We start from the raw sequence: 115,343 nt of genomic DNA, 5'->3' as shown, positions 1-115,343 counted from the left end.
CCGCCGACCCCCGGGTGATCGTGCTCGACGAGGCCGTCTCCGCCCTCGACGTGTCCATCCAGGCCCAGATCCTCAACCTGCTCGCCGACATCCGCGACGCCACCGGCGTGGCCTACCTCTTCATCACCCACGACCTGGCCGTCGTCCGGCACATCGCCGACCGCGTCCTGGTCCTCCAGCGCGGCCACATCGTCGAACAGGGCCCCACCGCACAGGTGCTGGACGATCCCCGCCACCCCTGCACCCGGCTGCTGCGCGACAGCGTCCCCGGCCGGCGCGCCCCATGACCCGGGCCCAACCGCCCACCACCGCACCGCACCCCCGGCCCAGCGCGCGCCGGACCCCCCGACGGAGGCTCGGATGAACGGACCCGGAGACATCCTGCGGCACACCGCCGCCCGCCACGGCGACCGCACCGCCCTGATCACGGCGGACCGCACCCTCACCTACACCGAACTCGACACCGCCTGCGACCGGGTGGCCGCCGCACTCACCGCCCACGGGGTCCGGCCCGGCCGGACCGTGTCGCTCTACGCCCAGAACCGCTGGGAGTGGATCGCCGCCTACCACGGCGCGCTGCGCGCGGGCGCGGTCGTCAACCCCGTCAACGTCATGCTCACCCCCGCCGAACTGGCCCATGTGCTCGACGACTGCGGTTCGACCGCCGTGTTCACCTCCGCCGAACAGGCCCCCGCCGTCCTCGGCGCGGGCGGCGACCCGACCGGGCCCCGCCTGGTCGTGACGTTCGGCGGTCCGGCCGAGGACACGGTCGCCTTCGACGCCCTCCTCGCCACCGACGGCCCCGCCCCGCACCGGACGGCCGAACCCGACGCCCCCTGCACCATCGGCTACACCTCCGGCACCACCGGGCACCCCAAAGGCGCCGTGCAGAGCCACCGCGCCGTCCTGCTCAACTGCGCGCTCACCGCGACCATGCACGGCCGCACCGAGCACGACGTCGTCGTCACCGCGCTGCCCGCCCCGCATGTCTACGGCAACGTCGTCATCAACGGGACGTTCCTCGTCGGCGGGACCGTCGTCCTGATGGAACGCTTCGACGCCGCCGAGGCGCTGCGGCTGATCGGCGAGCACCGCGCCACCCTGTTCGAAGGCGTCCCGGCGATGTACGCGATGATGCTCGCCGCCCCGTCGCTCGACGGCGCCGACCTGTCGTCCCTCACCCGCTGCACGGTCGGCGGCCAGACCATGCCCACCGCGACCATCCGCCGCTGGGAGCGGCGCAGCGGCGCCCCCCTCATCGAGCTCTGGGGGATGACGGAGATCAGCGGTCTGGGCATCACCCACGCCGTGCACGCGCCCCCGCTGCCCGGCTCCATCGGGGTCTCCCTGCCCGGTGTCGAGACCCGGGTGGCCGACCTGGCGGACACCACCCGCGACGCCCCGCCCGGCGAACCCGGCGAACTGATGGTCCGCGGCCCGCTCGTCATGCTCGGCTACCACGGCGACCCCGGGGCCACCGCCGAGGCGATCGACAGCGACGGCTGGCTGCGCACCGGCGACATCGCGACCATGGACGCCACCGGCCATGTCTTCATCGTCGACCGGCGTAAGGACATGGTCATCACCGGCGGCTACAACGTCTACCCGGCGGAGATCGAACGCGTCCTCGCCGAGCACCCGGCCGTCGCGCTGGTCGGCGTCGGCCCCGTACCGGACCCGGTGAAGGGCGAACTCGCCTGCGCGTACGTCGTCCTGGCGCCCGGTGCCACCGCCACCGCCGACGAACTGTCCGCCTTCGCCGCACCCCGGCTCGCCGCCTACAAACGGCCCCGGCTGATCCGCTTCGTCCCCGATCTGCCGAAGACCTCCTCGGGGAAGATCATGCGCCGCGAGCTGCTGAACGCCTTCACCGCCCACCCCACACCTCGACCCACCCGGAAACCTTGACCCGTCCGGCCGCTTGCCCCAGGCCCGGACCCGCCTGCCTTACCTTGCGCCCGCCCGTCCGCCGCCCCGGTCCTCGCTACCCGCCTTCGCCGTCCGGCCCTGCCTGCCTGCCTGTGTCGCCCGCCCCTGCTCCCGCCCCCGCCCCCGCCCCCGCCCTCCGGTCCGGACCGCCGCAGGGCCAAGACGCCGTGCGTCGGGGCGAGTCGGGTACGGGCACACGGCAACGGTACGAGTACCGGACGCACGGCAACGGCTACGAGTACCGGACGCGCGGCATCCGTATGAGTACCGGACGCGCGGCGTCTGGGTAGCGGTGCTCAGGCGGCGCCGGGGCCGGGGCGGTTGGCTGGACACATGCCCGCACACCCCCCGCACCCGCACCCCCACCCCCACCCCGAGCCCGTCCGTACCGCCCCGGTCCGCCCGGCCGCCGCTCGTCCCGCCCACGTCCGGGCTCCGCGGGCCGTCGCGCCCCGCGACCGGTTCGCCTGGATCGCCCCGCTGACCGGAACCCTCGCGGCCCTCCCGTCCGCACTTCTCCTCGCCACCACGGTCCTCTTCTCCCCGATGGCCTGCGGCTCCTGCGACGCGGCGGACGCGGCACGGTTCGACGACAGCTTCGCTCCCGCCCTGTTCGTCGCGATGGGGATCCTGGCCCTCACGGGCGGTCTGCTGGTCACGTCCTGGGCCCTGCCGTGGCGGACCTCCGCACGCACACGCCGGGCGCTGATGGCGGCGCCCGCGCCGTTCCTCGCCCTGGCTGCGTACCTGGTCTTCCTCGAACTGGTGGCCTGGCCGTAGGGTCCGCCGTCCGGTCTCACGGGCGGCGCTCCAGGAAGATGCTGGTGAACACCGCCACCTTCGCCCGCAGCACCCAGGGATCGAACGGCTTGGCGATGTAGTCGACCGCTCCGGCCGCGTAGCCGCGCGCGGTGTGCTCCGGGTCCGCGCCCATCGCCGTCAGGAACACGATCGGCACATCCCGGGTGCGACGTCTGCGCTTGATGTGCGCGGCGGTCTCGTAGCCGTCCATCTCCGGCATCTGGACATCGAGCAGGATGACCGCGAAGTCGTCGTGGTGCAGCAGCGCCTTGAGCGCCTCCCGGCCCGAGGAGACCGCCACCAGCTCCTGGTCGAGGGTGGCGAGCACCGCGCTCATGGCGAGCAGATTGTGCGGCTGGTCGTCCACCGCCAGGATCTTCGGCATGCCCCGCGCGGCCGGGGCCGCGCCCGGCAGCGGCACCGAGGACCGCTGCGCCCGGTCGATGGCCTCCAACTGCCGCTCCAGCAGCTCGCACCGGTCCTCGGCCTCCCCGCGCTGCTTCTGCGCCGCAATCAGTTCGGACCCCAGCCGGGCCACTTCGTCCCGCAGGGTGTCCCGTTCGCGCAGCAGCTCCGACACATCGGGGTGGGCGGACGCCAGCCGGTCCGCCCGCTCCCGTTCGGCGCTCCACTCCGCCTCCAGCTGGCTCAGCCGCACCTCCAGATCCGCGATCCGGTGCTGACGGTCCAGCAGCGCGTCCCCGAGGACGTCGCCCCGGACACTGGAGCGGCGCGAGACCCGGTCGGCGTCCGCGAGCTGCTGCTCCAGCACCTCCATCGCGTGCCGGGGCGACGCGCCCGTGGCGACCGCCGCGCGGTGCAGTCCCCGGACATGCTCGATGGCCTCCGGGGTCGCGGGCCGCCCCCGGTGCTCGGCGAGGTCGGTGAACAGATCCGTCACCACCTCCCAGGGCGGCACCCGGGCCCCGCTCAGATAGCGCGAGAAAGTCCCCGGGTCACGGGTCCGGCGCGCCGCGTACCGCCGCACCGACACCTCCAGCCCGTCGAACAGCTCCCGCAACGCCTGGGCCAGCGCCCGGGACTCCGGTGTCAGGCCCTCCCCGAGGGGCCGCAGTTCACCCATGGCCGTCCTCCGTCCCGGCCGGAGCCGTCAGTGGGAACGCCGGGGCCGCCCGGGGCGGCTCGCGTGAGGGGTCCATCGCATCCCTGTTCCGTCGGGGCCGCGTGCCGGACGTCCGCCGGATCGCGGCCCATGACTCACCCCGGCGGCGGCCGGAGGGAGAGCCACAGCATGGAACGCCCGCGGACCGTTGCGCGGCCTCATCGCCACATCGGCAACGTTGGAGCGAACTTGGCATCACGCGAGCCCCGCATGGCGACCGATACGCCGGAGCGCGACGACCTGCGCGCGCCGGGGAACCGGCGCTAGGGGCGGGGGGTGACGATCCCGTACTCGCGGGCGGGCCCGTCGGAGTACCGAAGTACCTCGGCGGGTCCCAGCCCCGCCACATACGCGGGGACCCCCGCCCCGGCCATCTCCGCACCGCTCCGCTCCCACGCCAGCATCCGGTGCAGCCCGTCCAGATGGATGAGCCCTTCCCGGGCCGTCATCTCGTCGTAGTCGGCGCCGGGCACCGTCCGGGTGCTGAGGAACACCGGCTGCCGGGGCGAGCCCGACTGGTACTCCAGCTTCCGCGCGCACGCCGGATTGGTCCGCGCGTACGAGGAGTCCAGCGCGCGCAGCCGGTCGGCGGTCCCGGCCACGGTCAGTCCGGTCGGCGGGATCAGCTCCACCTCGCCGTACTCACCCACGTGCCAGGGCAGGACCACCGACAACAGCTCGGCGCGCTCCAGCAGCACCTTGTGCCACAGCCCGCCGAGAAGCCGCTCGGCGCCGCGGAGGTTGACCTCGGCGTCGTCGTTGTAGTTGTCCGCGTATGTGTCGTCGAAGGGATGCTCCTGCGCGAAGTGCCGCATCACCACGTCGAACGTGACGGCTTCCAGGATCTTCATCGCTTCCCCTTCACCCTTGCCTCCCGCGGGGAGCGCCACCGCGCGCACGGGACGACCGCCTTCGGCCCAGTGTGCCAAATGATGGGTGATGCACGGGAGTTCGGTCCGGCCCTGAAGGCCGGCCGCGAGGGTGCTCCCATCGCCTCGTCAGCGCTTCCCGGGCAGGGTGTCGTGGACGACGAACCAGATGGCGCGCGCGGTCACCGTTCCCGTGTTCCCGAAGACATGCGGGGTGCGCGAGTCGAACGAGATCGAGTCACCCACCCCCAGTACGCACTCCTCGTCGCCGACCTGGACGGTCAGCTCGCCCTCGGTCACCACTCCGTACTCGAAGCCCTCATGACCCGCGCCGTGACCGTCCTCGTCCGAGGAGCCCCCCGGCTCGTAGACGATCTCCAGGAAGTCGACCTGGGCGTCCGACACCGTCGTCAGCCGTTCCCAGCGGACACCGTTGCCGAAGTCGAGGGCGCGGCGGCCGTCGGCCCGCTGGATCTGCGCCGGGTAGGACGGCGGCAGTCTGCGCAGCGACCGCAAGCCGTCGGAGGCCGGGATGTCCGGCGTACCGGAGCGCCGCCCGGCGGCGCCGGGGCCGCCCCCGCCCGCCGGGTCCGCCGCCGCCCCCGGCCGGAGCAGGAAGTCGGTGGACACCTCCAGTGCGCCCGCCAGGCTGTAGAGGACTCCCACCGAGGGCGCCGATCTGCCGAGCTCGATCTGGGAGAGCAGACTCGCCGAACAGCCGATCCGGCGCGCGAGCCCGCGCACCGACTCGCCCCGCGCCTGACGCGCGGACCTCAGCCGCCCGCCCAGGGCTGCGGTACGGGGGTCCGGGGCCTGTGCGGGGGTCGTTTGCGTCACGCGTGTCAGTCTAGACCGCACACCCGGATGTGCAGCCAGACTGCACGAAGGTGATCGCCCCGCCCGCCGCATCACCTGCGGAACGGTCCCGGGAGCGCGGCGACGCGCCTCCAGGACGCGCTACGGGCCTCCCCGCCCGAGGGGCCGCAGAAAGCCCCCCAATACTCCTCCCCGTACTCCTCTGAACTGCACACTTCATCACGTACGGTAATCCTCGCGAGGTCGCCCGTGGTGGTCGCCGCCCAACGCCCGGCCCGCCCGCGCCCGTTGCCGGGAGCCGTGCGCGGCCCGACGCGCCACCCCGCGCCACATGTCCAGTGAGGCTTGACAGTGCGCGCGGCGCGTTCCTACGCTCACCGGACGACGAGAGGCGCCACCACACCCCCCGGCCTCCGTGCGGGCAGCCCAGCTCAATGCAGAGGAGAACGTGGTGAAGCGAACCCTCATCCAGAACGCCTCGATCATCAGCGTCGACCCGGCCCTCGGGAACCTCGACGGTGCCGACCTCCTCATCGAGGGCACCAGGATCGCCGCGGTCGGACACGACCTGCCGTCCGACGGTGCGGAGATCGTCGACGGGCGCGGCACCATCGTGATGCCGGGCATGATCGACACCCACCGCCACCTCTGGCAGACCGTGCTGCGCAACATCGCCGCCGACTGGACCCTCAGCCAGTACTTCGCCGGGGTACGCGTACAGCTCGGCGGACACTTCCGGCCCGAGGACGTCTACGCGGGGAACCTCGCCGGGGCCTACGAGGCACTCAACGGCGGTGTGACGACCGTCCTCGACTGGTCGCACAACATGAACACCCCCGAGCACGCGGACGCGGCGGTCGAGGCCCTCAAGGCGACCCACGGCAGATTCGTCATGTGCTACGGCAACAGCAACGACGAATGGCTCCCGGTCAGCGACCGCCCGACGAACGCCGCCGACGCCCGCCGGGTACGCGCCCAGCACTTCTCCTCCGACGACCAGCTCGTCCGGATGGGGATGGCCCTGCGCGGTCCCCAGTACGCCACCAAGGACGTCACCCTCGACGACTGGGCACTCGCCAGGGAGCTGGGCGTCCTGATCTCCGTCCATGTCGGTGACGGCGCCTGGGGACGCGACCGCCCGGTCGCCTGGCTCGCCGAGAACGGACTGCTCGGCCCCGACGTGGTGTGCGCGCACTGCAACTCGCTCGCGGACGACGAGTTCCGGATCATGGCCGACTCCGGCTGCTCAGCCGCGATGACCCCCGAGATCGAGATGCAGATGGGCCACGGCTGGCCCGCCACCCGGCGCCTGCTCGACGTGGGCATGGCCCCCAGCCTCGGCATCGACATCGCCACCTGCAACAGCGGCCATCTCTTCCAGGTGATGCGCACCGTGCTCCTCGTGGAACGCGCCTTCGCCCACGCGGACGCCGCGCGCCGAGGCGAGACCCTGGACGAGCAACTGCCGGTGAGCACCAAGGACGCCATCGAGTTCGCCACCATCAACGGTGCCAAGGCGCTCCGGCTCGACCACCGCATCGGGTCCCTCACCCCCGGCAAGGACGCCGACGTGGTGCAGCTCCGGGCGGACGGTATCGAGATGGCGCCGATGAACAACGCCGCGGGCGCGGTCGTGCTCGCGGGCCATCCCGGACTGGTCGACTCCGTGTGGGTCGCCGGGCGCCGGGTGAAGTCCGGCGGGCGCCTCGTCGGCGTCGACGAGCGCAAGGTGGTCCAGCAGGTCGACCGCTCACGTGACTTCGTCCTCGCCCGGGCGGGCGTCGAACAGGGCGGACGCTTCCACCCGGCGGGCTACTGACGGCACGGGCGGCCGACAACCCGGCGACCTGAACCGGCGGCCGACGGCCTCTGCCACGGCCGACGACCCCGGCGGCCGTGGCAGGACAACGCCCCGCCCGGCCGCGGACAGCCCGGCGTGTGCGGTCAGCGGCGGGGGATGAACGCGGCGCACAGTCCGGCCAGCAGCATGAGGCAGGCGGCGACGAGGTTGACGGCCGCCCCGGCCCCGGCCGTACCCGACGACGTGGCGGACGGTGCCATCGCGAGGTAGACACCGCCCAGCACCGCGACCCCGACGGCCTGCCCGAGCTGGGTCGCCGTCGCCGTCAGCCCGCTCGCGTCCGCCGCGTCCCGGGGCGCCACCCGCGACAGCGCCGCGTGCAGCGCGGGACCGTACGCCGCACCCATCCCCGCACCCGCGAGAGTCGCGGACAGCTGGTACAGCGGACCGGCCGGGCCGAGCCCGGACGCGACCAGAGCCACACCGGCGTAGCCCGCGGCCGACACGGCCAGCGCCGCCGGGACCAGCCCGTGGTGGTACCGGGCAGGGACCCGCCGCCAGTTCAGCCCCACCAGCCCGAATCCCAGGGCGGGCAGGACAAAGGCCAGACCCGCCGCCAGTGGGGACAGCCCGAGACCGCCCTGGAAGTACAGCGTCATGGCGAACAGGAACCCCGCGTACCCGGCCATCATCAGGAAGACGGCCATGGTCGCGGGCACCGCCCCCGGCGCCCGCAGCACCGCGCGCGGCAGCAGCGGCACGGCCGCGGTGCGCTGGGTCACGGCGAACACACCGAAGAACACCGCACTGCCCGCCAGCATCAACAGGCATTCCACCGGCCACCCCCACTCGTGCCCCACCGTCAACGGCACGACCAGCAGCAGTACGGCGGACGACAGCGTCAGCAGCCCCGGGAGATCGAGTCCCCGCGCGCCCCGGGCACGGTCGGCGGGCAGCCGGTCCACGGGCAGCAGACGTGCCGCGGCCACCAGCAGTACGAGCCCGATGGGCACGTTCACCAGGAAGACCGGACGCCAGCCGGAGCCCGCGATGTCCGCGCCGGTCAGGACCCCGCCGAGCACCTGCCCGGTGACGGCCCCGCCCGCCAGCACGGTCGTGTACGCGCTGACGGCCCGCGCGCGGGCCGCGCCCGCGAAGGCCAGCTGGATGAGACTGAGCACCTGGGGCACCATCAGCGCGGCCCCGGCACCCTGGAACAGCCTGAAGGCGACGAGCCGTTCGGTCGTCCCGGCGAGACCGCATGCCAGGGACGCCACCGTGAACAGGGCGAGCCCGATGAGGAACAGCCGCCGGTGACCGAACATCCGGCCCAGCCGCGCGCCGGTGACCAGGAGCACCGCGTACACGACCGTGTACCCGGCCACGACGAACTGGAGGGCCGCCCCGGAGGCGCCCAGATCCGCGCGGACGGACGGCGCCGCCACCGTCACGATGGTGGCGTCGAGGATCGCCATGAACTGCCCGGCCAGCACGACGAGGAGCAGCGGCCGCGTCCCGCCCCGGAGGGCCGTGGCCGGTGAACTGGGTGTGGTCATGCCGAGCAGCGTGCGGCGCGGAGGGGAACGGTGGCAGAAGCCCGGTGATCCTGGTACCGACAGCACCTGGTACCCGTACCGGCCCTCGGTCAGGATGGCCGGATGACCACCGCACCGGTATCGAGCCACCGACCTTCGCGCCGGGCCGAGTTGGCCGCCTTCCTGCGCAGCCGCCGGGGCCGTGTCGCCCCGGCCGACGTGGGTCTCGCGCCCGGCATCCGACGGCGCACCCCGGGACTGCGCCGCGAGGAGGTCGCCCAGCTCGCCGGGGTCGGTGTCACCTGGTACACCTGGCTGGAGCAGGGCCGCCCGATCAACGCCAGCACCCAGGTACTGGACGCGGTCGCCCGCACGCTCCGGCTCGACCACGCCGAACGCGAGCACCTGTACCGGCTGGCCGGTGTCCCCACCGTCCCGCCGACCGCTGCCGTGGAGGAACGCCCCCTGGGCCCCGAGGTGCAGCTCATCCTCGACGCCCTCGGTCCGCTCGCCGCCGCCGTCTACTCCAGCCGCTTCGATCTGAAGGCGTGGAACGCCACGTACGCGAGGCTGTTCCACGGCTTCGTGGCCGAACCGCCCGAGCGCCGCAATGTGCTCCGGCAGCACTTCACCGCGAGGTCGTGCTGCAATCTGTTCATCGACCCGATCGCCGATGTCACCCCCATGGTCGCGATGCTGCGGGCGGCGTTCGGGCGTCATCTGACCGACCCCTCCTGGACGCGCTTCGTCCACGGACTGGCCGCCGCCAGCCCTGAGTTCGCCCGGATGTGGAGCGCGCATGACGTCGCCGAGCCCGGCCCCAGGACCCGGGTCCTGCACTACGACGAGGTCGGGGAAGTACGGCTGACCAGCACGAGCCTCGACCTCGCCGGCACCCCCGAGACCCGGATCGTCGTCCACACACCCGCCGACGACCGCTCCCGGGACCGCGTCACGGCCCTGCTCGCACACCCACCAGCGCGCTGCTCCGCACCGGACTGCCCGGATCACGCGCCCAGGGCCCCGGCCGGCCCGTACTGATCGCGTCCGGTCGCGCGGGGGGCGCCGGTCGGCACGGCCACGACCCCGGTCGCCACCGGCACCGAACGGCGGCGGCCGTCACCCCGACACCATCCGGCCGCCATCAGCCCGGGCCAATCCTCAGTACCGCCCCACCGGCACCGGCCCCGCCCCCGTGCCCGTCGCACCACCCCGTCGGCGTCACGACCCCCCGGCCAGCTCCGCCGGGACCGCGCCGCGCAGCGCCTCGGCCACGGCGGTGATCGCCGGATGCCGTCCCGCGCCGCGGCGGTACGCGATCGTGGTGCGCCGCCGCACGGGCAGCCGGGTCAGCGAGACGGCGGCCGGTACGTCCACCAGCCCGAGACGCGGCACCAGAGCGACCCCCTGACCGGCGGCCACCAGCGCGAGCACCGTGGTGAAGTCGTCGACCCGGTGGCGGACATGGGGGGTGAAGCCCGCGGCCTGGCACGCCCGTACCGTCATCGTGTGGCAGAGGGTCCCGGGCGTCGCGGTGATCCAGGGGGCGGCGCTCCACCCGGCGAGCACGGACAGCCCGGTCCCCGTCGTACGGGCCGGAGCGGCCGACGCCAGGTACATCGGCTCGGCGCACAGCGGCTCGACCGCGAGTCCGGGCTCGGTGGGCGCGGGCACGAAGTCGTACTCGTGCAGCAGCGCGACATCCAGGTCACCCGCCCGCAGCGCGTCGGCCACCCGCGCCGGATCGGTCTCCGACACCAGGGGCTCCAGCCCCGGATACCTGGCGTCCAGCACGGTCAGCGCGGCGGGCAGGATCGCCCGGGTCGCGCTGGGGAACGCCCCGATGCGCAACGGACCCGACGGGCCGTGCCGCGCCTCGGCCAGTTCGGCGGCGGCCAGCTCAAGCCGCTCCAGCACGTCCTCCGTACGGCACACCAGCCGCTGACCGGCGGGCGTGAGCGCGACCCGCCGCCCGGATCGTTCCAGCAGGGCGACACCCGCCTCGCGTTCGAGGACGCTCAACTGCTGGGAGACGGCGGACGGCGTGAAGGAGAGCGCTTCCGCGACCGCGGCGATGGTGCCCCGGTGCGACAGCTCCCTCAGCAGACGCAGACGCCGGACATCGAGCATCAGTTCAGCTTACGTGTCGGCTCGGAAACGCGAACTGGACCTACCGCTACCCCGCGGACCACCCTTGCCACATGACCTGGCACACACCCGTCGACGGGCTCCACGTACCGCTCATCACCCCCTTCACCGCCGAGGGGACGGTGGCGGCGGACGCACTCGAAGCGCTCGCCCGTGCCGCCCTGGACGCGGGCGCCACCGGACTCGTGGCCCTGGGCACGACAGGCGAGACCGCCGTGCTCGACGCGGACGAACGGCGGACGGTCGTGGAGGTCTGCGCCCGGGTCTGCGAGGAACGCGGCGCCCACCTGACGGTCGGCGCGGGGTCCAACGACACCCGGGCCGGTGAGCGGGCGCTGGCCGGCCTCGCCGGGACCGGGGCGAGCGCGGCGCTGGTGACGGTCCCCGCCTTCACCCGCCCGTCCGAGGAAGGCGTCGTCGCCCACTTCACCCGGCTGTCGGCGGCCTGCCCCGTCCCGCTAATCGTCTATCACATCCCCTACCGCACCGGGCTGCCGCTGAGCGTGGACGCGCTCCGCGCGCTGGCCCGGATTCCCGGCGTCGCCGCAGTCAAGTACGCACCGGGCGCCATCACCCAGGACACCATGGAACTGCTGGGCGACCCGGTGCCCGGGTTCTCCGTCCTCGCGGGCGACGACGTCTTCGTCTCCCCGCTCCTCGCGCTCGGCGCCTCCGGCTCGATCCTCGCCTCCGCGCATCTCGCCACCGGCCGGTTCGCCGAACTCGCCGCCGCCTGGCGGTCCGGTGACACCGTACGGGCCCGGGACCTCGGGCACGCCCTGGCCCGGATGTCGGCCGCGCTGTTCCGCGAACCCAACCCCGCGGTCGTCAAGGGGGTCCTGCACGAACGCGGCCTGATCCCCACCGCCGAGGTACGGCTGCCGCTGCTGCCCGCCCGGCCGGACAGTGTGACGCGGGCGCTGCGGCTGCTGACGGAGGTGGAGGGGACGGTGACGGCCGCGTGACCGGCGCCGGGGGCGCGGCGCTCAGAGGAACAGCACCTCGACCGGCAGATAGAGGAACACGTACGCGGTGAAGACCAGCGCCGGGACACCGAGCAGCACGAGCCCGCTCACCTGGGCGAGGACGACCGACGAGGGCAGTACGGACGTGGCCCGTCCGGGGCGGTTCGGGTCGTACGTCACCTGTATCTGCTCCGGATGCTGATGGCTCTGTGTGTCGAAGCCGATCGGAACCCGGTGCTCCACACCCTGTGTGTCGGTGAAGCGGTAGAGGTTCTTCCTGTCGTCGGAGAGCTCGTGTTCCGCCGTGACGGTGACGCCGCGTCCCCGCAGAACGATCCGCAGCCACAGCCCCTTGACGATCTTGACCGATCCCACCACCCCGGCCAGGGTCACCGCCCCGAAGGCCCAGTACAGGACGGCGTCCCCGTCCCCCGCCACGAGCATCAGCGCCAGGCCCGCCAGATACAGCGCGACACCGATCAGGCGGCGGACCCGTGGCATGTCGTCGCGGAGCCGGACCGCGGCTTCCCGTGCCACGACCTCCACCAGTGATTCCCCGTCGACACGGGGCGTGTGCACGTCCCGCGGGGGCCGCCCGGCGTTGACCGCGTCACGGAGCGCGGCCAGCGTCGCCGCGTAGCGGCTCGTGAAGCGGTACGTGGTCGCCGCCCTGCCCGGAGCCGCGGTCAGCACGATCTCCAGGGTCCGGCCGTCCGGTGTCCGGGCCTCCTCGACGGCCGTCAGCGGTATGCGCCTTCGGACCGCGCCCCGCGTCAGCGAAACGGCTCCGTCCTCCAGCGAGATCCGGTCGGAACGGCCGGAGCGAAGCGTCAGGGGCTGCGGGCGCGAGGCCGGAGGAGGGTTCTTCATGCACGGATCGTAGGCGCGGCGGACCTGGGCGACCAAGCGCGACGGTCGCCGCACGACGGCCCGCCCGGGGTCACCGTGGAACGCGCCCTCAAGGGGGCGCGGCGCCCCGGTTGCCGGGAGCCTCCGTGGTAAGCAGTGGGGCGGAGGTGACGGAGTGACCAAGTACCCCCTGCGTGACCGTGTCGCGGTGGTGGCCGCCCTGGTGGGCCCGCCGCTGGTCGCGCTGTTGCTCGTGCCCTTCCGGGACAGCCTGTCGCACACCAACGCGGCACTGGTCCTCGTCGTGGTCGTCGTCGCTGTCGCGGCGGGCGGCAACCGGGTGGCGGGCGCGCTCACCGCGGTGTCCGCCGCGGTGTGGTTCGACTTCCTCCTCACCCGCCCCTACCAGAGCCTCGGTATCGACGCCGCCGACGACGTCGAGACGGCCGTCCTGCTCCTCGCCGTCGGCCTGGTGGTGTCCCAGCTGGGCGCCCGGGCCCGGCGTCTGGAGGTCGTCGTGGTCACCGGCGCGGCGGACCTCGCCCGTATCCACGACACCGCCGAACTGGCCCGCGCCACGACCTCCGCCGACGCGGTCGTCACCCATGTCAAGGGCCAGCTGACCGAACTGCTCCAGCTGCGCGACTGCCGCTTCGAGTACGGCTCCCTGCTCGGCCACCCGCCCCGGCTTGAGCAGGACGGCGGGGTCAGCGCCGGACGCCGCCGCTGGGACGTCGACCAGCGGGGCTGGCCCCGGGGCGAGATCGAACTGCGGGCCATCGGCAACGGCCACTACCAGGGCCGCTTCATGCTCACCCCCGCCGAGGGGACGGCCCCGCCCCTGACGGCCCGGCTCGTCGCCGTGATCCTCGCCGACCAGGCGGGCGCCGCCCTCGACACCGCGGGCCCGGAACCCCGCCCCTGACGGCCCCGGCCCGCCCGGCCCCGCTCCGCCCGACCTCGGCCCGCCCGTACCCCGCCCGCCTGGCACCGTCCGCCCGGCCCAGGTCCCGCCCGGCCCAGGCCCCGCCCGGCGCCGACCGGGCCACCACCGCCCCCGCGACGGTGCGTCCGGCCAGGGCCCGCCACCCGCTGGGCCGCCCGCGCTCGGCCGCCCGCCACCCGCCGAGCCGCCCGTTGCTCAGCCACCCGCCGCCCGCTCAGCCGCCCGCGGCCACCGCTTCGAGGAACTCCGCCGCCACCGGACCCGCGTCCGCGCCGCCCGACCCGCCGTCCTCGATCAGCACCGAGAAGGCCAGATCGCCCTGGTAGCCGATGAACCAGGCGTGGGTGCGCGGCGGCGAATCGGTGCCGAACTCCGCGGTGCCGGTCTTGGCGCCCGGCTCGCCGGGCAGCCCGCGCAGCGCCTCGCCCGAACCCTCGGTGACCACCGCCCGCATCAGGGACCGCAGTTCGGCCGCCGTACCGGCGGGCAGCGGGGCCGTGGCCTTCGCGCGCTTCCCGGCCGCGTCCGGTACCAGCACCGGCTGACGGAACGTCCCGTCCTTCACCGTCGCCGCGACCGACGCCATCACCAGCGGACTCGCCTCCACCCGGCCCTGCCCGATCATCGCGGCGGCCTTGTCGTTCTCGCCGGTGGTGCGCGGCACGGAACCGTCGTACGTGGTGGTGCCCGCGTTCCACTCCGGGCCGATGCCGAACCATCCGGCCGCCTCGCTGAGACTGTCGTCGTCCAGCCGGTCGCGCAGCCCGATGATGCCGGTGTTGCAGGACCGGGCGAAGCCCTCCCGGAACGTCGACCCGGCGGGCAGCGCGAACAGGTCCTGGTTCTCGAAGCGCTGGCCGTTCACCCGCTCGTAGCGCGGGCAGGGCACCGGGGTGTCGCCCCGTACCCCCTTCCCGATCAGCGCGGCGGCGGTGATCACCTTGAAGTCGGAGCCCGCCGCGTACCGTCCGCGCAGGGAACGGTTCGCGCCGGTGGGCGGATTGTCGGCGGCGGCGAGTATCTCCCCGGTGCTCGGCCGTACGGCCACGACCGCCGCGTTCTTGTCCAGCCCCTTCAGCGCCCCCTCGGCGGCCCGCTGGACGGCCGGGTCCAGGGTCGTCCGCACGGGCTCGCCCCGGCGGCCCTCGGCGGTGTGCAGGGTGGCGAGCGTCCGGCCGGTGCTGGTGCCGACGATGGCCACCGAGTCCGCGGGCCTCCCGGCGAGCCGCTTGTCGTAGCGGTACTGGAGACCGCTCTTCCCGGGGCTGCCGACCAGCGCCGGGGCCAGCCCGCCGAGCGGGCTGCCGTCGGCGGCCCGCAGCTCCCCGCGGTTCCCGGTGTCGGGCCGCAGGGCCAGTTCGCTGCCCTCGGTCAGCCGGGGATGCAGCACGGCGGGACTCCAGCGCACCACCCAGCGCCCGTCCGCGCGGACCACGGGCGCCGACGAGTCGTAGGCCCAGGTGCCGCCGCCCGGCAGACGGAACGTGGCACGGAACCGGTGGCCGCCCTGATCGGTGGGCGCGCCCCGGACGAGGGAGACCTTCCGGGCCGGCAGGTCCTCGGCGAGCTTCGTCAGCCGGGCGGAGGCCGCCGCGGGCCGGTCGGTGTGCGCTCCGGCCCGGTCGGCGTCGCCGCGGGCCCACGCGTCGAGGAAGCCGTCGACCGCGGCGGTCCGCGCGTCGGGCTTCCCGTCGTCCCCGCCGAGCAGGCTCCACGCCGCCGTGCCGCCCCCGGCCAGGACGACCAGGGCGACGGCCACGGGCAGCAGCCGCCGCCGGGGCCGGGAGGACCCTGTACCGGAGCCGTGGCCGGAGGCCGTGCGGCCGTGGTGCGCGTTGTAGTCGTTGTCGTCGTTGTCGTCGTCGTTGTTGTTGTCGGACATGGCCCCAGCTCAGCAGGCCGGACGGCTCCCGGGCCAAGAGCCCTATCCCGTCCGCCCCCATAGCGGAACGGCTATGATCGCTGCTCGTGGACCTGGTCAAACATGTCCGGTACTTCGTCGCCGTTACAGAAGAAAGACACTTCGGACGTGCGGCGGCCCGGCTCGGGATGGCCCAGCCGTCGCTCTCGCAGCGCATCCAGCGGCTGGAGCGGGAACTCGGCGTGCGCCTCTTCGACCGCACCAGCCGGGGCGTCGAACTGACCGAGGGCGGACGGCTGCTGCTCGCCGAGGCACGGCCCCTGATCGAGCGGGCCGACACCCTGCTCGGCGTCGCCGCCCGGGTGCGCAGCGGTGCGGCCGGGGTGCTGCGCGCCGCCGTGCCGCCGGAACTCGGCAGCGCCGTCGTCGCGGCCCTGGTCGGCGGATTCCGGGACGGCTCGCCAGGTGTCCGGCTCGCCCTGCGGGAACTCGGCGCGGGCACCCAGCTCACCGAACTGCGGGCCGGGACGCTCGACGTGGGAGTGCTCCGGTACCCCGTCGACGTGTCGGGACTCGGCCTCGGCGAGGTCCTGTCCAGGCCGTACGGGGTGGTGCTGCCGCACACCCCGGGAGCTGGCTGCGGCCCGCCCGGCGCCCCGCCGCCGCACGAGGGAGCGGGCGGGCCGGTAGGGCTGGCCTCGCTCAGCGGACTCGACCTCGTGCTGTTCCCCCAGCCGTCCGCGCCCGCCCTGCACGCCGAGATACTGGCGGTCTGCCGCCGCCACGGCTTCGAGCCGGGCACGGTGATCGCCGGACAGGACCCCGAGTTCGTCGACGGCATGGTCCTCTCCGGAACGGCCGTCACCTTCGCCACCCGCGACCGCAAGCTGCCGCCGGGCACGGCCTGGCATCCCCTGGAGGGCGAACCCTTGCTGGAACAGGTGTCCGCCGCCTGGTTGCGCGGCCGGCAGGACGATCCGGTGGTACGGCTGTTCGCCGAGGTGGCGCGGAGCGTGCTCACCGAACGAGGAGGAATGGTCCCGGTGATGGAGACCGCCGCGGCCCGGCGGACCACGCTGCCCGGCCCCGCCTACGGATACACCGTATGAACGCGCCCGGGGAAGGAACCCCGCGGGGCACCGGTGTCCGCTCCCGCATCCGGTCCGTGTTCACCGACGCGGGGGTCACCGGCTGGATGCACGCACTGGACCTGGGCGACGGCGCCGAGGTCGCCGTCGCCGCGGACACCCCGGTCAGCACGGCCAGCGTCCACAAACTGTGCCTCGCGGTCACCGTCCAGCGGTTCGCCGACGAGGGCCGCCTGGACCTGGACGAACAGCTGGAGTCGCTGCCCGGCGACCGCACCCCCGGCCCCACCGGGCTGTCGATGCTGAGCGGCCCGGTCCGGATGTCGGTCCGTGATCTGCTCGCGATGGCCCTCACCGTCAGCGACAACGCGGCGGCCGACCTGCTCATCGACCGTGTCGGACTCGACGCGGTCAACGACGCCATGCGCGCCCTCGGGCTGCGCCGCACGGTCGCCGTGCAGACCATGCGCGACCTCATCGCCTCCATCGAGGAGGACTCCGGCGGCGACCCGGCCCGGCTGGCGTCCGACCCGGCGGTCCTGGGACGGCTGCGGGTCCTCGACCCGGCCCGCGCCAACCGCAGCACCCCCCGGGAGATGACCAGGCTGCTCGCGGCGCTCTGGCGGGACGAGGCGTGCTCGGCGGGGCGGGCCCGCGAACTGCGCGCGGTGCTGGGCCTCCAGGTGTGGCCCCACCGGCTCGCCTCCGGATTCCCGTACGACGACGTCCGCGTCCACGGCAAGACCGGCACCCTGCCGACCGTCCGCAACGAGGCCGGGGTGGTCGAGTACCCCGACGGCGGCCGGTACGCGGTGGCCGTCTTCACCCGCTCCGCCCGCACCGCCGCCCGCCAGCCCGCCGCCGACGCGGCGATCGGCACGGCGGCGAGGCTCGCGGTCCGCGCCCTGAGAGCCCCCTGACCACCCGCCCGCACCACGCCCCGGGACGCCAACGGCCCCACCGGCCGCACACCCCCGGGCTCCCCACCGCGCCGTACACCCGTCCCCTGCCATCGGCTGTACGCCCGCCCCGCTCCCGTCGGCCGTACGCCCACTTCGCCCCCGTCGGCCGTCCGCCCGCCCCGCTCCCGGGTGGGGCCGTACACCCGCCCCGGCCCCACCGGCCGTGAACGACCCCCGGCCCGAGGCGGTCGGGGCGCACCGGGGGAGCCTCTTCCCGTCAGTGGCGGGCCGTGCGCCGGTCCGGGCACGGCCCTCGGTGACCGCCCGGAAGCGGATCGCCGCTGCTCGGATGAGGCGCACCCGCCGAACGCCCCGGCCCGGCCCGGCGATTTCCGGCCCATCGGACTTTTCGCCGGGGGAGCGGGGCAGGGTGACGGCGAACGACCGCCGGAGCCGTTCCGGCCCACGCGACCCGCCCGAAAGGGGAACGCCCGTGCCGCTCTTCAGGTACAAGCCGACCGGATACCAGTACACGGTGTCGCACATGGCTCCGCACACCACGGGAGGATGGAACGCGCTGTTCGTCTCCAATGAACAGGCCCTCGTGGTCGGCGAGGACGCACAGCTCCACAAAGGCGCCCTGACCACCGCGTACGACGGAGCCCTCGGCTGGCTGCGGGGGGTGTGGACCAGCTGTGCCGAAGGCGCGTTACAACTGCCCGACGCGAACGGCGTACGACAACTCCTGCTCTTCCACGGCGACACCTACGCCTGGGCGAAGTGGGACAGCGGGATGCATGAGATGAGCGGATGGACCCGGCTGCGCCTCGGACCCCGGAGCAGGACCCTCGGTGAACTGCTCCCCGCCGACTGGTGTTCCGGGGTCGACGTCATGCTCCAGGCACCGTGCCACGCCGACGGCACCTGGCAGACGTACTTCTTCAAGGCCGACCGCGTCCTGACCCTGAACTGGGCGACCGGGGTCGTCCGTGACGTGCCCATCAGCCAGGGACCGGACGGCGGAGCGCCGGGCTGGGCGGCGCTGCCCGCCGACTTCACCCACGGCCTCGACCACTTGCTCGCACTGCCTCCCGCCGCCGACGGCACCCGCCGCTCCCTGCTGGTCAAGGGCGTGGACGGACTGATCCTCGACTGGGTCGCCGGGGTGGAACGCCGGGGCCCGCTGCACACCCTGACCCGGGGCCTGGCCCAGCTGACCGGCGACATGGCCACCCTCCGCCAGCCGTTCTCCGGACGCTACTCCTGGAGCGACGGGGCGAACCGGGTGGATCTGCGGATCGATCTGGAGGCCGCAGACACCTCGCGGGTGATCAGCGGGGAACTGTTCACCGTCGCGGGACGGACCACCACGTACGCCAACTCCTTCCGCTGCGTACCCGGCACGGTGCGGGTCGGCCGGGGCTCCGTGCAGGTGTACGCCGATGTCGTGGAGTTCGCGCGACCGGCGCCGCCCACGTCGCTGTCGATCCTCATCGACCGCAAACCCGTCGGTGACGCCCCCGCCTTCGCCGTCTTCGACCTCAACCGCGACGACCCCTCCCAGACCCTCAACTGCCATGGCCCGAGGATCTCCCCGCACTGCCGCGCCATCGGCCACGAGACCGGCCCGACGGCCGGTCCCGAGCCGCTCGCGCGGTCCGGGACCACGGCCGCGCGGATACCCCCGGGCCACCGCCATCGTGTGCTGTCCGTGGCCTCCGCGTGGGCCGGTCCGGGCCTGTGGACACGTCCCGGCTCCGCCGGGGCGGCGGCTACAGGGGAAGGGTGATCCAGATGCTCTTGCCGCCGCCGTCCGAGTCCGGCCGGACGACCGCCGTGCCGCCGAGCCCCAGGGTGAGTTCGGTGACCATCGCGAGGCCCGAGCCGGGGGTGTGGGCCACCGCGCCGTGCAGCGCGGGCTGATAGGGGTGGCGGTCATGGACGCCGAAGGCGAGGGTGCCCGGCCCGGCGGTGTGGATGACGGTGAGGTTCGGGCAGTGGTCCGCCGCGTGCCGGACGCTGTTGGTGACCAGTTCGCCGAGGATCAGCAGCGCCGCGTCCGCGCTGGGGTGCCGGGGGCTGATGCCCCATTGGGTCAGCACCTGTTCGGTGACCTCGCGCGCCGTGCGCACGGCGCTCCCGGCGGCGGGCAGGGACAGGACGTTCCGCAGGGGCAGGCCCTCGGGCATGGTGTGCAGGAACGTCATCGCGTGGTCCTCGGGGTGCCCGGTCCCGCGACGGGCGGCCGGTCCGGTGCCCCCCGGGACCCGGGCACCGCCAGGCGCGCACCCGGGGACCGATCCGGACGGCCCGGCGGGCCACCGGCCTTCGCCTGACACAGCGGAACCGACACGATCCTCGGACCCCTCCACGATTCGCCCGGCACGACGCCCCGCCCACGGCGGCCGGGCCCGGGTCACTCCAGCGCGTACAGGATGTAGTCAATTGCAGAATTCTGCAACTCCGCACGAGGTGAGGGGGCTTGGAGTTCCCCGACCGGCCGGGTCCCCGGCACCGCCGGGGTCAGCCGGGTTCGACGTCGGCGTCCCTCAGCTCCTCCAGCAGCACGTTCTGACCGGCAAGCATCTCGGTGAGGATCCGGCGGGCCGCCCGCATCAGATCCGCCACGTCCCCGCCCGCCAGCGCGTACACCACGGTCGAGCCCTCACGGGTGGCGGTGACGATCCCGGACCGGCGCAGCACGGCGAGCTGCTGGGAGAGCGCGGCCGGTTCGACATCCATCTCGGCGAGCAGATCACGTACCGCCGTCGGTCCGTTCTGCAACAGCTCCAGCACCCGGATACGCACCGGATGTCCGAGCATCTTGAAGAACTCGGCCTTCGCCTGGTACAGCGGCACCGCCACAGCCGTCCACCCTCCTCGAATCCCCCACCCGGCCGGGCCTGCGGCACGCACGGGCACAGCACCGTTGCAGATTAGTGCAACGGTTCCGGACGGCCGCCGTGGAGGTGGGCACGGCGGTGCGCCGGGGCGGGCGCGTTCAGTGCGGCACGTTCTTCTCCAGGTTCGTCAGATACGCGGCCATCAGATGGTCCCGGATACCGTCGGAGGCGGGGGCGAACGCGTCGGTGGTCATCCCGCCGATCCTGTCGCCGACCCCGGCGGCGAACGGCATCCGGTCGTGCAGCCTGCCGTCGGCGTCGAAGTACCGCAGCCGCTCGACATGGGAGAACACCGGCGCGGGCGGCACCTGCGGCACGATGTCGTTGTTGTTGACGAACCGGTGGGTGCGGTTCTTCAACGCGTCGTTGTACGCCGTCGCCAGCAGCCGGTCGCAGGTGCGCGGCTGACCGTAGGTGAAGACGCCGTGCGGGCTGAGGTTCGGGTCCTCGAAACGCAGCCGTGCCCCCGAGAGCATGGCCAGCGCGCCGCCGAGGCTGTGCCCGGTCAGCCAGACGCTGCGTCCCGCGCCGCCGAACTCCACGACGGTGTCCCGGACCTCCGCGTGGACCGAGGCGAGGGCCAGATGGAAGCCGAGATGCACCAGCCCCTTCCCGGCGGGCCCCGGCACGGGAGGGGTGTTCCCGTCGGACAGCCAGTCCTTCAGCACGGCAGGTTCGGTGCCCCGGAACGCGACGATCACCATCCGGTCGCTCCCGGCCACGTACGCCTGGGTGTCCTCCAGCGGGAACGGCGCCGCGTGCGGGGTCCGGAAGTGCCGGAAGCGGTCGAAGCCCCACCCGGCCAGCTCCTCCCGGGCGGTGTCCTCGTCCGCGTACGCGGCCTGGGCGGCCCTGGCCAGCCAGTACGCCTGACGCGGGCTGTATCCGGTCTCGGAGTGGTCGAGGGCGGCGACGGGCACGGGGCCTCCTGGGCGACAGCGGTGGATCGGGTCGCTTCGGATCATCGACGGGCGGACGGACGTACGTACACCGCCGCTTGCCCCGTTCGGCGGGCGTACCGGGGCGCGTTCCGGCCCCCGCCGGACAGCGGGCGCCCCGCACGGCACACGCGCGGGCCGCAGGGGGCGCCGTACCGGAAGCAGCGGTGACCCGGGGCGGCGGTGACCCGGGGGCGTCGCGGCGGGACCGGCGGTTCGCCCCGGGGCTCGCCGTCGCATGGCGTGTGGCCGGGCTGTCGGCGCGCGGCTCTGGCAAGGTTGGCCGACGGTGCGTCACCGCCCACCCGGACCGGTACGCGCGAGCCGGTCCGTCCCCCCGGGCCGGCCGTACCGGACGGCCCCGCCGCCGGGACCGCCCGGAGCCCCGCCGCCGGGGGCGGACCGGCCTCCCGGGCCGGACCCGACCGACGACCCCGACAGGAAGGCCCCGCGTGGACCTGGCGCAGACCCGCCCGACAGTGCCCCTGTTCGTCTCCGTACTGCCCGCCGTGATGATCGTGGCCGGGACGGTGTACGACATCATGATGCCCACCGAGTACACGGCAGTCCCGATGCTGTCCGCGGCGCCCCTGATCGCCGCCCCGTTCTTCTCCTGGCTGCCGACGCTCCTGATCAGCCTCGTGTCGGTGGTCGTCCTCGCCGGGCTGCACGCCTACGAGCACTCGTTGGCCGCGCCGCAGTCCTACACGGAACAGGTCACCCTCATCACCGTGGCCGCCCTGGCACTGCTGATCAACCAGGTCGTCCGGCGCGGCGGTGAGCGGCTGGCCTCCGCCCGGGTCGTCGCGGAGGCCGCGCAGCGGGCCGTACTGCCGACCCCGCCCGCACAGGTCGGCGCGCTGTCGGTCGCCGTCCGCTACGAGGCCGCGCTCGCGGACGCCTTCATCGGCGGCGACCTCTTCGCCGTGCAGGACACCGCGCGCGGGGTACGGCTGATCGTGGGGGACGTCCAGGGCAAGGGCCTGGACGCCGTCGCCGAGGTCGCCGTGGCCATCGGGGCGTTCCGGGAGGCCGCCGACCAGGAGACATCGCTGCGCGCGCTGGCCGGGCGCCTCGACGGCGCGATGAGCCGCGAGGCGACCCGCCGGGGCACGGCCGAGGCCGCGGAGTCCTTCACCACCGCGGTCCTCGGCGAGATCCCGCCCGGCACCGCCACCGTACGGCTCGTCAACCGCGGCCACCCCGCCCCGCTGATCCTCGGCCCCGGCGGCGAGGTGACCCGGCTGCCGCCCACGGCCCCGGCCCTGCCGCTGGGCATGGCCGGACTCGGCAGCTGGCCCGACCGAACGGACGAACACCCGCTGCCCGACGGGTCGATGCTGCTGTTCCACACCGACGGGCTCGACGAGGCACGCGACACCCACGGCGTCTTCTACGACCCGCCCGCCCGGCTGCGCGGCCGGAGCTTCCCCGGCCCCGAGCAACTGCTCGACTTCCTGATCACCGACGTACGCCGGCACACCGGCGGCCGAGCCACCGACGACCTCGCGCTCCTCGCCCTCTTCGCGGGCCCGCCGCCGCCCCCCGGATGACCGCCCCGACCCGTCACCCGCGAGACGTGGCGGTCTCCTTGAGGAACAGCCCGGCCAGCGCGCCGAGCACGAGCAGGATCGGCATCATCAGCAGCGCGTGACCGTAGTCGGCCAGATCGGGACTGTCGGGCAGCAGCCGCCCGGGGACCGCCTGGAGGACACCGCCGATGATGAAGCAGACCCCGTTGACGATGGCGGCGGAGCTGCCGACCAGGGCGCCGGGCACGGATTCCCCGGCCACCGTGAAGCCGAGCATATGGGCGCCGGCGAAGAGCCCGACGGTGAACATGGTGACGACGGAGACACTGTTGGTCTCCGTCGGCAGATAGATCAGCAGGGTCACCGCCGCGGCCTGGAGGAGGACCCCGACGACAGCCGGGATCCGGCGGTTGTTCCAGTGGTCGGACAGCAGATTGAACAGCGGCGAGGACCGCCCGCCGCCCCAGCAGCCCGTAGTGGTCGTACACGTCCAGATAGCCGCGGCGCTCCGGGAAGAGGGACCGCACCCAGGAGATCTCCCCGGTGTTCTCCGACACATGGGTGTGCACCAGCGCGTCCGGGTGCTCCCGCCACAGCGCGCCCGCCGCCTCCAGCTGCTCCGGGGTGCTCGTCGGGGCGAACCTCGGGGTGATCGCGTACAGGTAGCTGCCCTTGCCGTGCCAGCGCTCCAGCAGGGCCTCCGAGTCGTCGTACCCGGAGCGGGCCGTGTCGAGCAGCGCGTCCGGCGCGTTGCGGTCCATCAGCACCTTGCCCGCCGCGACCCGCATCCCGCGCCGGGACACCTCCCGGCGGGGCCGAACAGGCGAACCGCCGGGCCGCGGCGCACGGCACCCGGCCCGGCGGCGCCCGTCCCCGGCTCAGCGGCCGATCGCGCGGCCCCGGGCCTGCACGAGGATCTCCCCGGGGGCGATGCCCAGGGACCGGCTCAGCCGGTTGCGCATGTGCTCGTACACATCGAGCGCCGCGACCCGCATGCCCGCGGCGGTCAGCGCGTTCATCAGCAGCGCGTGGGACGACTCGTTGAAGTGGTCCTCCTCGCAGGCCCGCCGGGCCGCCACGATCGCCTCCCGGGGGCGGCGGGCCTCCAGCGCGGCCCGGGCCAGGTCCTGGAGATGGTCCGTGTGCTCCAGCGTCAGCGACTGATGCGCCTGATGGTCGACGCACTCGGCCGGTACGCCCTCCAGCAGCCGTCCCCGCCACAGGGCGAGGGCGTGCTGGAGCATCCGCAGCCGCGGCAGCGGATCGGACAGCTGACGCGCCTGTTCGGCGGTGCGGCGGAACCGCGCGAGGTCGGTGAGCAGGTCCCCGCCGGTGAGCGCGTACCCCGACGGCTGGGTGACGACGCCGATACCGCCGTCCGTCGCGGCCAGCAGCCAGGAACGCAGCCGGTGGGCCCCGGTGTGCAGGCTCTGCTTCGCCTGCGGCGCCGTCCGGTCGGGCCACAGCCGGGTGGCGAAGGAGTCCGCGCTCACCGGCAGCGGGTGGGCCAGCGCCAGGCTGCCCAGCAGGGCCCGCACGACGGAACCGGACGGGGCGGCGGTGCTCCCGTTCGGGCCGAGCAGGACCACCGGTCCGAGGATGCCGACACAGTGGGCCGTTCCGGCCACCGGTGGCGGATCCCCGGGCACCGGCGGGTGTTCCCCGGTGGCGGGCCATGGTTCCTCGTACCCGCCCGGCCGTCCCGCGTCCGGGCCGAGCAGTGCTGGGTCGGTGTCCTCGGCTCTCCGCATGATTGCCCCCGTTTCCTTGTTGGTCATCCGGCGTCCGGGCTCAGCGGAGCAGGACGGTGCTGCCCTGGAAGGGGAGAACCTCCCCGATGACCGGATGGCCGGGCAGCTCGCCCGCCAGCAGCAGACCGCCCGAGGTCTGGGCGTCCGCGAGCAGCAGCGCCGTCGCTTCGTCGGCGGCCGACAGATCGCCGTGCGGCGCGACCCAGTCCAGATTGCGCCGGCTGCCGCCGCTGATGTGTCCGGCGGCGACCGCCGAGCGGGCCGCCGCGAGGACGGGGACGCGGTCCGCGTCGATGGCGAGGGTCACCCCCGAGGCCCGCGCCATACGATGGGCGTGACCCAGCAGACCGAAGCCCGTGACATCCGTCCCGGCCCGGATGCCGCGCGCCGTCGCCGCGGCCGAGGCGTCGCGGTTGAGGGTCGTCATCACCTCGACGGCCTCGGGGAACACCTCACCCGTGGCCTTGTGAAGGGTGTTGAGCACCCCCACCCCCAGCGGTTTGGTCAGCGTCAGGGGCCGGCCGGGTTCGGCCCGGTCGAGGGTGATCAGCCGCGCCGGGTCGGCGGTGCCCGTCACGGCCATGCCGTAGAGCGGGTCCGGCGAGTCGATGCTGTGCCCGCCCGCCACCGGACAGCCGGCGGCGCGCGCCGCGTCGAGTCCGCCGCGCAGCACCTCACGGGCGATCTCCATCGGCAGCGTCTCGCGCGGCCAGGCGAGAAGGTTGACGGCCATCACCGGCGTGCCGCCCATCGCGTACACATCGGACATCGCGTTGGTCGCGGCGATCCGGCCCCAGGTGTACGGGTCGTCGACGACCGGGGTGAAGAAGTCCGCCGTCGAGATCGCGGCGAGCCCGGGGCCCAGACGCACCACGGCCGCGTCGTCACCGTGCTCGGGTCCCACCAGCAGCTCTCCCGCGTCCCCCGCGCGGGCGTCGTCGGTGAGCCCCTTGAGTAAGGTCTCCAGCTCACCGGGCGGGATCTTGCAGGCGCAGCCGCCTCCCCGTCCGTACCGGGTCATCCTGATGTCGTCCATGTGCCGTCCTCCCTCGCGCCGCACAGCGTGCGCAGATCGTCGGTACCGCGCCGGGTGACTCCGGCACGGTCGAGGTACTCGATGAGTGGGAGGGCGATCCTGCGCGGCACGTTCCAGATCCGCCGCGCCTCGGAGACGGTGAACGGCCCGGCACCCAGGGGCGCGAGAGCCCTGGCCGCCGCCTCCGGTACACGGGCCGCGACATGAACCGTGCCGGACAGTCTGACGAGGCGTCCGCTCCGCACGGCGAGCGCGAGATCGTGGCCGCCGACGCCGAGCGAGGTCAGCTGCGCCGGGGTCGGCGCCCCGAAGGAGCCCTCCGCCAGAGCGGCCTCCAGCGACCGGACCAGGTCCCGGGCCGCCGCCGACAGCGGTCCGGCGCCGTCGGTCCGTACGACGCGGCCCGCGCGCAGCACCAGCGCGGGCGGCAGCAGCGCACCGAGCGGCACCCCGTCCGGCAGACCCAGCCGCGCGCCGAGCGCGGTCGCGTCCACGGGCTCGCCGTCCGCGGTGGCGGCGGAGACCTCCCCGGCGATCCTGCGGCGCTCGGCGGGCGACACGAGCCAGCCGCCCGCGACGGGCGCGGTCGCGGTGGTGTCCACCCCGATCCCGCGCAGGGTGTCCAGCCGCACGAAGCCCCGGGAGGCGATCTCGTGCTCCGGGTCGGGCGTGCCGGGATGCCCGGCCAGCGCCGCCGCCCGCGCCCCGCCCGCGCGGCGCGGCCCCACGTACGGCGGTACGGGATCGAGGACGACGGCGCTGCCCACGACCCGCCGGTGCGCGGTGAGGACCGCGCGGTCGCCGACGCGCAGGGGCAGCGGGCGCGTCAGCGTGAGACGGGCGGTGCCCCTGCCGAAGCGGCGGACGCGCGCGGGCACGGCGGCGGAGCCGATGTGCACGGTGACCTCGGCGGTCGCCCGCCCGAGGAGCGGACCGCCCAGCCGGACATCGGCCACCGCGGAGTGCAGGGACGTCCCGGGCGGACACAGCGCGGTCCCGCGCAGGCCCTCCCGGGGCGGATCGCCGCGCAGATTGACGGCGACCCGCGCCGGTCCGGTGGACGCGCGGACCGTACGGCCGAGTTCCTGGAGTCCCCGGACGGTCAGCCGCGCCCGGCCGGGACCGGCGTCCAGGACATCGCCCTTCGTCAGGGTGCCCTCCTGGAGGGTGCCGGTGACGACGAGTCCGTGCCCGGGAAGGGTGAACGCGCGGTCGGCCCAGAGGCGTACGGGCGCCCGGGGACGCGGCGGCGGCATCCGGTCCCGTAACGCGGCCAGCGCGTGGACGAGTTCAGGCAGTCCGTCGCCGGTGCGGGCGCTGACCGCGACGGACGGCAGCCGGGCGAGGCCCGTGCCGGACAGGGCGGCGCGGGCCCGGTCCCGGGCGGGCCCCGGGTCGGCCAGGTCGCAGCGCGTCATGACCAGGATGCCGTCACGCACCCCCAGGGCGTCGAGCGCGAGGGCGTGTTCCTGGGACTGCGGCATCCATCCGCCGTCGGCCGCGACGGTGAACAGCACGGGCGGCGCGGGTCCGGCGCCCGCCAGCATCGTCGCCAGGAAGCGCTCATGGCCGGGGACGTCCACGAACGCGACCCGCTCGTCACGGCGCTCGCCGTCCTTGAGGCCACCGTGCCCGATGCCCCCCGCCCCGGTGTCCGCTGTGATGGCGTCCGCGGTGACGGAGTCCGGTCCGGGGCCGAGCTGTCCGGCCGCGCGCCGATGGTCCTTCTTGCCGGGGTCGCCGCGTCGATGGTCGCCGTCCCCGATGCCGTCGCGTCGGTGGTCCTTGTTCCGGAGGTCGCCGTGCCGGTCGTCCCGGTCCCGCTCGTCCACGTACGGGTCGTCCCCGGCCGGGTCGTCCCCGGTCGTGGGGACGGAGGTCCAGACGAAACCCAGGTCGATGGTGAGCCCCCGGCGGCGCTCCTCCTCGGTGCGGTCGGGGTCCGTCCCGGTCAGGGCACGCAGCAGGGTGGACTTGCCGTGGTCGACGTGGCCCGCCGTGACGACGACCATCACGGCCCGGCCCCCGCGACGGCCTCCGCCACGGCCCCGGCGGCCCTCGTGGCGGAATGCGTGACGGTCCCGGCGGTCTCCGGCACGGCTGCGGCAGGCTCCTTGAGGGCTCCGGCGGTCGCCGTTATGGCCCTGGCGGATGCGGATGCGGATGCGGGTGCGGATGCGGCGGACGGGCGGGCGACCAGACCCCAGGCGTCCAGCACCGCGCCGATCAGCAGCTCGTCGTCCTCCTCCTCGACCGTCCGCAGATCCAGCACCAGCCTGCCCTTGTGCACACAACCGAGTACGGGCATCCGGCCCGCCCGGAGCGGCGGCCCGAGGCCGTCGGGCAGCGACACCCCGGCGGACGGCAGCGCCACGCCGGGTGCCCCGCCCCCGCCCACCACGGCCTCCGTCGACACGGCGACGGCGTCCAGACCGGCGCCGCACAGCCGCCGCGCCATCTCCCCGGCGCGGTCGCCCAGTTCCCCGACGGAGCGCGACAGCGCGGCCGGCAGCGGCGGGACCGGCCCGCGAAGGGTGGCCTCCAGGGCGGCCAGCGTCAGTTTGCCCGTCCGCAGGGCGCGGGCCAGCGGATGCCGCCGCAGCCGCTCCACGAGAGCGGCCTCCCCCAGCAGCAGCCCCGCCTGCGGCCCGCCCAGCAGCTTGTCGCCGCTCGCCGTGACCAGGGCCGCGCCCTGCGCGAGCACCGTCGCCGCGTCCGGCTCGTCGGGCAGCAGGGGATGCGGCGCGAGCAGACCCGAACCGATGTCGACCACCAACGGCCGACCCAATGAGGCGAGTTCACGTACGGACGGACTGCTCACATACCCGCTCATCGCGAAGTTGGAGGGATGCACACGCAGCAGCAGGGCGGTGTTGTCGTTGATGGCCCGCGCGTAGTCGTCGGCCGTCGTGCGGTTGGTGGTCCCCACCTCGCGCAGCCGGGCGCCGGTGCTCTCCAGCAGTTCCGGAAGCCGGAAACCGTCACCGATCTCCACGAGTTCGCCACGGCTCACGACGATCTCCGCGCCCTGAGCCAGCGCTGTCGCCACGAGCACCATCGCGGCGGCGTTGTTGTTCACCACATGGACGGCCTCCGCGGCCGGTACCGCGGCGTGCAGGGCTTCGAGCGCGCCGCGGCCACGTCGCCCACGGCGGTTTTGCGCCAGATCGAGCTCCAGGTCCGAGGTGCCCGCGAGATAGGCGACCGCGTCTACGGCGGCCCTGGACAGCGGGGCCCGGCCGAGGTTGGTGTGCACCAGCACACCCGTGGCGTTGAGGACCCGCCGGTGACGCGTGGGCGCGGGCGGCAGCGCGGCGACGGCGTCCGCCACCGCCTCGGCGAGCGGGCGGTGCCCGCCCCGTAACGACCGCTGCACCCGGCGGGCCGCCTCACGCGCCTCTGACCTGCCGAGACCGGCGGCGGCAGCCCGCAGCCGCGGATCGTCCATGATCTCGCGCACGGACGGTATGCGACCGGGAACGTCGGCCTTGCCCATGGCGCTCCTGACACTCGAACGTTCTCCCGGGCGTGGTCGCCCGCGCGGACGGCTGGGACGGAGGTGGACGGGAGTCGAACCCGCTGACGCGTAAGGGACAACGTCCACCGGTTTTGAAGACCGGGGCCGGCACCGGCCGACGGACACCTCCGGACAGGATCTTCCAAGGCGGGATCTGGTCTGTCAACGAACGCAAACACTCAGGAAACACGCTGTCAGCGAGGTGTAAGCGGCCGGTAAGCGAACGGTCAGCCGGCCGGGAGCGGCAGAGCAGACGCCGGACGGCGAGGCGACAGCGGACGGCGAGGGAACCGACAGCCGCGGGACAGCGGCGGACCAGAAGGGGTTTCTACGGTGTCTGCGGGCCGCACCTCCGGTGCGGCCGGCCATGCTCCGCTCCCTCCTGGAGGACCCATGCAGTCCACGGCCCTGTCCGCGAAGGCTCTGGCGCCCAATGGGCGCTGGGTGTCCTTCGCCTGCCGCGCCCGCTCGATGCAGGACGACTGGTACTGGAACTTCCGCCTCGTCGGCGCGACCATCGGTGTCGGCATCGCCATCACCGACCGCGGCTACCCGGGCGTCCTGATAGAGACTCAGGGCAACAACATCGTCCAGCAGCTCACCTACGACAACCAGCCGCTCCAGATCCTGCTCCACTCCGGGGGCGAGGGCTGGCACGGGATCTGGACCGGCCCGCACCACTGTCTGATCATGTCCTTCCCCGACGACCAGGTCGACCCCGGCGCCGTCACCACCGTCCTCGACCAGCTCGTGCTCACCGACACCGCCGCGGGCCTCGTGGTGACCCCCCGCGGCGGGGACACCACCACCTGGAGCCTGTACGGGGTCAAGTTCACCTCCGGCGGCGCCGTCACGATGTACGCCGCGGAGGACGCGACCGGTCTCGTCCCGGCCGAGCCCGGCAAGGCCGTCGAGCACGGTCACGTCTGGGCGAAGTCGCTGGAGGTCGACGGGGTGCTGCGGGGACGCAAGTACATCCACGCCGGCCCCAAGGCCGTCTGCACCATCGACGACGAGACCGACAAGAACCTGGGTGTCGGCGCCGTCGACCAGGAGGAACTGCTCCAGTCGCTCGACGTGCGCTGGGGAGTGTGATCGGTGCAGAGCGTTCTCGTCGTCCTGCTGGTCCTCGCCTGGGCCGCCATCGCCTTCCTCACCTTCGGGTACGCCGCACTGGTCGGCAAGGTCCGCGCCCTGGAGTCCAGAGGCTCCACCAGCTCGGACCCGGCCCGCCGGTGGCCCGACCTGGCCGCACCGGCCGCGGCGAAGCGCACCCTGGCGCTCGTCGTCTCCTCCACCTGCCCCACCTGCGAGGAGGCCGTCGCGGCCTGGCCCGCGATCCGGCGCGCCCTGAGCGGCGCCGGACACCGCACGCTGCTGATCGACATCGACAACTCGGGACGCTGGAAGGACGCCGACGCCGGCGAGATCCGCCAGGGCGCCGAGCTGTCCTCCCCGCTGCTGCTCGCCTACCAGCCCGCGCTGCTGCTCCTCGACGCGGACGGCGCGCTGCTGTCGGCGGAGCCCGTGGGCTCCGCCGAGACCCTCACCGCCCTCACCGCGGAACACCTCACCTCCGCACCGGTCACCGCATCCACGACGGGAGTCGCATCATGAGCACCGCCTTCCTCCAGTCCATCCCCGAAGTGACCATGTCACCCACATCGGGCGGCAGCAGCAGACCGACCACGGAGCTGTCCGGGACCCCGGGGAAGAACGGCGGCTTCGGGCGCCGCACCTTCCTCCGCACGGCCATGGCCGGAGCCGCCACCCTGGCCTTCACCGGCCTCGGCTGGATCGCCGGCGGTCCGGCCCACGCGGTGACGCGCAGGTCCCGCCACCCCCGCCACTGCATGAGCGTGAACGTCGCCGGTGACACCCCTTGCTGGGGCCGCCAGTACATCTCCGGCCGGTTCTGCGCCTCCGACGGCTACCACCGCACCGACAGCAAGAACTTCGGTTCGTACACCGAGGACTACAACTGGGAGGCGGCCTGCGGCGGATACGCCGGCTGGTACTGGACGAAGAGCAACGGCACCACCGTCCACTGCTGGGACGGGTACTTCTACGCGATCACCAACGCCACCGGCCACCGGACGCGCCACACGACCAGCTGCAAGAAGTAGCCGCACCTCTTCACGCACGCGCCGGTGGCCGTCGTCGCTCCCCGCGACGGCCACCGGCCGGGAAAGGACTTCGGATGGCACTCACGCACCGACCCGCCCTCCGGCGCCCCCGCACCCCCGGCGTCTCCGCGCTGACGGCCGGGGCGCTGACCCTGCTGTTCACCGCGGTCGCGTTCGCGGGCGCTCAGTGGGGCACCCAGGCGCTGCACGGGATACTGCCCGCGGTCGCCGCCTGCGCGGTCGGCATCGCGGCGGGTTTCTCGCTCTCGGGCTCCGTTTGAAGCCACAACTCAGCGGGTCTGCTGACCTCGTCGGTCTGGCGGGGAACCAAGAATGTCGAGTATTTCGTCCGGGGCCTGTTCTTCGGAGGATTCGCCACCGGAATGCTTCTCCTGCTGCCCGCGGTACTCGTCCAGTCACTGGCGCCGGACAGGGTACGCACGATCGCCCTGGTCGTCACGACGGTGCTGTTCCTCGGTATCGAGGTGCGGCTGCTGCCGTTCCGCATGCCGCAGAACGCCCGGCTGGTACCCAGTGACATCGTGGTCCGCACGGACGGCACCGGAGCCCTTCAGTTCGGCTTCGAGATGGGCACGGGCATGCGCACCTTCGTCCCGTCGCATCTGCCGTACGCCTGTATCGCGTTGCTCGTCCTGGTGGGTCCGTGGTGGGCTACACCGCTGGGCGGCCTCGCGTTCGCCCTGGGCCGTGCCCTGATGGTCAGGTCCGCGGTCCGCTCGGGCGACGCGTCCAAGTGGGACAAAGCCTTCGCCGCACGGCGGCGGCCGATCCTGCTGCTCTGCTGGACGACGGCCCTGTGCGCGGGCACGGTGGCGGCACTGATCCGGCACGACGCGCTGCCGCTGTAGCGCGCCGACGGTACGAGGAGCGCCGCCCGGTACGTACGGGCGGGGCGCTCCGGCCGGGCCCTGTGCCCGGCTCCCGGGACGATGGTCCCCGGGAGCCGGGCACACGGGTTTCGCGGCGGTGCGCCCCGCTTGCCCGGTCGGACGGTCCCGGCTTTCGCCCCGGTGCCCACGGGCCGATGATGAAGGTGGACCGGGCCACGTCCGCCCCGCCGAGGGCGGCCCCGTGCCCGGCAACCGGTCCGCGAGACCCACGCCACGCCACCCGGGGCCGGTGCCGTGCCCCGCGCCGGGGCCGGTCCATCCGGTCCGTTCGGAGGCGACGGCGACGGGCGGACCGGCGGCCGACAGCGCCGGGTCCGGCACGACCGACTGACCGGCGACCGACAGATGGGTGACCGACATGCGCCAGGAAGACCTCCCGGTTCCCGCCACCGGACTGCTGCTCACGCACTTCCTCACCGTGGCCGATGTGGCCCGCTCCCGGGCGTTCTACACCGATGTCCTCGGCGGTGAGGTGGTCCTCGCCGAGAACCCGTGCATCGTCAAGCTCGCCAACAGCTGGCTCATCATGAACCCGGGCGGCGGCCCCACCCCCGACAAACCGGGAGTCACCCTCCGGCCGCCCGACGACCCGGACACGGCCACCAGCTTCCTCAACATCCGGGTGGCCGACATCGATGCCTGCTACCGGCTGTGGAGCGGGAAGGGCGCGGAGTTCCTGACCCCGCCGATCGACCGCAAGGCCGAACTGCGCTGCTATCTGCGCGACCCCGACGGATATCTCATCGAGGTCGGGCAGGCCACCGGTCTCCTCCGGGGCGTCCTGGCCGACCCGCCCGCCGGGAACGGGTAGCGGGACCCGTACCGGTTCGGCACCCGCACCCGCCAGTACCCGTACCTGCTGGGACCCGCCCGCCGGGATCCGTGTCCGCCGCCCGCCGCGACCACCGCGTCGGGCGGCGGAGTCCGTCAGCGCAGGTCGGCGCCGTACACCTTCTCGACCGCCAGGGTCACCAGCACCCGCCGGTCCGAAACCATCACGGACCGGTACTCGTCCCAGTCCGGGTGTTCCCCGGCGGCGGCCCGGTAGTAGTCCACGAGCGCCTGGACCTCGGGACCGTCCGGGTCCGTTCCCGGGCCGACGAGGGTGGTGGTGCCCTCGGCGGTGGCCCAGGACCGCCCGTCCGGACCGGTCACCTCCAGCGCCGCGCGCGGGTCCCGGCGCAGATTGGCTGTCTTGGCGGTGCCCGCGGTCGTCGAGATCCGGATCACCCCGGCGGTGCGGTCATAGGCGGGCATGACGGGTGAGAGCTGGGGTCGGCCGTCGGACTTGATGGTCGCGAGCACGCCGAGGTCGCTGTCCGCGAGCAGGGTGTGCGGATCGAAGAGTGTGTTTGCCATGTCGGGCCCAACCCCCGGTCGGCGGCCGGGTATTCCGGTTCCGTGCTACCGATCGGGTGATCCTGTTCCTGACGGCCCGTCACCGGGTGGCGCGCGGACGGACTCAGTCGGCGCGGGGCGCGCCGAGGGGGTCGGTGGGTGCGCCGCGGAGGGGCGTGTGCGGCGGTGTCGCGGTCCGTCGGACGGGCGGGCTCAGGGGCGGATGACGGCCCGTTCGAGCAGGCGCTGAAGGGTTCCCTGCTCCTCCTGCGTGAGCCCCGAGAGCGGGGAGTCCTCGCCGAGGAGTTCGAGGAGCCGCTCGCGGAGGGCGGTGCCCTGGGGGGTGAGGACCAGCCGCTTGGCGCGCCGGTCGGTGGGGTGCGGCCGGCGTTCGAGCAGTTCCCGTTTCTCCAGCTTGTCGACGACGAAGGTGGCGTTGGAGGGCTCGCAGCTCATGCGTTCGGCGAGTTCCCGCATGGTCATCGGGCCGGTCAGCTCGCGCAGCGCCGTCGCCTGCGGCGCGGTCAGCCCCAGGCGGAGCGCGCGCTGCCGGACATGCTCCGCGATCTGGTGGGCCATCCCGTTCACCAGGCCGCACAGTTCGCGCTCGGCGACGGCCTGCGGTTCCGGGTTCGTCATACCGCTCATTCTAACAAGACCATCCAGCCTGAATATTGCAAGCTTGCATGATTCAAGCTTGATGCATACGGTGATCGGACCGCCGAGGCCCACGGCCCACGGCGCCGCCCCACACCGTCCAGGGAGAGGGAAGAGCGCGCATGCGTTCCACCACGTCGCATCACACCGAGCGGCTGCGCAGGCCGTCGGGAATCCGGTCGCTCACACTCGGCCGGACACGGGTCACCTACGTTCCGGACGGCGCGGTGCGGCTCACCCCGCGCGGCTGGCTCCCGGACAGCACCGACGCGTGGTGGGCGGCCCACCCCGAGTACCTGGACGACTCCGGCCATCTCGTCGCGGGTATCGGCTCGCTGCTGGTGGAGAGCGGCGACCGGGCCCTGCTGATCGACGCCGGATTCGGTCCGCGGTCCGCTCCGGCCGAGCCGGGCAACGCGTACGGCGCGATCCACGGGGGAGCGCTCCTGGACAATCTGGCCCGCCTCGGCCGCCCACCCGGGACGATCGAGGCGGTGGCGTTCACCCATCTGCACATCGACCATCTCGGCTGGGCCGGGCACCCCGCCCCCGGCGGCGACCGGCCCGCCTTCAGCGGCGCCGAACTCCTCGTGACCGAACCCGAGTGGTCCGGGCGCCATCTCCTCGCGGCCCACGGCACCTCCGCCGAAGCACTCGCCGCGCTGGAACCCCGGGTCCGGACCGTGACCGACGGTCAGGAGGTCTTCCCCGGCGTACGGGTCCGCTACATGCCCGGACACACCCCCGGCCACACCGGCTATGTGATCGAGTCGGGCGGCAGACGCCTCATCGCCTTCGGTGACGCCCTGCACTCACCGGTCCAGACAGCCCGTCCGCAGTGGTCCGCCGCCCCCGACCACGACCCCGCGCTGTCCGCCCGGTTCCGCCACCGGCTGGTCGCCGAACTCCAGGAGCCCGGCACCATCGGCTTCGGCAACCACTTCGCCGACGTGGTCTTCGGACACGTCCGTCCGGGAGCCGACGGCCCCGTCTGGCACCCCGTCGACGCGTGACCCGCCGGAGCCGGACATGACCGTGCCCTCGCCGCGCCGCTCCCCTGCCAAGTACCGCGCCCGGGTCTGGCCGGGCGTCCTCACCGCCGCGCTGACAGCGACGGTCACCGTCATGCCGGGGTTCGCCGTCGGAGCCCTCGCCCCCGGCATCGGGTCCGAACTGCGCATGTCCCGCACCGGACTCGGACTGTCCATGACCGCCTTCTACGCCGCCACCGCGCTCGGCTCGCCCCTCGCCAAGCGGACGGCCGCCCGGCTTCCGACGCACACCACCCTCGCGACGGCCTCCCTGATCGCCGCCGCGGTCATGCTCGGGGTGTCACGGGCGGGCGACGCGGCCACCCTCACCGCCCTCCTGGTCGTGGGCGGCCTCGGCAACGCACTTGTCCAGCCCGCCGCGGGCCGGCTGATCGTCGCCGGAGTCCCGGGGCACCGGCGCTCCCTGGCGGCGGGCACGGTCGGCGCGGCCTTGGCGGCGGCGACCCTCGTCCCCGGCCTGCTCGTCGCCTTCGCCGTCCCGGGACACGGCTGGCGCACGGCCATGACCGTCGCCGGACTCGTCGCCATGATCCCGGCGGCACTCACCCCGCTGACCGTCCCCCGCACCGGTACCCCGGCCACGCCGACCGTACGTCCCACCGCTTCCCGGAGCGTCGGGCCCGTACTGGCACTGTGGGCCTTGGCCGCCGCGCTGTCGGCCGCCGGGAACAACGCGGTGGCCACGTACTTCGTCCAACTGGGCGCGGAAGCCGGGCTGTCGGGCACCCTCACCGGGAACCTGCTGTCGCTCAGCGCGCTCTGCGCCATCGCCGTCCGACTCGCCGCGGGTGCGCTGACCGACCGGGCACCCCATCACAACCCAGCGGTGATCACCGCCATGATGGCCACCGGTGGCATCGGGCTCGCCCTGATCTCGACGGGCTCACCGACAGCCTTCCTGGCCGGAGCGGTGCTCGCCTTCTCCGCGGGCTGGGGCTGGACCGGACTGCTCCTCGCCGCCGCACTGCGGTTGGTACCCGACAAGGCGGAGCACGCCGGGCACACCGTCCAGGTCGGCATCTACACGGGCGCCACCGTCGCGCCGTTCGCCTTCGCGGCACTGACCGGGGCGGTCGGGTTCGCCGGCGCGTCGCTGGCCGCCGCCACGGCCGCGTTCGCGGGCGCCGCGGCGACGACCGCCGGGGCGTTCCTGCTGCGCTCGCCCGGCCGCCCCACGCCCGCCTCCGCCCCGGGAGGCACCGGACCGTCGGCCGCGCCCCACAGCCCGGTCCGTGCGACGGGCCCCACGTCCGGCGAGGACTGAGCCACGCGTCACGCAGTGCTCGATGACGGGGGCACCGACACTCCGCCGACCGCCGACCGCCGACCGCCGACCGCCGACCGCCGACCGCCGACCGCCGACCGCCGACCGCCGACCGCCGACCGCCGACCGCCGACCGCCGACCGCCGACCGCCGACCGCCGACCGCCGACCGCCGACCCGAAACGGCGGGACCGGGACGGCGTCCGGCCGGGACACCGTGGTCGTCGCGGTGTCCCGGCCGGATGTCCGAGCGAAGCGCAGCGGTCAGAGAGTTCCGGTGTACAGCAGCCTGTTGGGCGAGTTCTTGGACACGGTGAGGATGTCCTTGACCGACTGCTCGATGATCCAGTTGCCCACCTGCTGGGTCCCGGCGCCGGGGTTCAGGGACTTGTACAGGGCGGCGACCCCCGCCACATGCGGGCTGGCCATCGAGGTGCCGTTCAGCGCGGTGCTGCCGCCGCCGAGCTTCGCCGAGACGATGGCCTGGCCGGGGGCGTACACATCCAGACAGGAGCCGAAGTTGCTGAAGTCCGTCTCCTTGTCCTGGTGATCGGTCGCGCCGACCGTCAGCGCCCAGGTGGCGCTCGCGGGGGAGACCGAGCAGGCGTCCTTGTGGTCGTTGCCCGCCGCGATCACCGGCAGGACACCGCGCCCGGCGACATTGTCGGCGGCGTTGTTCACGGCGTCCGTCCGGTCCCCGCCGAGGGAGGCGTTGAGGACGGCGGGCTGCCGCGCGTTCTGCGCGACCCAGTCGAAGCCCGCGATGATCCCGGACCAGGAGCCCCGGCCGTCGCAGCCCAGGACCCGCACACTGACCAGCTTCACATGGCGGGCGACACCGAACGTGACCCCGCCGACCGTCCCGGCCACATGGGTGCCGTGTCCGTTGCAGTCGGCGGCGTTGCGGCCGTCACCGATCGAGTCGAAGCCGGGCGCCGCCCGGCCGCCGAACTCGGAGTGCTGGAAGTCGATACCGGAGTCGACCACGTAGACGGTCGCGCCCGACCCGGTGCCGTTGACGTTGTACTGCTGGTTCAGCGGCAGATACGGCTGGTCGATCCGGTCCAGCCCCCAACTGTAGGCGGGCAGACGGGTGCCGGCGGCGGGCACCGGGGTCGCCGACGCGGTGCCGTCCTCCTCCACCGCCTCGACGGCCGGCAGCGCGCGGACGGCCGTGAGCTGAGCGGGGCTGAGCTTCGCGGCGAAGCCGTTGAGAGCGGCGGAGTACGTGAACAGCGGCTTCACCCCGGGCACGGCCTGCTGAAGTGCGGTCTGGGGGCTCGCACCCTTCCGTACGGTGACGATGTACTGCCCGGGGATCGGCGAGGGCACGCGCCGCAGGGGGGCGGGCTCGGCCCGGGTGGGACTCGCGCTCACCGCCGCGCCCGGGTCGGGAGCGGCGGACACCGGGCCGCTCACGGCGGTGAGCGAGGCGAGGGCGATGACGACGGCGGCCGCGATGCGGGCGCGCGGCCTTGTGTACGTGGACATGGAGCGACCCAAGCAAAGCAAGATCCATGAATCCATCACCGGACGGGGGTGTCCCACCACCGCGGACGCTGAACAACTCGAACGCCGGTCACCTTCGCTCGCACCGCCGGGAATCCCGTCCCTGGGCCGACCCGTTCCGGTACGGGTCGTTCCTGAACGGGTCGTTCGTGGATCGCGCGGTACCCCGCGTCCCTTGGGGGCCTCGCGGGTACGGGGAACCACGCACCGCTGTGCGCACACCAGCTCCACCGCTCATGAGCCCGTCGCCCCGCCCCGCCCCTGACCGGAGAGCGGGGACGACCGCCGACCGCTCAGAGCCAGTCGTTCTCCGGAGCGGCCGCGCGGAGTGCCGCGCTCCCGTTCTCCGTCAGCGGCAGGCCATGGGGTACGCACACGATGTCCACGTCCAGCGCGGCGAGCCGGTGGAACGAGGCGATGGCCTCGGCCCTGTCCACATTGAACGGACCGAGGATCGCCCGGCCTTCCGCGGTGGCGACCAGATCACCGGGGAACAGCACACCGCTGGACGTCAGATGGAGGGCGACGCTCCCAGGGGTGTGGCCGGGGACGTGCAGCACGCGGACCGGCTCGCCCCACCCTTCGAGAAGGTCACCGTCGCGCAGCTCCACGTCCACCGGCACATGCCTCAGGGCGGGCTGGTCCGCCTTGTCGAACCCGGCGAGAACCTGCTCGTGGAGGGCACGTTCCGAGGCGGTGAGCACCGCCTCGGGCTCGGGGGCCGTGCCCTGGACGAAGGGGGCGTCCAGGGCACCGGCCAGCACTTGGGCGCCCGTCGCCTCGACGAGATCCGCGGCCGAGCCCATGTGGTCGACATGGCAATGCGTCAGCACGATCCGCCGTACGTCCTGGGGCCGGGCGCCGAGCTCCCCGAGCGCTTCCAGGACCGCGGGGGCGGAGCCCGGCACACCCGTGTCGATCAGGGCGTACCCGTCCGGCAGACGCACGATGTGGACGTTGCCGACCGGGAAGGGCAACTGCCAGACATCGGAGGTGATCCGTGTGAGCTCCATCCACCGACGCTAACGGGAGACGAGGGAAGAGCCGGTCACATTGTGCTGCGGGCGGATTCCGCGCACCGTGAACGAAGGACCGCCCGGGTCCGGCCCGGATCGGCCCGGACAGACCTACGAGGCGAGCCCAGGACGAAGCGGCCGGGCCCACAGTTCAGCCTCGCATCGGGGCTACCGGAGGTGATCCGCGACGGCTTGCGCGATGGCGTCCATCCCCGCGTCCCCCGGGTGGAGCCCGTCCCCCGAGTCGAACACCGGGGCCATCTCGTCACCGTGCCCCGGGCGGCGATCGGCCAGCACCCGGTCGAGGTCCACCACCGCGCCGTACGCCCCGCTGGTCCGGAGCCAGTGGTTCACGGCGTCACGCACCCGCTCCTTCTCCGGGGTGTAGTAGGGGCCGTACCCCTTGAACGGGGTGAGGGTGGCCCCGATGAGGGTGATTCCCCGCCGGTCCGCGGCCCGGATCAGCTTCCGGTGTCCCTCGATGAGCTGCTTCGCGCTCACGATGGGACGCACCCCGCAGCCCCGGTCGGGCAGCCCGCCGCCCCCGATGTCGTTGACGCCCAGCATCACGACGGCCGTCCGGACACCCGCCAGACCGAGCGCGTCGTCCCGGAAGCGCGCGGTGCCCTTGTCGCCGTAGCACAGCGAGTCGGTGAGCAGCATGTTGCCGCTGATCCCGGAGTTGACCACGCTGAGCCGTCGCCCGTCGGCGAGCAGCCGCTCACCGAGCCGGTCCGGGTACCGGCGGTCCGCGCCCGGGGTGGAACCCCAGCCAGCGGTGATCGAGTCACCGAAGGCGACGACCGCGCCCTCGGTCCGCCGCCCTCGCACCTCGACGCCCCGTACGAGGTAGTGGGCCTGGCTCGTCTCGTCGAAGGCATCGCCCGAGGTGTGGTGCGTACGGTCACCGGCGGCCCGGTAGGCGTTGGTCAGCCCGTCCTCCAGATAGGTGACCGGACCGGTGCCCCCGGCGAAGTGAAGGGTGACGGTCAGCTTCTCCAGAGGCCGTACGGGGAGCCGCACCGGATCGGACGACCACTGCTCCCCGACCGGCACGACGGCCGAGGACCGGCCCCCGAACCGCAGCTCCCGGACCGACCCGGCCCGGACCGACGCTCCTTCGGCCGCCCTGGCGACACTCGCCCGGGTCAGTCGCAGCGGCTTGTGCCCGTACCGGTTGGAGACCTCGACCCGCACCTCCGACCCGGCGGCCCCGACCCGGACCACCTGACGGACGCTCTGATCGGCGAAGCCGTCCCAGGCCCAGTTGGGCCAGGACCCCGGCAGGGGCGCCACCGGACGGTGGAGGGCCGCGCCCCACGCCCTGGTCCAGCCACTCTCCCGCGCGGTGCCGCTGTGACTCCCGGCGGCCGGAGCGGGCGCGGCCGCTGTCGCGACGACCACGGCCGCGATGCCCAGGGCGGAGAGACGAATCCGCCGGTTCCTTGAACGCAAGGTGACTCCTTCGACGCCGGATACGCGGAGCGTTTCGCGCGGGGCCGCGGCGAAGCCGCCGCGCCGGACGCCAACTCCGCTGTCGGAGGTGCCAGTCCACCATGGAGTAAACCGGATTTCGGGACACCGTCGACATCGCCGTCCGAGTCGCGGGTCATGGGTCGCGGTTCAGCGCCCGGCAGGCCCCGCCTGCCGGGCGTACTCCGGAGCTGCTCGCACCATCACCGCTCCCGGTTGGGGCATCGTCGGCGGACGAGAAAGGCGGATGATGGACTGATGCCATGACCACATTGATGCCCCGCGTGCTCAGCGCACTCGACCGGTTCCATGCGGCCCGTCCGTGGGACCACAACGCCCACTACCACCGCTGGATGCTCCGGCAGTTGCCCAAGCGCTTCGGCAAGGCCCTGGACGTGGGTTGCGGCAGTGGTGATCTGGTCAGGCTTCTGGCCGGACGTGCCGGGTCGGTGCACGGACTCGACGCCGACCCGGCGATCGTCGCCCGGGCACAGGAGCTCACCGACCCGGCAACTCCGGTGACCTACCAGGTCGGTGAAGCGCCGAAGGGGATTCCACCGGGCCCGTACGACGTCATCACCTGCGTCGCCACCCTCCACCATCTGCCGTTCACCGAGACCCTGACCCGCTTCCGCGACCGCCTGGCGCCCGGCGGAACCCTGGTGATCGTCGGCGTCGCGAAGCCGGAGACGCTCGGTGACCAGCTGCTCGCGATGGTGTCCGCCGTGCTGAACGTGGCCATGGCGTTGCTGAAGAACAGGGGACGCGGGGCAGCCCGACCGGTCGCGATGACCGCCAAGGTCCGGCCCGCGGACATGAGCTTCCCGGACATCGCCCGTGAAGCCCACCGGGTCCTGCCCGGCGCCCGGCTGCGCCGAAGGCTCTTCTGGCGCTACACCCTTGTGTGGCAGAGGAGTTGAGCTCGCTCTCCATCTGCCAAGACCTTCCCGGGCCTGCCGATGACATACGCCGCACACCGCTCCGTGCCCACGACGGTGCTCCGGACAACAGCGTCAGGTCCATCCGTCCGGGCGGGCGTAGAGCGCTGATTCGCCCACCAGCGCCGGTGGGCGAATCAGCCCACCGGGGTGCCGTTGAGGGCTCACGGACGGGTTCTCAGCTTGTTCGATGTCCATGGCGGTCTGTGGCTGGGACGGATGGGCCCAGGGCTTCGTCCAGCATTTCGACGATCTTCCGGAGCTCGCGAGCCCCGCGCTGCGACATCGCCTGCATCGCGCCGTCGAGGAGGATGCGGGCCCTGAATGGGTTGCCGCAGCAGTACCAGTCCACGTGGCCGAGCTCGTCGTCGCGCCAGAGCTCGCGCTCGGTGCGGTGGACGTAGTCCTTCCACAGACGCAATGCCGCTCCTACGTCCCCTGGTTGGAGATAGTTCCGCGTGCGTTCGAGACGAACGATCTCGGAAACTGTTCGCTGGGAGAGGCGGTCGATGACCAGTCTCGTATTCCGTGACTGGTGCCGATCCGGGATCCCGGCCCGGACCCGCCTTGGCCGTCTACGCGGCATGGGCCTTTCGGTTGGTCGTCATGGCGCACATAGTGCCACGAGCTCGAACGGCATCTCGAACGGGTTTACCCGCCTGGGCATTTACCGGACGTACGGACGCCCCTCGTCCGATCGGGTGCTCCGACCAAGGAAGCACGTCACCGCGACGAAGGCTGTGAGGTGAGTACGCTGCTCGATGCCCTCGGGACGGAAGCAATCGCGGAAGCGTCGCGCCGGACGATGCCACCGATGGATGAGGTAGGGCACCCTGGCGACGACGGCCGTCGCGTCTTCCGGCGTGTGGCCCGGACAGTCGCCGGCTCCCGTCGCGCGCGGTTCAGAGTGGGGTGGTCCAGACGCCGACGGGATGCTCGGCGGGCTCCAGCCAGAGCCACGGCTGGGACTTCCGATAGCTGTGGCCGCTCTCGTCCTGCCAGAGGTAGTGGCCTTCACGGTCCGGCCACACCGCTTCGAGGACGGGGAACGGCGGGCGCCGGTAGAACGAGATCGCGCTGCCGAAGAAGGTGCGGTGCCAGCGGGGATCGACAGCCTTCAGGGCAAGGGAATGGTGCGCTATGACGTCCGTGCACCGCTGGCCGTCAGACAGCGTCCTACCTTGGGCGGCCCGCTGTCCCAGGGTGTTGAGGCACGTACGCATCACGTGGATGTCGAGGCCGAACATGGCCACTTCAGGAGTACGGAACGAGTGCCAGAGCCCGATCGTGTACGCGAACCCAGGGCCTTCCTCGTCCGGGGGAACCGTCACCACGCTCCAACCATGGCCCAGGACATGTTCCAGGGTTCGTAGGTCCAGGGCATCTGCTTCGTGCCGGTCTCCGTAGTCGTGGCATATGACGCAACGGCACTCGGCGGGGTCGTCGTGCATGCCGCTCAGAGTACGTCTGCCGCGTCACGATGCCCGGCGGGGGCGTTCGCTGTCGGGCCACACTTCCGGGACGACTTGTTCGGCTGCCTGCCTGCGCGCGGAGCCATGCTGTTCGAGCTCACCGATGCGTCGCCGCGCGCGGACCGGCCGATGACCACGCCGGTGGACCTCACGCTGACGCCGGGCGTCGGCGCGGGCACGGCGCGCTGAACAGCGGGAACGCGTCCGCCGTCCGCCACCCGGTCGGCGCCCGTCGGCCCGTCCCCCCCGCTCAGATGTCGTGCGGGACCCAGGGGGCCGTGTCGCTCGTGAAGGCGGTCGTCGCCTCCGCCAGTGCGCCCGGGCGCAGCTCCCGTACGCGTCCGGCCGCGGCCAGTTCGGTCAGTCGGGTGCCGCCCAGGTACACCGTGCCCAGGTCCCGGACGTCCAGGGCGAGGTCCGCCGGGTCGCCGGTCCGTTCGCAGGTCGCGCCCTTCGGGTCGCCGGACAGGCGCCATCTGCCCTCGTTCCACGGGCAGAAGGCGTCCTTGACGTCGAACACGACATCCACCGGCACCCGGTAGGTCCGCGCCTCCAGTGCCGCCCCGACCTCCACCAGCCGGACATGGCCCCCGTCGTTGATCCGGACGGCGCAGCGCCGGATGTCCGAGACGAGGTGCTGCCAGGCGTCGTCCACGGGGCAGTTGCCCAGGCTGACGGTCGAGGTGAGGTCGATGCCGAAGAGATGACGCATGAGCGCGGCACGGGAGGCCGGGTCGAGCGCGAACAGGTCCTGGACCTCGACGGAGCCCTTGGGGCCCGCGTCGTCCCAGGTGGGGCGGACCCGGAAGCGGACGTAGCCGGTCGTCCGGCCGTCCCGCTCGGCCACGACGCACCGGAGGTGGGAGGTGCCCTCCCGGAACTCGGGGACGTCGAGGACCCCGAGGCGTTCCCAGCCGGGCAGCCGGGCGATCATCCCGGGGCGGGCGGGTACCAGTTCGGCGTAGACCGCCTCGCAGTCGGCCAGCGAGTCGCCCGGCGGGACCTCGCGCAGCCCGACCTCGTCCGTGCCCTCGGGGACCGTGAGCCGTACCCGGGACGTGTCGATGTCCGCCTTCAGTAGATGAGTCGACGGGCCGTAGCCGAAACGGCCGTAGATGGCGGGCTCGGACGCGCCCAGGATGGCGAGCGGTTCGCCCCAGGCGCGGAAGTCGTCCAGCTGGCGGCGCATCATCGAGGTCAGCACGCCCCGCCGACGATGGGTGGCGGCGACGGTCACCAGGGAGACCCCCGCCATCACGGCGAGCCCTCCGCCGGGTACCGCCACCCCGAAGCGGAACGAACCGGCGGTGCCGACGCACAGATCCCCGTCCCAGGCGGCCAGTGAGCGCTCGGCCACCGTGATGTCGCGGATCAGCTCGCGCCTCTCCGGGGACTGGGGGACACCGCCGAAGGCCAGGTTCAGCCCGTCGTACCAGCCGTCCCACTCGGACGCGCGCAGGACCCGCAGCTCGATGGTCATGCGCCATGTCTAGCAAGGTGCCCAGCCGGGCCGCGACCCGATTTCCTGCGGCGCGGCCGGTACACCGCGGGTGAGGGACGGCGTCGTTCCGGCATCTCGTCACACGGGGTGCGGGGCCGGGCCGAGGGTGCGGCCGGGTACCAGGGTGCCGGGCAGCAGTTCGTGCTCGGTCGGTGTCCGGGTCCGGTTGTCCCGCAGCGCCCTCATGACCTCCACCGCGCGCCGGGCCGCCCGCTCCACCGGGATGCGTACGGTGGTGAATCCCAGTAGATCGATGCCCGGCAGGACGCCGTCGCACCCGGTGAGCGACAGATCGTCCGGTGCCTGGAGGCCCGCCGCCTGGGCGAGGGGCAGGAAGGCGAGGAGCCGCCAGTCGGACGGGAACATGGCGGCGGTGATCCGCCCCGACCGGTGGAGGCCGAGGATGTCCAGCCCGCCTTCCTCGGCCCGCCCGAACGTGGGGGAGGCGACCGGATGCACCCGGACGCCGTGTTCACGCAGCCGACGGGCCATCGCGACGCCGCGCCGGTGCTCGGGCACGGAGTTCGCGGCGCTGGGCGTCACGACCGCCACGGACCGGTGCCCGTGCGCCGCTACGGCGTCGGCGAGCTGGGCCGCGTTGCCGTCCTCGTCGTAGGACACGCTGTGGATACGGGGGTGCGACTCGGGGCGTCCCACCACGACGACCGGCACGATGTCGAGGAACGGTTCCAGCATCTCCGCGCGGATCACCCCGGTGGCCACGAACATCCCGCCTACCCGCAGTCCGAGCAGCCGGTTGAGTGCCTGCCGTTCGTACCGGGCGCCCTCGTCGCGTGAGGGCGCCACGGTCACCATCTCCAGTCCGGCGCGGCTCACCTGGGTCTGCAACTCGCTGAAGAGGAGCCCGTAGGCGGGGTTGGTCGGGTCGCGCACCAGCAGACCCAGGATGTCGGAGCCACGCGCGGCCAGTGATCTGGCCATCGTGTTGGGGACGTACCCGAGTGTCTTCGCCGCCGCGTGCACCGCGTCCCTCGTACCCGGGGCCACGGGGGTCGAGCCGTGGAAGACCCGTGACGCGGTGGCGCGGGAGACACCGGCCGCCGCGGCGACGGTCTCCATCGTGACCTTCAGGGGTGACGCGTCGCCGGACTCCGGCTGCGGCCGTGGCACCCGCTCACCCCGTCCGTCGCGGGGTCCGCGGCGCGTCGCCCCGATGGCCGTGCCGCCTCGGTGCCGTCCCGTGGACCTGCCGGCGGTACCGGGCCAGCAGGTCCGGCCAGTCGGTCTGGACGATGTCCGCGCCGTGCTCCATCAGCCTGCCCCATCCGTCGGCCGGATCACCGAGGACGGAGGTGTGGTCGTCCAGGCCGGCGAAGAGGGGGACGCCGTTGGGGAGGTTGATGGCGTTGAGCAGGCAGGCCAGTTTGGCCGCCCGGAGTTCGGCGACGAGGGCGGGGCCGGCCAGTTCGTCGTCCGCCGACGCGGGGAGGAGTTCCACGCCGACCAGGTTGACGCCGGGATCACCGAGGACGGCGTGGATGTCGGCGCGGGAACGCACCATCGGGAGGAACGGGTACTTCACCGGATGCCGTCGCAGCTTCTCCAGCCACACCTCCTCGACGGGACTCTTCAGCACGAGCTGCCCTGCCATGTCGTAGCGGTCCAGGAACGGCAGCAGGTCGTCCCAGTACCACCAGGAACGGTCCACGTTGAACAGCGCGTCGCCCCGGAAGTGTTCGAGCAGGGTGCCCAGCCCGGTGACGCCGGCGTCATGGCGGGTCCAGCGGTAGCGCAGCTCGCGGATCTCCCCGGCGGGCAGGGTGCGCAGATCGATGTCGCGGTCGAAGGCGTGTCGCTCGTAGCCGTCGTGGAAGAGGAAGAACTCCCCGTCGGCCGAGCGGACGACATCGAACTCGACCATGTCGGCACCCTGCCGGAACGCCGCTTCGACGGCCTCGGCGGTGTTCTCCTGGATGTTCCCCAGACCGGTGCCGCGATGCGCCGCGATCAGGGGGGTGCGCCGCGTGAGGTGCGCGTTCAGCAGCGCGTTGACGTCCTGGTACTGAGCTTGTCCGAGCACGTGGTTCCTTCCGTCAGCCGGTCGGGGCGGTCTGTGTGGTCCGGGCGGTGGGGGCGGTTCCCGCGGTGACGGTGTCGGGGATCACCGCAACCGGCGGCCCGGTCCTCGTCCTGCCCCGGGTACGCAACCGTGAACGCCGCTCACCCGTACCGCTGTTGCGGCCGTACACGAACCACATCGCGAGGGTCGAGATCGCCATCAGCAGCACGGTGTAGACGAAGGTCAGGGCCGTGGCGTCGCTCGCGCCCTCGCCCCGGGTGGCGTTCTGGATCGCGATACCGAGGGGCTGGTGGAGCGGATGGGCGAGGAACACCGCGGTGTCGTAGTCGTCGAGCAGACCGGTGAAGTTCAGCGCGCTGACGGCCGCCGCCGCGGGGAGGACCAGCGGCAGCAGGACCCGGCGGTAGGTGTGCAGCGTACCGGCGCCGAGCAGGGTGGCCGCTTCCTCCAGCGAGGCGGGGATGCTCGCGTACGCGGCCTTGAGCATGCGCAGCGTGAACGGGATCTTGGCCGTGATGTACGCGACCGCCAGCAGCCCGACCGTCCCGGTCAGTACGGTCTCGCCCACCGGGAGCCTGGGCACGGAGTACGTGATGATCAGCCCGAGGGCCGTCAGCGTGCTGGGCAGCACCCAGGGGATGTGCAGCAGGTACTCGACGGTGATCGTGACGGCGTTGACGAACTTCTGGAGGACCCGGGCGACGAACAGCATCATGGCGATGACGACGGCCGCGGTCACCGCCGCGTAGCCGACGCTCACCACGAACGGCCGGTACGCGGCGGCGTCCGTCAGCACCCGCCGGTAGTTGTCGAGGGTGAAACCGCCGGCGCCGAGGTCACCGGACGCGATCGTCGCGGCGTCCGTGAACGAGAAGACCACGATCAGCAGCGGCGGGATCAGATAGACGAGGAAGAGGGCGTACGCGGCCGGATGAACGGCGCCGTTTGCCACGGGGTGGCCGATGCGCTGCTTCTTCAGCGCCGTCGGCACCTTCGACACCGAGAAGTAGGTGCCCCCGGCCTGGAGCCGGTTCAGCACGGCGAGCAGCAGCAGGGTGGCCAGCCCGAGGACCAGGGCGAGGGTGGCGGCGAGGTCACGGGAGCCGGGGTTGCCGGAGAACGTCAGGATCATCGGGGTGATCGTCTGGAACTCCCGGCCGCCGAGCACCTGCGGCGCCGCGAACGCCGCCAGCCCGCCGAGGAAGGTCAGCACGGTCACCGCGAACAGCGTCGGCTTGAGGACGGGCAGCACGATCGTGCGCAGGACGCGCCATGGGGATGCGCCCAGTTGCTGCGCGGCCTCGATGGTCTGGTGGTCGATCCGGGCGAGGGCGGACGACAGGAACAGCATGTGATAGCCGGTACCGGTCAGGGTCATCACGACCACGACCGCGAGCATCCCCGAGAACCACGCCGGGTCCAGACCGGGGAACACCTGGAGGAGCAGACGTGTGACGAACCCGTTCTCCCCGTAGACGAAGGTGTAGCCCGAGACGGCCACGACACCGCCGTAGACCAGGGTCGTGGCGTACCCGAGCCGCAGCAGCCGGGCACCACGGACGGTGAAGTAGCGCGTGACGAGGACGATGAAGACGCCGAGGACGTTCACCGTGACGGTCAGGACGGCCGCCAGGACGAAGCTGTTGCGCAGCGAGTCCATCGCGCGTTCCGACGCCATCAGCTTCTCGAACGCGCGGGTGCTGAACGCGCCCTGCGGTGCGAAGACCTCCTTCAGCATGACGGCGTTCGGGTAGATCATGAACGTGAACACGAACCACAGCAGCGCCACGCCGGTGACGACGACCAGCGGTGAGCGGAGCATGGCCCGCAGCGAGCGGCTCATGCCCGGACCCCGGAGTCCGCGACCGGGGCGGAGGCCGCGACGGGGGCGGGGGCCGCGACGGGGGCGGGGTAGCGCATCAGGGTCGCCGGGTCGAAGACCACATCGACCTCCTGCCCGGTCCGTATCAGCGGCCCGGCACCGTCCTGCACCACGGCCCGCAGACTGTCGTGCTCGGTCCGCAGCAGATACACGCTGTGCGTGCCGTGGTACGTACGCGAGGTGACGGTCCCACGCACGGCGATACCGTCGTACGGCTCCCCGTCCCTCGCGAGACCGACCTTCTCGATCCGGACATAGGTGGGATCGGCGGGGTCGAGCCGTGAGGCGCCCCGGGCGGCGAGGGTGCCCACCAGTTGGGGACCGAGCCGGTTCACCTCACCGATGAAGGTGCACACGAACTCGCTCGCGGACCGTTCGTAGATGTCCTCGGGCGTACCGACCTGCTCGATCCGGCCCTTGTCGATCACCGCGATCCGGTCGCTCATGGACAGGGCCTCGTCCTGGTCATGGGTGACGTAGACGGTCGTGATCCCGAACCGGCTCTGGAGCTCCTTGAGCTGGACGCGCAGCTGGCGGCGGAGTTTCGCGTCGAGGTTGGACAGCGGTTCGTCGAGCAGCAGCACCTTCGGCCGCATGACCAGGGCGCGGGCGATCGCCACACGCTGCTGCTGGCCGCCGGAGAGTTCGGCGACCCCCTTGGCGAGCTGTTCCTGTGAGAGATCGACCTGTTCGGCGATCTCGTCGACGCGCCGGTCGGTCTCGTCCCTGGGCCGTCCGCGGGCGCGCAGTCCGAACGCGATGTTCTCGCGGACGCTCATACCGGGGAACAGCGCGTAGTTCTGGAAGACCATCCCCACCTCGCGCTTGCCGCTCGGGAGATGGGTGATCCTCCGGCCCGCGACACGGATGTCACCGGCACTGAGGTCCACGAACCCGGCGAGCGCGCGCAACGCCGTGCTCTTGCCGCAGCCTGAGGGTCCGAGCAGGGTGAAGAACTCCCCTTCCCCGATATGGAGGGAGAAGGAGGGCAACGCCTCGAAGGTGCCGAACCGCACCGAGACATCGTCAAAGCTGATCATGTCGATCCTTGGGCCGAGTGGGGCCGAGTGGGGCCGAGTGGGGCCGAGTGGGGCCGAGTGGGGCTGACCGGGCCTGAGTGGGGTTGTTGCGTGCCCGTGAGGAGTGCGGGGCGGCCGTCGTGCCTCGGTGGGCCGGGCGACCGCTCCAGGTGCGGGGCCGGGTCAGTTGGGCAGGTACTCCAGCTCGATCTTCTCGGTCCACCGGTCGAGCCGGGCGGCCACGAACGTCCAGTCGATGTCCTGCTCGGTGAAGGAGTCGGTCTCCTCGACGGCTCCGGCGTCCGCCTTCGCGAGCGCGCCCTTGTTGGCCGGGGCGGTGTGGAACTCCCGGGACCAGGCGGCCTGTACCTCCGCGCCGCCGAACCAGTCGATGAACTTCTTCGCCGCCCCGGCCTTCTTCGTACCGTTCACCAGCCCGATCTGCTGGACGACCATCGGAACGCCGGTCTCCGGCCGGACCGCCTCGGTCCGGATCTTGTACTGCTCCTCACGGGTGGCCTTCCCGGAGAGCCACATCTGGCCCGCGGTGACCTTGCCGTCGGCCATCCGCGCGTACAGGTCGGTGTTCGTCACCGAGGGCACACCGTGCTCGAAGTACGACTCGACGGCGTCCCAACCGGCCTGGCCGACCCCGAGGTCCCCCCGGTCGTCACGGTGTCTGCTGAGGATGCCGGACAGCACCATCTGGGTGGTGGCACCGCCGAGTTCGGTGGGGACCTCGTACTTCTTCCGGAACTCCTCCTTGGTCCACAGATCGGGCCAGTCGGCGGGCGCCTGGCCCTTCTCCGGATAGGCGGCCTTGTCGTGGACGAGCATGATCGGCTCACGGACGATGGGCCAGAACCGCTTGCCGGTCGCGTCGCCCAGCGCGGCATCGACCTGATCGGCCCAGGCGGGGGTGTACTCGCCGAGGACCTCCGCCTCCTTGAGCTTCTCGAAGTAGACGTTGTTCAGTCCGAAGGTGACGTCGGCCACCGGGTTCGCCTTCTCGGCGAGCAGCCGGTTCTGGACGTCACCGCCACCGAGGTCGACCACCTGGAGCGAATGGCCCGCCTTGCCCGCCTCCTTCTTGAGCCAGTCGCCGCGCCCGTCGGACACGGAGTTGCTGTAGACGACGAGGGTCTCCGGGTCATCCGAGCCGCTCCCGCCGAACGGTGAGCCGCATCCGGCGGCGAGGGTCGCGGTGAGGAGCGTGGCCACGGCGGCCGTGAGGGTCCTGCGCATCGGTTCGTTCCGTTCCGGCCCTGGTCGCGCTGTGCGCGGGGCCCCTTCGGCAGATGGATGAACGCGCGTTCATCCACACTGAACGCGCGTGTACGGACCGAGGGGCGGCCGGCAGATGAATGACCGGCGTCCGAGCGCCGAAGGTCCGCCGCCGGGCGGTCGGGTAGGGGCGAGACCGGACGGGTACGGGCGGTCACACAGTGGGAGCCGGGGACCGGTACGACCGGTCCCCGGCTCCCGGGGATGTCATCCGCGCCGGTTCGTGCGTCCGGCGGCGCGGGACTCAGTCGGCCCGCCGCGCTCCCACCGCCACCTTGGTGGGCGGCAGAGCGGCGGCGTCCGTCGCGGACGGCTCCGGCGCGTTCCCCGGGGACGGGTCCTCGACGGTCCCCGGTTCCTTGAGGAAGAAGGTCAGCCCGAGGCCGACCAGATAGATGGAGGCGATCACCCACACCGTGCCCTCGATACCGATCGGCCCGACCAGCCCGGCGATGGCCGATCCGGCGAACTGGCTCAGTCCGGCGCCCAGGTTCAGGATGGCGACCGAGGCGGCGATATGACGCGGGGCGAGCATCGGCATGATCGCCGACAGCGGGACGAACGCGCCGAGCGCCAGTCCGTAGACGATGGCCACGGCCAGGGTGATGCCGAAGCTCGGCCCGACCGCCTCGGGCACGTAGTACAGCGCGAGCACGGTCACGAAACAGCCGAGTCCGCCGGCCCAGGCGACGGTGTTGACGCTGCCGATCCACCCGGCGACGTACCCGGACAGCAGATTGGCCGCCACATTGGCCAGCAGCATGGTGCCCCAGATGGTCTGCCACTGCGCCGTGGAGAAACCGACGTCGTTGACCATATGGGAGGTCAGGAACACCACGAAGGCGTAGAACGAGAGGGTGTTGATCATCCGGACCACACCTCCGACGCCCACCCGGGGATGTGTCCTGACGATGGTGAGCGCGCCGAACATCTTGGCGACGGACTCCTTGGTGGAGTCCGGGGGAGCGGTCGTGACACGGGCCCGGACCAGGAAGATCACCAGCAGACCACCGGCGGCGACGAAGGCGAGGGACAGCCACAGGGTCGCCATCTCGCCGATCACGGGGATGACCGCCCCCGCGAAGTAGGAGCTGATCACGCCGAGGCCCATGGTGGAGGCGAACCAGTACCAGCCGACCGCGCGGTTGAGCTTGTCGCCCGGGGTCTCCATCGCGATCCAGACGAGGAAGCCGTACGCGAAGAAGGGGTAACCCAGCCCGCGGATACCGAAGGTGAGGAGCATCAGCGGGTAGTTCCCGGCCGCGACACCGACGGTCAGGAAGAGGACCTCGAAGACGGCCCAGATACCGAGGCCCAGCAGCATCACCCGGCGCGGCCCCCACGCCTCGGCGAGCGCGCCGGAGAGCCAGGCCGCGACGGCGACGACGAAGCCGTACACCGTCCAGAGCAGGGCGACCTCGCTGCCGGAGAGCCCGCGCGACTCCAGGTAGGGCGAGAGGAACCCGACTTCGATGCCGTCGCCGACCATGAACAGCATCACGGCGAGGAAGCCGAAGGCGAGCGGCCGGACGATCCCCTGCCGTTCGAGGAATCCGGGGCGGGGCACGGCCGGGCCGGCCGTGGGGTGGGGCGAGGTGGGCATGTGTCCTCCGGCGTGCACAACAGACGCGTGAACATCTGATCAATAATCGAACCAAAGTGCATGTAATATGAGTGGCACCCCTGCGGCTGTCAAGCCTCGGGCGGGTTCCCCGTACGGGGTGACGCGACAGCCGCTGTGCTGGTCAGCGGCCCCCTGACCGGCGGAAGCGGCAGAGCAGGCTCCGAACGGAGGATCGATGGACAGAGCGACCGGTCAGAAGAGACCACCGCTGGGCAAGATCGCGCGGCTGTACTACGAGCACGGACTGACCCACCAGGAGATCGCCGACCTGTGCGGGCTCTCCCGGATCAAGGTCACCCGGCTGCTGGCGGAGGCCCGCCGGGTCGGCATCGTGGAGATCACGGTGCACAGCGACGACCATCTGTTCGTGGGCCTGGAATCGGCCCTGGGCAGCGCCTACGCCCTGCGGCAGGCATGGGTGGGCCCGGCCTTCGACGACGAGAGCCGGGCCGCCCACTCCCTGGGGGCACTGGCCGCGGACTGCGTCAGCGCCTTCCTCGACGAGGGCACGACCATCGCGGTCGGCCTGTCGGGATCGGTCGCCACGATCCCCGAACATCTGCGGCCCTCGTCCGCCCCGGACGTCAACTTCGTCCCGCTCACCGGGAGCAAGGGCGGTATCTCCCGGGCCGCCAGCTCCCATGAACTCGCCCTCGCCTTCGCCGCCGCCGCGGGCGGGCACGCCTACCACCTCCCCGCCCCGCTGCTGGCCCGCTCCGCCGAGGCCGCCCGGGTGTGGCGCGAGGACCCGGCCGTCCAGGAAACCCTGGAACGCGCGGTCTCGGCGGACGCGCTGATCGCCGGGATCGGCGGGACGACCGCCGACGCCGGTCTGCTCGTCCAGGGCCTGACCGCCACCGAGCTCGCGGGCATCCGCGCGCGCGGCGCGGTGGGGGACATCTCCGGCCGCTTCTTCGACGCGGACGGCGCCGCCGTGCCGGGCGAGGTGGACGAACGGCTCATCGGACTGAGCCTGGAGCAGCTGCGGGCGGTACCCGTCCGGATCGGGGTCGCCCGGGGGGCGGCCAAACGCCAGGCCCTGGAGGTGGCGCTGCGGCAGGGCCTCATCAACGTCCTGGTGACCGATGCCGCCACCGCGGAGGAACTGCTGGCAGCCGCCGGCGTGGCGCCGAACGCGCCGTCATGAACACCCCGAGCGGCCGGACCGTCCGACGGCCCGCCGCCGTACGAAAGGACATGATGTGAAGCCGGTTCATACCCGCGAGGACCTGTGCGAGCGGCTGGCCGAGGTCGGCCGGATCGCCGTGGAACGCGGACTGGTGCTCGCCAGCGGGGGAAACCTGTCGGCGCGGCTGCCCGGCGGCGACGAGTTCGTCGTCACCGGCGCGGGCACCTGGCTCGACCGTCTGGAGGAGGCGGACTTCACCGTGATGACGCTCGCCGGGGAACGGACGGGTGGCGCGGCGAAGCCGTCCAGCGAGTGGAAGCTGCACCAGCGCACGTACCAGGTGCGCCCGGACGTCAACTGCGTGGTGCATCTGCACCCCCAGCACGCGGTCCTCCTCGACGCGGTCGGCGCGCCGATCCGGCTGATCAGCCTCGACCACGCCTACTACGTCCGCTCCGTCGGTACGGTGCCGTACCACCCCAACGGCTCCGACGAACTCGCCGAGGCCGCGGCCGAGCAGGCGCTGCGCCACGACTGCATGGTGCTCTCCCACCACGGGTGTTCCTCGCTCGGTGCGGACATCGGGATGGCCTTCCGGCGGGCGATGAATCTGGAGGAGGCCGCGGTGGCCACGTATCGTGCTCTCGCCCTGGGCGATACCACGGCGGCGTTCCCGTCCGAGGCCCTGGCGTCCCTCCACCACGCCTGACCCACCCCCCACCCCAACGGTGCCCCACGGGTCGCCTGTGCTGGGCCCACTTGTTCCCCGTGCGGGTCGCCTGTGGGGTGCGCAGTTCCCCGCAGGTCGCCTTCGCTCGCGCCCCCTGGGTTGCCTGTGCTGGGCCCACTTGTCCCCGTGCGGGTTGCTCGTGGGTGCGCAGTTCCCCGCGCCCCTGGGTCTCCTGTGCTGGGCGCACTTGTCCCCGTGCGGGTCGTTCGTGGGTGCGCAGTTCCCCGCGCCCCTGGATGCTGCCCCATTGCGGTCGCTACTCGGGTGCGGGCCGTCCTCGTTTTGCGCAGTTCCCCGCGCCCCTGAGGTCGCGCCCCTTGCGGTTCCCGTTGGGGTGCGGGTGGTCCTTGGTTGCTCGCGCAGTTCCCCGCGCCCCTGAAGGGGCGCCCACTTGGGGCTGTCCGTCAGGTGCGGGCCTTCGCTCGCGGAACCCCTCTCCTCTCGCGGTCGCGGTGCTGCGGGAGGGGGTGGGCGGGAATCTCTGCCCGCAGACTCCGATGCTCTTCAGCAGGACAAGGGGGACGTCCGACCGAGCGCGTTGGAGCGAGGACGGAGAATCCCGACCGGCACCGACCCGAAGGACCGGCAGAACGCGCCCCAAAGGGGCGCGGGGAACTGCGCGAAAACGACGAGCGACGGCACAGGGAACAAGCGCGCCCACCCGGACAGACCTGGGAAGCGCAAGCGAAGGCGACCCGCGGGGAACTGCGCACCCGACGAGCGACGGCACAGAACCGAAGTGCGTCCCGCCGGACAGACCTCGGAAGCGCAAGCGAAGGCGACCCGCGGGGAACCGCGCGAACCCCCGAACGACGGCACAGGAACGAAGCGCGCCCAGCACAGGGACCCCAAGGGCGCGCCCAGGCAAAAGGGGACGCCCCCGAGCGAAAACCCGGGGGCGCAACCAAAGACGGCCGACCGGTCAACCCGCGGCAAGCGGCCCTGCGTTGGCCACCGCCGCAGGCTCCTCCCCGACGGCCCAGGCACGCAACGCACGCTCCGCGATCCGCGAGTGCTCCGTGACCACATCGTCGGACGCGCCACCGATATGCGGAGTGAGCGTGACATTGTCGAGCCGGAACAGCTCGGAGTCGGCCGGCGGCGGCTCGGTCCAGAAGACATCCAGACCGGCCCCCCCGATCCGCTTCTCGCGCAACGCGGCCATCAGGGCCTCCTCGTCCACCACGGCCGCCCGTCCCGCGTTGACGAGATAGGCGTCGGGACGCATCAGGGCGATCTCCCGCGCCCCGACGAGCCCCACCGTCGAGTCGTTGAGCGGCACATGCACGGTGATGACGTCGGACCGGCCCATGAGGTCGTCGAGGCCGACGATCTCCGCGTCGTCACCGAGGGCGCCCGGCGCGAGGAACGGGTCGTGGACGAGGACGTTCATACCGAACCCCAGGGCGCGGCGCATCACCCGGCGCCCGATGGCACCCCCGCCGAGGATGCCCAGCGTGCGCCCGCCGAGACCGATCCCCCGGAAGCGGGCGTACGGCTCGAAGACATCGTCCGCGCGCCAGTTCCCGTCCCGCATCCACCGCTCCGCGGCCCCCGTGCGGCGGACGGCGGACAGGATGAGCGTGAAGGCGAGATCGGCGGTGATCTCGGCGTTGCGCGCCGGGGTGGTGGCCACCGGTATGCCCCGGCGGGTACAGGCGGGCAGATCGACGTTGACGGGGCTGGCCCGGCAGGTGACGACGAACTTCAGCGCGGGCGCCGCGTCGAGCGCCGCCTGGTCGACCTGGTCGACCTCGCAGACCACCGCGTCGGCCACCGCCAGTCGGTCGGCGAGCTGCGGCCGGGCGAGGGAAGCGCCCTCCATGGAGGGTTCCACCGTCTCGACGTCGAACAGTTCCGCCAGCCGTGCGGTGGCGGCCGGGTCGAACGGCGCGGTGATGAGCAGCCGCGGACGCGGCGACGCGTGGGTCACAGGGATTCCAATCCATCGGCGGCGGGCGCCGACTCCGTGGTGGGGGACGGGGAGGACGGAGCCCCGGTGAGGCTCCGCAGATCCCGCAGGGAAGGCCAGACGGGACGCAGCGCGTCCCTGGCGGCGGCGAAGGCGCGCGCCTGCCGGTCGTGCAGATCCCGTAGGGCGGGGTCGGGACGGAAGGTGAGGGTGGCGGCGGGCCGGCCCAGGGCGGCGAGCGCGCTGTCGAGATCGGCGGCCGCCCCGCCCGCGACCAGGGCCAGCGCGGCCACCCCGCGGGCTCCCAGCTCGGGTGCGGTGGAGCGCTCCACTGGCCGTCCTGTGACATCGGCCAGTACCTGGCACAGCAGGTCCGACGAGGCCGATCCGCCCGCGATCCGCAGCGTCCGGCCCGTCACCGGTTCCCCGAGGCACTCGCGCAGGGTGAGGGCGATCCCCTCGTAGACGGCGCGCAGCAGTTGCCCCGGGGTCGTCAGGACGCTCATCCCCACCCAGGCGGCGGAGGCCGCCGGGTCGACGAACGGGGCGCGTTCCCCCTGGGGCGAACCGTAGGGGAGATAGAGGACACCGCCCGCCCCCGGTCCGGCCGCTCGGGCCAGCCGTTCCAGGTCCGGCCAGCCGCTGCCGTCCGGGCCGGTCACCGTACGGACCCAGTCGAGGTTGGGCGCGCCCGCCATCGGGGCCAGGCATTCGAGGACGCTGCCCAGCCCGGTCGCCAGGGTGATGCGCCCTTCGGGGCCGGGGCCCCGGCCGTCCTGCCGTACCCGCGCCGCGAAGGCCGTGGTGCCGACGATGAGATAGGCGTCGCCCGGCCGGACCGCGCCGAGTCCGACCCCGCCCGCGACGGCGTCGACCAGGCCGACGACCACGGGAACGCCCTCGGGCAGCCCGGTGGCACGCGCGGCCGGTGCGCCGACCGTGCCCACCGCCTCGTGCGGCGGCCGTACGGGGGCGAGCAGATAACGGAAGCGCTGGTGTCCCAGCCCCTCCAGCAGGGCGTCGGAGTAGGTGCCGGTGGTGACGTCGAGGTAGGTGCGGGACGCGTCGGACGCGTCGGTGGCGATCTCCCCGGTCAGCCGGAAGCGAATCCAGTCCTTGCAGTTCAGCTGGTGCGCGGCCCGGTCCAGCCGCTCGGGGTGGTCGGCCTCCAGCTGCTCCAGCAGCACCGGTAGCGCGCCGGGGAACAGGGACGAGCCGGTGATGTCGCGTACGAGGTCGCCGCGGCCGTCCCGCTCCCACGCGGTGACCCGGGCGGCGGCCGTGCCGTCCATCCAGATCGTCGCGGGGCCGCACGGGCGCCCGGTCCCGTCCACCAGCCAGGCTCCGTCGCCCTGACCGGTCACACCGACCGCGACGATCTCGACACCGTCACCGGCGTCCCGGACCGCGGCCCGCACGGTGTCACCGACCGCGGACCAGATCTCGTCCATGTCCTGCTCCACCCGGTCACCGTGGTGCGTGACCCGCAGCGGCGCCCGGGACCAGCCGAGCTGTTCGCCGTCCCGGGCCAGGACAACGGCTTTGACCGCGGTGGTGCCGGCGTCGATGCCGACCACTGCCTGCCGAGTCACTGATGAACCTCCCACAACCGAAAAATGAACATTGGTTCATCGAACGATCTAAAGTGCAGCAAATTTAGGCGTGTATCGGGCAGCCGTCAACCGATCCCGGTGGCTGGTGAGGGAAGGAGGCGGCGAGGGTCCCGGGGTCCGCCGGGCGGCGACGGCCCGTCAAAGGGGACGCGCGGGCCGCTGCCCGAACCGCAGGTCACAGCGTTACCGGCACGGGGCACAGCGGGCCGCCCCCTTGGACCGCCGCCCCCCGAACCTTCGCCGCCTCTGAACCGCGCGCACGGCCGCACCTGCACCCGCCCCGCACCCGCGCCCCGCGGTGCCCTCTCCCTCGTCCGGCGGCGGGGACGCGTCAGTTCAGGAAGGCGCGGCCGGAAGGTCCCGCGTGTCCGGGGGTGCCGCTCGCCGGTGGTCCGTCGGACGTATCCCGCGGATGCGCTTGAACGCCGTGCTCAACGCGAACGCGTCGGCGTAGCCGACCCGGCGGGCCACGGACGCCACCGTGGCGTCGGTCGTCCGCAGCAGGTCGCTCGCCAACGACACACGCCACCCCGCCAGATAGGCCATCGGCGGCTCGCCCACCAGCGTGGTGAAGCGATGGCCCAGCGCGGACCGGGAGACGCCCGCCTTCTCCGCCAGCGCCCGTACCGTCCACGGCCGCGCCGGATCGTCGTGCATCAGCCGCAGCACCTCACCCACCACCGGATCGCCGAGTGCCCGGTACCAGCCCGGCGCACGCGCCTCGGGCCGGGCGAACCACGCCCGCAGGGTGTGCACGAGCAGCAGGTCGAGCATCCGGTCGATCACCACCTGCTGGCCGGGCTCGGCCCGTGCCACCTCCGCCGCGACCAGGTCCAGCATCGGACGGTGCCGGTCCGCGGCCGGGACCCGGAGCACCGGCGGCAGCGCCCTCAGCAGCCGGTCGCCGACCTCCCCGCCCCCGCGGTACATACCGGTGAGCAGCATCGCCGATCCCTCGTAGCGCTCGCCGCATGTGCGCAGGTCCAGCCGGACGTCCCCGGTGACATCGACGCCCCCGGCCGTCACGCACCGGTCCGGGCCGTGCACCTCGATGTCCGGCGCCGTTGTCGGTGTGTCCGCCACGGTGTGCGGCGCGGAACCCGTCACGACCACCAGGTCGCCCGGCTCCACGCGCACCGGCCCGGCGCTCTCCGGCAGTACCCAGGCGGTGCCGGAGAGCATGGTCATCAGTGACAGCGGGGCGCCGCCGACGAACCGCAGCGACCACGGTGGATCGAGGACCGACCGCCCGAAGACGGCGCCCCGGGCGCTCGTTCCGTGCAGAAGGTCGGCGAGCGCGTCCACCGCGTGATCCTACTGCCGGGCCCCGGGAGGGCGGAGCGGCTGGACGAACGCACATCGTTCCCGGCGCCACAGCCATCGGCCGTGCCGCCTGCGGGCGGTTGGCTGACCGGTATGACGATCGATCCGACACCCGCCCCGCGAGGACCCCGCGCGGACACCGACACCCCGACCGGCGCCGGTCCCCGGGCCGGCCGACGGGAGTGGACCGGCCTGGCCGTGCTCGCCCTGCCGACCCTGGTACTGGCCCTGGACATGAGCGTGCTCCACCTCGCGTCCCCGCAACTGGGCGCGGATCTCGGGCCGACCGGCTCCGAGCTGCTGTGGATCATGGACATCTACGGGTTCATGATCGCCGGATTCCTGATCACCATGGGAACGCTCGGTGACCGCATCGGCCGACGCAGGCTGTTGCTGATCGGAGCCTTCGTGTTCGGTGTGGCATCGCTGCTGGCGGCGTACGCCACCAGCCCGTTGGCGCTGATCCTCGGCCGTGCGCTGCTGGGGGTCGCGGGTGCGACGCTGGCGCCGTCGACCCTGTCGCTGATCAGCAATATGTTCAAGGACGCCGGTCAGCGGGCGGTGGCCATCTCGGTCTGGATCTCCTGCTTCATGGCCGGGATGGGCATCGGGCCGGTGGTGGGTGGCGTCCTGCTGGAGTGGTTCTGGTGGGGGTCGGTGTTCCTGCCGGCCGTGCCGGTGATGGTGCTGCTGCTGGTGGTCGGGCCGAAGGTGCTGCCCGAGTACCGGACGCGGGACGCGGGGCGGCCGGATCCGACCAGTGTGGCGCTGTCCCTCGCGGGTATCCTCCCGACGGTCTACGGTCTGAAGCGGGCGGCCGAGGACGGCTTCGGGCCGGCGCCGGTCGTCGCGATCGTGGCCGGTGCGGTGTTCGTGGTGCTCTTCGTCCGCCGTCAGTTCCGGCTGGACGAACCGCTGTTGGACCTGGGCCTGTTCGGTGACCGGTCCTTCCGTGCCGCGCTGCTGATCATCCTTGTCTCCACCGCGGCGGGCGGCGGCCTCTATCTGTTCGCCACGCAGTACCTCCAGCTGGTGGCCGCGCTGCCGCCCCTGACGGCCGGGCTGTGGCTGATCCCGACGGCCGTGGCGAGTGCCGCCGGTTCCCTGGTCGCGCCGTCCCTGGCCCGTCGGTCGCGGCCCGGTCATGTCGTGGCGGGCGGACTGGCGGTTGCGGTCGCGGGTTATCTGACGATGGCGGTGGCGGGCGCGGACTCGGGGCCGGTCCTCGTGGCCACCGGCATCACCTTGGTCTTCTTCGGGGCGGGCCCGATGACCGCGCTGAGCACCGATCTGGTGGTGGGCTCCGTACCGCCGCGCCGGGCGGGCTCGGCGGCGTCGATGTCGGAGACCGCCACCGAACTGGGCATCTCGCTGGGCGTGGCGGTACTGGGCAGCCTGGGGACCGCCGTCTACCGCGGCCGGATCGAGGGCTCCCTGCCCGAGGGCGTCCCGGCGGACGCGGTGCGGCACACCGAGGACACCCTGGCGGGCGCGACCGCCGCGGCACGGGAACTGCCCGCCGCGGTGGGGGACCGGCTGCTGGAGACCGGGCGCGAAGCGTTCACCGCGGGCATGAACATCGCCGCTCTGGTCGGCGCCGCTCTGGTCGCGGCCCTGGCCGTGGTCTCCGCCCGCGCGCTCGGCCATGTCCGCCCGACCGGCGCGGCGCCCCCGCAGGCGGAGCCGTCCGGGGAACACGCCCGCGGCCCGGCGACCCCCGGCCCGGCGACCCGTACCCCGGGCGCCCGGACCAGCGACCCCGATCCGGGCCCGGACGCCGTACGGGACCCTGACGGGTCCGGTCCGCTCAAGGGGTGAGGTCGGAGCACGGCTTCGTGAGGAACATGCGCGGTAATCGCCCTGTCCCGTAAGGGGCACGGAACGCGATGTGTTCTGGGAGGCGGTGTCCATGGACTCTCCCGATCTGCCGGCCGGTGCGCTTCCCGGCGCGCGCGACACGAGGGAAGACCCGGGCCCTTCACCGGCCGGGACGCCCCCGGGGCCCGGCGGTGCGGAGCGCGGCGACCTCACGGCCCCCTTCAAGGCGCCCGTGATCAGCCTGCCCAAGGGCGGTGGCGCGGTCCGGGGGATGGGGGAGAAGCTCTCGGTGAGCCCCGCGACGGGCACCGCCACCCTCACCGTCCCGCTGCCGCTGAGCCCGGGACGCGGGGACTCCACCCCGCGACTGCGCCTCACCTACGACACCGGGACCGGGAACGGCCCCTTCGGTATCGGCTGGAGTCTCGATCTGCCCGCCGTGACCCGCCGGACCGACAAGGGCGTACCGGCCTACGACGACGACTCCGGTGACACGGACGTGTTCCTCCTGTCGGGCGCCGAGGACCTGGTGCCGTGTCTCGACGCCGACAGCCGTCCGCCGCGGCGGCCCCGGACGGTCGCCGGGGTCACCTACGACATCACCCGCTACCGGCCCCGGACCGCCGTGGGACGAACACCTTCGACCCCGACTCGCTCTCCGATGTGATCCTGCGCCTCAACTACACGGCACGCGAGGGAGGGGAACCGCTGCGCGGGGCGGCCGCCGACGCCGCCCGCGGCCGACTGCCCGGCGACGGACGCCGGTTGCTCGACGTCCGGCGCGATCTGCCCGACGCCTGGGCGGCGCTGACCCGGCGCGGCCGGGAACGCCGCGAGCTGGAACTCGCCCTCACCCCGGCGATGTTCCCGCTCGTACCGGCCCGCCGTGTCACCCATGTGGACCGGATCGGTGTGCTCGTCGAGGCGCCGGGTGCCCGGCCGGGCGCCTGGATCGAGCTGGTCTTCCGGCCCGCGCCGCACTCCTGCGCGGGTCCCTGCGCCTGTGCACGGATCACGGTGCGCTGTGTCGCGGGCGGCACCTACCCGGGCCTGTTCCACGGCGAGGTGGAGCTGCCCGGCGCCGCTCGGGGCCCTCGGCCCGGGCGGGCCGACCCGTATCGGCACCTTCGAGTTCCCCGGGGAGCCGGACCGGGTCCGCGAGGTCTTCCTGCTGCTCGACCACCGCGCCCGGCCCGACCGGGACTCCCGCGAGGATGCTCAGACGTTGATGCGCAACCGGTCCAGCGGCTCCACCAACTCCTCCTCCTCGTAGTCGAGATGAGAGGTCAGGATGCGGTCCAGTACCTGGGTCAGGTCCTGGACCTCACCCATCCGGCTGTCGTCCTGGACAAGGGTGACCAGCGCGGCGTCGAGCCGGGACAACGCCTCGGCGATGACCTCGTGCTCCTGCTCCAGCCGCTCGACGACAGGCCCGAGCGAGTCCTGCTTCTCGCGCAGCTCGGGGAACATGAACTGGTCCTCGATGGTGTGGTGCGTGGTGAGGGTACGGCTGTAGGCGGTGCAGAACGAACCGAGGGTCCAGTAGTTCTGCCGCAGGGTGAGACTGTTGATCATAGAGCGGGCCGACGCGGCGTCCTGCCGGCCCGCCGCCACCTGGGCCACCGCGTCACGGATCTGCCGCATCTCCTGGCGCAGATTGTCATGGATACGCACCAGCCGGGTGCCCGTGCCACCGGGGTGGCCCGCTGTCGCGGGCCGCTTGGGCGCGCGCGGCCGGGTCGCCTCGCCGAGCGGGTCGGCGGACCACAGGTCGATGTGCTCGGGCGCCCGCGTCAGCTCCACCGCCGCGTCGTCGTCCGGGGCGGGGGAGGAGCCGCCCCGGGCGGCGCCCACGGCCTCCCGGACCAGGGGCGCCACCTCTTCGGCGAAGGTGCGCAGCTCGCGCTCGGGGTCCGCCCCGGAAGGGGCGAGGACGAATCCGCTCATCCCCTCGGTGAGCGCCAGCTCGGTCAGCTGCCGCGCCCACTGCTCGGGCGGCCCGTCGAGGAAGCCGTCCGAGGCGAGACGGGAGAAGCGTCCGGCGACGGTGTAGATACGCCGGACGGCCGCCGGGTCACGGCCCGCGGCGAGTGCGGCGTCGTCGATGGCGCGGCCCATGGCCGTCAGTTCGCCCGGCGGCGCGTACATCGACGAGGGCAGCCAGCCGTCCGCGAGCCGCCCGGTGAGTTCGAGCATGCGCCTCTTGTACGAGCCGACCCAGATACCGAGGGGATGCACCGGGAACGGGCCGGGGCGCGCACCCGCCAGGGAGTGGTGACGGCCCTCGAAGTCCACGCCGGGACCGGGCGTCCACATCGCGCGGATGACGGTGATCGCCTCCTCCAGCGCGTCCACCGCCTCACCCGGTGTGCGGCGGGGGCCGCCCAGCGAGGCGATGGCGTCCCAGAAGGCGCCCGCCCCGATGCCGAGTTCGGCCCGGCCGCCGCTGAGGATGTCCAGGGTGGCGGCCGAGCGGGCCAGTACGGCCGGCGGGCGCAGCGGCAGATTCGCGACGTGCGGGAAGAGCGTCACGCGTTCGGTCCGGGCCGCGAGATGGGTCAGCAGGGTCCAGGTGTCGAGGAACGCGGGCTGGTAGGGGTGGTCCTGGACACCGAGCAGTTCCAGTCCGCTCCGGTCCGCGAGCGTGGCCAGCCGTACGAGGTCGTCGTGGCCTTCGGCCGTCGGCGTCAGGAACGCGCCGAACCGCAGGTCGTGTCCGTGGTCGGTCATGAGGATGTGGTGCTTTCCGTTGAGCGGACGGCCCCTTCGGGCGGCCGGGAGGGGAGGCCCGCCGGTCCGGCGCGGCCGGTCAGCAGGTGGTGGCGGAGTCGTCGAAGCCGACCGTGCGCCAGATGCCGCCGAGGGCCGTGAGGTCCTCCGGCGTGAGCTTGTCGAGGAACTCGGCCCGGAGGCTGCTGAGGTGAACCTTGCGGGCCCGGCGGTACGCCCTGGTCCCGGCCTCGGTGAGGACCGCGTCGAAGCCCCGGGCGTCGGTGGAGCACTTGCGCCGCTCGACGAAGCCCTGGCGTTCGAGGTCGTCCACGATGCGGGTGAGCCCGCTGCGGCTGATCAGCAGGGACGCGGCGAGCTCCTTCATCCGCAGATGGCGTCCGGGGGCCTCGGCGAGGGTGAGCAGCACCTCGAAGGAGGACATGGGAAGGCGCTCGGCCGTCATCAGCTCACGGTCGAGGGTGCGCAGGAGTCGCAGATGGGTGGAGAGGAGTCCGAGCCAGGCCGCCCGCTCGGCGCGGTTCAGCGGGCGGGCGGGCGAGCTGCCCGCCGGGGTGTCCGACGGGGTGTCCCGGCGCGGGCCGTCGACCTCGCGGGCCGTGGTCTCCCGCTCCTCGTGGGTGTTCCGCAGGCTCATGGCCCCTCCGAAAGGTTGGTTCCACAACGAATTATATCCGGAGTCCTTCCGGTGGGTGCGGGTCCGGCGGGGCAGTCGCCGGACCGGTGGTCCGATCGTGTCGGGCCGCCTATGTAGTTCGTTCTGCAACGAAGGTAAGCGGGACTCCGGTCAGGGGTCAAGCGTCGCAGGTGGGGGGCGCTCTCCGGGGGCGGCGTCCAGGGGATTGCCTGTCCGGAGGCGGTGCGGGTGGTGTTATGGTTCGTTGCAGAACGAACTAGATTGCTGGCTGGTCACCCCATCGAGCTCCGGGTGACCGCCCCCGGGACGGACACCCGGCCCCGCCCGTTCCCGGGAATCGCCCCCACAGAGACCGGCAAAGGAAACCCTCACGATGAACACACCCCCGACGCCCGACCTGTACGAGGAACACCTCGTGCTCGCGGCCGAAGCGCGCCGTCTGCTGTTCACCGGCGCCCGCACCGCGAACTCCTTCACCGACGAGCCCGTCCCCGACGAGACCCTCCGGGCCATCTGGGAGCTCGCGAAGTGGCCACCGACCTCGGCCAACACCAACCCGCTGCGGGTGCTCTTCCTGCGCTCCGGCGACGCCCAGCGGCGGCTGATCCCGCATCTGGCGGAGGGCAACCGGGCCAAGAGCGTCTCGGCCCCCGTGATCGCCGTCCTCGCCTACGACACCCGGTACAGCGAGCACATCCCGCGGCTGCTGCCCTTCATGCCCGAGCTGAAGGAAGCCCTCGAATCGGACCCGGTGGGGCACCAGGAGCACGCGCGCTTCAACTCCGCCCTCCAGGCCGGCTACTTCCTGCTCTCGGTCCGTGCCGCCGGTCTGGCCGCGGGCCCGCTCGGCGGCTTCGACGCGGACGGCGTGGACGGCGAGTTCTTCCCCGACGGCCGGCTGAGGTCGTTCCTCGTCGTCAACATCGGCAAGCCCGGCGACAACCCCTGGTTCGAACGGCTGCCCCGCCTGGAGTACGAGGAGGCCGTCAGCTGCCTCTGAGCCCCGACGGACCCGGCGCGGGCCGGACGTGAGCGAGCGCCGCGGGTCCGCCGGGACCCGGTACGACGCGGGCCCGCCGGGACCCGGTGCAAGGGGTCCCGGCGGGCCCACCGCCGTCAGCGCGCACCCGTCGTACCCGGTGCACCGGCGTACCCGCCGCACCCGCGGCACCCTGCGCCGTGACGCCTACCCGCCGAAGAAGGCGTCGTGCACGGTCACGCTCGCGGTGCCGCCCTGCTTGTCGGTCACCCGGGCACGCAGGGTGACCGACTCGCCCCTCGCCGGGTTCCGCACCGTCGCCCTGGCCCCGGTCACCGTGAGTTCCCGCCATGTCCGACCGCCGTCGTACGAGGCGTGCGCGGTCAGCGACCTGACGTTGCCGTTCGCCGCGGCGCCGTGCACCTGGAGCGGAATCCGCTGGACGGCGCCGGCCGGGGCGGTGCTGTCCGGGCCGACCCGCGCACCGGAGAAGCGCACGGTCGAGATCGGCATCATCACCTCGTCGTCCGTCGGCGCCGCGGCCGCCCGGAACGTCCACGCGGCGTCGATCCGGCTGCTCACCCGGGCCGTCGCCGTGTCGCGCAGCACCGAGGTGGTGAGCGTGAACCGCCCGGCCTCCCGGCCGATCGGTACCGACCTCCCGCCGGTCAGCGCGTCGGGGATCTCGCCGATCCTCGTCCCGTTCCGGTACAGCGTGGTCCTGGCGGACCCGATGCCGGACGTTCCGGAGTGGCCCCGGCCGTCCGAGAACAGCGGAATCCGGGGGACCAGCTGATCGCCACGACGCGAGAAGCCCGACCCTTGGTCGAGCAGCGGACCGAAGACGGCGGTGTTGAACGTCTCCCGGTGGATCCTGCCCGCCCGGTAGGTCCTGGGCCCGGACTCCAGCACCGCTTCCGTCCGGTCACCGCCGCCCGGGTCGTCCCCGGTGAGCTGGCCGAAGCGGAAACTCCATCGCACCCCGTCGCCCGTGGAGAGCCGCACCGTACGGGTGTCGGGCAGCGGCCACGCGACACCGAAGCCACGCATTCCCCAGAGACCGCCCGACAAGTGCGGGCTCGGCTCCAGAGTGGCCCTTTTGCCAGCGGCCGGGGCCCCGAGAGCCACCTTCACCGTGGCGAACTCCGCGGGCCTGAAGACGCGGCTGTATCCGGTGGCGAGCCGTTCCACCCGCCCGCCGGAAGCCGCGTGGTACTCGGTGCGGTCGGCTTTGCGCCAGAGCCCGTACCAGCCCTGGCGCAGCGACCCGTCCGTGACCGGCGGCCCGAGGTGCGCGACGTTCAGCGTGGCGAACGACTCCCCGGGGTAGAACCCGCCGATGTCCTCGCCGGCCGACCCGGTCCGGGCGTACTCCATCCCTCCCGCGGCCCGCGGGGCCCCGGGATCGGGCCCGGTGATCCGCACCGGCCTGGCCCGGCGGGCGTCGAGCGTGACCGTCCGCGCCCTGTCGATCACCAGCTTGGGCTGCACCAGCGCGTCGAACCCCTTGGTGGGATCTGCGGGGTCGACCGGACCCCAGGCGTCGAGCACGTACTCGCCCCGGGTCAGCCGGACCACGGGATCACCGTCGGCGGACGACAGGAAGTGGTACCCCGGTTCGAGCGAGTCCACGGAGGACACCAACGCCCCGAAGTCCCTGCTCGGCCTCCCGTCCCGGCCGATGGTCCGGAAGGTGATGTCGTACGACTCCACCTCGCGCTCGACCGACACGGTCGACCGGACGGTCAAACCGGCCCCGGACGCCGTGACCGTGGCCGCGAAGTGGCCGTCCTCGCCGCCCACCCGGGTGTCCGCGGTGACCTCGACGGAGGCGGTCCCCCCGGCCGGGACGGTGACCCGGTCCGCGCCCAGGGTGAAGAACCCGGCCGGTGCGGGTCTGTTCCCGGGACCGTGACCGGCCACCGCCAGATCGAGGACCGCGTCCGCCGGGCCGCTGTTGCGATAGGTCAGCTTCCCGGTGACCGGTGTGTCGTCGCCGTGCGGCCACCGCTGCTCGCCCAGGCCGATCGATACCTCGGTCGGGGTCACGGTCTGGCCGAGTGCCCGGTCGACGGCGATCCGGCCGGTGCCCTGCTCATAGGCGGTGTGTCCGGTGTCCGCGGCGGACGAGGCGAGCGCGCCGCGCAGTTCCGCCGCGCGCCGGTCGGGATGCTTCTGCTTGAGCAGCGCGGCGGCCCCCGCCACATGCGGGGTCGCCATCGACGTACCCGAGATCGCGGTGTAGCCCGGGATGCTGCCGGGGGCCCCGGTGCCGGCGGCCGCGGCGGCGACGATGCCCACACCCGGCGCGGTCACATCGGGTTTGACCACACCCCCCGCGTACCGGGGGCCCCTGCTGGAGAACGGGGCGAGCCGGTCCGCGCGGTCGACCGCTCCGACGGTGAAGGCGGCGTCCGCGCTGCCCGGCGAGCCGATGACGTTCCGCCCCGCGTTGCCCGCCGCCACCACGAAGAGCACACCCGTCTCGGCCGTCGCCCGGTCGATATAGGCCTCCATCGGGTCGATCGCGGGATCGGCGTCGCCCGTGATGCTGAGATTGACGATGTCCGCGCCCTGCTCGACCGCCCACTCCATCCCCGCCAGGACGGCCGACTCGCTGCCGCCCCCGTTGTCCTCCAGCACCTTGCCGCTCAGGATCCCGGCCCGCGGCGCGACGCCCCGGTGGGTACCGTTCGACCGGGCTCCGCTGCCCGCGGCCGTGGACGCCACATGGGTGCCGTGACCGTTGCGGTCGGTGGTGTGCGGGGATGTGCTGAAGTTCCGCGCCGCGATCACCCGGCCCGACAGATCGGGGTGGTCCGCGTCGACACCGGTGTCGAGGACGGCGATCCGTACGCCCTGGCCCTCCCATCCGGACCGCCATGCCTGGGGCGCTCCGATCTGCCCGGTGCTCCGTTCCAGGGCGGCCTTGACCACGCCGTTCAGCCAGATCCGGCTGATCCCGGACGCCGTGGTCCGCGCCCCACCGCGACCGGCCTCGGTGAGGGTGTCCCACAGCCGCGGCGTACCGGTCACCGCGTCCGCGTTCAGGGAACGCAGCGGCCGGTCGCGTTCCGTACCGTCGGCGGCCCGCACGGACCTCCGGGCATCCGGACCGGCGGCGCCCCCGTACTCCACGATCAGCCGCAGCCCGTCCCGGTGCGCCTTCCGGCTCTGCGCACCGCTCAGCCCGGTGACGTCGAACAGCCGTCGGTCCAGCCTGCCGTCCGCGATCAGCCGGCGCGCGTCCCGCGGCACCACATAGGTGCGACCGCGGTCGGTGTGGGTGTGCACGGGGACACCGGCCCGCCCTTCGGCGGGCTCGAATCCGGCGACCTCGCCCCGGGCGTCGACCCCGACCCGGTCACCGGTGATCAGCGTGACCCACACCGGGTCGTCGGACCTCTGCCGTGGTGCCGCCGCGTCCCCGTCGGGCGGCGGGGACGCGGCGGCGTTCGCGGCGACGGCCGTCCCGGCGACCAGCGCCATGGAGACCGCGACGGCGAACGCCGCCACCCCGGAACCCTGTTGTCTGTGCTGTCCGTTGAACACATGCCCCCCTGAGCGAGGTTCGCGGGCCCGCGCGGGCCCGCTCACTCAGGAGAGGCGGGTCCGGTGGGCAGGGGCGTTGAGTGCGGAGCCGACGAAGTCCGGAACTGACGGTTCGGTGGCCTGTTCGGGCCGGTCCGCTCCGGTCCCCGGTCAGCCGCCGCCGTCCTCCTTCCCGGTGGAGCGTTCCGGTGCCCGGCCGAGTCCGCGGATCGCGGGCACACAGAGCATGACGGCGATGAGGACGAAGGACATGACCGAGGAGAAGAGCAGTACGCGGTCCGCCCCGAACGACTCGGCCGCCGGACCCGCCAGCGCCCGGCCCAGCGGAATGACCATGATCGATCCGGCGACGTCGTAGGCGGAGACCCGGCTGAGGACGGCCAGCGGGATATGGGACTGCACGCTGGTCGCCCACATGACACCCCAGAAGGCGAACCCGCAGCCCGCCACGACACCGGTGAGCGCCGTCACGGTGAAGGACCAGCCGAGCGCGGGCGCCAGCGGGTTGAGCGCGAAGAAGAACATGGCGCAGGCCCCCGCGACAAGCGGTCGGCGCGGCCGGACCCGCATCCCGAGCAGCCCGCCGATGATGGTCCCGGCGCCGTCGGCGGACGCGATCCAGCCGTATCCGCTGGCCCCGTGCTGCTCGGTGAGCAGCGCCGCGCCGAGCGGCAGGGCCGGGCCGAAGACGAACAGACCGTAGACGGCCCAGACGGCGATGACCCCCCACAGCCAGGAGCGGGCCCGGAACTCGTGCCAGCCCGTGGCCAGCCGCTGCCACATGGGGGCGTCGCTGTCGTCCCGGGCGGTGCTCAGCTTGCGCAGCGGCGCGAGGCCCAGCGCGCTCAGCGCGTAGGCCGCCGCGATGACGACGAAGGACCCGGCGACATCCCAGTAGGCCACGAGCAGACCGGCCACCCCCGGACCGAGCAGGGTGCAGATCGCCTCGGCGATCCGCAGCAGCGCGTTGGCGCGCTGGATGTCCTGCGCGACCTGGGGGACCATGCTCGCGAGCCCCGGCTGGAACATGGCGGTCGCGGCACCGCTGAGGGCCATCAGCGCCATGATCTGCCACAGCCGTACGTCGGTCGCGACCAGCAGCGCGGCGAGCGCGAGCATGGCCACCATCCGCACCACATCGGCGCCGACCATCATCACCTGCGGGGTGAACCGGTCGGCCATCACGCCGCCGAAGAGCACCAGCAGCACGATCGGCGCCATCCACGCGGCCAGCGCGTATCCCACTCCGGCGGCGCCGTATCCGGCTCCCAGTACGGCGGTGGTGAGCGAGACCATCAGCATGCCGTCGGCCAGCAGCGAGGTGCTGCGGGCGGTGAAGAACAGCCGGAAGCGGCTGGAGCGCCATGGGCTGGGGAGGGAGTCCGGCTCCCGCTGGACGGTTGTGTCGTCGATCGTCATGTCACATCTCCCCGGCCCCGGCCGGTTCCTTCCATGAGAATCCGCTGCCGGAGCCAGCCATCGCTCCGGTCGGCCTCCGCGGGCGGACCCTGGACGATCACATACCGGCGGGGGGCCAGCAGTCCGGGTCGGCCGGGGAGGGCGGCCATCAGTGCGGCATGGGCCTTCTCCGGTGTCGGCGGGGAGCCGTCGGAGGCGATGAACGCCGTGAGGTGCCGACCCGCCCGGTCCTCGGACGCGGTGTCCGAGGGCGCGGTGTCCGGGTCTGCGGTGTCCGGCGGGGCGTCCGTGTCCGGGCTGTCCACGGCGACGTGCACGGGCAGTCCGCCGAGTGCCTGACTCAGGGCCTCCGCCACGGCGGGCGGTGAGACCCAGCAGCCGTCGACCCGGGTCCAGCCGGTGTCACGCCCGACCGGCCGGACCCCCGTCACCTCGGTGAGGTCCGTGAACGGCACGTCCTGTGTCCCGGCCGCCTCCAGCAGCCGCACCAGTCCGGTGACGAAGGCTTCCGCCTCGTCCCGGGTGAACAGCCCCGGGTCGACCCACATACCGAGGTGGAGCACCGGCGCCGTCCGATGGACGAAGGTCAGGACGCGGGTCGGCAGCACCTGGTCCGGTCCCCAGCTCAGCTCCGGTTCCGGGCCGTCCGGGGCCGGGGTCGCGGCGGCGAGGGTGGCGGGCAGGGTGCTCACGTCGTTGAAGACGATGTCGCGCGCGAAGTGACTGCCCCGCTCGTACGTCGTGTCCCCGATCATCTCCCACAGGCGCAGCGCGTCGAACTGGCTGTGCCGGTAGGCGTTGAGCGCCGCGCCCCACGCCTTGCGCAGGAGCGCGTCGAAGGACGGGACCTGGACGTCCAGGGAGAGCAGGGCGTCCTGGGACACGGTGTTCACCGTGCGGGCCAGCCGGGGCAGGAACCGGTTGGAGGTCGGCACGGCGGCGACACAGGTGGTCTGGCCGGTGCGGTGGGCGATCAGCGCGCACCAGGCCGTCAGCAGCACGGTGGACGGCAGCCCGCCGGTGCGCTCCGCCACCCGGGCCAGCGCCTCGGCGCCCCGGGGCGAACGGAGGGTGAGCTGCGGCACCCGGACGTCGGTGCCGGTGGCACGGGGTTCGGCGAACATGGCCTGGGGCCCGGTGCGGATGATCTGTTCCCAGTACCGCAGGGACGCCTCGGACTTGCGGAGCCCGGCCGGGGCCGCCTCCTCGGCGGCGAGGCCGAGCGGGGTGAGGGCCGTCACCGGCGGGAGCGTGCCGCCGGCGAGCAGGGTCAGCCATTCCTCCCGCAGCACCGCGAGGGCGCTGCCGTCCGTCGCCGCGTGGCTGGCCGTCACGGCGACGAAGGCCGGAGCGCCGTCCTGGGCGACGACGGAGACACGCAGCGGGAACTCCCGGTCCAGCCGGAAGCGACCGGCCCGGGCCCGGCGGGCCACCGTGGTGGCGTACCGGGCGCCGTCCGGGGGGAGTTCGGCGTGGTCGAGGACGGTGACCGTGAACTCCCCCTCGGCCGCGACGACCTGCTCGCACGGTGCGGTGCCCGACGCGTGCGGGAAGGTCGTACGCAGCGCTTCGTGGCGTACCACCAGCGCGCGCAGGGCGTCGATCACCGCTTCCAGCCGGGTCCCGGCGGGGACGGGCCACACATCGTAGATGTTGATGTGCACCGGATCGTCCCGCAGGACGCAGCGGATCATGTTGGCCTGCCCCATCGTGGCGGGGCCCCTGCGTTCCGTACCGCCGGTGTACGGGACGGTGCGGGTCCGGGTGCTCCTCGGCCGCGAGGAGTCCCGCTCGCTCACCGGCCTGGGGCCGGTGCGGCCCGGAACGCTGGTGTCGATCGTGGACGACGGCTCATGTGATGCCTTTCGCGGACTGCTTCCGGCAGGTCGGGGTGGCGGTGCGGGGGATGTGGGTCCGGTGCGGGCGAAGGCCCGACCGGTGCGGCCGGGTTCACCGGGCGTGCGCCGCCCCCGCGACGGCACCGGCGCGGGTCAGGGGTTCCCAGACGTCGATCAGGAAGGCGAACTCCGCCATGTCCGTCCGGGCCTCGGCGAGCAACTGGTCGCGGCGGGCGGCGAAGAGGTCCGCGGCCATGGCGTAGCGGCCGCCCAGCTTCCGGTAGGAGCGGTCGAGGACATCGAGCCGTTCGGCGTTGTCCGTCCGCTCCAGCAGCGCGCTGTCCCTGACCGACTCCGCGACGGCGTCGGCGCGTACATGCCCCGCCGCGTCGAGCAGCGCGTCACCGGCCTCCCTCATCCGCGCGTACACGGCGTCGAAGTACGGGGTGGACAGCAGGAACTTCGCGAGCCGCAGCTGGTAGGCGAGGAACCCGCTGTCCGAACGCCGCTCACCGGTATGGAAGTTGACGATATGGCGGTTGTGCAGGACACCGGGCAGCCGGGCGTCGTGGACCAGATGGATCAGGAAGTAGTCGCTGCCGATGGTGTCGGTGGCGGGCGGCAGCGGCACCCGGGCGTAGACCTCACGGTCGAAGCCGATGTTGCACATGTCCACCCGGGTGGGGGCGACCCTGGTGAGCGTGGTGAGGTCACCGGTGAACGGCGTGGTCCCGGCGCCGCGGAACGACTCCTCGATCAGGTTCCCGCGCCAGATCTCCGGATATCCGGCGGGGACCGACAAACCGACGACTTCACGGTAGATCCCGGGGTCGAGCCGGCGGATCTCCGCCACGTCCACGGACATCTCACCGACGAAGGAACCGCCGACCAGGGCCACCGGCCGCTGCGCGTACGCGGGGTCGAGCCTGCTCCGGGACACGAGTCCCGCCACCTCGTCGGCCCGACGCCCGAGGTGTGCGAGCTCGTGCTGGAGGGGGAAGACGGGCTCGCCGTCCAGGTACTGGTAGCGGCTGTCGGAGTCCCGGCGGTGCACCGACGCGCAGCCCAGCGCCTCCGCGATCAGGAAGGCACGGTTGGTGCAGGCACCGTAGGACGCCCGGGCCGGCAGCATCAGGTCGAGCACCCGCTCCGGCGCGGCGACGCCGGAGCGGGCGATCACCTCCCGCAGGAAGCGCCGCTGCCCGGCCTCGTCGAGATGGTGGACGACCACCCCGGGTGCCGGGGCCAGCGCGTCCACCACCTCCCGGTGCTCCGCGAGCACCTGGTCGCCGGAGGAGTCGAGGATCAGCAGACACACCTCGACACCGAAACGGCGGGCGCCGTACGCGGCCTCCTCGGCGACCGCCCTGATGGTCGCCGCGCAGGCCCGGTCGGTGGGGAGGGTCAGACAGACACGGCGCACGACTGGTCCCCGCTCCGCCCGTCGGCCGCCGTCTCCTGGTCCGTGTCCTTCCAGGAGGTGAGGCCCAGCAGCCGGCTGCCGAGTCCGTCGAGGGTGGCCGTGGGGTACCGCTCGGACTCGTGCAGCACCGGATCGCCGACCAGGGTGCGGTTCCAGCGCGGGGTGCGCAGATGCCGCCAGGCGTCGACACGGGACCGCCTGAGCCGCTCGTGCTCCTCCAGCGCCGGCATCATCGACAGGTACTGGACCGCCCGTACGGAGTCCGCCGAGACATTGCGTGCCACCCCGTGGGCGAGCAGACCGTTCCAGATCAGCAGGTCGCCGGGGCGCAGCTCGGGCCGTACGACGGGGAACTCCGTCCGGTCCACGGCGGGGCGGATGGGGTCCCGGCCCGCGGGCTGGGCGATCCGCCATTCCTCGAACCGCCGGAACAGCTCCGGGCAGCACTGGAATCCGCCGGTCTCCGGCCGGGTGTCGTTGAGCGCGATGATCCCCTGCACCCGCTGCGGCGGCACCCCGAGCGTGGTGTCGATGTCCCAGTGCAGCTCGATGTCGAAACCCCGGTCGGTGGGCTCGATCAGGGCACGGTCACGGTTCTTGACGTTGGGCGGGTTGAGGTTGAGCCGGTCCTGGGTGACCCACAGTTCCTCGCAGTCCCACACGTCGACGAAGGCGTCGTACACCCGCTGGGCCTGGCGGCTGTCCCAGAGCAGCTGGTGGTGGTACGCCTCCACGAAGCCGTACACGTGCAACTGCTGGTCCAGTTCGGAGCGGAAGGGCCGGTCGTCGTACCAGCTGTCCGGGCGGTCCGGGTCGAGCCCCTGGAACTCCCAGGTGAAGTCCAGCAGCCGCCGGGCCGACGCCGCCGGGATCGCTTCCCGGACGATGACGTACCCATAGGTCTGCCAGTGCGCGAAGTCCTCCTCGGACAGCACCCGCAGGGGCCGGGACTTGCTCATCTCCCGCAAGGTGGTCTGCGCCAGATAGGACTCGCCGTCCGCGCTGAAGTACGGGAGGTCCGAGGCCGCCCGGTGCAGATAGGGGCGCCGCGGGCGGCGTTGGGGTACGGATGTCGTCATAAGGCCCCTCCAAAGTGGGGGTCGGGGGGAGCGCTCCCGTGGTGGCCGGGGGCCCGGACGCGGCCGTCCGCCGCGGGCGACCGGAATGCCGCTTCCGCCCGGCGGTCGGACCCCCGGAAGCGTTCCGAGCTCCCGGACGTCAAGCGCGGGGCAGGGGACAGGGACAGCGATGACAAGCGCTTCTCCTCGGCCGGCGGACAGCACGCGGCGGCCCTCGGCGGAGGGCTTGCGACGGACGGCATGGATGGATGGCGACGCCGTGGCGGAGGTGCGGTCACCACGTCCTTCAGCAGGATTGGTTTAGACCAACCCTCTTGTCAAGTCACCGTTTGGTAAGCCGAGTTACGGCAGCTCCGGACCACAATGGCCGCGTCGGTGCTGACCGTCGGGCCAGGTGGCTTTGGTCTAGACAATGCCCAAGTGGCTGGCTTAGTGTCCCCATGCGCGGCTCCGGCCCCTGATGGGGCATCGGTCGGCTTCCCCGCTGCGCTGAGGTCAACGGCGACCACATACAAGGCCGTTCGCGCCGCCGCCATCACCACGCGGCGAATCCGTTCCGCCGAACCGGCCGACACCCTGATCGTTCGCCCACGTCCACAGGGAGCGGTTTCCCATGAGTACCCCCAGCGTCACGGCACTGCCGGACGGCTGTCTGAAGAACCCCGGTCCCGGCCTGGTCACGCTGGACCCGGTCCGCACCGCGCTGCTGCACGGTCTGGACGACCTGCTCACCGGGCTGGCCGCACGCCTGAAGGCCCCCGAGGTGGTGGGCCCGCCGCTGCTGTCCGTCGAAGGGCTGACCCGGCTCGACTACTTCCGCAACTTCCCCCATCTGGGGGTGTCCGCCGGACGTTTCGCCCCCGAGGCCGTCGACGGCCTGGCGGCCGGTGAACCGCCGGGGGAGCTGCCGCTCCGGCCGACCGGCCATCTGCTCCCCTCCGCCACCTGCTACGGACTGCTGCTCTCCCTGGAGGGCCAGGACGTCGGCGAGGACGGACTGCGCCTTTCCGCCACCGGCCGCTGTTTCCGCAACGAGACCCACTACGAAGGACTGCGGCGGCTGTGGGGCTTCCATATGCGGGAGGTCCTGTACCTCGGCACCAAGCCCGGCGCGACCGAACACCTCGAACAGGGAGCCGTGTTCGTCCAGGAACTGGCCGGACGGCTGGGTCTGGAACTGACCCGGGCCGCCGCCGACGACCCGTTCTACGACAAGGGCGGCTCCCGCGCCCGGCTGATGGCGCTGGACCCGGTCAAGCACGAGTTCAGCGCCCCCGACGGCACGGCCATCGCCTCCGTCAACCGGCACCGCAACTTCTTCGGTGAGCGGCTGGACATCCGTGCCGGTGCCGACGGGCCGGCCCACAGCGCCTGCGTCGCCTTCGGCGTCGAACGCTGGGTCCACGCGATGATCCTCGCCCATGGCACCCCCGAGCAGGCACTGGACGTACTCGGCGCCGCCCGGACCTGACCCGCCCCGTTGCCCGGCCACCGCCCCCCGGCGAACCCGGACACCGGCCTTCGGACCTCCAGGGGTCCCCCCAACACCCCCAGCAATCCCTGGCAATCCCTCGGACAGCAAGGAGCGAGCCCACCCCCATGGAACGTATCGCCGAGTGGCTCCACGAGAAGAACCCCGGCCTCGACGGCGGGATCGACGCCGACGAGGACCTCATCGAGGCACGTCTGATCGACTCCATGGACTTCCTGGAGTTCATCGATCTGCTGGAGGACATCTCCGGCACCACCATCGACCTCCAGCAGGTCACCATCGACGACTTCCGTACCCTCGGCCGGGTACGGGAGCGGTTCCTGAGCCCCTCCGGACCGGCCGCCGCCGCCCACGCGCCGGCCGGATGAGCACCCGCCCATGACCGGCGGTCCGAGGCCGCGGGGCCGGACGGCCGTGGCCGTGGTGGCGACCACCGCGGAGGTCCTGGCCCACCCGGAACTGCACGAGGGTCTGCTCGCGTCATGGGAGCTGCGGCGGCTCGCCCGGACGAGACTGCCGGGCCGCCGCGACGACGTGCTGGCGGCGCGGCTGCTGCTGCGGCTGTGCGTCGCCCGGTACACCGCACGGCCGCTGCGGGAGGCGGCCCCGGCCCAGTATTGCGCCGACTGCGGGGGAAGCGGGCACGGCCGCCCGTATCTGCCCGCCCACCCCGGGGTCGGCGTCAGTCTGAGCCATACCGACGGGTTGGTCGCGGCGGCCGTCGGCCCCGGCGCTGTCGGTGTCGACGTAGAGCCCGCGGCCAGGCGGCCCGGCCCCCTGTCGGTGCTGAGCCGGCTGCTCCCCGAGGCCGAGATCCGGGAAGCGACCGCCCGGCCGGATCCCGGCGCGGCGCTGCTGCGGCTCTGGGTGCGCAGGGAGGCTTTGCTGAAAGCAGGTCAGGAAGACGTCCGGCTGCTGGAGTGGACGGACCGGCGGCGGGCGGCCGTGGTGACGGTGGCCAGCGCCGCCCCGGCCACGACCTTCACCGTCGGCCCCCGGAACTCGCTGTCCGTACCCTCCGGCCCTCAGTCCGAGTCCCGTTCCGACGGTGGGACCTGACGCCCCTTCCGGGAATACCAAAGGCCCCGGGTCCCCCTGAGGGGAGGCCGGGGCCTTGATCGAGCGCTGGGCAGGCCTTGCACCTGCATCCCCCCACGGGAAGTGGGGTGTCTTTCCTTGGACCACCAACGCCGGTCCCACCGCCGTGGATCACGGCCGCGAGCACATGACCGACTATATCCCAGGAACGGAACGCCCTCCAACTCGGCGCGTCCACCCCCATGTCCCGCGCCGAGAACCGGCCGAACGCGGTGCGCCACGGCCCCAAACCCCCTGCGGCCAGGGTTGTTAGGGTGATCGGATGCCGCTTCCCTCTCGCCGCTCCGTCGCCGTGTCCACCGCGATGGCCACGCTGCTCGTCGCTTCCCTGTCGGGATGCTCCACGGACTCCCCGGGCGGGGCCGACGGCGGAAAACCGACCGGCTCCGGAACGGCCAAGGGCGCCACGGACACCAAGCCCCCCACCCCGAAGCCTGACGGAGGCTTGGGTGACGTGCTGGTGGACGGCCGCCGCGTCACCGGTTCGAAGCCCACCGGCATCGCCAAGGTCCCGTTCGAACGCACCTACACCGACGGCGAGTTGTACTCGGCCGTCACCGGATACCGCGCGATGATGTTCGGAGTCGCCGGGCTGGAGGTATTGGAGAGGGAGAAGATCGAAGCGGGTAAGGATCTGGCGACGACCGTCGACCCCGCGGTGCAGCGCGCCGCCTTCGACGGACTGCGCGGACAGCTTGGTGCCGCGATCGCCCTCGACGCGGAGACGGGCGACATCGTGGCCCTGGTGAGCGCCCCGTCGTTCGACCCCGGTTCCTTCAGCGGGAACACGTTCGCGGAAGAGAGGGTGTGGAAGCGGCTCCACGAGGACGACGACAAACCCATGCTGAACCGGCCCCTGCTCCACACCGAGAACCCGGGGTCGGCCGCCCATGCCGTCGTCGCTGCCGCCGCCCTGGAGAAGGGCCTGCTCGCTTCGGTCGACACGCCGACCCGCAGTCCCGCCGTCCATGTCGTCCCCGGGAGCACGGCGGAGTTCTCCGGCGACCCCGGCCGTTGCGCGGACGCCAGTCTGCGGACCGCACTGCGCTACTCGTGCGCGAACGTCTTCGCCCGTATCGCGTCCGACCTGGGAGCCGAGGCGCTGGCGTCGACCGCCGCGGACTTCGGATTCCGCCAGGAAACCTTGTACACCCCGCTGCGCGTCGACGAGAGCGTATGGCCGGACCGGCCCGAGAACGCGACACAGCTCGCCCTCACGGCCAACGGTCTCTTCGAGGTCAAGGCCACCGCGGTCCAGATGGCGATGCTGATGGCGGCGATCGGCAACGGCGGGAACCGGCCCCACCCTCAGCTGCTCGTCGATCCCGTGGAGCCGGAGTCCGCCAGGCGGGCCGTGTCCCGGCGTACGTCCGACCAGTTGCGTTCCGCCCTCGGCGCGTCCGTGAACACCTGGGTCCCTTCCGCCTCGGTCACCTGGGCCCTGTCGTACACCCGCACCGCCGCCGGTCGCCCCCTGGCCGTCGCGGTCTGCTTCTCCTCGGCCGACGACGCCACGGAGCGGGGTGCCCGGATCGCCCAGCGGATCGCCGCGGCCGACCAGGGGTAGTCGCCCGGTACGCGCTGACGGGAGTCGGCGGCGGCTGACGGCACGGGAGCGGACCGCCGGGTCGGAATGATCCGGGGCCGGCCGTCCAGCAGTGCGGCAGGGGAATCGACGCCAGGTCAGGGCGAGGCCGCCTGGCCGGACCGCGCGGGCCGCGCCCAGGTGTCGGCTTCGGCGAGAAAGTCCCGGATGGGCGGTCCCACCGCGCGGGCGAGGTCCTCCGGCGTGCGCAGGGTCTCGCAGACGGCGACCGGGGCCAGCCGCCCGCGCGGGAGGGTACGGGCGACCTGCTCGGCCAGGGCGGTGGGGTGGCGCGCGTCCGTGCCGGGGACGACGAGAACGGGTGCGCGCAGTGCGCGCAGCTCGGTCACGTCGCGGAAGGCGCGGTCGTGGCCGATGGCGGCGGCAGCGGCGACGCTGGCCGCGTCGGAGCGGGGGATCGCGGCCCGTACCGACGCGCCGATGACCGGCGGGAACATGTCCAGGACAGGAGCCCAGGCGGCCTCCAGGCCCTTGGTGAGGGCCCGTTCGGCGAAGGCGTCCAGGAAGGCGGCCTGCGCCTCCCCGGCCTTGTCGTCCTCGATGTCCTCGACGCCGATCAGGATGCCCGCGCGAATGCGGTCAGGATGGGCGAGGGCGGCGCGCAGGGTGATCGTCGAGCCCAGTCCGGTACCGCCGACGACCGCTTGGGCCGTGCCCAGACGGTCGAGCAGGGAGACGAGGTCGGCGGTGTACCGGGCCCAGGTGTGGCGCAGCGGGTCGGCGCACCGGGACCGGCCGTATCCGCGCACGTCCGGCAGGACGACCGTGTGCCGGTCGGCCAGCAGCGCGGCGAGCGGCAGCAGGCTGTGGTGGTCCGGCCCGCCGCCGTGCAGCAGGACGACCGTGCTGTCACCGGTGCCCAGCGTGACGGCGTGCAAGGGGGTCCCGTCGGAGGCGGTATGGGTCAGCTCTGTCATGGTGGGTGCATTTTGCCTGACATTCCCTGCTTTACCGGCTCTTCCGGCGGGTGGCGTGGGTCGTGGCTCGCCGCCTTGCTCCCCGGACCTTGTCGACGGCCTCGCGGACCCGCCGGAACGAGGAGTTCCATGGGCGTCGCCCGGGCATGCCGTCCTCGGCGGACATGGGGCCGGAGGCCATCCGGGGGAGGACCGCCGAAAGCTGCGACGAGGGCGGGGCCGATGGGGACATTGCAGGGGTACATCGTCGGGACCTTGGTCGCCCTCGCCGCGATCGGCGCCGTCGCCCGGGAGGGGCGCCGCTTGCGGGCCGCCCGCCGGGCCCTGGACGCCCGGATACGGCCGCCCCGGTCGGCGGACACCCCGCTCGACCTGTACGAAGTGGCCTATCTGTGCGGCGGGGCAGGACGTGTCGCCGTGGTGGCCGTGGTGCGGATGCACGCCGAGGGCCGGTTGCCGGTGCGCGCACGGGCGGCCCGTTGGATCACGGCCGAGCCCTCGGGGGAGCCGCGCGACGGCGTCGAGGCGGCGGTGCTCGGCGCGTTGGCGGCGCGGCGTGACGACGACGGCCGGTCGCCGTGGCCGGTGGAGCTCTTCGACAGCGACCCGCCCGTACGGGACCTGCGCGAGCGGCTGGTCCTCGCGGGCCTGCTGCGCGACCGGTTCGCACCTGTCGGCGTACTGCACCACCATCCGGTGTCCCGCGCCTACTACCGAGCCTGCGCCCGCTTCGCCCGAACGCTGCGCCTGGCGTCCGCGCTCGCCGTCGCGGGCGTCGTCATCGCGCTGCTGTGGCGCGCCTATCCGCCCCTCCTGGTGTATCCGCCGCTGCTGTGGGCCGGCCGACGGCACCGGGACAGATACGACGCCGGCACCGGCTCGTACGGTGAGGTCACCGACGCCGGCCGAGCGGCGGTACGGGCCGCGGACGCCGCCGACGGCCCGCTGACGGCCGACCGCCGGCAGGTGTGCGAAGTGGCCCGGTCCGGTCCGGACTCCCTGCCCGTCCAGCACATCCTCCGCCCCGCGCCCGCACCACCGTGGCAGCCACCGGAGCCCGGCCCGGAACCGCCGCGGATCGTCATCGACGGCTCACCCGGCCTCGGTGGCCTCTGAGGCACCTCGTGCCGATGGAAACCCCCGCCGGTGCCGCGAAACGGGGCAAAAAATGTGAAATGCGACCGGTCGTCCGGGATGGTGCGGGAACGGTTCGCCGCCGAGGCCCGCCCATCAGAAGGTGATGATCGCCCGGGAACAAGAGGCGCTGACCTCGGAACGGGACGCGGTGCGAGGTCGCGTGGTTCGGATGGATGGAGCACGGTCAAAATCGATTCTGCGGGTTGATGTCCGCTTCCCGTGCAGCGATTCCCCGGGATACCGGGCCCGGGTGCGGTACACAGCGGGCGTGGACGATCCTTTCGCGTTGAGCCCTCCGGCGCTGCCCGAGGAGCCTTTCAGGGGTATGCCGCGGCCGGAACGGCGGGCGGTGGGCCCGGACGATCCCTGTTCCCGGTGCGTCGGCTGCCAGTTGCCCGTGCACGTCTGCGGCCGAGCGGAGGCAATGCCCGGTGACACCCTGGACGGGACGGTCAGCCGGCGGGCCCGGTGTTCCCGTCCGTCGAGGGGGCCGGCTTCGGACGGGTGACGGTTCGCGCGTGGTGGAGCACGGCCGCCGCGTCCGGCCGGTCCCGGAAGCCGCGCAGCGATGTACGCAGATGCTTGAGCGCGTGGTCGGCCGGAGCGGCGCGCAACCCCGGATAGTGGTCGAGGAAGACATGCCAGTGGACGCAGGACTCCTCCAGGCGCCCCAGGGGCAGGAGCGTCGCGGCCAGCCGGGCATGGGTGAGAGCACCGGATCTGTGCCGGTCGGCGCCGCGTGCCGCCGCCGACGAGGTGAGCGCCCGTGCGGCCTGGGGCGCGTCCCCGAGAGCGAGCAGGGCCAAGCCGCGCTGGTAGTCGAGGCCGGGGCGCGGATACATGCTGAAGGGGCCGGGCGGACCGGTCGCCCGGTCGTGCTGCGCCTCGGCGGCCGTCAGGTCGTCGACCGCCTGCCTGCGGTGGCGCGCGTACGCGTGGGTGAGGGCGCGCTGGCTCAGGAGGAAGGCCCGTGCTGACGGATCGTCCGAGGACCGGGCGGTGTCCACGGCGGTGTCGGCGAGTTGCCGCGCCCTGGCGTGGAACCCCAGACGCAGGGCCTGAAGGCTCATGGCCCGCAGGGTGATCGCGTACAGGCGGCGGTCGTCGGCCTCGTGGGCGAGGCCCAGGGCCGTGGTGAAGTAGCGCTGCGCGAGGCTGGGGTGACCGGCGTCCATGGTCATACGGGCCAGTACATGCGTGAGTTGGGCCGCGCCGGAGAACAACTGCTTGCGCAGGGCGGCTTGCGCGGGGGCGACCAGGAGCCGGCTGGTGTCGTCGGTGAGATAGGCGGCCAGCGCGGAGCGCGCGTGCGCGCCGCCGTAACGCTCCATGAGGTCCACGAAGACCTGGGACATCTCTTGCAGCGTCCTGACCTCCGCGGCCGTGACCCGGGCACCCGTTCTCCGCGGTCTGACGGGCAGGGGCCGACCGGGCCGCCAGTCGGGGGAGGCGTCGGGGTCCAGGCTGTAGGCGGAGTCGGTGAGCCGTGGACGGCCCGCGGGGTCGGCGTCGGTGCGGCTGAGGACGGTCAGCCGGTCCACGACGTCGTCCGTCCCGGCCCCGGACGCCAGCAGCGGGTCGTCGGCGGGCCGCCCGGGTCGGGCGAGGCCGGTCTCCCCGACGGTGACCAGGCGTCCGGTGCGCCGGCTGAAGGCGGAGGCGACCAGGTCGGGAACAGGGGGCCGCGGACGGGAGCCGGTGAGCCAGTGCGCGACCGACGTGCGGTCGTACCGCAGCGTCAGCCCTTGCGCCTTGCCTATGCCGTTGACCGCTCTGGCCAGGTCGGCCGGGTTCCAGTCGGCCTCGTTGAGCAGAACTCCGAGACGCTGATTGGGTTGATGGCGTGCCATGGCCCCGTCCTCCCTGGCTGAACGCTGTCCGCGGGACGGCCGACGGGGTGACCTTCCCCCGTGCCTGGGCGCGGGCCGGTCATGACGAGAAGGCTGCCGGAACGGCCCGCGTATGCCGAGGACATGGTCCTCGCCGCCATCATCCCGGTCCCGGAGCCTGCCGGACAGTCACCGGAGCCACCCTCTTGGTCCATGGCCCGGGACTTCCGCCCCGGCCGCGAGGAAAGCTGTCCTCAACGTCCGCAAATGGCGGTAACTGCCCGACATCGCAGGCGGGTTGTCGGTCGTGGTGCCGGTGAAGGGTGTCCCGGAGCGGGCGGGCGAGCCGGATCGGCGGCGATCAGTATCCGCTTTTCGTCCCCGGCCGACCGGCGAAGGATCGGCCGCTCGGCGAGCTCGCGGTCCCCGTCCCGGAGCAAGTCACGGGCAATGCTCCGCAGGCTGTCCGGGCACTGACCCGCCCGGGCACCGGTGCCGGCCGACGGGCGGTCACTTGCCGAAGCGGCGCTGGCGGTTCGCGTACGAGCGGAGCGCGCGCAGGAAGTCCACATGCCGGAACGCGGGCCAGTAGCAGTCCACCCAGTGCATCTCGGCGTACGCGGACTGCCAGAGCAGGAAGCCGGACAGCCGCTGCTCGCCGGAGGTGCGGATGATGAAGTCGGTGTGGGCGGCGGTCGGCGAGTACAGATGCCGGGAGATGTCCCCGATGTCGAACCGCTCGACCAGTTCGGCCGCGTCGCCCCCGGCCGCCATGTGTTCCTCGAAGGCGCTCTTCACCGCGTCGACGATCTCGCGCCGGCCGCCGTAGCCGACCGCGACGTCCACCTTGAGCCCGCCCCGCCCGGCCGTCACGGCGGCGGCGTCCTTGAGCACCTGGGCGCCGGCGCCGGGCAGCATGTCGAGGGAGCCGATCACCTGCACCTCCCAGCGACGGCCCTCGGCCGTGATGTCCCGGACGGTCTCCTCGATGATCTCGATCAGCGGGCCGAGTTCCTCGGCGGGACGGCCGAGGTTGTCGTCGGAGAGCATGAAGAGGGTCACGTGCTCGATCCCCGCGGCCGTGCACCAGCCCAGGAACTCGGTCACCTTGGCGCCGCCCGCCCGGTATCCCTCACGGACGTCCGCGTGTCCCGCCTGCCGGGCCCAGCGCCGGTTGCCGTCGAGCATGATCCCGACGTGCTGGGGGCGCGGCAGTCCGGCCAGAGTGGCGGCCAGTCGGCGCTCGTACACTGCCTCGATCGGCCGTCGGAGGAACAGCGGGAGCAGCTTCATGAACCCTCATCATCGCGTCGTGGACCCCTCGCCGGACCTTACCAGGGGCCTGGTGACACCCCTGGTGAGCAGGGGCGTTGCCGCAGCGGTCGCTTCGGTCGGCACGCCGGGGCGGCCGTACCCGGCGCTGTGCCCCGGCGCGCCGGTCGCGGTCGGTGGGCGGCGGGGTCCCAGGCCGCCGGGAGCAGTGCGGGCTTGGTGAAGAACAGGTCCCGTTCCCAGGGGACGTCCTGCGCCGAGACGGCGAGGAACAGTGAGGGGTCCTTGACGCAGTCCCCGAGTTCGAGGTGGTGGACCAGCGGGGTGACCACCCCGTGCCCAGCGGGGAGACCAGGGGTTCGGAGCCGGTGACGAACAAGTACGACACCGTGCCGTGCAGTTCGGCGTCGCTGATCTCCCCGGCGGCCTCGGCCCGGATGAGCACCTCGATGGGCCCCACATGCCCGGCCCACTCCGCCAGCCGCTCGCTCTCCGGCAAGCAGGGCTGGACCAGGAAGGGTGAGGGTGACGTCTGTTGCCGGACTTCACTCGCTGTCGGAGCTGTCGGAGCTGTCGGAGCTGTCGGAGCCGTCGGAGCTGTCGGGGGCGGGGGAGGTGTCGGACGCGGTGGGCGCGGTCCGCGGGCCGGCCTCCGCCTGGAGGATCAACGCGTGCGGGCAGTGCAGATAGTCGGCCCAGAACTCGTCGCCGTACTCCTGGCGGCCCTGCTCGGAGACCTTGGGGCGGATCCAGGAGATCCGGTCGAAGCCCGCTGCCCGCAGCGCCCGTTCATGTGCGGCGGCCGACCACCGGAAGTAGTCCACGTCCAGGACCTCCTCACCCACCCACGCCTTCAGATGACCCTTCGTGCCCTCACCCACCGGCTCCCGCGCGCTGAGCTCCATGCCGTAGGGCCGGTACCAGCCGGGGGCGGTGGAGTGGTCGGGGTTGAGGGTCGCGGCCACGAACCGTCCGCCGCTCTCGGGCAGGGCCCGCCGGGCCGTGGCGCAGAGCCCCTCCAACGCCGCCGGGGTCGGGGCGTAGGGCAGCACGTAGACGGCGGTGACCAGGTCGAACGCCCCCTCGATGGCGGGCAGGTCATCGGCGGACGGTGCGGCGGCGTCCGCGACGAGGTACTCCGCGCCCAGCCCCTCACGTCCTTCACGGCGGCGCGCGTAGTCCACCATCGCGGTCGACTCGTCCAGCCCCACCGCGCGTGCGGCGCCCTCGCGGCGCAGCCGTCGGACGTACAGCCCGCTGCCGCACCCCAGGTCGAGCACCCTGCGCCCGGTGACATCGCCGACCGCGTTCAGGAAGCTGTACGCCTCGATGTGTTCGCGGAACGGCATCTCCTGGACGCTGTGCTCGTATGCGGCCACCGCTGTGTCGAACTGGCTTTCCACAGCCATCTCCTCGCTTCAGGATTCCGTGCGGCACGCCCGGGTCCGGGGCGACGGGATCCAGCCCGGCGAAGCCCTCCCGGGCCCGGGCGTTGCCGCTGTGTTCGGATCGCTCGTGGGGTGAGGCTCCCGGCGTCGTGCCGGTCCTCTCCGCGGGACGTGACGACGTGCCGCGAAGGCTCCTGTGTCATGGCACCGGCAGGGCCCGGCCTCGCCACCGCCCCCGAGGGGCCCGTGGCGGGCGTCGTCCGGCGGGACGGTCCTGTACGTGCCGGCCCCGGCCGAAGCTCCCGCTCACCTGCCTCCACCATCCGTGCCAGGGGGCGGGTTCGGAAGGGGTGCGGGCGGGCGGGGTCGTTCACGCGTTGAACGCTTGCGCGCTTGTGAGCGGCTTCGGCGTGAGCGCCGACGGCCGTTCCCGCGTGGGCACCGACCGATTCCGCGACGCTCCGGGGACGCCGGCCGTCGGCCCCGGGACGCGAATCTGCCGGACCCGCCCCCGGGTTCGCTTGCCCGCGGGCGGGCCCGGGAAGCGGCGGGGAACCTTCCGGTGCGGCTGTCCGTCAGGGAAGTGACGCCGGGTTCCCGGCTCGTGTCCCTGCGACAAAGGCGGATTGCCATGCGGACGAGCGACACGGACAGGACGAGCGACACGGACAGGACGAGCGACACGGTGACGGCGCGCGACACGGACAAGCTGGAGACCACCCTGGGCGCCGGTCGGCGGGTGACGCTGTCGCTCCCGCCGACGGACGCGCCGTGGGCGGCGGGCGGGGTCGGCGCCCTGCGGGCCGTCCCGCCCACGCACACCGAGCACGACGAGAACCCCCCGCCGCTTCCCGAGGAGCCCGCGCTCCCCCTTTCCGTGGCGATGCTGGGCCTCGGGATATGAGGTGCGCCGACGGGCCGGGGTGACCGGTGCGGCGGGTGGGCGCGGAAGGGGTGCCTGACCAGGGCGGAGCTATAGTGCTGCGCGTGCAGAGGTCCGAGGTGGTGAGGGAGGGCGCGAGGCGCGAGGTACGTGCGCCGTACGCGATATCCACCTCACGCATGCGCCGTGAGCGCTATCCGCACGGGCGGACATGGGAGGCGCACACGCATCTCTTCGACCATGAGCTGCTCTGGGGGGTCAGCGGGTCGGTGACGGCCACGGTGGACGGGGTGTCGTGGACGGTGCCCCCGACCGTGGGGCTCTGGGTCCCGGCCGGGGCGGTGCACGAGGTCACCACAGGGCCGGGCGGCGACTTCTACACCACGTACTTCCGGGGCGAGGTCTTCACCCCGGCCACGGAGCGGTCCGGGGTCTGGGCCGGGCCGGGGCTGGTCGCCGTCTGCGCCGCGCTGCGCGAGATCCTGCTGCACATGCGGCGCTACGGGATGACGCTCGCCGCGCGGAACCGGGCCGAGCAGGTCGCGTTCGACCTGCTCCAGCCGCTGGAGATCGCGGCGGTCGAGGTGCCGATGCCCACCGACGCGCGGGCGCTCGTCGTCGCCCGCGCGCTGATCGCCGATCCCGCCGACCCCCGGGGTCTCGCCGAGTTCGCCCGGCTCTCCGGATGCGGTGTGCGTACCCTCACCCGGGTCTTCACCGCCGATACGGGGATGAGCTTCGTGCAGTGGCGTATCCAGGTGCGGGTCCGGGCGGCGCTCACCTATCTGGCGGGCGGGCTGCCGGTGTCGGTGGTCGGACGGCGGGTGGGGTACAGCACCCCGAGCGCGTTCGTCGCGGTGTTCCGCCGGGTCACCGGGCGGACGCCCGGTGAGTGCTTCGGCGTCGTCGAGGACTCGGGGTACGCGGACTACCAGGGGCACGAGGACCCCGAGGGGTTCACGGACCTCCCGGGGCTCGCGGGGCGGGCAGCGGCGGGTTAGCCGGGGGCCGCTGTGCCGTCCAGGCCCGCCACAGCCGGGCGTAGGGGCCGTCCGAGGCGAGCAGCCCGTCATGCGTGCCCTCCTCGACGATCCGTCCCCGCGCCATCACCAGGACCCGGTCGGCCGACGCGGCCTGGTTCAGCCGGTGGGCGACCGTGATCGCCGTACGGCCCGCCAGCACGGCGTCCGTCGCGGTGTCCAAGGTCCGGGCCCCGGCGCTGCCCGCGTCGGCGGTCGCCTCGTCCAGGACCACGATCGGCGGGTCCAGGAGCAGGACCCTGGCCAGCGCCAGTTGCTGGGCCTGAGGCGCGGTGAGGGGATGACCGCCCGCGCCGACCACGGTGTCCCTGCCGTCGGGCAGGGCGCCGATCCAGGTGTGGGCGCCCACGGCCCGCAGGGCCCGTTCCAGTGCCGCGTCGTCCGCCCCGGGGACGGCCAGCCGCAGATCGTCGGCGATGGTACCGGCGAAGACATGGACCTCCTGGGTGACCAGGGCGACCGTGCGGCGGGTGGCCGCGGTGCCCAGTTCCCGGGGTTCGACACCGCCGAGCCGGACGGTCCCGGCGGACGGCTCGTACCCGCCGGCGATCAGCCGGGCGAGGGTCGACTTGCCCGCGCCGGTCGTCCCGACGAGGGCGACCCGCTCGCCCGGTGCGACGGTCAGGGACACCTCGCGGGGGACGGTGAGCCCCGGACGGTGGGAGTAGGAGACCCCGGTGAGGGCGAGGGAGCTGTCGCGCGGGTGCGGCGGGTCGGCCGGTTCGGCGGCGCGGGGCACCTGGGTCACCCCGACCAGCCGGGCGAGGCCCGCGCCCGCCTCCTGCAACTCGTCGAACACGCCGAGCAGCTGGCCCACCGGGTCGAAGAGCCGGTGGAAGAACAGCGCGGCGGCCGTCGCCTCGCCCACGGTGACCGTTCCCTCGCCGACCAGCCGGAAGCCGACCGCGAGGACGGCCGCCAGCCCGATCAGCTCGGCCAGGTTGAGACGTCCGAAGAAGCGGGTGCGCAGCCGGGTCGCCCGCAGACTGTGCGAGACGGCCAGGAGCGAGCGGTCCGCGATGGCGTCCAGATGGCGGGGACCGCGGCGCATCGCGGTGACGGTGTCGGCCGCGCCGAGTGCGTCGAGGAGCGCCTGCGCGCGTTCGCCCTCGGCGGTCCGCTCGGCCCGGTAGACCGGCCCCGAACGGCCGAGGTACCAGGTCAGCGCGCGGATCTGGACAGGCGCCGCGACCAGTGCGGCGAGGGCGAACCGCCAGTCGAGGGTGCCCAGACCGACGAGGGTCAGCGCGATGCCCAGCAGCGCGGTCACGAAGACGGGTACGGCCTGCGAGGCCGCTTCGGTGACGACCCGTACGTCACCGGTGATCCGGGCGACGAGGTCGCCGCGCCCCGACCGTTCGACGTCCTTCGGGGGAAGGCGCAGCGCGCGGTCGAGGACGTCCTCACGCAGGTCGGCGACCAGGTGTTCGCCCGCCTGGACCACCAGATAGTGGCTGAGCGCGCCCAGCACCGCCTGGAGCACGGCGATCGCGGCCAGTGCCCCGCCCAGCAGATGGAGCCTGCCGAGGGCGTCGCCGCCGTGGCGGACGACCTCGTCGACCATACGGCCGAGGATCAGCGGACCGGCCAGCCCGATGGCGGTGGAGGCGGCCAGCAGCAGTACCGCCCACAGGGTCCGGGCGCGGTGCGGGCGCAGCAGCCGCAAGGCGGCGCGGCGGGTCGTGGCGGTGTCGGCGACCGGCAGGAGGGGGTCGTGTCCGGTGGTCATGCCAGTACCGCCGCTCGGTAGGACGGGGACGCCGTGAGCAGCCCGGTGTGGGTACCGGCGGCCTGGGGGCGGCCGGCGGGGAGCCAGACGACGCGGTCGCAGACCGCGAGCAGCGTCGGGCTGGTGGTGAGCAGCAGCGTGGTGAGTCCGGCCCGGTCCCGGCGCAGCCCGTCGGCGATCCGGGCCTCGGTGACGGAGTCGATCGAGGTCGTCGGGTCGTGCAGGACGAGCACGGGTGCCCGGGTCGCCAGGGCTCGTGCCAGGGCGATGCGCTGGCGCTGGCCGCCGGAGAGGGTCAGCCCCTGTTCGCCGACCGTGCTGGCGGGTCCGTCGGGCAGGGCGTCGACCACGTCGTCGGCGCAGGCGGCGGTCAGCGCGGTCGCGATCGTCCGCGCGGTGGTCCCGGGGCCGTCCGGGGCGATGTTGTCGGCGATGGTGCCCGCGAACAGGGCGGTGTCACGCGGGGGAGCGACGACGGTACGGCGTATCGCGTCCGGGTCCGTGCCGCGCAGGTCGGCGCCGTCGAGGCGGACGGTTCCGGCGTCGGGGTCGATCCGCCGGGCGCAGCAGTCCAGCAGCGCGCGGGCGTGCGCGGCGTCCTCGGTGACGACGCCGACGAGTTCGCCGGGGGCGACGCGCAACGACACCCCGGTCAGTGGTCCGGCGGCACCCGCCGGGGCGTGGACGGTCAGTTCCTCGAAGCTCAGCACGGCGGTACGGGCGGGTGCGACGGGCTCGGGGTCCGGGGTCCCGGTGGGCCCGGCCGGGGCGTCCCGTACCTCGACGGCGGGCGGGGTGCCGAGCAGCGCGGCCACCCGGCGGGCCGACGCGCGGGCGCGGGCCAGACCCGATCCGAAGTACGCCACGTCGACGAGCGGTCCGCGCAGGAACTGGGCGAGTCCCACGACCGCCACCAGCTCCCCGACCGTGAGGGTGCCCCGCGCCGCCATCCGCGCGCCCACCAGCGCGATCAGCGCCAGGAATCCCCCGGTGACCAGGGTATTGGCGGCGGTGTACCCGGCCTGGGCGCGTTCCGTGCGCAGGGTCGCCGCGAGGGCGGCGCGGCTGACCTCGCGGTAGCGCCGGGCGGCGTGCGGCTGGGCGCCGATGCCGTCGAGCACCCGCAGTCCGGTGAGCAGATCCGCGGCGGTGGCACCGGCCTTCGCCGCGGACGCGTAGTCGCGTTCCGTCCGCCGTTCCAGCGGGCGGCTCAGATACTGCATGGCCACCAGCACCGGTGGTGTGCCGAGCAGGACCAGCAGCCCGAGCGGCACCGAGATCAGCAGCAGGGCCACGGCGGCCGTGACGATCGCGGCTGCCGCGGCGAGCTTGCTGCTGAGGGTGTGGGTGAAGCGCGACACGTTCCGGGCGTCGGCGGTGGCCAGCGAGAACAGCTCGCCGGGCATCGTACGGGTGGCCGTGCCGAGGGGGTCCAGGGCCCGCCGGGCCACGGCCATCCGGACCTGGTGGCCGCCGTGCTCGGCCACATGGGCCGCCGCCCGCGCGGCGAACCGCCATGACAGCAGCAGTCCGCCGAACAGCACGGTGAGCACGAGGAGCCAGCGCCCGAGGGCGGCGGCGTCGCCGGTGGCGACCGCGCGGTCGATGACGGCGCCGATGGTGACCGGTATGAGTGCTTCGGCTACTTGATGTCCGGTCAGTCCGACCGAGGCGGCGGCCAGCCTGCGGCCCCGCCGTTCACCGGTGAGTGCCTGGCGCAGTACGGAGCGGGCGGTGGCGGGCACAACCTCGTGGGCGCCGGTCGCAGGTGGGGTGGGCGGGGCGGGGGGCGCCGTGGCGGACGGCGTTTCGAGGGAGGCGGGCATGGGAGCCGACCGTACCGCCGCCCTCTGCGGTGTCCCCTCGGGCGGGCCATTCCCTGTCGTGAACGGGCCATGGGTTGGCCGAATGGCCTCTTGGCGACAGTGAATGGCGTGTGCTCGACATGGCCGCTTGCGCCCCACTCATCCGTTCGACTATTCATAGGTAAGGCTTACCTAATATTCCCCGATTCTTCGTACCGCCCCGGAGGCGTCGATGCCGGCCGCACCACCACTCGCCAGACCGTCGCTCCGCACCGCGACGGGCCACCCGACCCGGCGCCGCTTCGCGGTCGGCGCGGGCGCCCTCACCCTCGGCGGTCTGCTGGCCGCCTGCGGCGGTGACGACCGGCCCACCGTCACCGGCTCCGGCGCGAAGAACTCCGGCACCGTCGACTTCGCCTACCAGGACTTCCGGGCGAAGCTCCCCGCCGACCCCCAGCGCGTCGTCGCCCTCGACCCGCGTACCGGCATGGAGTTCGCGGTGCTCGCCGGATACCCCGTCGTCGCCGGATACCGGCTGGAGAAGGGCAACCATCTCGCCGAGAGGGTTCCGAAGGGCTACCGCACCCTGGAGGGCAACGAGACCGAGCCCAGCGCCGAGTCCATCCTGGCCCAGGACCCGGATCTGCTGGTCGTCGGCGAGGAATGGTGGCAGTACTACAAGGAGCGCAAGCTCCTCACCCAGGACATCGCCCCCGTCCTCGTCGTCGGCGGCGGCTTCAGCCCCCACTGGCGCCGCCACACCGAGCAGCAGCTCACCCGCCTCGGCCGCGCACCCCGGGCCAAGAAGCAGCTCGACGCCTACGACACCCGGCTGGCCGCCGCCCGCCAGGAGGTCGGACGGCTGCTCAAGGGCCGGAAGATCGCCGTCGCCGGCGCCCAGAAGCCCCAGTTCTGGGCCCAGACCAACAGCTTCTACCTCGCTGTCGCACGGGACCTCGGCATGGAACTCATGTTCTACGACCCCGAGCGTGAGCCGGGGGGCAAGTCCAACAGGTTCTTCGGCCTGGAACGCCTCGACGTGTTCGCCCCGGCCGACCTGATCATCCTCCAGAACCCGGACGACCCCGCCACCAAGGCCAAGACCTGGCAGCAACTGCCCGCCGTCAGGGCCGGACGCGTCGCGCCCCTCAACTACTACAGCAACGCCGGACTCGCGTTCACCGCCACCGCGCTGCTCGACGAACTCGTCTCCGCCGCGAAACTCCTGGGGTGAGCGGACGATGAAGGACCGGCTGCACCGCGGAACGGTGCTCACGACCACCCATGTCACCCCCGGCATGATCCGGATCGTCCTCGGCGGCGACGGCCTCAGCGGCTTCGAGACCTCCGGTGTCGGCGACGAGTACCTGCGCCTGCACTTCCCCGTCCCCGGCACCGGGGAACTCGTCCTGCCCCGGCCCGAGCTCGACTGGACCTACCCCGAAGGCGTCACCCGCTCACCGTGCGAGCGGTACACCGTCCGGCGGTACGACCCCGCACACGGCCAGGTCACCTTCGACTTCGTCGTGCACGACGGCGGCGTCGCCAGCTCCTGGGCCAAGGCCGCCCGGCCCGGCGACGAACTGGGCATCGGCAGCCCACGCGGACTGTACGACCCGCCCGCCGACGCGACGCACCTCCTGCTGGCCGCCGACGCGACCGGACTGCCCGCCGTCGGACGCCTCGTGGAACAGCTCCCCGCCACCCTGCGCGCCACCGTGATCGTCGAGATCGCCGACGCCACCCACGAACAGACGATCGCCACCGACGCCGACGCCGAGTTCATCTGGCTGCCCGGCTCCGGCAACGGCGTCGGCCCCAGCCGACTGGAGGAAGCCGTCCGCGCGGTCGCCAGACCCGGCGCCGCCCCCGGCTACGTATGGGTCGCCGGGGAGAGCGCCGCCGTCCGGGGCATCCGCCGCTATCTGCGCCACGAACTCGGCCTGCCCGCCCGCGCCTACAAGGTCATCAGCTACTGGCAGCACGAGTCCGAGCGCTGGGAGGAACGCTGGAACGCGCTCGACCCCGAGGTCCGGCGCAGACTCGACGAGGCCTACGACGCCATGCGGGAACACGCCCTCAAGGGCGCCGACGGCGACGAGGCGAGCATCGAACGCAGCGAGGACATCCTCGACACGGTGGAGGAGACCATGGAGCGAGCCGGGCTGTGACCACCGTGACCGCAGTGACCACCGAGGGCCGCGCCCGCGCGGCCCGTGACACCCCGCCGCCCGGCGCCGCGTCCACCAACGCCCGCCGCTCCCTGTGGCTGCTGATCGCGGTGGGCGCCCTGCTCGCCGTGACCCTGCTCAGCCTCGGCGTCGGTTCCAAACACCTGCCGCCCGCCGCCGTGTGGGACGGACTGTTCCACTACACCGGCTCCAACGACCATATGATCATCCGCGATCTGCGGCTGCCCCGCACCCTGCTCGGCCTGCTGGTCGGTATGGCGCTCGGCCTCGCGGGCGCGGTGATCCAGGCGCTCACCCGCAACCCGCTCGCCGACCCCGGCATCCTCGGCGTCAACGCGGGCGCGTCCTTCGCGGCCGTCCTCGCCATCGCCCTGTTCGGACTCACCGATCTGCGCCAGTACATCTGGTTCGCCTTCCTCGGCGCCGTCCTCGCCACCGTCGCCGTCTACGCCATCGGCTCCCGTGGACGCGGCGGCGCCACCCCCGTACGGCTCACCCTGGCCGGGGTCGCGACCGGCGCCGTCCTCAGCGGCATCACCTCCGGCATCACCCTGCTGGACCCCGAGACCTTCGACCGGATGCGGTTCTGGGCGGCGGGCTCCATCGCCGGACAGGACATGGGGACCGTCGCCCGGATCGCGCCGTTCCTCATCGCCGGACTGCTGCTCGCCCTGACCTTGGCCCGGCCGCTCAACGCCGTCGCCCTCGGCAGCGACACGGCCCGCGCCCTCGGTGTGAACATCACCCGGACCCGGACCCTGGCTCTCGTCGCGCTGACCCTGCTCTGCGGCGGGGCGACGGCCGTCGCCGGACCCATCGCGTTCATCGGCCTGATGATCCCCCATGTCGCACGCTGGATCGTCGGCCCCGACCAGCGGTGGATACTCCCCTTCACCCTCGTCCTGGCACCGGTCCTGCTGCTCGTCTCCGACATCGTCGGACGGCTGGTGCTGCGGCCCGGCGAACTCCAGGTCGGCATCGTCACCGCCTTCGTCGGCGTCCCGGTGCTCATCGTGCTGGTGCGACGGCAGAAGGCGAGCGGACTGTGATCACCAGGACCAGGAAACCCCGTACGACCGGACCACGGCCGGACCCCCGCCCGCATCCGCCACGAGCCGCGCCCCACCCCGCCCGCTCCCGGTCCGGCCGTCCCGCCGTCGACTTCGGACGCCCCATCCGGGTGCTGCGCGTACCGGACACCCGGGGCGGACGGCTCTCGCTGCGCCTCGACACCCGCGCCACCGCCATCTGTCTGCTCCTGCTGGCCGCCACCGCCGCCCTCGGCATCCTGACGCTCGGCAGCGGCCAGTACACCGTGCCGCCCGGCGACGTGATCCGCGCACTGCTCGGCGACGCCACGCCCAAGGTCCATATGGTCGTCGTCGAATGGCGGCTGCCCCGGGTCCTGCTCGCCGTCCTGTGCGGGGCCGCGCTCGCCGTCAGCGGCGCCATCTTCCAGTCGCTCACCCGCAATCCGCTCGGCAGCCCCGACGTCATCGGCTTCAACACGGGCGCCTACACCGGCGCGCTGGCCGTCATCATGCTGGCGAACGGCGGCTACTACCAGGTCGCGGCGGGCGCGCTGGCGGGCGGCATCGCCACCGCCGCCCTCGTGTACGTACTCGCCTACCGGCAGGGCGTCCAGGGATTCCGGCTGATCATCGTCGGTATCGGCATCAGTGCGCTGCTGGCGTCCCTCAACACCTGGATGACGATCAAGGCCGACCTGGAGACCGCGATGGCCGCGGCCGTCTGGGGCGCCGGTTCCCTCAACGGACGGAGCTGGGAACAACTCGGCCCGGTCGCACTGGTCCTGGCCGTCCTGCTGCCCGTCGTCCTCCTCCTGGCGGGCCGGATGCGCATGCTGGAGATGGGCGACGACACGGCCCGCAGCCTCGGACTGCGCACGGAACCCAACCGGCTCGCCCTGGTCGTCACCGGCGTCGCCCTGACCGCCCTGGTCACCGCCGCCGCGGGCCCCATCTCCTTCATCGCGCTGGCCGCACCCCAGCTCGCCCGGCGCCTGGTGCGCTCCCCGGGCGTCTCCGTACTGCCGTCCGCCGCGATGGGGGCCGCGCTGCTCGTCGCCGCCGACTGGGTCGCCCAGCGGGCGTTCGCACCGACCCAGCTGCCCGTCGGGGTCGTGACGGTGAGCATCGGCGGCGCCTATCTGATCTGGCTGCTGCTCGGCGAGGCCCGCCGCCAGTGAACCCCCGCCCGCCCCGCCAGGACCCACCTCCCGCAGATACGGACCCCCACCGATGACCACCCTCCACAAGAACCCGGCCGCAGCAGACCCGACCGCACCCGCCGGTCAACGGCTGCGGGCCGAGGGACTCACCCTCGCCTACGACGCCCGGACCATCTCCGAGAACCTCACCGTCCGGATACCCGACGGCTCCTTCACCGTCATCATCGGCCCCAACGCCTGCGGCAAGTCGACCCTGCTGCGCGCCCTGTCCCGGCTGCTCAAACCCACGGCGGGCCTGGTGCACCTGGACGGACGGGCGATCTCCTCCTACCCCGCCAAGGAGGTGGCGCGGCGGATGGGCCTGCTCCCGCAGACCTCACTGGCACCGGACGGCATCACCGTGGCCGACCTCGTCGCCCGCGGCCGCCACCCCCACCAGAAGCTCCTCCGCCAGTGGTCCGACGCGGACGAGCAGGCCGTACTCGACGCCATGGACTCGACCGGCGTCACCGATCTGTCCGCCCGGCTGGTCGACGAACTCTCCGGCGGACAGCGCCAGCGCGTATGGGTGGCCATGGTCCTCGCCCAGCAGACCCCCCTGCTGCTCCTCGACGAGCCCACGACGTTCCTCGACATCGCGCACCAGATCGAACTGCTCGAACTGTGCCGTGACCTCAACCGGCGCGACGGCCACACCCTCGTCGCCGTGCTCCACGACCTCAACCACGCCTGCCGGTACGCGGACCACATCATCGCCATGCGCGACGGCGAGGTGATCGCCACCGGCCCGCCCGCCGACATCGTCACCGCCGAACTGGTCGAGGACGTCTTCGGGCTGCCCTGCCGGATCATCGAGGACCCCGTGTCCCTGACACCCCTGGTCATCCCACTGGGCCGCGGCAACTGACCCACCGCGCCCCACCACGGCCCCGGGTCACGGGCACACGTCCGGCGTCTGCGCCCGCGCTTCCGCCTCCGCCTCCCGTACGGCCGAGTCCGGGTCCAGCCGGGTGCCCGCCGTGAACTCCGCCGCATGGACGCGCTCGTCCAGCACCGTCGCGAGGCGCGCGCCGATACGGTCCACATCGCCCCGCTCGCCCTCCGGCAGCGGAATCCCGACCGCGCGCCGGGCGGCGTCGGCCGCGCCCAGCAGCCGGGCCGCCCGGGACCAGCGGCCCGCCAGCGACAGCGCACCGGCCAGACCCTCCAGCGCGAGGGCGACCGCCCGCGGATCGCCGGTGGCCCGGGCGGCCGCCAGCCCCTCCCGCTGAAGGCGCAGAGCGGTCGGCGCGTCGCCCCGCAGCTCGGCGGTGAAGCCCAGTTCGGCGAGGATCAGCGGGGGCGCGCCCGGCTCGTACCCCATCTGCCGGTGCAGTTCGATCACCCGCTCCATATGCGCCTGCGCGGTGTCGAGTTCGCCGGACCGCCGTGCCCCGAGACCGAGACCGATCTCCGCGTACTGCTCCCCGAACACGTCCGACTGCTCGACGGCCAGCCGCCGGGCACGCTCATGGCATTCCCGGGCCCGGGCCAGCCGTCCGGTCAGCAGGGCGAGCCGCCCGACCCCGGAGAGCTGGAAGACGAACTCGGGCCACAGCTTCAGCTCCTCGGCCATCCGCAGCCCGTCCTGGTAGAGCCGTTCGGCGTGCCCGTAGTCACCGACCGCCTCGGCCAGCTTCGCCAGCGGCACCATGGCCTGGAGCTGACCCCACTGGTCGCCCAGCTCACGGAAGAGCTCAAGGCTCCGCTCGCCGTCACGGCGCAGTGCCGCGAAGTCCCCGCGTGTCTTCGCGTGGAAGGTACGGCTGCCGAGCGCCGCCGCCGTACCCCAGCGGTCGTCCAGCGAACGGAACGTCTCCAGCGCCCGGTCCACCAGCTCCTCGGCGGCCACCGGATCGGCGACGCCGTAGAGCTTGGAGGCGAGGAACCATTCCATCCTGGCGCGCCCGCCCGGGTCGTCGAGCGCGTCGTACGGTTCCAGCGCGGCGCGGTACTCGGCGGCGGGGTCGCCGCCGCCGAGCTGGAGGCGGACACCGCCCAGCAGGGCGCCCGCCGCCGCCACCAGGGCGGCGGGCGCCGCCGGGTCCACGGACAGCGCGAGCGTCAGCGACCGCCGTGCCTCGTGGTTGCGGCCCCGCAGATGCCAGTACCACGCCAGCGCGTTCACCAGCCGTAGCGCCCGGACGGCGTCCCCCGCGTGCGCGGCGTTCTCCAGCGCGCCCCGCAGATTGGCCTGCTCCGCGTCGAGCCTGCGCAGCCACCGCCGCTGGTCGTGCCCCCGCAGCAGGGGCGCGGCGTGTTCGGCGAGCTCCGTGTAGTACGCGCGGTGACGGGCCCGCGTCTCCTCGGCCTCACCGCTCTCCCCGAGGCGTTCGGCGCCGTACGCGGCCACCGACTCCAGGAGCCGGTAGCGCGGCCCGTCGGCAGTGTCGGTCATCACCACCAGCGAACAGTCCACCAGCCGGGCCAGGAGATCGAGGACGTCCGAGGGGGCGATCCCGTCACCGGCGCAGAGTTCCTCGGCCGCGGTCAGCGCGCAGCCGTCCGCGTGCGCGGCGAGCCTGCGCAGCACCACGCGCTCCGGCCCGTCGAGCAGCTCCCAGCTCCAGTCGATCACCGCGCGCAACGTCCGCTGACGGGCCGGGGCGCCACGGGTACCCGCGGCCAGCAGCCGGAAGCGGTCGTCCAGCCGGGCGGCGAGCTCCCGCACCCCCAGCGCGCGGACCCGGGTCGCGGCCATCTCCAGGGCCAGCGGAATCCCGTCCAGCCGACGGCAGACGGCGACGACCGCGTCCACCGTGGTCGCGTCCAGGACGAAACGGGGCGCCGAGGCACCGGCCCGCGCCACGAACAGTTCCACCGCGCCGAAGCGGCGTACGGCGTCGGGGTCGAGGTCCGCCGCGGGCTCAGGCAGCTGGAGCGGAGGCACCTCCAGAAGATGCTCACCGGCCACACCCAGAGGGCGCTGCGTGGTCGCCAGGATGCGCAGTCCGGGCGCCGCGACGAGCAGTTGTTCCGCCAGCTCGGCGACCTCGTGGACCACATGCTCGCAGTTGTCGAACACCAGCAACGCCGGTGCCCGGCCCAGCGCGCGGACGAGCCGGTCGACGGTCGAGAGCGGCGCGGCGGTACGGCCGTGACCCGTCGGGGCGTCGTCACGCATGCCCAGGGCCGCCGCGACCACGTCGTACACCCCGGTCGCCGACGCGATGACCCGCTCACCGCCGGACCGGGACGGTTCGAGCGCGGCGAACTCCGCGAGCCGGACCCCGCCGGGGAACCCGTCCGCGAGCTGGGCGGCCGTCGCGAGCGCGAGCCGGGTCTTGCCGACCCCGCCCGCGCCGGTCAGTGTCACCAGCCGGTTGACGGCCAGCAGCGAGCGCAGTTCGCGCAGCGCGTCGGCCCGGCCGACGAGTCCGGTGAGCTCGGCCGGCACGTTCGTCGGCGGACCGGCCGATACGGCGGCAGGGGAGAGCGTGGCGGGGGAGACGGCGGCGGGGGAGACGGCCGCGGTCAGTGAAGGGTCCTGGGTGAGGATCGCCTGGTGGAGCGCCGCCAGTTCGGGGCCCGGCTCCACCCCGAGTCCGTCGGCGAGCCGCGCGCGCAGCTCGGCGTAGCCGCTGAGCGCCGCGCTCTGCCGTCCGGCCAGATACAGCGCCCGGAGCTGGACGGTGCGCAGCCGCTCCCGCAGCGGATGCTCGGCGACGAGATCGCCCAGCCCGTCCGCGACCAGGCCGTGTTCGCCCAGTTCGAGCCGGGTCTCGGCCTGCTCCTCCAGCGCGGTGAGCCGCTGCTCGTCCAGCCGCTGCCGGGCGGCCCGGGTGAACTCCTCGTCGGCGAGGTCGGCGAAGGCCGGACCCCGCCACAGTGCCAGCGCGTCGGCCAGCAGTCCGGCACGCACCCGTGGGTCGCCCGCCGCGCGTGCCTGGGCGGTCAGCCGGTCGAAGCGGTCCGCGTCCACCGTGTCGGGCGCGGTGCGCAGTTGATAGCCCGGCGGGCGGGAGACCACCAGGTCCCGGCCGCCGGGTTCGGCGTCCTCCAGGGTGCGGCGCAGCTGCCAGACCTTGTTCTGGAGCGCGGCCGCCGGATTGCCCGGCCGCCCGGCACCCCACAGATCCTCGATCAGCCGGTCGGCGGAGACCGGCCGGTCCCGCCGCACCAGCAGATTCGCCAGCAGGGCCCGGACCTTGAGCTCCGGCACCCTGACGGGCTGTCCGTCCGCGGTCCGTACGCCCAGCGGGCCGAGCACTTCGAAGTACATGTGATCACGCTAACCCGGTGCCGGGGTGGGCAACAGCGCGGCCGGGGCCGCGGCCCGGCGGGGGAGGGCCCGGGTGCGGTCCGGGCGGTGTTCGGGAGCGGTTCGGGCGAGTCCCGGCAAGGGCCGGGGGTGTCCGGGGGCGCACCGGGCGAGCGCCGGACGAAGGCTGGGTGTGACGTCCGGGAGGGGGCCGAGAGAGGACCGGGAGAAGTCCGGGAGCGGTCACGTCCATGGTGGTGGCCGAGGAATGAGGAGTGGACGAGGAGAGCGGTGACGGCCGCGCTCCTCCCGCCCCGGCGGGACCCCGTGCGGCCCGGCACCGTCCGTGATCCGTCCCGGACAACACCGTCCGCCCGTAACGGCGTCACCCGCTCACCCCTCCCGGCACCACCCGCGCACCAGCGCGTCCGCGCATCACGGAAGGATTCCCATGTCATCCATCGCCCCTCCCGCCGCACCACCGAAGGCCGGGGCCCGGGAATGGACCGGGCTCGCCGTACTGGCCCTGCCCACGCTGCTCGTCTCCCTCGACCAGAGCGTGCTGTTCCTCGCGCTGCCGCACCTCGCCGAGTCCTTGCGGCCCAGCGGTGTGCAGACCCTGTGGATCATGGACATCTACGGGTTCCTGATGGCCGGCTTCCTGGTCACCATGGGCACGCTCGGTGACCGGGTGGGCCGCCGCAAGCTGCTGATGCTGGGCGGGGTCGCGGTCATCGCCACATCCTTGCTCGCGGCCTACTCCGACAGCCCCGAGATGCTCATCCTCAGCCGCGCCCTGCTCGGTGTCGCCGCTGCGTCGCTGATGCCCTCGACCCTGGCGCTGATCAGCAATATGTTCCAGGACCCGCAGGAGCGGGGCCGGGCCATCGCGATGTGGGCCAGCTGCTTCATGGCGGGCACCGCGCTCGGCCCGGTGGTCGGCGGACTGCTGCTGGAGCACTACTGGTGGGGTTCGGTGTTCGTCCTCGGTGTGCCGGTCATGCTCGTGATGCTGGTCGCCGCCCCGTTCCTGCTCCCCGAGTACCGGGCCCCCCGCACCGGCAAGCTGGACCTGGTCAGCGTGGTGCTGTCGCTGGCCGCGATCCTGCCGGTCGTCTACGGCCTCAAGGAGATGGCCAAGGAGGGACCGGGGACCCTGCCGGTCGCGCTGATCGTCGCCGGTCTCGCCGTCGGAGCCGTGTTCGTGTCCCGCCAGCGCAGGCTCGACGACCCCGTCCTGGACGTCCGGCTGTTCCGCAACCCCGCCTTCACCGCGTCCCTGGCGCTCACGACCCTGCTGATGGTCGGGGTGTCCGGCAGCTATCTGTTCATCACCGGCTTCCTCCAGATGGTCGAAGGGCTCGGCCCGGTGGAGGCCGGTCTGTGGATGGTGCCGTCGGCGATCGCGTCCATCGTCTCCGCGATGCTGGCGCCCGGACTCGCCCGGCGGTTCTCGGTGCCCGGTGTCATCGCGGGCGGGCTGCTCCTCGCGATGGGCGGCTACGCGGTCATGGTGTTCGTCGATCCGGTCGGCGGGCTGCCGCTGCTGATGACCGGATTCGTGGTCTGCTTCTTCGGCACCGGCCCCATCGGCGCGCTCGGCACCAATCTGGTGGTCAGCTCCGCCCCGCCGGAGAAGGGCGGCTCGGCCGCCTCCCTCCAGGAGACCAGCAGCCATCTCGGGGTGGCGCTGGGCATCGCTTCGCTCGGCAGCCTCGGTTCCCTGGTCTACCGCGACCGGATCACCGTCCCGGACGGCGTCCCCGCCGAGGCGGCCGACTCCATACGCACCGGCCTCGAAGGCGCCCTGACGGTGGCTCCGACGCTGCCCGACGCACTCGGCGCGGAGGTCCTGACCGCCGCCCGGGACGCCTACACCGGCGGGCTCAACGTGATCGCCGTCGTCTGCGCCGTCTTCACCGCGGGCACCGCCGTGATCGCGATGACCGCGCTGCGCCGGGTGGGCGCTCCGAGGTAGACGACGCCGCGGATGTCCCTCGCGGCGAGCGGGTGGGCATCCGCGAACCCGGGTGAGCGGCGGGCGGGGGAGGGTCGGTACGGCCGGGTCGGCCGACGGACCGTCCCCCGCCCGGCTCCGCGCGTACGGGGGCGAACCGGCGCGAGCGAGTGCGCGCTTGCCGCCTCCCCATGGGCCGCTCGGCCCGCCGCTCAGCCCGCCCTCGGCCGGCTCAGCCGGTCACCGTCACCGGTCAGCCCGTCACCGGTCAGCCCGCCACCGGTCAGCCCGCCACCGGTCAGCCCGTCACCGGCCAGTTCAGCTCGGTCCGCAGATCACGCGGGTCCATGTCCGGGGAGGGCTCGGTGACGTAGGTCTCCCACCGGTCCTCCGCCATGGTCAGGCCCCGCGCCCGCGTCCAGTCGTGCAGCCGTTCCCAGGAGGCGCCGAGGCCGTCGAACGCCCCGATATGGGTGAGCCGTGCGACCCGGCCACCGGGCAGCGAGCCCGCCACGACCCCCGCCTCGGGCCGCACCGCCCGGTCCGTGGGGAAGCCGACCTCCAGGTCCAGGGTCTCCCCGGGTGTCCCGTGGTAGAGCCCGAAGGCGGGGCCCAGCACGGTGATCCGCTGTTCCGCGAGGGTCCCGGCCAGGGCGCCGAAGGACGTGTCGAAGAAGTCCGGCACACCTGCCATCGGTACGACCCCATGGACCACCGCTGTCGTCGCCGGTTCCAGATCCACGAGCTCGGGCTCCGGGGTGCCGGTCCCGCTCTCGAATCCACGACTGTTCATACCGCTCCCATCCAAGGTCCGATGCTGCTCGGACCTGTAGACCCACCGCGTGCCGAGAACTCATCGCGCCACCTTCGGTGAGCCCGGGGCCCTGAGCCCGGAGTCTCCGGGCGTCCGGTGCTTTTGACGGGAGCATCCTCGCAGCGGGACCGGGAGGCGGCGGGGACCGCCGCGCGTGGGTGACCGCGCCGCCGACGGTGCGGGCCGGACCGGCTGCCGTCAGGGGCGGCCGGTGAGATAGCCGCCCATGGAGGTGAAGTACTCGGTCGCGGGCAGCTCGCGGCCGTCCTCGGTCCGTACCCGGGTGAGGGCCAGACCGTGGTTGCGGCCGGTGCGGGCGTCGGCGCCCGCGACGATCACCACTCCCTCGCCCTCGCGGTAGAAGACCCGGCCGGGGGTGCCCCCGTAGCGGCCCTCCGACACGACCGCGGACACGACCTCCAGGCGTTTGCCCTTGTGGAAGGTGAACGCGCTCGGGTACGGCGCGGACTGGGCGCGGACCAGACGGTCCAGGACATCGGCGGGCCAGCTCCAGTCGATACGGATGTCCTCCTCGGCCCGCTTGTGGAAGAAGCTGGCCTGGGAGCGGTCCTGCTTGGTGAACCCGGTCCGCCCGGAGGCGATCAGGGCCAGGGCGCCGACCGTGACCGGGGCGATGAGGTCGACGGTCTTGTGGAACAGGTCGGTCGCGGTGTCCCTGGGCCCCACCGTCACGGCGCGCTGGTCGACGATGTCGCCCGCGTCCAGCACCTCGTCCATCATGTGGGCGGTGACACCGACCTCCCGCTCGCCGTTGATCAGTGCCCAGATCAGCGGGGAGAAGCCCGCGTACTTCGGCAGGAGCGAGTCGTGGATGTTCAGCGTGCCGTGCCGCGGGAGGGAGTAGATCCTCGGCGGTATCCAGGTCCGCCAGTTGTTGGCCACGATGATGTCCGGGTCGGCCTCCTTGAGCCGCTGCAACAGCTCCTCGTCGTCCGGCCTGTTGCGGATGACGACCGGGACGCCGTGCTCGGTGGCCAGATCGGCGACCGAGTCGCTCCAGATCTTCTCGTAGGCGTGCTCGCTCGCCGGATGCGTCACCACCAGCACCACGTCGTGCTCGGAGTCCAGAAGGGCTCGCAGGGTGCGGTGGCCCCAGGTCTGGTAACCGAACATGACGACCCGCATGGGGTTCCTCCTCGGGAGAGCGAATGACCGCGCCAAGTAAAGCAAGGCTTACCTAAGGGTGCAACGGCCCCTGATTCCGGGCGTGTTCGATGCCGTGATCCTTCGCATACCCGGCCCGGGCCGTCGACAGGCCGGTCCAAGTAAGGTTAGCGTTACCTAAATTCGGCTGCCCGGTGTCAATGGCGGGCCCGGCGGCCCGTGTTCCTTTCATCCCCGTCCGACAGGCGGCTGTCCCGTACGAATGGGAGCGACATGTCACAGGTTCTTCCTGGCGACACACCTCTGATACACGACCTCATAGGTATCGGCTTCGGGCCGTCCAATGTGGCGATGGCGATCGCGCTCCGCGAGCACAACGAGCGCGTCGGGAGACAGGAAGCCGTCACCGCTCACTTCTTCGAGCGTCAGCCGAGCTTCGGCTGGCACCGCGGCATGCTGATCGACGACGCCACGATGCAGGTGTCCTTCCTCAAGGACCTGGTCACGCTCCGCAACCCGTCCAGCGAGTACACCTTCTTACGCTATCTCCAGAGCAAGGACCGGCTGGTCGACTTCGTCAACCACAAGAACTTCTTCCCGCTCCGCGTCGAGTTCCACGACTATCTGGAGTGGGCCGCCGCGAAGGTCGACGACATGGTCTCCTACGGCCATGAGGTCGTCGCCGTCGAACCCGTCGTGCGCGACGGTGTGGTGGAGTACCTCGATGTGACGGCCCGCGCGGGGTCCGAGACGGTGGTCCACCGGGCCCGAAACCTCGTCATCGGCACGGGTCTGCGCCCGCTGATGCCCCAGGGTGTCGAGCGGACCGACCGCGTCTGGCACACCTCCGAACTGCTCACGAGACTCGACGGTCTGGACGGTGCCCGCCCCGCCCGCTTCGTCGTCGTCGGCGCGGGCCAGAGCGCCGCGGAGAACGTGGCCCATCTGCACCGCCGCTTCCCCGAGGCCGAGGTCTGCGCGGTGTTCTCGCGCTACGGCTACAGCCCCGCCGACGACAGCGCGTTCGCCAACCGCATCTTCGACCCCGCCGCGGTCGACGAGTACTTCGCGGCCCCCGACGACGTCAAGCGCAAGCTGATGGACTATCACGGCAACACCAACTACTCCGTGGTCGACATCGATCTGATCGACGACCTGTACCGCCAGGCGTACCAGGAGAAGGTGCTCGGCACCGAGCGGCTGAGATTCCTCAACATCTCGCGGCTCACCGGTGTCGAGGAGGTCGGTGACAAGGTCCGCGCCACCGTCAGGTCCCTGGTCACCGGCGAGGACACCACGCTGGACGCCGATGTCGTCGTCTACGCCACCGGCTACAGCCCGGTCGACCCCCTCGCCCTGCTGGGCGAGGTCGCGGACCGCTGCCGTCTCGACGACCGGGGCCGGGTACGGGTGGAGCGTGACTACCGGCTCGCCACCGATCCCGGGCTGCGGTGCGGGATCTACGTCCAGGGCGGCACCGAGCACACCCACGGCATCACCTCGTCCCTGCTCTCCAACACCGCGATCCGGGTCGGCGAGATCCTGGACTCGATCCTCGACCGCGGTTCGGAGCCCGTCCGGGACGAACCCCGTCCGGTCGCCGACGGCATCGGCTCGGTCCGCTGAGGACTCCCCGCCCCCGCATCGCCCCGCAGCTGTCCACCGCCATGTCCCCAAGGAGTGACGACCTATGACCGCCAACCCGTTCGAGGACCCCGAGGGCCGCTTCCTGGTCCTGGTCAACGACGAGAACCAGCACTCGCTCTGGCCGTCCTTCGCGGAGGTGCCCGCCGGGTGGCGGACCGTCCTCGGTGAGGACACCCGCGAGGCGTGCCTGGCGTACGTCGAGGAGCACTGGACGGATCTGCGCCCGGCGAGCCTCGTCGCGGCCCAGGAGCGCTGACCGGGTCCGGGGCGGCGGCCCGGGCGCCGGCTCATCGCCGCGTACCGGACCCTGTCCGTAGCTCGATGGGGTGGTTCGCCGTCCGGTCGGCAGCACGCCACGCAGCCGGTGCGTATGACGTGATGCCATGGCACTCGGAGACCGGCACCAGAAGAAGGACGTCGAGGCGGCGCTGAAACGTGCGGAGCGAGCGGGCCTGAAGGTGACGCGGAAGAAGAGCGGCCACACCTGGGGTCTCGTGATCTGCTGTCCCTGCGACGATCACGTGAGCGTCTCGTGCACCCCCAGGAGCACCGGAGCCGAAGCGAAGAGGATTGATGAGTTCGTCAGAGACCACCAGCGATGTGCCTCGTGATTGGCATTTCAATCTTGTGCTGGACGCTCCCCTGACCGAGGAGCAGTCGGAGACCTTGGATCATCTCGACCGCTTCCACGACGGAGCTCTGGGACTGGCGGAGCGGCCGGGTCACAGCCGGTTCATCTGCATTGTCCGTGCGGGCACTCTCACCGCCGCCATCGCGGACGCACTGGAGCGGTTCGAGGACTTTCCCGGTGTCCTGGTCCGCAGCGTCGAACTGGGCCCGATCGCGCTGGACGAGAACGGCATGGCGACCCCCGCCGTGGTCCCCGCGCCGCCCCCGGTGGAGGCGGCGCACCACGTGTCGTGACGTTCGTCGGCCGATGCACGACCGGGCCCCGCCGCTTCCGGAGGACCGGAAGCGGCGGGGCCCGGTCGTGCGGTTCCACAGTTCAGCGGACCGGGGGAGGCCGACCGGCCCGGCGAACGCGGAGGGTGAACCCTCCCGTCACGCCTTGAGCGCGTGCCCGGCGGGCCTTGATAGACATCTGGTAGGGCGTTGAGAACGCCACCTCGTAGAACTGGACAGGTCCACGGGAAGCCGCCGGTTTCCGAAACGTCCGAACGGGGAGATCCAGATGAATTCGTTGGTCGCCGCTGCCTCAGACCTTGTCGATCCCGGCCCCGCCTTCGACATCATCTGGAGCTGAGCCGCGCGGATACCGACGTCCCGTGAGCATCTCGGTCCGGGTCCTCGACTCCACCAGTGGCCGCCCGGCGTCCGGTCTGGCGATCTCCCTGCACACCCCGGAGCACGGCGACGGGCCGTCCCTGGCGCGCGTCCGCACCGATGACGCGGGGAGGGTCGACCCGCTCGGGCCCGCTCTGCTGCCGAGGGGCGCGTACCGGCTGGTCTTCGCCACCGGCGAGTACTTCCGGGACCTGGGCTTCGAGACCCACTACACCGAGGTCATCCTGTCCGTGCACTACCCGGGTGACGCGGTGGACCTGCACATCCCGCTGTTCCTGAGCCCGTTCTCGTACAGCACCCACCGCGGCTCCCGCTAGCCGGTGCCGTCCCCCGGCGTGCCCGGGGCACCTCGGCGCCGTCGTCCACGGGCAGGAGAGGTTCCGGGTGCCCGGGAACTCCCGCCGGACGGAGGGCCGGGGTCGCCGCCGGCCCGGACCCCGGGCGTACCGGGGCGGCGGGACCGGTCGGTCCGGGGCCGTCAGGAGGACTGGACGGCGGTGGCAAGCGCTCTTCCGTGAACCTTTCGCGCGGCGATTCCCGAGGTGACACTTCGCATGGATGCATCGACGAATCCTCTCCAGGGCCGTTCCGTACCCGACGAGCCGGTGGCGATCGTCGGGATGGCGTGCCGGCTTCCCGGAGCGGCCGACCCCGGTGCCTACTGGCGGCTGCTCAGCGAGGGCGGGGACGCCGTCACCGAGGCGGCCGGGAGCCGCCGCGCCGCCGGTACGGCCGGCGGCCGGCGCAGGGCGGGCTTCCTCGACGACGTGGACACCTTCGACGCGGCCTTCTTCAACATCTCGCCGAACGAGGCCGCCGCGATGGACCCCCAGCAGCGCCTCGTGCTCGAACTGGCCTGGGAGGCCTTCGAACACGCGCGGATGACACCGGCCGCGCTGCGGGACTCCCCGGCCGGGGTCTTCGTCGGCGCCATCGCCCATGACTACGCGAACCTCCATGACCGCCTCGGCACCGACGGGATGACCGCGCACACCATGACCGGTGTGCAGCGCGGCCTCATCGCCAACCGGGTGTCGTACCGCTTCGGACTGCGCGGCCCGAGTCTGACGCTCGACGCGGGGCAGTGCTCCTCGCTGCTCGCCGTCCAGACCGCGTGCGAGGCGCTGCGGCGCGGCGACGCGGAGGTGGCCATCGCGGGCGGCGTCCATCTCAATCTCGTCCCGGAGAGCGATGAGGCCGTCGGGAGGTTCGGCGCGCTGTCGCCCGACGGCCGCTGCTACACGTTCGACAGCCGGGCGAACGGATTCGTGCGGGGCGAGGGCGGCGGGCTGGTCGTGCTGAAGCCGCTGTCGGCCGCGCTCGCGGACGGCGACACCGTGCACAGCGTGATCCTGGGCGGAGCGGTCAACAACGACGGCGGCGGCGAGGGGCTCACCGTACCGAGCGGACGCGCGCAGGAGGAGGTCGTACGACTCGCCTGCCGGCGGGCCGGGGTCGATCCCGCCGAGGTGCGGTACGTGGAGCTGCACGGTACGGGGACGAAGGTGGGTGACCCGGTCGAGGCGGCGGCGCTGGGTGCCGCGCTCGGCGCGGGCAGGCCCGAGGGCGGTGAGCTGCTGGTCGGTTCGGCGAAGACCAACATCGGCCATCTGGAGGGCGCGGCGGGTATCGCCGGGCTGCTCAAGGTCGTCCTCAGCATCAAGAACCGCCTGCTCGCGCCCAGTCTGAACTTCGAGACGCCCAACCCCCGTATCCCGCTCGCCGAACTGCGGTTGGACGTCGTGCGTGCCGCCCGGCGGTGGCCCGCGCGCGAGGGGCGTCTGGTCGCCGGTGTCAGCTCCTTCGGGATGGGCGGCACCAACTGCCATCTGGTCCTGGCCGAGCCGCCCGCCCATGACACGGACACCGGGGAGCAAGCGCCCGGTGAGGGCGGGCCCTGGGTGCTCTCCGCCCGCTCGGCGGCGGCCCTCGGCGCACAGGCGGCGCGGCTGTCCGCGCATCTGGTGGAACGGCCGGGGACCGGGGCCGCCGATGTGGCGCTCTCCCTCGTCCGTACCCGCGCCACGTTCGAGCACCGGGCCGTCGTCCTCGGCTCCGGCCGGGACGAGCTGCTGGCGGGTGTCGACTCCCTCGCGGCCGGCCGGCCCGGCGGATCGGTGGTGCGCGGCAGGGCCGTGGCGGGACCGCACGCCCTTGTCTTCCCCGGCCAGGGCTCGCAATGGCCTCAGATGGCCCGCGCCCTGCTCGACGACGGCCCCTCCGCGTTCACCGAACAGCTCGCGCGGTGCGCGCGGGCCCTTGAACCGCACACGGACTTCGCCCTGCTGGACGTACTGCGCGCAGCGCCCGGCGCTCCCGGCCTCGACCGGGTCGACGTGGTCCAGCCCGCGCTGTGGGCGGTCCTGGTGTCACTGGCCGAACTGTGGCGCGCGCACGGCTTCGAGCCGGGCATGGTCATCGGCCACTCCCAGGGCGAGATCGCCGCGGCGACGTCCATCGGCGCGTTGTCGGTGGACGACGGGGCCCGGGTGGTGGCCCTGCGCAGCCGGGCGATCCGACGGCTGTCCGGCGGCGGCATGGTGTCGGTCGGCGCACCCGCCGACGTGGTCACCGAGCGGCTGGTCTCGGTGGACGGGGTCGGCATCGCCGCGCTGAACGGCCCGCGTTCCGTCGTCGTGTCCGGAACGGCCCGAGGGCTCGAAGCGCTCCGCGCCTCGCTGGACGCCGACGGCTACCGCACCAAGCTCCTCCCTGTCGGCTACGCCTCGCACTCCGCGGCCGTCGACGGACTGCGTGACGAGATCCTCGACGCGCTGGCGCCGATCAGGCCCGTGTCGACGGCCACGCCGTTCCTCTCCACGCTGACCGGGGAGGCGATGGACACCGCCGGGCTGGACGCCGACTACTGGTTCCGCAGCCTGCGCCGCCCCGTGCGGTTCATGGACGCCACCCGGCAGGCGCTGGCCCGCGACTGCGCGCTGTTCGTCGAGTGCAGCCCGCATCCGGTGCTGGTCGGCGGTATCGAGGAGACGGTGGAGGAGGCCGAGCGCGACGCGGCGGTCGTCGGCACGCTCCGGCGCGACGACGGCGGCCCGGACCGCTTCCTGCGGAGCGTCGCGGAGGCGTTCACCGCGGGCGCCGCCATCGACTGGGACATCCACTGCGCCGTACCGGGGGCCCGGACGACGGACCTGCCGACGTACGCGTTCCAGCGGCGGCGGCACTGGCTGGGCGCCGCATCGCCGCGCGCCGCGTCCACCACCGGGACGGCTCCGGCCGGGCCGCAGGACACACCGTCCGACGAGGCCGTGGCCGGGCCGCCCGCCCTGTCCCGCGCCGAACTGCGCGACCTGGTGACCGCGACCGCCGCGGCGGTCCTCGGGCACGCCGACAGCGGTGAGCTGGACCCGTCGCTGACCTTCAAGGACCTCGGACTCGACTCGGCCGGGTCGGTGGAACTGCGCAACAGGCTCCAGTCGTCGACCGGGCTGCGGCTGCCCACGACGGTGCTCTTCAACTTCCCCACGCCGGAACGCCTGGCGGGACATCTGCGCGACCGGGTCAGCGGAGCGACCCCGGGAACGACGCACGCGGCCGGGGCCCCGGCGGGCGGCACGCCGGACGACGACCCCGTCGTCATCGTCTCGATGGGCTGCCGCTACCCCGGTGACGTGGCGTCCCCCGACGATCTGTGGCGGCTGGTCGCCGACGGCACCGACGCGATCTCGCCGCTGCCCGCCGACCGCGGCTGGGACCTGGACGCGCTGCACGGCGCGGGTCCCGGCCGTCCCGGCACCTGCGCGACGCGCCACGGCGGTTTCGTGCACGACGCGGACACGTTCGACGCGGCGTTCTTCGGTCTGAGTCCGCGCGAGGCGCTGGCGATGGACCCGCAGCAGCGGCTGCTGCTGGAGACGGCGTGGGAGGCCGTCGAGCGCGCTGGTATCGACCCCGCCTCGCTGGCGGGCTCGCGGACCGGGGTGTTCGTCGGCGCCATGTCCACGGACTACGGCCCCCGGCTGCACCGGCCGGGCGGCGGCGTGGACGGCCATCTGCTCACCGGGACGGCGCTCAGCGTGGCGTCGGGACGAATCGCGTACACCTTCGGTCTGCGGGGCCCGGCGCTCACCGTCGACACCGCGTGCTCGTCCTCGCTGGTGGCCGTCCAGCTCGCGACCCAGGCGCTGCGCCGCGGTGACTGCTCGCTCGCGCTGGCCGGCGGTGTGACGGTGATGGCCAACCCGGGCAACCTCGTGGAGTTCAGCAGACAGAACGGTCTCGCGGCCGACGGCCGCGCCAAGGCGTTCGCCGCGTCGGCGGACGGCACCGCGTTCGCCGAGGGCAGCGGTGTGCTGCTGCTGGAACGGCTGTCGGACGCGCGCCGCAACGGGCACCCCGTGCTCGCGGTGATCCGCGGTGTCGCGGTCAACCAGGACGGCGCGAGCAACGGCCTGACCGCGCCCAACGGCGAGGCGCAGGAGCAGGTCATCCGGCAGGCCCTCGCCGACGCGCGGCTCACCCCGGCGGAGGTCGACGCGGTCGAGGCGCACGGCACGGGCACGGCGCTCGGCGACCCGATCGAGGCCGACGCGATCCTGGCGACGTACGGGCAGGACCGGCGGGACGGGTCCTCGCTCTGGCTGGGCTCGGTGAAGTCGAACATCGGTCACACCCAGGCCGCCGCCGGGGTGGCGGGCGTCATCAAGATGGTGATGGCGATGCGGCACGGAACCCTGCCGCGCACGCTGCACGTGGACGAACCCACCGCCGCCGTCGACTGGGCGGCCGGCCGGGTGCGGCTGCTGACCGAGGAACGCGCATGGACGCCCGGCGAACGGCCGCTGCGCGCCGCGGTGTCCAGCTTCGGCATCAGCGGCACCAACGCCCACCTCGTCCTGGAATCCGCCCCCGAGACACCTGCCGAACCCGCGACACGAGCCGAACCGCTGAGCGAGGACGCGGGCGAGGACGTGGGCGAGCGTGCGGGCGGGGAATCCGCGGAAGGGCCCCTGGTGTGGGTCGTCTCGGCCCGGTCCGCCGCGTCGCTGCGTGCGCAGGGCGAGCGGCTGCGCGCCTACGCGGCGGCGGCCTCCGACGGTGAACTGGCCGCGACCGGACCCCAGCTGGCCCGTCGGCCGTCCTTCGCCCACCGGGCCGTGGTGGTCGCCGCGAACCGCACGGAACTGACCGGGGCGCTGGCCGCGCTCGCGGCGGGCACCCCGCACACCGCGCTGTCGGCCGGGGTCGCCGGGACGGACGCGCAACCGGTGTTCCTCTTCCCCGGCCAGGGCGCCCAATGGCCCGGTATGGCGGCCGGCCTGCTGGCGGACGACCCCGTGTTCGCCACCCATCTGAAGCGCTGCGACGAGGCGCTGGCCCCGTACACCGGCTGGTCCGTACGGGACGTGCTGAGCTCGGCCGACGGCGCTCCCGCGCTCGAAGGCTCCCAGGTCATCCAGCCGGTCCTGTTCGCGCTGATGGTCGCGCTCGCCGAGATGTGGCGCGCCGCCGGTATCGAGCCCGCGGCGGTGGTCGGGCACTCGCAGGGCGAGATCGCCGCCGCGTACGTCTCGGGCGCGCTCTCCCTGGACGACGCCGCGAAGGTCGCGGCGCTGCGCAGTCAGGTGCTGTCCGCGCTCGACGGCACCGGTGGTGTGCTGTCGGTGGCGCTGCCCGTCGACCAGGTGCGGGAGCGGCTCACGCCCTGGGCGGACAAGCTGTGGGTGGCGGTGGACAACGGGCCGTCGAGCACCGTGATCGCCGGTGACCCGACCGCGATGGACGAGTTCACCGCCAAGTGGGGCGACACCGTCCGGTTGCGGCGCACGGCCCTCGACTACGCCTCCCACACCCCGCACATGGCCGCCGTACGCGACGAACTCATCGACCGCATCGGCACGTTGAAGCCGACGGACGCCATGACCGCGATCTGCTCCTCCTGCGAGGGCGGCTTCGTCCCCGGTACGACGATGACCACCGAGTACTGGTACCGCAGCCTCGCGGGCGAGGTCCGGTTCGACGCGGCCGTCCGCGCGTTCCACGAGTACGCCAACCCGCTGTTCATCGAGGTGAGCCCGCATCCGATCCTGGCGGGCGCGGTCCAGGAGATCCTGGAGAGCGCGGACATGGCGGGCGGCTCCGTCGGTTCGCTGCGACGCGGCGCGGGGGACCGGCACCAGTTCCTCAAGGCCGCCGCCCAGGCGTACGTCCAGGGCGCCCCGATCGCCTGGGGCGCCGTCCTCGGGCCGGTACGGCGCCGGGTCGAGCCGCCGACGTACGCGTTCGACCGGCGCAGGTTCTGGCTGGACGGCGCCGACCCCGTCCGGCCCGCCGGGGCCACGGAGCACCCGCTGCTCGACACCGTCGTCGAGCTGGCGGGCGAGGACGGGTTCCTGCTCTGCGGGCGGCTCTCGCGCACCGCCGCGCCCTGGCTCGCCGACCACACCGTGGGCGACGCCGTGCTGCTGCCGGGGACCGCGTTCGTGGAACTCGCCCTGGAGGCGGCGGCCGTGTCCGGCGCCGGACCGGTCGCCGAACTGACCCTGGAGGCACCGCTGTCGTTGCCGGAGCACGGCACGGTGGAGATCCAGGTCACCGTCGGGGGCGCCGATGACGACGGGCGGCGCGCGCTCGCCGTCCACTCCCGCCCCGCCGACGAACCCGGGACGGGCTGGAGCCGGCACGCGAGCGGCACACTGGCCCCCGCCGACGGCGACACGCGGACCCCTCCGCTCACCGAGTGGCCGCCCCCGGGCGCCACCCCGGTCGATCTGACCGGCGCCTACGAACGGCTCACCGACGCGTCCTACACCTACGGTCCCGCCTTCCGGGGGCTCACCGCGGCCTGGCGCGACGGTCCCGGGCTGTACGCCGAGGTCCGGCTGCCCGAGGAGACGGAGGCCGGCGCGGGGGACTTCACGCTGCACCCGGCACTGCTCGACGCGGCCCTGCACCTCCTGGTGCTCGACGCCGCCGACAGCCCCGACGACACCGGGCTGCTGCTGCCCTTCTCCTGGTCGGGCGTGCGCACGGCGACCCGCGGGGCCGCCCTGCTGCGCGTACGGCTGACCCCGTCGGCCGGTGGCGGGCACGCGCTGGCGTTGTACGAAGAGGAAGGGCGATGGTGCGGCGGGGTCGACGAACTGACCCTGCGCCGGGTGCCGAAGGACAGTGTGCTGCCCGCGCCCCAGGACGGCCCGTACCGGATCGACTGGGTCGCCAGGCAGTTCACCGCGCCCCCGCGCGACGACCTCGGCGCACGCCGGTGGGCCGTCGTCGGGACCGACCCGCGCGCCGAGGTGATCTCCCGGGCACTGGGGGACGACGGGATCAGCGCGCCGCTCCACTACGAACTCTCCTCGGCGGCCGAACCGTCGGCGGGCCCCGCGCCGTCCGTCGTCGTCGTGCCGTACCTCCCGGACCCCGACGACGCGGCCGAGGACCCGGCGTACGCGGTGGGGCGGACGCTCTACGACATCGTGGACGCGATGCAGCAGTGGCTGGGCGACGAAAGGTTCGCCGAGTCCCGGCTGGTCCTCGCCGCCTCCCGCACGGCACTGGCCGACGCCCCGGTATGGGGCCTGGTCAGATCGGCGCAGACCGAGCACCCGGGCCGCTTCGTCCTCGCCGATGTCGGCGCGGACCGCCCGGGGCGATGGGCGCTGCTGGCCGCCGCGCTCGACGCGGACGAACCGCAGATCGCCGTACAGGACGGACGGATCCTCGTGCCCCGGGTCGCCCGTACGTCCGGCGCGGCCCCCGGCGAAGGCGGGCCGGGCGACGTACCCGACTCCGGCCTGGCGGGCGGCACCGTGCTCGTCACGGGCGGTACGAGCGGCCTCGGCGCGCTCACCGCGGCCCGGCTCGTGAGCCACCACGGGGTGCGCCATCTGCTGCTGACGTCCCGCAGGGGAACGGCGGCGCCCGGCACCGGGGAACTCGCCGCCGCCCTGATGGAGCTCGGCGCCACGGTCAGGATCGAGTCGTGCGACGTCACCGACCGCCCGGCCGTGACGAAGCTGCTCGCGTCGCTGCCCGCGGACCGGCCGCTCGTCGGGGTGGTCCACGCCGCGGGCGTGCTGGACGACACCACCCTCCAAGGACTCTCCCCCGAACGGCTCGACCCGGTGCTGGCGCCCAAGACGGAGGCGGGCTGGCTGCTCCACGAGCTCACCAGCACCCTGCCGCTGCGCCTGTTCGTGCTGTTCTCCTCGGTCGCCGGGGTGGTCGGCAACGCGGGACAGGCCAACTACGCCGCGGCGAACGCCTTCCTGGACGCCCTGGCCGCACACCGCCGCGGCCTCGGACTGCCCGGCGTCTCGGTCGCCTGGGGCCCCTGGTCGGACACCGGGATGGCCGCCGGACTCACGGCGGCCGACATCTCCCGGCTGACGGCGGGCGGCGTCGGGATGCTGAGCCGCGAACAGGGCCTGGACCTCCTGGACACGGCCCTGCGCGAAGCCCCTGACGCGCTGCTGGTCGCCTCCCGCTGGGAGACGGCCGCGCTGCGCGCACGGGCCGCCGCGGGCGACGACGCGATCCCCGCGGTCCTGCGCGACCTGGTCCCCGCCGCGCGCCGAGTGAAGACCGCCGCTCCCGGCGGCGCCGTTCGGACGGGCACTCCCCGGACGGACGGCGCGCCCCCGGCCGGTGGCGCCCTGGCGGTCAGGCTGGCGGGGCTCGACAGAGCCGCGGCCCGCACCGTGGTCCTCGACCTCGTACGCGGCCAGGTCGCGGTCGCGCTCGGGCACGACTCCGCCGACGACATCGGACTGGAACGCCCCTTCAGCGATCTGGGCGTCGACTCGCTGACCTCCGTCGAACTGCGCAACCGGCTCCGCACCGCCACCGGACTGCCGCTCCCGGCGACGCTCGTCTTCAGCATCCCCACCGTGTCGGAGCTCGCCGACTACCTGCTCGGCGAACTGGCCCCCGCGCCACCGGCGGCCGACGAACTGCTCCGGGAAGCGCTCGACGCCGTCACCGTGCGGCTCGACGCCTCCGACGAAGCGTCCGGCGAGCGCGCCAGGGTCACGGCGGCCCTCGAAGCGGCACTCCGGCGACTCACCGCGCCCCCCGGCGAGGACGACTCCCTGCCGCAGCTCGACGCCGCCTCGG

General features: G+C 73.1%; 92 protein-coding genes, 1 tRNA gene and 1 pseudogene (1 of these 94 only partly in view). 45 read left to right on the top strand and 49 right to left on the bottom strand.

The annotated features are described in order from the left end of the window. The 3 genes from AB852_RS16530 to AB852_RS38650 form a co-directional block, all read left to right on the top strand. A protein-coding gene (locus tag AB852_RS16530; RefSeq protein WP_073788800.1) for an ABC transporter ATP-binding protein crosses the window boundary here: on the top strand, positions 1 to 287 show its 3' portion. The gene continues 529 nt to the left of window position 1, outside the view; 287 of the gene's 816 nt are visible here — the last part of the coding sequence; the start codon falls outside the window, past its left edge; its stop codon occupies positions 285 to 287. A gap of 73 nt (positions 288 to 360) precedes the next feature. Then, positions 361 to 1,908, top strand: coding sequence for a class I adenylate-forming enzyme family protein (locus AB852_RS16525; RefSeq protein ID WP_073788798.1), 1,548 nt, complete (start codon positions 361 to 363; stop codon positions 1,906 to 1,908). A 354-nt stretch (positions 1,909 to 2,262) separates the two neighbouring features. Next, positions 2,263 to 2,709, top strand: a complete 447-nt coding sequence (locus tag AB852_RS38650) for a hypothetical protein (RefSeq protein WP_107499255.1) — start codon at positions 2,263 to 2,265, stop codon at positions 2,707 to 2,709. A gap of 16 nt (positions 2,710 to 2,725) precedes the next feature. On the opposite strand, the gene AB852_RS16515 is transcribed toward AB852_RS38650, so the two are convergent. The 3 genes from AB852_RS16515 to AB852_RS16505 form a co-directional block, all read right to left on the bottom strand. Further along, entirely contained in the window at positions 2,726 to 3,814 is a 1,089-nt protein-coding gene (locus AB852_RS16515) for a response regulator (RefSeq protein WP_073788796.1), read from the bottom strand. Between the two features lie 302 nt (positions 3,815 to 4,116). Further along, positions 4,117 to 4,704, bottom strand: coding sequence for a DUF6309 family protein (locus tag AB852_RS16510; protein WP_073788794.1), 588 nt, complete (start codon positions 4,702 to 4,704; stop codon positions 4,117 to 4,119). Positions 4,705 to 4,851: 147 nt separating this feature from the next. Beyond that, entirely contained in the window at positions 4,852 to 5,559 is a 708-nt protein-coding gene (locus AB852_RS16505; RefSeq protein ID WP_178391033.1) for a helix-turn-helix domain-containing protein, read from the bottom strand. A gap of 430 nt (positions 5,560 to 5,989) precedes the next feature. Here AB852_RS16505 and AB852_RS16500 point away from each other — a divergent pair, with 430 nt between their 5' ends. After that, positions 5,990 to 7,357 carry an amidohydrolase family protein gene (locus tag AB852_RS16500; RefSeq protein ID WP_073788792.1) on the top strand — a complete coding sequence of 456 codons (1,368 nt, stop codon included), beginning with the start codon at positions 5,990 to 5,992 and terminating at the stop codon, positions 7,355 to 7,357. Positions 7,358 to 7,482: 125 nt separating this feature from the next. On the opposite strand, the gene AB852_RS16495 is transcribed toward AB852_RS16500, so the two are convergent. Then, positions 7,483 to 8,895 carry an MFS transporter gene (locus AB852_RS16495; RefSeq protein WP_073789212.1) on the bottom strand — a complete coding sequence of 471 codons (1,413 nt, stop codon included), beginning with the start codon at positions 8,893 to 8,895 and terminating at the stop codon, positions 7,483 to 7,485. Between the two features lie 102 nt (positions 8,896 to 8,997). Here AB852_RS16495 and AB852_RS16490 point away from each other — a divergent pair, with 102 nt between their 5' ends. Next, entirely contained in the window at positions 8,998 to 9,915 is a 918-nt protein-coding gene (locus AB852_RS16490) for a helix-turn-helix transcriptional regulator (RefSeq protein WP_079184658.1), read from the top strand. A 180-nt stretch (positions 9,916 to 10,095) separates the two neighbouring features. Here the strand turns inward: AB852_RS16490 and AB852_RS16485 are convergent, their stop codons facing one another. Then, positions 10,096 to 11,004, bottom strand: a complete 909-nt coding sequence (locus AB852_RS16485) for a LysR family transcriptional regulator (protein WP_073788788.1) — start codon at positions 11,002 to 11,004, stop codon at positions 10,096 to 10,098. Between the two features lie 71 nt (positions 11,005 to 11,075). On the opposite strand from AB852_RS16485, the gene AB852_RS16480 reads away from it, so the two are divergent. Further along, positions 11,076 to 11,987 (top strand): dihydrodipicolinate synthase family protein, encoded by a 912-nt coding sequence (locus AB852_RS16480; protein ID WP_073788786.1) that lies wholly within the window; start codon positions 11,076 to 11,078, stop codon positions 11,985 to 11,987. Between the two features lie 21 nt (positions 11,988 to 12,008). On the opposite strand, the gene AB852_RS16475 is transcribed toward AB852_RS16480, so the two are convergent. Beyond that, positions 12,009 to 12,857 carry a hypothetical protein gene (locus tag AB852_RS16475; protein WP_143201241.1) on the bottom strand — a complete coding sequence of 283 codons (849 nt, stop codon included), beginning with the start codon at positions 12,855 to 12,857 and terminating at the stop codon, positions 12,009 to 12,011. Between the two features lie 154 nt (positions 12,858 to 13,011). On the opposite strand from AB852_RS16475, the gene AB852_RS16470 reads away from it, so the two are divergent. Continuing rightward, positions 13,012 to 13,761 carry a DUF4118 domain-containing protein gene (locus AB852_RS16470; RefSeq protein ID WP_073788782.1) on the top strand — a complete coding sequence of 250 codons (750 nt, stop codon included), beginning with the start codon at positions 13,012 to 13,014 and terminating at the stop codon, positions 13,759 to 13,761. Positions 13,762 to 13,996: 235 nt separating this feature from the next. Here AB852_RS16470 and AB852_RS16465 read toward each other — a convergent pair whose 3' ends face one another. Further along, the gene (locus AB852_RS16465) at positions 13,997 to 15,664 is read right to left on the bottom strand and encodes a penicillin-binding transpeptidase domain-containing protein (protein ID WP_079184657.1); all 1,668 of its coding nucleotides are present in this window, start codon (positions 15,662 to 15,664) and stop codon (positions 13,997 to 13,999) included. Between the two features lie 86 nt (positions 15,665 to 15,750). On the opposite strand from AB852_RS16465, the gene AB852_RS16460 reads away from it, so the two are divergent. The 3 genes from AB852_RS16460 (at position 15,751) to AB852_RS16450 (ending at position 19,422) form a co-directional block, all read left to right on the top strand. Further along, positions 15,751 to 16,752 (top strand): LysR family transcriptional regulator, encoded by a 1,002-nt coding sequence (locus AB852_RS16460; RefSeq protein ID WP_073788780.1) that lies wholly within the window; start codon positions 15,751 to 15,753, stop codon positions 16,750 to 16,752. Further along, positions 16,749 to 17,651 (top strand): serine hydrolase, encoded by a 903-nt coding sequence (locus tag AB852_RS16455; protein ID WP_073788778.1) that lies wholly within the window; start codon positions 16,749 to 16,751, stop codon positions 17,649 to 17,651. The genes AB852_RS16460 and AB852_RS16455 overlap by 4 nt, the downstream gene beginning before the upstream one ends. 475 nt (positions 17,652 to 18,126) lie before the next feature. Then, positions 18,127 to 19,422 (top strand): hypothetical protein, encoded by a 1,296-nt coding sequence (locus AB852_RS16450; RefSeq protein WP_073788773.1) that lies wholly within the window; start codon positions 18,127 to 18,129, stop codon positions 19,420 to 19,422. Here AB852_RS16450 and AB852_RS16445 read toward each other — a convergent pair. The 3 genes from AB852_RS16445 to AB852_RS16435 form a co-directional block, all read right to left on the bottom strand. Then, entirely contained in the window at positions 19,406 to 19,840 is a 435-nt protein-coding gene (locus tag AB852_RS16445; protein ID WP_079184656.1) for an ATP-binding protein, read from the bottom strand. The genes AB852_RS16450 and AB852_RS16445 overlap by 17 nt on opposite strands. A 316-nt stretch (positions 19,841 to 20,156) precedes the next feature. Then, positions 20,157 to 20,498, bottom strand: a complete 342-nt coding sequence (locus AB852_RS16440; protein WP_073788749.1) for an ArsR/SmtB family transcription factor — start codon at positions 20,496 to 20,498, stop codon at positions 20,157 to 20,159. Between the two features lie 136 nt (positions 20,499 to 20,634). Then, entirely contained in the window at positions 20,635 to 21,456 is an 822-nt protein-coding gene (locus AB852_RS16435; RefSeq protein WP_073788747.1) for a lipase family protein, read from the bottom strand. A 530-nt stretch (positions 21,457 to 21,986) separates the two neighbouring features. On the opposite strand from AB852_RS16435, the gene AB852_RS16430 reads away from it, so the two are divergent. Continuing rightward, the gene (locus tag AB852_RS16430) at positions 21,987 to 23,027 is read left to right on the top strand and encodes a PP2C family protein-serine/threonine phosphatase (protein WP_079184709.1); all 1,041 of its coding nucleotides are present in this window, start codon (positions 21,987 to 21,989) and stop codon (positions 23,025 to 23,027) included. Between the two features lie 13 nt (positions 23,028 to 23,040). Here the strand turns inward: AB852_RS16430 and AB852_RS16425 are convergent, their stop codons facing one another. The 7 genes and pseudogenes from AB852_RS16425 to AB852_RS39820 all read right to left on the bottom strand — a co-directional run bounded on the left by AB852_RS16425 (position 23,041) and on the right by AB852_RS39820 (position 29,440). After that, a complete protein-coding gene (locus AB852_RS16425; RefSeq protein ID WP_245876801.1) occupies positions 23,041 to 23,370 on the bottom strand; it encodes a hypothetical protein in 330 nt (109 codons plus the stop codon). Between the two features lie 139 nt (positions 23,371 to 23,509). After that, positions 23,510 to 23,767, bottom strand: a pseudogene (locus AB852_RS16420) (amidohydrolase family protein); the annotation flags it as partial. A gap of 117 nt (positions 23,768 to 23,884) precedes the next feature. Continuing rightward, positions 23,885 to 24,757 (bottom strand): AfsR/SARP family transcriptional regulator, encoded by an 873-nt coding sequence (locus AB852_RS16415; protein WP_073788745.1) that lies wholly within the window; start codon positions 24,755 to 24,757, stop codon positions 23,885 to 23,887. Positions 24,758 to 24,797: 40 nt separating this feature from the next. After that, complete coding sequence (gene selD / locus AB852_RS16410; protein ID WP_073788743.1) at positions 24,798 to 25,793, bottom strand: selenide, water dikinase SelD; 996 nt, start codon at positions 25,791 to 25,793, stop codon at positions 24,798 to 24,800. Then, on the bottom strand, positions 25,775 to 27,808 hold the full coding sequence (locus AB852_RS16405) for a SelB domain-containing protein (protein WP_107499252.1): 2,034 nt from the start codon (positions 27,806 to 27,808) through the stop codon (positions 25,775 to 25,777). The genes selD and AB852_RS16405 overlap by 19 nt, the downstream gene beginning before the upstream one ends. Beyond that, positions 27,805 to 29,289 carry an L-seryl-tRNA(Sec) selenium transferase gene (selA, locus tag AB852_RS16400; protein ID WP_079184655.1) on the bottom strand — a complete coding sequence of 495 codons (1,485 nt, stop codon included), beginning with the start codon at positions 29,287 to 29,289 and terminating at the stop codon, positions 27,805 to 27,807. The genes AB852_RS16405 and selA overlap by 4 nt, the downstream gene beginning before the upstream one ends. A gap of 58 nt (positions 29,290 to 29,347) precedes the next feature. Next, positions 29,348 to 29,440, bottom strand: a tRNA-Sec gene (locus AB852_RS39820). 263 nt (positions 29,441 to 29,703) lie between these two features. On the opposite strand from AB852_RS39820, the gene AB852_RS16395 reads away from it, so the two are divergent. The 6 genes from AB852_RS16395 (at position 29,704) to AB852_RS16370 (ending at position 33,158) form a co-directional block, all read left to right on the top strand. Next, positions 29,704 to 30,405: a hypothetical protein gene (locus AB852_RS16395; protein WP_073788738.1), complete on the top strand. Its 702-nt coding sequence runs from the start codon at positions 29,704 to 29,706 to the stop codon at positions 30,403 to 30,405. Between the two features lie 3 nt (positions 30,406 to 30,408). Continuing rightward, positions 30,409 to 30,927, top strand: a complete 519-nt coding sequence (locus AB852_RS16390) for a hypothetical protein (protein WP_073788736.1) — start codon at positions 30,409 to 30,411, stop codon at positions 30,925 to 30,927. Beyond that, positions 30,924 to 31,436, top strand: a complete 513-nt coding sequence (locus tag AB852_RS16385; RefSeq protein WP_073788734.1) for a hypothetical protein — start codon at positions 30,924 to 30,926, stop codon at positions 31,434 to 31,436. The genes AB852_RS16390 and AB852_RS16385 overlap by 4 nt, the downstream gene beginning before the upstream one ends. A 74-nt stretch (positions 31,437 to 31,510) precedes the next feature. Next, the gene (locus AB852_RS16380) at positions 31,511 to 31,717 is read left to right on the top strand and encodes a hypothetical protein (protein WP_073788732.1); all 207 of its coding nucleotides are present in this window, start codon (positions 31,511 to 31,513) and stop codon (positions 31,715 to 31,717) included. 102 nt (positions 31,718 to 31,819) lie between these two features. Further along, positions 31,820 to 32,305 (top strand): hypothetical protein, encoded by a 486-nt coding sequence (locus AB852_RS16375; protein WP_073788730.1) that lies wholly within the window; start codon positions 31,820 to 31,822, stop codon positions 32,303 to 32,305. A gap of 400 nt (positions 32,306 to 32,705) precedes the next feature. After that, complete coding sequence (locus tag AB852_RS16370; protein ID WP_073789206.1) at positions 32,706 to 33,158, top strand: VOC family protein; 453 nt, start codon at positions 32,706 to 32,708, stop codon at positions 33,156 to 33,158. 116 nt (positions 33,159 to 33,274) lie between these two features. Here AB852_RS16370 and AB852_RS16365 read toward each other — a convergent pair whose 3' ends face one another. Together AB852_RS16365 and AB852_RS16360 are read right to left on the bottom strand one after the other, a co-directional pair. Then, positions 33,275 to 33,706 (bottom strand): PPOX class F420-dependent oxidoreductase, encoded by a 432-nt coding sequence (locus AB852_RS16365; RefSeq protein WP_073788728.1) that lies wholly within the window; start codon positions 33,704 to 33,706, stop codon positions 33,275 to 33,277. Between the two features lie 192 nt (positions 33,707 to 33,898). Next, on the bottom strand, positions 33,899 to 34,324 hold the full coding sequence (locus tag AB852_RS16360) for a MarR family winged helix-turn-helix transcriptional regulator (RefSeq protein WP_073788726.1): 426 nt from the start codon (positions 34,322 to 34,324) through the stop codon (positions 33,899 to 33,901). Between the two features lie 140 nt (positions 34,325 to 34,464). Here AB852_RS16360 and AB852_RS16355 point away from each other — a divergent pair, with 140 nt between their 5' ends. Together AB852_RS16355 and AB852_RS16350 are read left to right on the top strand one after the other, a co-directional pair. After that, positions 34,465 to 35,355 (top strand): MBL fold metallo-hydrolase, encoded by an 891-nt coding sequence (locus AB852_RS16355; protein WP_073788724.1) that lies wholly within the window; start codon positions 34,465 to 34,467, stop codon positions 35,353 to 35,355. Between the two features lie 16 nt (positions 35,356 to 35,371). Continuing rightward, complete coding sequence (locus AB852_RS16350) at positions 35,372 to 36,658, top strand: MFS transporter (protein ID WP_073788722.1); 1,287 nt, start codon at positions 35,372 to 35,374, stop codon at positions 36,656 to 36,658. A 263-nt stretch (positions 36,659 to 36,921) separates the two neighbouring features. Here AB852_RS16350 and AB852_RS16340 read toward each other — a convergent pair whose 3' ends face one another. The 3 genes from AB852_RS16340 to AB852_RS16330 form a co-directional block, all read right to left on the bottom strand. Then, a complete protein-coding gene (locus tag AB852_RS16340; RefSeq protein WP_073788720.1) occupies positions 36,922 to 38,148 on the bottom strand; it encodes a S8 family peptidase in 1,227 nt (408 codons plus the stop codon). A gap of 311 nt (positions 38,149 to 38,459) precedes the next feature. Continuing rightward, positions 38,460 to 39,179, bottom strand: coding sequence for an MBL fold metallo-hydrolase (locus AB852_RS16335; protein ID WP_073788718.1), 720 nt, complete (start codon positions 39,177 to 39,179; stop codon positions 38,460 to 38,462). Positions 39,180 to 39,350: 171 nt separating this feature from the next. Continuing rightward, a complete protein-coding gene (locus AB852_RS16330; RefSeq protein ID WP_073788716.1) occupies positions 39,351 to 40,637 on the bottom strand; it encodes an SGNH/GDSL hydrolase family protein in 1,287 nt (428 codons plus the stop codon). Between the two features lie 281 nt (positions 40,638 to 40,918). Between AB852_RS16330 and AB852_RS16325 the strand changes: the two genes are divergently transcribed. Then, on the top strand, positions 40,919 to 41,575 hold the full coding sequence (locus tag AB852_RS16325) for a class I SAM-dependent methyltransferase (RefSeq protein ID WP_073788714.1): 657 nt from the start codon (positions 40,919 to 40,921) through the stop codon (positions 41,573 to 41,575). Between the two features lie 208 nt (positions 41,576 to 41,783). Beyond that, the gene (locus AB852_RS39815) at positions 41,784 to 42,125 is read left to right on the top strand and encodes a hypothetical protein (RefSeq protein ID WP_178391031.1); all 342 of its coding nucleotides are present in this window, start codon (positions 41,784 to 41,786) and stop codon (positions 42,123 to 42,125) included. 370 nt (positions 42,126 to 42,495) lie between these two features. Here AB852_RS39815 and AB852_RS16315 read toward each other — a convergent pair whose 3' ends face one another. The 8 genes from AB852_RS16315 to AB852_RS16280 form a co-directional block, all read right to left on the bottom strand. After that, the gene (locus AB852_RS16315; RefSeq protein ID WP_073788712.1) at positions 42,496 to 43,044 is read right to left on the bottom strand and encodes a DUF4262 domain-containing protein; all 549 of its coding nucleotides are present in this window, start codon (positions 43,042 to 43,044) and stop codon (positions 42,496 to 42,498) included. Between the two features lie 271 nt (positions 43,045 to 43,315). Further along, positions 43,316 to 44,545 carry a GNAT family N-acetyltransferase gene (locus AB852_RS16310; protein WP_073788710.1) on the bottom strand — a complete coding sequence of 410 codons (1,230 nt, stop codon included), beginning with the start codon at positions 44,543 to 44,545 and terminating at the stop codon, positions 43,316 to 43,318. Between the two features lie 99 nt (positions 44,546 to 44,644). Then, entirely contained in the window at positions 44,645 to 45,697 is a 1,053-nt protein-coding gene (locus tag AB852_RS16305) for a LacI family DNA-binding transcriptional regulator (RefSeq protein WP_079184654.1), read from the bottom strand. 4 nt (positions 45,698 to 45,701) lie between these two features. Further along, positions 45,702 to 46,607, bottom strand: a complete 906-nt coding sequence (locus tag AB852_RS16300) for a glycerophosphodiester phosphodiesterase family protein (protein WP_073788708.1) — start codon at positions 46,605 to 46,607, stop codon at positions 45,702 to 45,704. A 13-nt stretch (positions 46,608 to 46,620) separates the two neighbouring features. After that, entirely contained in the window at positions 46,621 to 48,450 is a 1,830-nt protein-coding gene (locus tag AB852_RS16295) for an ABC transporter permease (protein WP_073788705.1), read from the bottom strand. Beyond that, positions 48,447 to 49,529: an ABC transporter ATP-binding protein gene (locus tag AB852_RS16290; RefSeq protein ID WP_073788702.1), complete on the bottom strand. Its 1,083-nt coding sequence runs from the start codon at positions 49,527 to 49,529 to the stop codon at positions 48,447 to 48,449. Before AB852_RS16290 ends, AB852_RS16295 begins: the two co-directional genes overlap by 4 nt. A gap of 162 nt (positions 49,530 to 49,691) precedes the next feature. After that, entirely contained in the window at positions 49,692 to 50,753 is a 1,062-nt protein-coding gene (locus AB852_RS16285) for an extracellular solute-binding protein (protein WP_073788699.1), read from the bottom strand. 283 nt (positions 50,754 to 51,036) lie between these two features. Next, positions 51,037 to 52,395: an MFS transporter gene (locus tag AB852_RS16280; RefSeq protein ID WP_073788697.1), complete on the bottom strand. Its 1,359-nt coding sequence runs from the start codon at positions 52,393 to 52,395 to the stop codon at positions 51,037 to 51,039. Positions 52,396 to 52,591: 196 nt separating this feature from the next. Between AB852_RS16280 and AB852_RS16275 the strand changes: the two genes are divergently transcribed. After that, complete coding sequence (locus tag AB852_RS16275; RefSeq protein ID WP_073788695.1) at positions 52,592 to 53,563, top strand: sugar-binding transcriptional regulator; 972 nt, start codon at positions 52,592 to 52,594, stop codon at positions 53,561 to 53,563. A 55-nt stretch (positions 53,564 to 53,618) separates the two neighbouring features. Then, the gene (locus AB852_RS16270) at positions 53,619 to 54,254 is read left to right on the top strand and encodes a class II aldolase/adducin family protein (protein WP_073788692.1); all 636 of its coding nucleotides are present in this window, start codon (positions 53,619 to 53,621) and stop codon (positions 54,252 to 54,254) included. 943 nt (positions 54,255 to 55,197) lie between these two features. Here AB852_RS16270 and AB852_RS16265 read toward each other — a convergent pair. The 3 genes from AB852_RS16265 to AB852_RS16255 all read right to left on the bottom strand — a co-directional run bounded on the left by AB852_RS16265 (position 55,198) and on the right by AB852_RS16255 (position 59,105). Then, on the bottom strand, positions 55,198 to 56,208 hold the full coding sequence (locus AB852_RS16265) for an NAD(P)-dependent oxidoreductase (RefSeq protein ID WP_073788690.1): 1,011 nt from the start codon (positions 56,206 to 56,208) through the stop codon (positions 55,198 to 55,200). Continuing rightward, positions 56,205 to 57,779: an FGGY-family carbohydrate kinase gene (locus tag AB852_RS16260; RefSeq protein ID WP_178391030.1), complete on the bottom strand. Its 1,575-nt coding sequence runs from the start codon at positions 57,777 to 57,779 to the stop codon at positions 56,205 to 56,207. Before AB852_RS16260 ends, AB852_RS16265 begins: the two co-directional genes overlap by 4 nt. 357 nt (positions 57,780 to 58,136) lie before the next feature. After that, on the bottom strand, positions 58,137 to 59,105 hold the full coding sequence (locus AB852_RS16255; RefSeq protein ID WP_073788686.1) for an AraC family transcriptional regulator: 969 nt from the start codon (positions 59,103 to 59,105) through the stop codon (positions 58,137 to 58,139). Positions 59,106 to 59,216: 111 nt separating this feature from the next. Here AB852_RS16255 and AB852_RS16250 point away from each other — a divergent pair, with 111 nt between their 5' ends. Beyond that, positions 59,217 to 60,941, top strand: coding sequence for an MFS transporter (locus tag AB852_RS16250; RefSeq protein WP_073788684.1), 1,725 nt, complete (start codon positions 59,217 to 59,219; stop codon positions 60,939 to 60,941). A 91-nt stretch (positions 60,942 to 61,032) separates the two neighbouring features. Then, a complete protein-coding gene (locus AB852_RS16245) occupies positions 61,033 to 61,608 on the top strand; it encodes a SpvB/TcaC N-terminal domain-containing protein (protein ID WP_079184708.1) in 576 nt (191 codons plus the stop codon). 551 nt (positions 61,609 to 62,159) lie between these two features. Here the strand turns inward: AB852_RS16245 and AB852_RS41500 are convergent. Together AB852_RS41500 and AB852_RS16235 are read right to left on the bottom strand one after the other, a co-directional pair. Further along, entirely contained in the window at positions 62,160 to 63,671 is a 1,512-nt protein-coding gene (locus AB852_RS41500) for an LLM class flavin-dependent oxidoreductase (RefSeq protein WP_073788680.1), read from the bottom strand. A gap of 79 nt (positions 63,672 to 63,750) precedes the next feature. Beyond that, complete coding sequence (locus AB852_RS16235; RefSeq protein ID WP_079184650.1) at positions 63,751 to 64,308, bottom strand: MarR family winged helix-turn-helix transcriptional regulator; 558 nt, start codon at positions 64,306 to 64,308, stop codon at positions 63,751 to 63,753. A gap of 373 nt (positions 64,309 to 64,681) precedes the next feature. Here AB852_RS16235 and AB852_RS16230 point away from each other — a divergent pair, with 373 nt between their 5' ends. Continuing rightward, positions 64,682 to 65,308 (top strand): malonic semialdehyde reductase, encoded by a 627-nt coding sequence (locus AB852_RS16230; RefSeq protein ID WP_073788678.1) that lies wholly within the window; start codon positions 64,682 to 64,684, stop codon positions 65,306 to 65,308. Between the two features lie 186 nt (positions 65,309 to 65,494). Here AB852_RS16230 and AB852_RS16225 read toward each other — a convergent pair whose 3' ends face one another. From AB852_RS16225 to AB852_RS16205, 5 genes are all read right to left on the bottom strand, one after another. Continuing rightward, positions 65,495 to 68,803, bottom strand: a complete 3,309-nt coding sequence (locus AB852_RS16225; protein WP_245876800.1) for a S8 family peptidase — start codon at positions 68,801 to 68,803, stop codon at positions 65,495 to 65,497. 186 nt (positions 68,804 to 68,989) lie between these two features. Continuing rightward, complete coding sequence (locus tag AB852_RS16220) at positions 68,990 to 70,258, bottom strand: MFS transporter (RefSeq protein ID WP_073788676.1); 1,269 nt, start codon at positions 70,256 to 70,258, stop codon at positions 68,990 to 68,992. Further along, entirely contained in the window at positions 70,255 to 72,057 is a 1,803-nt protein-coding gene (locus AB852_RS16215) for a condensation domain-containing protein (RefSeq protein ID WP_073788674.1), read from the bottom strand. Before AB852_RS16215 ends, AB852_RS16220 begins: the two co-directional genes overlap by 4 nt. Positions 72,058 to 72,208: 151 nt before the next feature. After that, entirely contained in the window at positions 72,209 to 73,519 is a 1,311-nt protein-coding gene (locus tag AB852_RS16210) for a DUF6271 family protein (RefSeq protein WP_073788672.1), read from the bottom strand. Next, on the bottom strand, positions 73,501 to 74,598 hold the full coding sequence (locus AB852_RS16205) for a phytanoyl-CoA dioxygenase family protein (protein ID WP_073788670.1): 1,098 nt from the start codon (positions 74,596 to 74,598) through the stop codon (positions 73,501 to 73,503). The genes AB852_RS16210 and AB852_RS16205 overlap by 19 nt, the downstream gene beginning before the upstream one ends. 613 nt (positions 74,599 to 75,211) lie before the next feature. Between AB852_RS16205 and AB852_RS16200 the strand changes: the two genes are divergently transcribed. From AB852_RS16200 to AB852_RS41355, 4 genes are all read left to right on the top strand, one after another. After that, positions 75,212 to 76,069, top strand: coding sequence for a class-II aminoacyl-tRNA synthetase family protein (locus AB852_RS16200; protein WP_073788668.1), 858 nt, complete (start codon positions 75,212 to 75,214; stop codon positions 76,067 to 76,069). Positions 76,070 to 76,197: 128 nt separating this feature from the next. Then, complete coding sequence (locus AB852_RS16195) at positions 76,198 to 76,458, top strand: acetyl xylan esterase (RefSeq protein WP_073788666.1); 261 nt, start codon at positions 76,198 to 76,200, stop codon at positions 76,456 to 76,458. Positions 76,459 to 76,468: 10 nt separating this feature from the next. Continuing rightward, the gene (locus AB852_RS16190; RefSeq protein WP_079184648.1) at positions 76,469 to 77,149 is read left to right on the top strand and encodes a 4'-phosphopantetheinyl transferase family protein; all 681 of its coding nucleotides are present in this window, start codon (positions 76,469 to 76,471) and stop codon (positions 77,147 to 77,149) included. 301 nt (positions 77,150 to 77,450) lie between these two features. After that, positions 77,451 to 78,755, top strand: coding sequence for a penicillin-binding transpeptidase domain-containing protein (locus tag AB852_RS41355; RefSeq protein ID WP_079184647.1), 1,305 nt, complete (start codon positions 77,451 to 77,453; stop codon positions 78,753 to 78,755). Between the two features lie 116 nt (positions 78,756 to 78,871). On the opposite strand, the gene AB852_RS16180 is transcribed toward AB852_RS41355, so the two are convergent. After that, positions 78,872 to 79,711, bottom strand: coding sequence for an alpha/beta fold hydrolase (locus AB852_RS16180; RefSeq protein WP_073788662.1), 840 nt, complete (start codon positions 79,709 to 79,711; stop codon positions 78,872 to 78,874). Positions 79,712 to 79,933: 222 nt separating this feature from the next. On the opposite strand from AB852_RS16180, the gene AB852_RS16175 reads away from it, so the two are divergent. Further along, complete coding sequence (locus AB852_RS16175) at positions 79,934 to 80,827, top strand: TIGR04222 domain-containing membrane protein (protein ID WP_073788660.1); 894 nt, start codon at positions 79,934 to 79,936, stop codon at positions 80,825 to 80,827. 473 nt (positions 80,828 to 81,300) lie between these two features. Here the strand turns inward: AB852_RS16175 and AB852_RS16170 are convergent, their stop codons facing one another. The 3 genes from AB852_RS16170 to AB852_RS39250 form a co-directional block, all read right to left on the bottom strand. Then, complete coding sequence (locus AB852_RS16170; protein ID WP_073788658.1) at positions 81,301 to 82,698, bottom strand: NsdA family TPR-like regulatory protein; 1,398 nt, start codon at positions 82,696 to 82,698, stop codon at positions 81,301 to 81,303. Positions 82,699 to 83,187: 489 nt separating this feature from the next. Next, positions 83,188 to 83,970: an isoprenyl transferase gene (locus AB852_RS16165; protein ID WP_073788656.1), complete on the bottom strand. Its 783-nt coding sequence runs from the start codon at positions 83,968 to 83,970 to the stop codon at positions 83,188 to 83,190. Positions 83,971 to 84,494: 524 nt separating this feature from the next. Next, on the bottom strand, positions 84,495 to 85,352 hold the full coding sequence (locus AB852_RS39250; protein WP_178391029.1) for a class I SAM-dependent methyltransferase: 858 nt from the start codon (positions 85,350 to 85,352) through the stop codon (positions 84,495 to 84,497). 616 nt (positions 85,353 to 85,968) lie between these two features. On the opposite strand from AB852_RS39250, the gene AB852_RS16155 reads away from it, so the two are divergent. Both AB852_RS16155 and AB852_RS16150 read left to right on the top strand, forming a co-directional pair. Then, a complete protein-coding gene (locus AB852_RS16155; protein ID WP_245876799.1) occupies positions 85,969 to 86,241 on the top strand; it encodes a hypothetical protein in 273 nt (90 codons plus the stop codon). Between the two features lie 83 nt (positions 86,242 to 86,324). Further along, positions 86,325 to 87,221 carry a helix-turn-helix domain-containing protein gene (locus tag AB852_RS16150; RefSeq protein WP_218623264.1) on the top strand — a complete coding sequence of 299 codons (897 nt, stop codon included), beginning with the start codon at positions 86,325 to 86,327 and terminating at the stop codon, positions 87,219 to 87,221. On the opposite strand, the gene AB852_RS16145 is transcribed toward AB852_RS16150, so the two are convergent. Together AB852_RS16145 and AB852_RS16140 are read right to left on the bottom strand one after the other, a co-directional pair. Next, entirely contained in the window at positions 87,178 to 88,989 is a 1,812-nt protein-coding gene (locus AB852_RS16145) for an ABC transporter ATP-binding protein (RefSeq protein ID WP_073788649.1), read from the bottom strand. The two genes, AB852_RS16150 and AB852_RS16145, sit on opposite strands and share 44 nt — an antisense overlap. Further along, positions 88,986 to 90,815 carry an ABC transporter transmembrane domain-containing protein gene (locus AB852_RS16140; RefSeq protein WP_079184645.1) on the bottom strand — a complete coding sequence of 610 codons (1,830 nt, stop codon included), beginning with the start codon at positions 90,813 to 90,815 and terminating at the stop codon, positions 88,986 to 88,988. Before AB852_RS16140 ends, AB852_RS16145 begins: the two co-directional genes overlap by 4 nt. 211 nt (positions 90,816 to 91,026) lie before the next feature. On the opposite strand from AB852_RS16140, the gene AB852_RS16135 reads away from it, so the two are divergent. Genes AB852_RS16135 through AB852_RS16115 form a run of 5 tightly spaced genes read left to right on the top strand, consistent with a single transcriptional unit; the run spans position 91,027 to position 96,084 of the window. Next, entirely contained in the window at positions 91,027 to 92,028 is a 1,002-nt protein-coding gene (locus AB852_RS16135) for an ABC transporter substrate-binding protein (RefSeq protein WP_073788645.1), read from the top strand. 7 nt (positions 92,029 to 92,035) lie between these two features. Beyond that, positions 92,036 to 92,965, top strand: a complete 930-nt coding sequence (locus AB852_RS16130; protein WP_073788643.1) for a siderophore-interacting protein — start codon at positions 92,036 to 92,038, stop codon at positions 92,963 to 92,965. Further along, positions 92,962 to 94,035, top strand: coding sequence for an iron chelate uptake ABC transporter family permease subunit (locus AB852_RS16125; RefSeq protein WP_218623271.1), 1,074 nt, complete (start codon positions 92,962 to 92,964; stop codon positions 94,033 to 94,035). Before AB852_RS16130 ends, AB852_RS16125 begins: the two co-directional genes overlap by 4 nt. Further along, the gene (fepG, locus tag AB852_RS16120; protein ID WP_406397042.1) at positions 94,032 to 95,195 is read left to right on the top strand and encodes an iron-enterobactin ABC transporter permease; all 1,164 of its coding nucleotides are present in this window, start codon (positions 94,032 to 94,034) and stop codon (positions 95,193 to 95,195) included. Before AB852_RS16125 ends, fepG begins: the two co-directional genes overlap by 4 nt. A 52-nt stretch (positions 95,196 to 95,247) precedes the next feature. Further along, on the top strand, positions 95,248 to 96,084 hold the full coding sequence (locus AB852_RS16115; RefSeq protein ID WP_073788640.1) for an ABC transporter ATP-binding protein: 837 nt from the start codon (positions 95,248 to 95,250) through the stop codon (positions 96,082 to 96,084). Positions 96,085 to 96,111: 27 nt separating this feature from the next. On the opposite strand, the gene AB852_RS16110 is transcribed toward AB852_RS16115, so the two are convergent. Next, positions 96,112 to 99,438 carry an AfsR/SARP family transcriptional regulator gene (locus AB852_RS16110; protein ID WP_073788638.1) on the bottom strand — a complete coding sequence of 1,109 codons (3,327 nt, stop codon included), beginning with the start codon at positions 99,436 to 99,438 and terminating at the stop codon, positions 96,112 to 96,114. Positions 99,439 to 99,868: 430 nt separating this feature from the next. Here AB852_RS16110 and AB852_RS16105 point away from each other — a divergent pair, with 430 nt between their 5' ends. Then, positions 99,869 to 101,395, top strand: a complete 1,527-nt coding sequence (locus AB852_RS16105) for an MFS transporter (protein WP_073788636.1) — start codon at positions 99,869 to 99,871, stop codon at positions 101,393 to 101,395. 277 nt (positions 101,396 to 101,672) lie between these two features. Here the strand turns inward: AB852_RS16105 and AB852_RS16100 are convergent, their stop codons facing one another. Both AB852_RS16100 and AB852_RS16095 read right to left on the bottom strand, forming a co-directional pair. Then, a complete protein-coding gene (locus AB852_RS16100; RefSeq protein WP_073788634.1) occupies positions 101,673 to 102,167 on the bottom strand; it encodes a GyrI-like domain-containing protein in 495 nt (164 codons plus the stop codon). 219 nt (positions 102,168 to 102,386) lie between these two features. Then, the gene (locus tag AB852_RS16095) at positions 102,387 to 103,334 is read right to left on the bottom strand and encodes a methionyl-tRNA formyltransferase (protein ID WP_073788632.1); all 948 of its coding nucleotides are present in this window, start codon (positions 103,332 to 103,334) and stop codon (positions 102,387 to 102,389) included. 252 nt (positions 103,335 to 103,586) lie between these two features. Between AB852_RS16095 and AB852_RS16090 the strand changes: the two genes are divergently transcribed. The 6 genes from AB852_RS16090 to AB852_RS40795 all read left to right on the top strand — a co-directional run. Beyond that, complete coding sequence (locus AB852_RS16090; protein WP_073788629.1) at positions 103,587 to 104,939, top strand: lysine N(6)-hydroxylase/L-ornithine N(5)-oxygenase family protein; 1,353 nt, start codon at positions 103,587 to 103,589, stop codon at positions 104,937 to 104,939. Positions 104,940 to 105,003: 64 nt separating this feature from the next. Then, complete coding sequence (locus tag AB852_RS16085) at positions 105,004 to 105,216, top strand: MbtH family protein (RefSeq protein WP_073788627.1); 213 nt, start codon at positions 105,004 to 105,006, stop codon at positions 105,214 to 105,216. Between the two features lie 127 nt (positions 105,217 to 105,343). Beyond that, entirely contained in the window at positions 105,344 to 105,571 is a 228-nt protein-coding gene (locus AB852_RS40800; protein WP_073788625.1) for a hypothetical protein, read from the top strand. Continuing rightward, entirely contained in the window at positions 105,534 to 105,884 is a 351-nt protein-coding gene (locus AB852_RS39810) for a hypothetical protein (RefSeq protein ID WP_178391028.1), read from the top strand. Before AB852_RS40800 ends, AB852_RS39810 begins: the two co-directional genes overlap by 38 nt. A 362-nt stretch (positions 105,885 to 106,246) precedes the next feature. Then, a complete protein-coding gene (locus AB852_RS16070; RefSeq protein ID WP_073788623.1) occupies positions 106,247 to 106,582 on the top strand; it encodes a hydroxyisourate hydrolase in 336 nt (111 codons plus the stop codon). A gap of 237 nt (positions 106,583 to 106,819) precedes the next feature. After that, positions 106,820 to 115,343: type I polyketide synthase (locus tag AB852_RS40795; protein WP_073788621.1), on the top strand; the 8,524-nt coding region annotated here is incomplete at its 3' end.

Source organism: Streptomyces uncialis (genome assembly GCF_001905345.1).
In the GTDB taxonomy this organism is placed as follows: Bacteria; Actinomycetota; Actinomycetes; order Streptomycetales; family Streptomycetaceae; genus Streptomyces; species Streptomyces uncialis.
The sequence above is the reverse complement of the archived record's forward strand: the minus strand, read 5'-3'. Positions and strand labels throughout refer to the sequence as shown.

Coding starts and splice junctions, on each gene's coding strand:
- AB852_RS16525 (WP_073788798.1), top strand. CDS start 361: ATGAACGGACCCGGAGACATCCTGCGGCACACCGCCGCCCGCCACGGC.
- AB852_RS38650 (WP_107499255.1), top strand. CDS start 2,263: ATGCCCGCACACCCCCCGCACCCGCACCCCCACCCCCACCCCGAGCCC.
- AB852_RS16515 (WP_073788796.1), bottom strand. CDS start 3,814: ATGGGTGAACTGCGGCCCCTCGGGGAGGGCCTGACACCGGAGTCCCGG.
- AB852_RS16510 (WP_073788794.1), bottom strand. CDS start 4,704: ATGAAGATCCTGGAAGCCGTCACGTTCGACGTGGTGATGCGGCACTTC.
- AB852_RS16495 (WP_073789212.1), bottom strand. CDS start 8,895: ATGACCACACCCAGTTCACCGGCCACGGCCCTCCGGGGCGGGACGCGG.
- AB852_RS16490 (WP_079184658.1), top strand. CDS start 8,998: ATGACCACCGCACCGGTATCGAGCCACCGACCTTCGCGCCGGGCCGAG.
- AB852_RS16485 (WP_073788788.1), bottom strand. CDS start 11,004: ATGCTCGATGTCCGGCGTCTGCGTCTGCTGAGGGAGCTGTCGCACCGG.
- AB852_RS16480 (WP_073788786.1), top strand. CDS start 11,076: ATGACCTGGCACACACCCGTCGACGGGCTCCACGTACCGCTCATCACC.
- AB852_RS16475 (WP_143201241.1), bottom strand. CDS start 12,857: ATGAAGAACCCTCCTCCGGCCTCGCGCCCGCAGCCCCTGACGCTTCGC.
- AB852_RS16465 (WP_079184657.1), bottom strand. CDS start 15,664: ATGTCCGACAACAACAACGACGACGACAACGACGACAACGACTACAAC.
- AB852_RS16455 (WP_073788778.1), top strand. CDS start 16,749: ATGAACGCGCCCGGGGAAGGAACCCCGCGGGGCACCGGTGTCCGCTCC.
- AB852_RS16445 (WP_079184656.1), bottom strand. CDS start 19,840: ATGACGTTCCTGCACACCATGCCCGAGGGCCTGCCCCTGCGGAACGTC.
- AB852_RS16430 (WP_079184709.1), top strand. CDS start 21,987: ATGATCGTGGCCGGGACGGTGTACGACATCATGATGCCCACCGAGTAC.
- AB852_RS16415 (WP_073788745.1), bottom strand. CDS start 24,757: ATGCGGAGAGCCGAGGACACCGACCCAGCACTGCTCGGCCCGGACGCG.
- selD (WP_073788743.1), bottom strand. CDS start 25,793: ATGGACGACATCAGGATGACCCGGTACGGACGGGGAGGCGGCTGCGCC.
- selA (WP_079184655.1), bottom strand. CDS start 29,289: ATGGGCAAGGCCGACGTTCCCGGTCGCATACCGTCCGTGCGCGAGATC.
- AB852_RS16395 (WP_073788738.1), top strand. CDS start 29,704: ATGCAGTCCACGGCCCTGTCCGCGAAGGCTCTGGCGCCCAATGGGCGC.
- AB852_RS16385 (WP_073788734.1), top strand. CDS start 30,924: ATGAGCACCGCCTTCCTCCAGTCCATCCCCGAAGTGACCATGTCACCC.
- AB852_RS16380 (WP_073788732.1), top strand. CDS start 31,511: ATGGCACTCACGCACCGACCCGCCCTCCGGCGCCCCCGCACCCCCGGC.
- AB852_RS16375 (WP_073788730.1), top strand. CDS start 31,820: ATGCTTCTCCTGCTGCCCGCGGTACTCGTCCAGTCACTGGCGCCGGAC.
- AB852_RS16370 (WP_073789206.1), top strand. CDS start 32,706: ATGCGCCAGGAAGACCTCCCGGTTCCCGCCACCGGACTGCTGCTCACG.
- AB852_RS16365 (WP_073788728.1), bottom strand. CDS start 33,706: ATGGCAAACACACTCTTCGATCCGCACACCCTGCTCGCGGACAGCGAC.
- AB852_RS16360 (WP_073788726.1), bottom strand. CDS start 34,324: ATGACGAACCCGGAACCGCAGGCCGTCGCCGAGCGCGAACTGTGCGGC.
- AB852_RS16355 (WP_073788724.1), top strand. CDS start 34,465: ATGCGTTCCACCACGTCGCATCACACCGAGCGGCTGCGCAGGCCGTCG.
- AB852_RS16350 (WP_073788722.1), top strand. CDS start 35,372: ATGACCGTGCCCTCGCCGCGCCGCTCCCCTGCCAAGTACCGCGCCCGG.
- AB852_RS16340 (WP_073788720.1), bottom strand. CDS start 38,148: ATGTCCACGTACACAAGGCCGCGCGCCCGCATCGCGGCCGCCGTCGTC.
- AB852_RS16335 (WP_073788718.1), bottom strand. CDS start 39,179: ATGGAGCTCACACGGATCACCTCCGATGTCTGGCAGTTGCCCTTCCCG.
- AB852_RS16325 (WP_073788714.1), top strand. CDS start 40,919: ATGACCACATTGATGCCCCGCGTGCTCAGCGCACTCGACCGGTTCCAT.
- AB852_RS39815 (WP_178391031.1), top strand. CDS start 41,784: ATGTCCATGGCGGTCTGTGGCTGGGACGGATGGGCCCAGGGCTTCGTC.
- AB852_RS16315 (WP_073788712.1), bottom strand. CDS start 43,044: ATGCACGACGACCCCGCCGAGTGCCGTTGCGTCATATGCCACGACTAC.
- AB852_RS16310 (WP_073788710.1), bottom strand. CDS start 44,545: ATGACCATCGAGCTGCGGGTCCTGCGCGCGTCCGAGTGGGACGGCTGG.
- AB852_RS16295 (WP_073788705.1), bottom strand. CDS start 48,450: ATGAGCCGCTCGCTGCGGGCCATGCTCCGCTCACCGCTGGTCGTCGTC.
- AB852_RS16290 (WP_073788702.1), bottom strand. CDS start 49,529: ATGATCAGCTTTGACGATGTCTCGGTGCGGTTCGGCACCTTCGAGGCG.
- AB852_RS16285 (WP_073788699.1), bottom strand. CDS start 50,753: ATGCGCAGGACCCTCACGGCCGCCGTGGCCACGCTCCTCACCGCGACC.
- AB852_RS16280 (WP_073788697.1), bottom strand. CDS start 52,395: ATGCCCACCTCGCCCCACCCCACGGCCGGCCCGGCCGTGCCCCGCCCC.
- AB852_RS16275 (WP_073788695.1), top strand. CDS start 52,592: ATGGACAGAGCGACCGGTCAGAAGAGACCACCGCTGGGCAAGATCGCG.
- AB852_RS16250 (WP_073788684.1), top strand. CDS start 59,217: ATGACGATCGATCCGACACCCGCCCCGCGAGGACCCCGCGCGGACACC.
- AB852_RS16245 (WP_079184708.1), top strand. CDS start 61,033: ATGGACTCTCCCGATCTGCCGGCCGGTGCGCTTCCCGGCGCGCGCGAC.
- AB852_RS41500 (WP_073788680.1), bottom strand. CDS start 63,671: ATGACCGACCACGGACACGACCTGCGGTTCGGCGCGTTCCTGACGCCG.
- AB852_RS16235 (WP_079184650.1), bottom strand. CDS start 64,308: ATGAGCCTGCGGAACACCCACGAGGAGCGGGAGACCACGGCCCGCGAG.
- AB852_RS16230 (WP_073788678.1), top strand. CDS start 64,682: ATGAACACACCCCCGACGCCCGACCTGTACGAGGAACACCTCGTGCTC.
- AB852_RS16220 (WP_073788676.1), bottom strand. CDS start 70,258: ATGACGATCGACGACACAACCGTCCAGCGGGAGCCGGACTCCCTCCCC.
- AB852_RS16205 (WP_073788670.1), bottom strand. CDS start 74,598: ATGACGACATCCGTACCCCAACGCCGCCCGCGGCGCCCCTATCTGCAC.
- AB852_RS16200 (WP_073788668.1), top strand. CDS start 75,212: ATGAGTACCCCCAGCGTCACGGCACTGCCGGACGGCTGTCTGAAGAAC.
- AB852_RS16195 (WP_073788666.1), top strand. CDS start 76,198: ATGGAACGTATCGCCGAGTGGCTCCACGAGAAGAACCCCGGCCTCGAC.
- AB852_RS16190 (WP_079184648.1), top strand. CDS start 76,469: ATGACCGGCGGTCCGAGGCCGCGGGGCCGGACGGCCGTGGCCGTGGTG.
- AB852_RS41355 (WP_079184647.1), top strand. CDS start 77,451: ATGCCGCTTCCCTCTCGCCGCTCCGTCGCCGTGTCCACCGCGATGGCC.
- AB852_RS16180 (WP_073788662.1), bottom strand. CDS start 79,711: ATGACAGAGCTGACCCATACCGCCTCCGACGGGACCCCCTTGCACGCC.
- AB852_RS16175 (WP_073788660.1), top strand. CDS start 79,934: ATGGGGACATTGCAGGGGTACATCGTCGGGACCTTGGTCGCCCTCGCC.
- AB852_RS16170 (WP_073788658.1), bottom strand. CDS start 82,698: ATGGCACGCCATCAACCCAATCAGCGTCTCGGAGTTCTGCTCAACGAG.
- AB852_RS16165 (WP_073788656.1), bottom strand. CDS start 83,970: ATGAAGCTGCTCCCGCTGTTCCTCCGACGGCCGATCGAGGCAGTGTAC.
- AB852_RS16155 (WP_245876799.1), top strand. CDS start 85,969: ATGCGGACGAGCGACACGGACAGGACGAGCGACACGGACAGGACGAGC.
- AB852_RS16145 (WP_073788649.1), bottom strand. CDS start 88,989: ATGACCACCGGACACGACCCCCTCCTGCCGGTCGCCGACACCGCCACG.
- AB852_RS16140 (WP_079184645.1), bottom strand. CDS start 90,815: ATGCCCGCCTCCCTCGAAACGCCGTCCGCCACGGCGCCCCCCGCCCCG.
- AB852_RS16135 (WP_073788645.1), top strand. CDS start 91,027: ATGCCGGCCGCACCACCACTCGCCAGACCGTCGCTCCGCACCGCGACG.
- AB852_RS16130 (WP_073788643.1), top strand. CDS start 92,036: ATGAAGGACCGGCTGCACCGCGGAACGGTGCTCACGACCACCCATGTC.
- AB852_RS16115 (WP_073788640.1), top strand. CDS start 95,248: ATGACCACCCTCCACAAGAACCCGGCCGCAGCAGACCCGACCGCACCC.
- AB852_RS16110 (WP_073788638.1), bottom strand. CDS start 99,438: ATGTACTTCGAAGTGCTCGGCCCGCTGGGCGTACGGACCGCGGACGGA.
- AB852_RS16105 (WP_073788636.1), top strand. CDS start 99,869: ATGTCATCCATCGCCCCTCCCGCCGCACCACCGAAGGCCGGGGCCCGG.
- AB852_RS16100 (WP_073788634.1), bottom strand. CDS start 102,167: ATGAACAGTCGTGGATTCGAGAGCGGGACCGGCACCCCGGAGCCCGAG.
- AB852_RS16095 (WP_073788632.1), bottom strand. CDS start 103,334: ATGCGGGTCGTCATGTTCGGTTACCAGACCTGGGGCCACCGCACCCTG.
- AB852_RS16090 (WP_073788629.1), top strand. CDS start 103,587: ATGTCACAGGTTCTTCCTGGCGACACACCTCTGATACACGACCTCATA.
- AB852_RS16085 (WP_073788627.1), top strand. CDS start 105,004: ATGACCGCCAACCCGTTCGAGGACCCCGAGGGCCGCTTCCTGGTCCTG.
- AB852_RS40800 (WP_073788625.1), top strand. CDS start 105,344: ATGGCACTCGGAGACCGGCACCAGAAGAAGGACGTCGAGGCGGCGCTG.
- AB852_RS39810 (WP_178391028.1), top strand. CDS start 105,534: ATGAGTTCGTCAGAGACCACCAGCGATGTGCCTCGTGATTGGCATTTC.